Annotated in this window: 91 protein-coding genes and 2 pseudogenes (1 of these 93 cut by a window edge); 38 read left to right on the forward strand and 55 right to left on the reverse strand. The window is 54.9% G+C overall.

The window, feature by feature from the left end:
* From clpX to bolA, 4 genes are all read right to left on the reverse strand, one after another.
* Positions 1-1,215: the 5' portion of an ATP-dependent protease ATP-binding subunit ClpX gene (gene clpX / locus ACOTXR_RS07475; protein ID WP_014882774.1), read on the reverse strand. 60 nt of this gene lie to the left of the window's left edge; the window shows 1,215 of its 1,275 coding nt (coding positions 1-1,215); the start codon lies at positions 1,213-1,215; its stop codon lies off the left edge, out of view.
* A gap of 126 nt (positions 1,216-1,341) precedes the next feature.
* Positions 1,342-1,965: an ATP-dependent Clp endopeptidase proteolytic subunit ClpP gene (gene clpP, locus ACOTXR_RS07480; protein ID WP_014069126.1), complete on the reverse strand. Its 624-nt coding sequence runs from the start codon at positions 1,963-1,965 to the stop codon at positions 1,342-1,344.
* Positions 1,966-2,225: 260 nt separating this feature from the next.
* Positions 2,226-3,524, reverse strand: a complete 1,299-nt coding sequence (gene tig / locus ACOTXR_RS07485) for a trigger factor (RefSeq protein WP_014882773.1) — start codon at positions 3,522-3,524, stop codon at positions 2,226-2,228.
* A 330-nt stretch (positions 3,525-3,854) separates the two neighbouring features.
* Positions 3,855-4,172, reverse strand: coding sequence for a transcriptional regulator BolA (gene bolA, locus ACOTXR_RS07490; RefSeq protein WP_013095855.1), 318 nt, complete (start codon positions 4,170-4,172; stop codon positions 3,855-3,857).
* A 305-nt stretch (positions 4,173-4,477) separates the two neighbouring features.
* Between bolA and ACOTXR_RS07495 the strand changes: the two genes are divergently transcribed.
* The 8 genes from ACOTXR_RS07495 to ACOTXR_RS07530 all read left to right on the forward strand — a co-directional run bounded on the left by ACOTXR_RS07495 (position 4,478) and on the right by ACOTXR_RS07530 (position 13,349).
* Entirely contained in the window at positions 4,478-5,056 is a 579-nt protein-coding gene (locus ACOTXR_RS07495) for a lipoprotein (RefSeq protein WP_058690559.1), read from the forward strand.
* 45 nt (positions 5,057-5,101) lie between these two features.
* The gene (gene ampG / locus ACOTXR_RS07500) at positions 5,102-6,577 is read left to right on the forward strand and encodes a muropeptide MFS transporter AmpG (RefSeq protein ID WP_023332233.1); all 1,476 of its coding nucleotides are present in this window, start codon (positions 5,102-5,104) and stop codon (positions 6,575-6,577) included.
* 476 nt (positions 6,578-7,053) lie between these two features.
* Positions 7,054-8,001, forward strand: a complete 948-nt coding sequence (cyoA, locus tag ACOTXR_RS07505) for a cytochrome o ubiquinol oxidase subunit II (RefSeq protein WP_014882770.1) — start codon at positions 7,054-7,056, stop codon at positions 7,999-8,001.
* 16 nt (positions 8,002-8,017) lie between these two features.
* Positions 8,018-10,009 (forward strand): cytochrome o ubiquinol oxidase subunit I, encoded by a 1,992-nt coding sequence (gene cyoB / locus ACOTXR_RS07510; RefSeq protein ID WP_014168864.1) that lies wholly within the window; start codon positions 8,018-8,020, stop codon positions 10,007-10,009.
* Positions 9,999-10,613, forward strand: a complete 615-nt coding sequence (locus ACOTXR_RS07515) for a cytochrome o ubiquinol oxidase subunit III (protein ID WP_008503324.1) — start codon at positions 9,999-10,001, stop codon at positions 10,611-10,613. The genes cyoB and ACOTXR_RS07515 overlap by 11 nt, the downstream gene beginning before the upstream one ends.
* Positions 10,613-10,939: a cytochrome o ubiquinol oxidase subunit IV gene (locus tag ACOTXR_RS07520; protein ID WP_006176899.1), complete on the forward strand. Its 327-nt coding sequence runs from the start codon at positions 10,613-10,615 to the stop codon at positions 10,937-10,939. The genes ACOTXR_RS07515 and ACOTXR_RS07520 overlap by 1 nt, the downstream gene beginning before the upstream one ends.
* A gap of 11 nt (positions 10,940-10,950) precedes the next feature.
* Complete coding sequence (cyoE, locus tag ACOTXR_RS07525) at positions 10,951-11,838, forward strand: heme o synthase (protein WP_014882769.1); 888 nt, start codon at positions 10,951-10,953, stop codon at positions 11,836-11,838.
* Positions 11,839-11,987: 149 nt separating this feature from the next.
* Positions 11,988-13,349 carry an MFS transporter gene (locus ACOTXR_RS07530; RefSeq protein ID WP_058690558.1) on the forward strand — a complete coding sequence of 454 codons (1,362 nt, stop codon included), beginning with the start codon at positions 11,988-11,990 and terminating at the stop codon, positions 13,347-13,349.
* A gap of 31 nt (positions 13,350-13,380) precedes the next feature.
* Here the strand turns inward: ACOTXR_RS07530 and ACOTXR_RS07535 are convergent, their stop codons facing one another.
* Positions 13,381-13,872, reverse strand: a complete 492-nt coding sequence (locus tag ACOTXR_RS07535) for a YajQ family cyclic di-GMP-binding protein (protein WP_008503327.1) — start codon at positions 13,870-13,872, stop codon at positions 13,381-13,383.
* A gap of 121 nt (positions 13,873-13,993) precedes the next feature.
* Between ACOTXR_RS07535 and panE the strand changes: the two genes are divergently transcribed.
* Together panE and yajL are read left to right on the forward strand one after the other, a co-directional pair.
* The gene (gene panE, locus ACOTXR_RS07540) at positions 13,994-14,905 is read left to right on the forward strand and encodes a 2-dehydropantoate 2-reductase (protein WP_047027720.1); all 912 of its coding nucleotides are present in this window, start codon (positions 13,994-13,996) and stop codon (positions 14,903-14,905) included.
* Positions 14,868-15,461 (forward strand): protein deglycase YajL, encoded by a 594-nt coding sequence (gene yajL / locus ACOTXR_RS07545; RefSeq protein ID WP_014882765.1) that lies wholly within the window; start codon positions 14,868-14,870, stop codon positions 15,459-15,461. The genes panE and yajL overlap by 38 nt, the downstream gene beginning before the upstream one ends.
* A gap of 132 nt (positions 15,462-15,593) precedes the next feature.
* Here yajL and thiI read toward each other — a convergent pair whose 3' ends face one another.
* Positions 15,594-17,042: a tRNA uracil 4-sulfurtransferase ThiI gene (thiI, locus tag ACOTXR_RS07550; protein ID WP_014882764.1), complete on the reverse strand. Its 1,449-nt coding sequence runs from the start codon at positions 17,040-17,042 to the stop codon at positions 15,594-15,596.
* A gap of 191 nt (positions 17,043-17,233) precedes the next feature.
* On the opposite strand from thiI, the gene xseB reads away from it, so the two are divergent.
* The 4 genes from xseB to ACOTXR_RS07570 all read left to right on the forward strand — a co-directional run bounded on the left by xseB (position 17,234) and on the right by ACOTXR_RS07570 (position 21,300).
* Complete coding sequence (gene xseB / locus ACOTXR_RS07555; protein ID WP_008503331.1) at positions 17,234-17,476, forward strand: exodeoxyribonuclease VII small subunit; 243 nt, start codon at positions 17,234-17,236, stop codon at positions 17,474-17,476.
* Complete coding sequence (gene ispA, locus ACOTXR_RS07560) at positions 17,477-18,376, forward strand: (2E,6E)-farnesyl diphosphate synthase (RefSeq protein ID WP_058690557.1); 900 nt, start codon at positions 17,477-17,479, stop codon at positions 18,374-18,376.
* A gap of 24 nt (positions 18,377-18,400) precedes the next feature.
* Positions 18,401-20,263, forward strand: coding sequence for a 1-deoxy-D-xylulose-5-phosphate synthase (gene dxs, locus ACOTXR_RS07565; protein ID WP_023338120.1), 1,863 nt, complete (start codon positions 18,401-18,403; stop codon positions 20,261-20,263).
* A 62-nt stretch (positions 20,264-20,325) separates the two neighbouring features.
* Positions 20,326-21,300 (forward strand): aldo/keto reductase, encoded by a 975-nt coding sequence (locus tag ACOTXR_RS07570; protein WP_058690556.1) that lies wholly within the window; start codon positions 20,326-20,328, stop codon positions 21,298-21,300.
* A gap of 62 nt (positions 21,301-21,362) precedes the next feature.
* Here ACOTXR_RS07570 and thiL read toward each other — a convergent pair whose 3' ends face one another.
* The 5 genes from thiL to nrdR form a co-directional block, all read right to left on the reverse strand.
* Positions 21,363-22,334: a thiamine-phosphate kinase gene (gene thiL, locus ACOTXR_RS07575; protein ID WP_058690555.1), complete on the reverse strand. Its 972-nt coding sequence runs from the start codon at positions 22,332-22,334 to the stop codon at positions 21,363-21,365.
* Positions 22,335-22,411: 77 nt separating this feature from the next.
* Complete coding sequence (gene nusB / locus ACOTXR_RS07580; protein ID WP_014882759.1) at positions 22,412-22,831, reverse strand: transcription antitermination factor NusB; 420 nt, start codon at positions 22,829-22,831, stop codon at positions 22,412-22,414.
* Between the two features lie 21 nt (positions 22,832-22,852).
* The gene (gene ribE / locus ACOTXR_RS07585) at positions 22,853-23,323 is read right to left on the reverse strand and encodes a 6,7-dimethyl-8-ribityllumazine synthase (protein ID WP_014882758.1); all 471 of its coding nucleotides are present in this window, start codon (positions 23,321-23,323) and stop codon (positions 22,853-22,855) included.
* An 87-nt stretch (positions 23,324-23,410) separates the two neighbouring features.
* Positions 23,411-24,514 carry a bifunctional diaminohydroxyphosphoribosylaminopyrimidine deaminase/5-amino-6-(5-phosphoribosylamino)uracil reductase RibD gene (gene ribD, locus ACOTXR_RS07590; RefSeq protein WP_032637351.1) on the reverse strand — a complete coding sequence of 368 codons (1,104 nt, stop codon included), beginning with the start codon at positions 24,512-24,514 and terminating at the stop codon, positions 23,411-23,413.
* Positions 24,515-24,518: 4 nt separating this feature from the next.
* Positions 24,519-24,968: a transcriptional regulator NrdR gene (gene nrdR, locus ACOTXR_RS07595; RefSeq protein ID WP_008503337.1), complete on the reverse strand. Its 450-nt coding sequence runs from the start codon at positions 24,966-24,968 to the stop codon at positions 24,519-24,521.
* 152 nt (positions 24,969-25,120) lie between these two features.
* On the opposite strand from nrdR, the gene ACOTXR_RS07600 reads away from it, so the two are divergent.
* Together ACOTXR_RS07600 and ACOTXR_RS07605 are read left to right on the forward strand one after the other, a co-directional pair.
* Positions 25,121-25,660, forward strand: a complete 540-nt coding sequence (locus ACOTXR_RS07600; protein WP_045269310.1) for a DUF3251 domain-containing protein — start codon at positions 25,121-25,123, stop codon at positions 25,658-25,660.
* Between the two features lie 270 nt (positions 25,661-25,930).
* Positions 25,931-26,815 (forward strand): nucleoside-specific channel-forming protein Tsx, encoded by an 885-nt coding sequence (locus tag ACOTXR_RS07605; protein ID WP_014882755.1) that lies wholly within the window; start codon positions 25,931-25,933, stop codon positions 26,813-26,815.
* A gap of 144 nt (positions 26,816-26,959) precedes the next feature.
* Here the strand turns inward: ACOTXR_RS07605 and ACOTXR_RS07610 are convergent, their stop codons facing one another.
* From ACOTXR_RS07610 to queA, 7 genes are all read right to left on the reverse strand, one after another.
* Positions 26,960-27,640: a helix-turn-helix transcriptional regulator gene (locus tag ACOTXR_RS07610; protein WP_200923835.1), complete on the reverse strand. Its 681-nt coding sequence runs from the start codon at positions 27,638-27,640 to the stop codon at positions 26,960-26,962.
* A gap of 14 nt (positions 27,641-27,654) precedes the next feature.
* Complete coding sequence (locus ACOTXR_RS07615) at positions 27,655-28,020, reverse strand: VOC family protein (RefSeq protein WP_047027716.1); 366 nt, start codon at positions 28,018-28,020, stop codon at positions 27,655-27,657.
* A gap of 142 nt (positions 28,021-28,162) precedes the next feature.
* The gene (secF, locus tag ACOTXR_RS07620; RefSeq protein ID WP_014882752.1) at positions 28,163-29,134 is read right to left on the reverse strand and encodes a protein translocase subunit SecF; all 972 of its coding nucleotides are present in this window, start codon (positions 29,132-29,134) and stop codon (positions 28,163-28,165) included.
* Positions 29,135-29,144: 10 nt separating this feature from the next.
* Positions 29,145-30,992: a protein translocase subunit SecD gene (gene secD, locus ACOTXR_RS07625; protein WP_072001283.1), complete on the reverse strand. Its 1,848-nt coding sequence runs from the start codon at positions 30,990-30,992 to the stop codon at positions 29,145-29,147.
* A 27-nt stretch (positions 30,993-31,019) separates the two neighbouring features.
* Entirely contained in the window at positions 31,020-31,352 is a 333-nt protein-coding gene (gene yajC, locus ACOTXR_RS07630) for a preprotein translocase subunit YajC (protein WP_000007630.1), read from the reverse strand.
* Positions 31,353-31,374: 22 nt separating this feature from the next.
* The gene (tgt, locus tag ACOTXR_RS07635) at positions 31,375-32,502 is read right to left on the reverse strand and encodes a tRNA guanosine(34) transglycosylase Tgt (protein ID WP_003859110.1); all 1,128 of its coding nucleotides are present in this window, start codon (positions 32,500-32,502) and stop codon (positions 31,375-31,377) included.
* A gap of 53 nt (positions 32,503-32,555) precedes the next feature.
* The gene (gene queA / locus ACOTXR_RS07640) at positions 32,556-33,626 is read right to left on the reverse strand and encodes a tRNA preQ1(34) S-adenosylmethionine ribosyltransferase-isomerase QueA (RefSeq protein ID WP_014882750.1); all 1,071 of its coding nucleotides are present in this window, start codon (positions 33,624-33,626) and stop codon (positions 32,556-32,558) included.
* Between the two features lie 92 nt (positions 33,627-33,718).
* Here queA and acpH point away from each other — a divergent pair, with 92 nt between their 5' ends.
* Together acpH and ACOTXR_RS07650 are read left to right on the forward strand one after the other, a co-directional pair.
* Positions 33,719-34,300, forward strand: coding sequence for an ACP phosphodiesterase (gene acpH / locus ACOTXR_RS07645; protein ID WP_014882749.1), 582 nt, complete (start codon positions 33,719-33,721; stop codon positions 34,298-34,300).
* A gap of 126 nt (positions 34,301-34,426) precedes the next feature.
* Positions 34,427-35,029, forward strand: coding sequence for a peroxiredoxin (locus tag ACOTXR_RS07650; protein ID WP_008503347.1), 603 nt, complete (start codon positions 34,427-34,429; stop codon positions 35,027-35,029).
* Positions 35,030-35,072: 43 nt separating this feature from the next.
* Here the strand turns inward: ACOTXR_RS07650 and ACOTXR_RS07655 are convergent, their stop codons facing one another.
* The 7 genes from ACOTXR_RS07655 to phoB form a co-directional block, all read right to left on the reverse strand.
* Positions 35,073-36,458 carry a DUF3999 family protein gene (locus ACOTXR_RS07655; RefSeq protein ID WP_058690554.1) on the reverse strand — a complete coding sequence of 462 codons (1,386 nt, stop codon included), beginning with the start codon at positions 36,456-36,458 and terminating at the stop codon, positions 35,073-35,075.
* On the reverse strand, positions 36,455-39,076 hold the full coding sequence (locus ACOTXR_RS07660) for a DUF2339 domain-containing protein (RefSeq protein WP_421767009.1): 2,622 nt from the start codon (positions 39,074-39,076) through the stop codon (positions 36,455-36,457). The genes ACOTXR_RS07655 and ACOTXR_RS07660 overlap by 4 nt, the downstream gene beginning before the upstream one ends.
* A gap of 89 nt (positions 39,077-39,165) precedes the next feature.
* The gene (malZ, locus tag ACOTXR_RS07665) at positions 39,166-40,983 is read right to left on the reverse strand and encodes a maltodextrin glucosidase (RefSeq protein ID WP_058690552.1); all 1,818 of its coding nucleotides are present in this window, start codon (positions 40,981-40,983) and stop codon (positions 39,166-39,168) included.
* A gap of 163 nt (positions 40,984-41,146) precedes the next feature.
* The gene (gene proY / locus ACOTXR_RS07670; RefSeq protein ID WP_421767010.1) at positions 41,147-42,520 is read right to left on the reverse strand and encodes a proline-specific permease ProY; all 1,374 of its coding nucleotides are present in this window, start codon (positions 42,518-42,520) and stop codon (positions 41,147-41,149) included.
* 80 nt (positions 42,521-42,600) lie between these two features.
* Positions 42,601-43,920, reverse strand: a complete 1,320-nt coding sequence (gene brnQ / locus ACOTXR_RS07675; RefSeq protein ID WP_014882744.1) for a branched-chain amino acid transporter carrier protein BrnQ — start codon at positions 43,918-43,920, stop codon at positions 42,601-42,603.
* Between the two features lie 410 nt (positions 43,921-44,330).
* Complete coding sequence (gene phoR / locus ACOTXR_RS07680; protein WP_014882743.1) at positions 44,331-45,626, reverse strand: phosphate regulon sensor histidine kinase PhoR; 1,296 nt, start codon at positions 45,624-45,626, stop codon at positions 44,331-44,333.
* A 21-nt stretch (positions 45,627-45,647) separates the two neighbouring features.
* Entirely contained in the window at positions 45,648-46,337 is a 690-nt protein-coding gene (gene phoB, locus ACOTXR_RS07685; protein ID WP_008503265.1) for a phosphate response regulator transcription factor PhoB, read from the reverse strand.
* Between the two features lie 186 nt (positions 46,338-46,523).
* Between phoB and sbcD the strand changes: the two genes are divergently transcribed.
* Positions 46,524-47,729, forward strand: coding sequence for an exonuclease subunit SbcD (gene sbcD / locus ACOTXR_RS07690; protein WP_014882742.1), 1,206 nt, complete (start codon positions 46,524-46,526; stop codon positions 47,727-47,729).
* Complete coding sequence (gene sbcC, locus ACOTXR_RS07695; protein ID WP_421767011.1) at positions 47,726-50,857, forward strand: exonuclease subunit SbcC; 3,132 nt, start codon at positions 47,726-47,728, stop codon at positions 50,855-50,857. Before sbcD ends, sbcC begins: the two co-directional genes overlap by 4 nt.
* A gap of 98 nt (positions 50,858-50,955) precedes the next feature.
* Here sbcC and mak read toward each other — a convergent pair whose 3' ends face one another.
* Positions 50,956-51,861: a fructokinase gene (gene mak / locus ACOTXR_RS07700; protein ID WP_014882740.1), complete on the reverse strand. Its 906-nt coding sequence runs from the start codon at positions 51,859-51,861 to the stop codon at positions 50,956-50,958.
* A 123-nt stretch (positions 51,862-51,984) separates the two neighbouring features.
* Here mak and rdgC point away from each other — a divergent pair, with 123 nt between their 5' ends.
* Positions 51,985-52,899 carry a recombination-associated protein RdgC gene (gene rdgC, locus ACOTXR_RS07705; RefSeq protein ID WP_014882739.1) on the forward strand — a complete coding sequence of 305 codons (915 nt, stop codon included), beginning with the start codon at positions 51,985-51,987 and terminating at the stop codon, positions 52,897-52,899.
* Between the two features lie 46 nt (positions 52,900-52,945).
* On the opposite strand, the gene ppnP is transcribed toward rdgC, so the two are convergent.
* The 5 genes from ppnP to ACOTXR_RS07730 form a co-directional block, all read right to left on the reverse strand.
* A complete protein-coding gene (ppnP, locus tag ACOTXR_RS07710) occupies positions 52,946-53,233 on the reverse strand; it encodes a pyrimidine/purine nucleoside phosphorylase (protein ID WP_014882738.1) in 288 nt (95 codons plus the stop codon).
* A 71-nt stretch (positions 53,234-53,304) separates the two neighbouring features.
* Positions 53,305-53,982: an AroM family protein gene (locus ACOTXR_RS07715; protein ID WP_058690548.1), complete on the reverse strand. Its 678-nt coding sequence runs from the start codon at positions 53,980-53,982 to the stop codon at positions 53,305-53,307.
* A 238-nt stretch (positions 53,983-54,220) separates the two neighbouring features.
* Positions 54,221-54,412, reverse strand: a complete 192-nt coding sequence (yaiA, locus tag ACOTXR_RS07720; protein WP_058690547.1) for a protein YaiA — start codon at positions 54,410-54,412, stop codon at positions 54,221-54,223.
* 44 nt (positions 54,413-54,456) lie between these two features.
* Entirely contained in the window at positions 54,457-54,981 is a 525-nt protein-coding gene (gene aroL / locus ACOTXR_RS07725; RefSeq protein ID WP_014882735.1) for a shikimate kinase AroL, read from the reverse strand.
* 144 nt (positions 54,982-55,125) lie between these two features.
* Positions 55,126-55,584: a YaiI/YqxD family protein gene (locus ACOTXR_RS07730; RefSeq protein WP_058690546.1), complete on the reverse strand. Its 459-nt coding sequence runs from the start codon at positions 55,582-55,584 to the stop codon at positions 55,126-55,128.
* Between the two features lie 97 nt (positions 55,585-55,681).
* Here ACOTXR_RS07730 and proC point away from each other — a divergent pair, with 97 nt between their 5' ends.
* On the forward strand, positions 55,682-56,491 hold the full coding sequence (gene proC / locus ACOTXR_RS07735) for a pyrroline-5-carboxylate reductase (RefSeq protein ID WP_222834789.1): 810 nt from the start codon (positions 55,682-55,684) through the stop codon (positions 56,489-56,491).
* 14 nt (positions 56,492-56,505) lie between these two features.
* Here proC and adrA read toward each other — a convergent pair whose 3' ends face one another.
* The 5 genes from adrA to ACOTXR_RS07760 form a co-directional block, all read right to left on the reverse strand.
* Entirely contained in the window at positions 56,506-57,609 is a 1,104-nt protein-coding gene (adrA, locus tag ACOTXR_RS07740) for a diguanylate cyclase AdrA (RefSeq protein WP_058690545.1), read from the reverse strand.
* Between the two features lie 109 nt (positions 57,610-57,718).
* Positions 57,719-58,039, reverse strand: coding sequence for a phosphate starvation-inducible protein PsiF (psiF, locus tag ACOTXR_RS07745; RefSeq protein ID WP_014882731.1), 321 nt, complete (start codon positions 58,037-58,039; stop codon positions 57,719-57,721).
* A gap of 275 nt (positions 58,040-58,314) precedes the next feature.
* Positions 58,315-58,575, reverse strand: a complete 261-nt coding sequence (gene iraP, locus ACOTXR_RS07750; RefSeq protein ID WP_014882730.1) for an anti-adapter protein IraP — start codon at positions 58,573-58,575, stop codon at positions 58,315-58,317.
* Between the two features lie 210 nt (positions 58,576-58,785).
* Positions 58,786-60,000 carry a multidrug efflux MFS transporter gene (locus tag ACOTXR_RS07755; protein WP_023332216.1) on the reverse strand — a complete coding sequence of 405 codons (1,215 nt, stop codon included), beginning with the start codon at positions 59,998-60,000 and terminating at the stop codon, positions 58,786-58,788.
* 168 nt (positions 60,001-60,168) lie between these two features.
* A complete protein-coding gene (locus ACOTXR_RS07760) occupies positions 60,169-60,852 on the reverse strand; it encodes an extensin family protein (RefSeq protein ID WP_023332215.1) in 684 nt (227 codons plus the stop codon).
* A 103-nt stretch (positions 60,853-60,955) separates the two neighbouring features.
* Here ACOTXR_RS07760 and ddlA point away from each other — a divergent pair, with 103 nt between their 5' ends.
* Entirely contained in the window at positions 60,956-62,056 is a 1,101-nt protein-coding gene (ddlA, locus tag ACOTXR_RS07765; RefSeq protein WP_058690544.1) for a D-alanine--D-alanine ligase, read from the forward strand.
* Here the strand turns inward: ddlA and ACOTXR_RS07770 are convergent.
* Positions 62,053-62,283 carry a DUF2754 family protein gene (locus tag ACOTXR_RS07770; protein ID WP_014882726.1) on the reverse strand — a complete coding sequence of 77 codons (231 nt, stop codon included), beginning with the start codon at positions 62,281-62,283 and terminating at the stop codon, positions 62,053-62,055. The genes ddlA and ACOTXR_RS07770 overlap by 4 nt on opposite strands.
* Before the next feature lie 249 nt (positions 62,284-62,532).
* Between ACOTXR_RS07770 and ACOTXR_RS07775 the strand changes: the two genes are divergently transcribed.
* Complete coding sequence (locus ACOTXR_RS07775) at positions 62,533-62,832, forward strand: DUF2755 family protein (RefSeq protein ID WP_014882725.1); 300 nt, start codon at positions 62,533-62,535, stop codon at positions 62,830-62,832.
* On the opposite strand, the gene ACOTXR_RS07780 is transcribed toward ACOTXR_RS07775, so the two are convergent.
* The 3 genes from ACOTXR_RS07780 to ACOTXR_RS07790 all read right to left on the reverse strand — a co-directional run bounded on the left by ACOTXR_RS07780 (position 62,829) and on the right by ACOTXR_RS07790 (position 65,810).
* Positions 62,829-63,926, reverse strand: a complete 1,098-nt coding sequence (locus tag ACOTXR_RS07780; protein ID WP_421767012.1) for a DUF1615 domain-containing protein — start codon at positions 63,924-63,926, stop codon at positions 62,829-62,831. The two genes, ACOTXR_RS07775 and ACOTXR_RS07780, sit on opposite strands and share 4 nt — an antisense overlap.
* Positions 63,927-63,940: 14 nt before the next feature.
* The gene (gene sbmA, locus ACOTXR_RS07785; RefSeq protein WP_014882723.1) at positions 63,941-65,161 is read right to left on the reverse strand and encodes a peptide antibiotic transporter SbmA; all 1,221 of its coding nucleotides are present in this window, start codon (positions 65,159-65,161) and stop codon (positions 63,941-63,943) included.
* Positions 65,162-65,276: 115 nt separating this feature from the next.
* Positions 65,277-65,810: an isochorismatase family protein gene (locus tag ACOTXR_RS07790; RefSeq protein ID WP_014882722.1), complete on the reverse strand. Its 534-nt coding sequence runs from the start codon at positions 65,808-65,810 to the stop codon at positions 65,277-65,279.
* Between the two features lie 204 nt (positions 65,811-66,014).
* Here ACOTXR_RS07790 and ampH point away from each other — a divergent pair, with 204 nt between their 5' ends.
* Positions 66,015-67,175 carry a D-alanyl-D-alanine-carboxypeptidase/endopeptidase AmpH gene (gene ampH / locus ACOTXR_RS07795; RefSeq protein ID WP_045269296.1) on the forward strand — a complete coding sequence of 387 codons (1,161 nt, stop codon included), beginning with the start codon at positions 66,015-66,017 and terminating at the stop codon, positions 67,173-67,175.
* Positions 67,176-67,177: 2 nt separating this feature from the next.
* Here ampH and ACOTXR_RS07800 read toward each other — a convergent pair whose 3' ends face one another.
* Both ACOTXR_RS07800 and ACOTXR_RS07805 read right to left on the reverse strand, forming a co-directional pair.
* On the reverse strand, positions 67,178-67,801 hold the full coding sequence (locus ACOTXR_RS07800; RefSeq protein WP_023332210.1) for a helix-turn-helix domain-containing protein: 624 nt from the start codon (positions 67,799-67,801) through the stop codon (positions 67,178-67,180).
* Positions 67,802-67,893: 92 nt separating this feature from the next.
* Entirely contained in the window at positions 67,894-70,668 is a 2,775-nt protein-coding gene (locus ACOTXR_RS07805; protein ID WP_058690542.1) for an autotransporter outer membrane beta-barrel domain-containing protein, read from the reverse strand.
* 450 nt (positions 70,669-71,118) lie between these two features.
* Here ACOTXR_RS07805 and hemB point away from each other — a divergent pair, with 450 nt between their 5' ends.
* Complete coding sequence (hemB, locus tag ACOTXR_RS07810) at positions 71,119-72,093, forward strand: porphobilinogen synthase (protein WP_058690541.1); 975 nt, start codon at positions 71,119-71,121, stop codon at positions 72,091-72,093.
* 72 nt (positions 72,094-72,165) lie between these two features.
* Positions 72,166-73,869 carry a lysophospholipid acyltransferase family protein gene (locus ACOTXR_RS07815; RefSeq protein WP_058690540.1) on the forward strand — a complete coding sequence of 568 codons (1,704 nt, stop codon included), beginning with the start codon at positions 72,166-72,168 and terminating at the stop codon, positions 73,867-73,869.
* A gap of 88 nt (positions 73,870-73,957) precedes the next feature.
* On the opposite strand, the gene tauD is transcribed toward ACOTXR_RS07815, so the two are convergent.
* From tauD to mmuP, 6 genes are all read right to left on the reverse strand, one after another.
* Positions 73,958-74,806, reverse strand: a complete 849-nt coding sequence (gene tauD, locus ACOTXR_RS07820) for a taurine dioxygenase (protein ID WP_421767013.1) — start codon at positions 74,804-74,806, stop codon at positions 73,958-73,960.
* Positions 74,803-75,630: a taurine ABC transporter permease TauC gene (tauC, locus tag ACOTXR_RS07825; RefSeq protein ID WP_014882718.1), complete on the reverse strand. Its 828-nt coding sequence runs from the start codon at positions 75,628-75,630 to the stop codon at positions 74,803-74,805. The genes tauD and tauC overlap by 4 nt, the downstream gene beginning before the upstream one ends.
* Positions 75,627-76,394, reverse strand: coding sequence for a taurine ABC transporter ATP-binding subunit (gene tauB, locus ACOTXR_RS07830; RefSeq protein WP_078310513.1), 768 nt, complete (start codon positions 76,392-76,394; stop codon positions 75,627-75,629). Before tauB ends, tauC begins: the two co-directional genes overlap by 4 nt.
* A gap of 10 nt (positions 76,395-76,404) precedes the next feature.
* A complete protein-coding gene (gene tauA / locus ACOTXR_RS07835; protein WP_032637373.1) occupies positions 76,405-77,367 on the reverse strand; it encodes a taurine ABC transporter substrate-binding protein in 963 nt (320 codons plus the stop codon).
* Between the two features lie 626 nt (positions 77,368-77,993).
* Complete coding sequence (gene mmuM / locus ACOTXR_RS07840) at positions 77,994-78,926, reverse strand: homocysteine S-methyltransferase (protein WP_023332204.1); 933 nt, start codon at positions 78,924-78,926, stop codon at positions 77,994-77,996.
* The gene (mmuP, locus tag ACOTXR_RS07845; RefSeq protein ID WP_014882714.1) at positions 78,913-80,313 is read right to left on the reverse strand and encodes an S-methylmethionine permease; all 1,401 of its coding nucleotides are present in this window, start codon (positions 80,311-80,313) and stop codon (positions 78,913-78,915) included. Before mmuP ends, mmuM begins: the two co-directional genes overlap by 14 nt.
* A gap of 345 nt (positions 80,314-80,658) precedes the next feature.
* On the opposite strand from mmuP, the gene ACOTXR_RS07850 reads away from it, so the two are divergent.
* Both ACOTXR_RS07850 and ACOTXR_RS07855 read left to right on the forward strand, forming a co-directional pair.
* Positions 80,659-81,768, forward strand: a complete 1,110-nt coding sequence (locus tag ACOTXR_RS07850) for an AI-2E family transporter (protein ID WP_014882713.1) — start codon at positions 80,659-80,661, stop codon at positions 81,766-81,768.
* A gap of 118 nt (positions 81,769-81,886) precedes the next feature.
* The gene (locus tag ACOTXR_RS07855; protein WP_058690538.1) at positions 81,887-83,662 is read left to right on the forward strand and encodes a diguanylate cyclase; all 1,776 of its coding nucleotides are present in this window, start codon (positions 81,887-81,889) and stop codon (positions 83,660-83,662) included.
* Positions 83,663-83,706: 44 nt separating this feature from the next.
* On the opposite strand, the gene ACOTXR_RS07860 is transcribed toward ACOTXR_RS07855, so the two are convergent.
* Positions 83,707-84,606, reverse strand: a complete 900-nt coding sequence (locus ACOTXR_RS07860; RefSeq protein ID WP_058690537.1) for a LysR family transcriptional regulator — start codon at positions 84,604-84,606, stop codon at positions 83,707-83,709.
* A gap of 98 nt (positions 84,607-84,704) precedes the next feature.
* On the opposite strand from ACOTXR_RS07860, the gene ACOTXR_RS07865 reads away from it, so the two are divergent.
* From ACOTXR_RS07865 to ACOTXR_RS07905, 9 genes are all read left to right on the forward strand, one after another.
* Positions 84,705-85,499: an SDR family NAD(P)-dependent oxidoreductase gene (locus ACOTXR_RS07865; protein ID WP_023332201.1), complete on the forward strand. Its 795-nt coding sequence runs from the start codon at positions 84,705-84,707 to the stop codon at positions 85,497-85,499.
* Between the two features lie 45 nt (positions 85,500-85,544).
* A complete protein-coding gene (locus ACOTXR_RS07870) occupies positions 85,545-86,762 on the forward strand; it encodes an L-dopachrome tautomerase-related protein (RefSeq protein ID WP_014882709.1) in 1,218 nt (405 codons plus the stop codon).
* Positions 86,763-87,082: 320 nt separating this feature from the next.
* On the forward strand, positions 87,083-87,577 hold the full coding sequence (locus ACOTXR_RS07875; RefSeq protein WP_032628721.1) for a molybdopterin-dependent oxidoreductase: 495 nt from the start codon (positions 87,083-87,085) through the stop codon (positions 87,575-87,577).
* A 17-nt stretch (positions 87,578-87,594) separates the two neighbouring features.
* Positions 87,595-89,532: a putative bifunctional diguanylate cyclase/phosphodiesterase gene (locus ACOTXR_RS07880; protein WP_058691185.1), complete on the forward strand. Its 1,938-nt coding sequence runs from the start codon at positions 87,595-87,597 to the stop codon at positions 89,530-89,532.
* Between the two features lie 238 nt (positions 89,533-89,770).
* Positions 89,771-90,028 (forward strand): YjhX family toxin, encoded by a 258-nt coding sequence (locus ACOTXR_RS07885; RefSeq protein ID WP_014882706.1) that lies wholly within the window; start codon positions 89,771-89,773, stop codon positions 90,026-90,028.
* Between the two features lie 10 nt (positions 90,029-90,038).
* Positions 90,039-90,809 carry an SAM-dependent methyltransferase gene (locus ACOTXR_RS07890; protein WP_078310512.1) on the forward strand — a complete coding sequence of 257 codons (771 nt, stop codon included), beginning with the start codon at positions 90,039-90,041 and terminating at the stop codon, positions 90,807-90,809.
* Positions 90,810-91,105: 296 nt separating this feature from the next.
* A complete protein-coding gene (locus ACOTXR_RS07895) occupies positions 91,106-91,573 on the forward strand; it encodes a GNAT family N-acetyltransferase (protein ID WP_078310510.1) in 468 nt (155 codons plus the stop codon).
* A 90-nt stretch (positions 91,574-91,663) separates the two neighbouring features.
* Positions 91,664-91,870, forward strand: coding sequence for a YecR family lipoprotein (yecR, locus tag ACOTXR_RS07900; RefSeq protein ID WP_078310508.1), 207 nt, complete (start codon positions 91,664-91,666; stop codon positions 91,868-91,870).
* A 139-nt stretch (positions 91,871-92,009) separates the two neighbouring features.
* On the forward strand, positions 92,010-92,390 hold the full coding sequence (locus ACOTXR_RS07905) for a hypothetical protein (RefSeq protein WP_078310506.1): 381 nt from the start codon (positions 92,010-92,012) through the stop codon (positions 92,388-92,390).
* Between the two features lie 891 nt (positions 92,391-93,281).
* Here ACOTXR_RS07905 and ACOTXR_RS07910 read toward each other — a convergent pair.
* From ACOTXR_RS07910 to ACOTXR_RS07935, 6 genes and pseudogenes are all read right to left on the reverse strand, one after another.
* Positions 93,282-93,650: a TA system toxin CbtA family protein gene (locus tag ACOTXR_RS07910; RefSeq protein ID WP_078310503.1), complete on the reverse strand. Its 369-nt coding sequence runs from the start codon at positions 93,648-93,650 to the stop codon at positions 93,282-93,284.
* 20 nt (positions 93,651-93,670) lie between these two features.
* Complete coding sequence (locus tag ACOTXR_RS07915) at positions 93,671-94,027, reverse strand: type IV toxin-antitoxin system YeeU family antitoxin (RefSeq protein ID WP_078310501.1); 357 nt, start codon at positions 94,025-94,027, stop codon at positions 93,671-93,673.
* A 25-nt stretch (positions 94,028-94,052) separates the two neighbouring features.
* Positions 94,053-94,211 (reverse strand): annotated as a pseudogene (locus tag ACOTXR_RS07920) (DUF987 family protein); the annotation flags it as partial.
* Positions 94,212-94,232: 21 nt separating this feature from the next.
* On the reverse strand, positions 94,233-95,054 hold the full coding sequence (locus ACOTXR_RS07925) for a DUF932 domain-containing protein (protein ID WP_078310499.1): 822 nt from the start codon (positions 95,052-95,054) through the stop codon (positions 94,233-94,235).
* Positions 95,055-95,174: 120 nt separating this feature from the next.
* Positions 95,175-95,648 carry a hypothetical protein gene (locus ACOTXR_RS07930; protein WP_025205064.1) on the reverse strand — a complete coding sequence of 158 codons (474 nt, stop codon included), beginning with the start codon at positions 95,646-95,648 and terminating at the stop codon, positions 95,175-95,177.
* 71 nt (positions 95,649-95,719) lie between these two features.
* A pseudogene (locus ACOTXR_RS07935) lies at positions 95,720-95,974 on the reverse strand (hypothetical protein); the annotation flags it as partial.

The following is a 95,974-nucleotide window of genomic DNA, read 5'->3' on the forward strand; positions in this document are numbered from 1 at the left end:
GCCGCTGATTACGGACTCGTCGATAACCACTTTCTCAACATCTTCCATCGACGGCAGATCGTACATGGTATCGAGCAGCGCCGCTTCAACGATTGAACGCAGACCACGCGCACCGGTTTTACGGATCATCGCTTTCTTAGCAATCGCATCAAGCGCTTCGTCACGGAATTCAAGGTCAACCCCTTCCAGATTGAACAGCGCCTGGTACTGCTTGGTCAGCGCATTTTTCGGCTCTTTCAGGATCTGAATCAGCGCCTCTTCACTCAGCTCATTCAGCGTGGCCACAACGGGCAGACGGCCAATGAACTCAGGAATCAGACCGAATTTGATCAGATCTTCAGGTTCAACCTGCGAAAGCAGTTCACCTTCGTTCGGTTTTTCGGACGAGGCTTTTACCGTTGCGCCGAAACCAATGCCGGAGCCGGTTTCAACACGGTGGGAAATGACTTTATCCAGACCGGCAAACGCACCGCCACAGATGAACAGGATCTTGGAGGTATCAACCTGCAGGAACTCCTGCTGAGGATGCTTACGCCCCCCCTGCGGTGGAACGGCGGCAACCGTACCTTCGATCAACTTCAGCAGCGCCTGCTGCACGCCTTCACCCGACACGTCGCGGGTGATGGACGGGTTGTCTGATTTACGGGAGATCTTGTCGATCTCATCAATATAAACAATGCCGCGCTGTGCTTTCTGTACGTCGTAATCGCACTTCTGCAGCAGTTTCTGAATGATGTTCTCAACGTCTTCACCCACATAACCGGCTTCGGTCAGGGTGGTGGCATCGGCCATGGTAAACGGAACATCCAGCAGGCGCGCCAGGGTTTCCGCCAGCAACGTTTTACCGGAACCCGTCGGTCCGATCAGCAGGATGTTACTTTTACCCAGTTCTACGCCATTACTGGTGTCGCCGTTACGCAGACGTTTGTAGTGGTTATATACCGCTACCGCCAGCACTTTCTTCGCCTGCTCTTGTCCGATGACATAGTCGTCAAGGTGATGACGAATTTCATGCGGCGTTGGCAATGCGCTACGCTCACGGTGCGGCGCAACTTCTTTAATCTCTTCGCGAATGATGTCGTTACATAAATCAACACATTCGTCGCAGATATACACGGACGGCCCGGCAATCAGTTTACGCACTTCATGCTGGCTTTTGCCGCAAAAAGAGCAGTACAGCAGTTTGCCCGAACCATCTTTGCGTTTATCTGTCATGAGTCCAAACCTCTTTTTAAGTTCTTTGTGCCGCACATGACGACGCAAATGCCATTCTAAGACGCGTACTGCTTAAAGCAGCGTGCCGCCCTACCTTAGTATAGCGGCACACTCGCGTCGCGGGCATCAATTACGATGGGTCAATACGGAGTCGACTAAGCCGTACTCAACTGCCTCTGGAGCAGAGAGGAAGCGATCGCGCTCGGTATCGCGCTCGATCTGCTCGAGAGATTGACCTGTATGCTGCGCCATAAGTTCATTCATGCGCGCTTTTACTTTCAGAATTTCGCGGGCGTGGATTTCGATATCCGTCGCCTGCCCCTGGTAACCACCCAGCGGCTGGTGAATCATCACACGGGAGTTAGGCAGGCAGAAACGCTTACCTTTCGCCCCTGCGGTTAACAGGAAGGCACCCATGGATGCAGCCTGACCCATACAGATCGTGCTGACATCTGGCTTGATGAATTGCATGGTGTCATAAATGGACATACCCGCCGTAATCACACCGCCTGGCGAGTTGATGTACAGGTAAATGTCTTTTTCCGGGTTTTCCGCTTCCAGGAACAGCATCTGCGCTACGATCAGGTTAGCCATATGGTCTTCTACCTGGCCGGTCAGAAAGATAACGCGTTCCTTGAGCAGACGGGAATAGATATCGAAAGAACGCTCACCACGTGAGGTCTGTTCAATAACCATTGGCACCAGCGCCATATGGGGTGCAAAGTTATCTCGTTCGCCACTGTATGACATTTCCGTCTCCTGGTTCAAAATTGAAAACACCTGCTGTACTGATTGTAACCTTATGGACGGATTATCAGCCAGTCTCAATCATCGTGATTACATACTTATGGGGTTCGCCACGCCCTATTTCAAGCATAACAACCTTTTGTTGTAACGCTAACACTGAAAGGGCGTTTTAGCACCCTTCCAGGACTAAAGCTGCGATAAAAAAAAACCGTCGCCGGAGGGCAACGGGTTTTTTGGTCAAACTTTAAACCGTTAGGGCGTTATTACGCCTGCTGGTTCATCAGTTCGTTGAAAGAGGTCGCTTTTTCGGTCACTTTCGCTTTCGCCAGAACCGCTTCAACAGCCTGCTCTTCCAGTGCGACGTTGCGCATGTTGTCCATCAGCTCTTTGTTCTTACCGTAGAACTCGATCACTTCTGATGGATCTTCGTATGCAGAAGCCATCTCTTCGATCAGGCCTTTCACGCGCTCTTCGTCAGCTTTCAGCTCGTGGGTACGAATCACTTCGCCCAGCAGCAGGCCAACAACAACGCGACGTTTCGCTTGCTCTTCAAACAGCTCGCGTGGCAGTTCCATCGCTTGCTGCTGGTTGCCACCAAAACGCTGTGCAGCCTGACGGCGCAGCACGTCGATTTCGCTGTCGATCAGGGCTGCAGGAACGTCGATATCGTTCGCTTTCACCAGACCTTCAATCGCCTGAGATTTCACACGGTTACGCACAGCACCGTTCAGCTCGCGCTCCATGTTTTTACGCACTTCGGTACGCAGGCCAGCAACTGAACCATCTTCCACGCCGAAACGCTTGATGAATTCTTCAGTCAGTTCTGGCAGTTCGCGCTCTTCCACTTTCTTCAGGTTGATCACGAACTTCGCTGCTTTACCTTTCAGGTTTTCAGCGTGGTATTCTTCAGGGAAGGTCACGTCGATAGTGAACTCTTCGCCAGCCTTGTGGCCTTTGATACCGTCTTCGAAGCCTGGGATCATACGACCCTGGCCCATTGCCAGTACGAAGTCAGACGCTTTGCCGCCTTCAAACTCTTCGCCGTCTACAGAACCGGTGAAGTCGATGGTCACACGGTCTTCCGCGTCAACAGCGCCTTCTTTCTCTTTCCAGTTCGCCTGCTGCTTGCGCAGGGTGTCCAGCATGCCGTCAACATCTTCGTCAGTCACGGAGACAATCGGTTTTTCAACTTCGATAGATTCCAGACCTTTCAGCTCAACTTCCGGGTACACTTCGAACTCTACGGAGTAAGTGAAGTCTTCGCCCAGTTTGTATTCGCCTGGAACGTAGTTTGGCGCGCCGGCCGGATTGATTTTTTCTTTGATGATCGCATCAATAAAGTTGCGGCTCATCAGTTCACCCAGCACATCCTGACGCACAGAGGCGCCATAACGCTGAGCAACAACATTCATTGGAACTTTGCCCTTACGGAAGCCGTCAATACGTACTTTTTTTGCTACGTTGACCAGCTCGCTTTTCACAGCAGTTTCGATGCTGTCAGCAGCGATAGTAATCGTTACACGGCGGCCAAGGCCTTGAGTGGTTTCAACTGAAACTTGCATCTTGTTACCTCAAAAAAATCACAGTGCTCGGTCAACTCTGAATCTGTCTGTTATACCGGGATGCTCTCTTAGTGCAGATTCACATTCCCTGTCGCCAGAATCATCCCGAAGACATTCAATAAGACGCGGCATTATAGCGGCATCACTTAGGTGAGTCGAGAACGGTTGGGGCATGTTGCTGCGGCTTTTTTCACACTTTAAGGCTATTTTTAGCCTTAAAATCGCTCCATCCGCTCAAAACTCAGACAAAACAAAACGGCCCGGAGGCCGTTTTGAGGAAATCTGTAAGCAACATACTGGAAAAGCTCCAGCCGTTGCAAATCCGATTTATCAGGCGATGGTGCCTGCACCGCGACACGGCGGTGATGCGAAAACCGTATCCTGCAAGCCTTCCCATTCCTTAATGGTGTAGGTATGCAGTGCCAGCGCATGCACGGTGGTGGAGAGTTCTTCCGTCAAGGTGCTGTAGATCAAGCGGTGTCGGTTCAGGAAACGTTCTCCCGTGAAGCGATCGCTAACCAGAACCACTTTGAAGTGGCTTTCAGAACCTGCCGGCACGTTATGACGATAGCTCTCGTCGACGACTTCGAGGAACACAGGGTTGAACGCTGCCCTTAATTTATCTTCTATCTGCTCACGTATCATCATGAAATTACTCCTCCGACAACGCCAGGATGTCACCCATCCCTTTAAATGTTAGCCGCTTTTACCGTTTCCATTACACCTTGACAACAAATATTTAGCTTTCGTCTGATTTTCTCATTCAAACGAATGAAGTTCATTGCGAGACTCATACCTTTCGTCATTCGCGAGAGGAGAAAATGGGTGAGTTGGTCAGTTTTCGGACAAGGCGATGAATTTACATGCGTTGACCACTTCCCCTGGCCGTTAGCGATGTTATGATGACGGCAATTTTTCTCTTTATATGCTTACGATTCGTTGAGAACCCGAAAATGTTAAAAAAACTCTTCTTTCCGTTGGTAGCCCTTTTTATGCTGGCAGGCTGTGCAACCCCGCCTACCACCATTGATGTCTCACCAAAAATTACGCTGCCTCAGCAGGATCCAAGCCTGATGGGCGTCACCGTGAGCATTAACGGTGCCGATCAGCGTCAGGACCAGGCTCTGGCAAAAGTGACCCGCGATAACCAGCAGGTAACCCTGACCGCGTCCCGCGACCTGCGTTTCCTGCTGCAGGAAGTGCTCGAGAAGCAAATGACCGCTCGCGGCTATATGATTGGCCCAAGCGGTGCGGTTGATCTGCAGATCATCGTTAACAACCTGTACGCAGACGTGTCTCAGGGCAACGTGCGTTACAACATCGCGACCAAAGCGGATATCGCCATCAATGCTACCGCAAAAAACGGTAATAAGATGACCAAAAACTACCGTGCGAGCTACTCTGTCGAAGGCGCGTTCCAGGCATCGAATAAAAATATTGCTGATGCGGTTAACAGCGTGCTGACGGATACCATTTCCGACATGGCGCAGGACACCAGCATCCACGACTTCATCAAGCAGAACGCACGTTAATCCTGCCGACTGACCCGGTGCTTCACCGGGTCAGTTCATAAGAACATGTCCAGCCATTACTTACGCATTTTCCAGCAACCGAAATCAGCGATTCTGCTGATCCTCGGCTTTGCCTCGGGTTTACCTCTCGCGCTCACCTCCGGCACGCTTCAGGCGTGGATGACGGTCGAAAATATTGACCTTAAAACCATCGGTTTCTTCTCGCTTGTCGGTCAGGCCTATGTCTTTAAGTTCCTGTGGTCTCCGGTCATGGATCGCTACACGCCACCTTTCCTGGGACGTCGTCGCGGCTGGTTAGTGATGACGCAAGTCTTGCTGCTGCTGGCCATTGCGGCGATGGGTTTTCTTGAGCCGACCACACAGCTTCGCTGGATGGCCGCGCTTGCGGTCGTGATTGCCTTCTGTTCCGCCTCCCAGGATATTGTCTTTGACGCCTGGAAGACGGACGTTTTGCCTGCGGAAGAGCGCGGCGCCGGTGCCGCAATCAGCGTGCTGGGCTATCGCCTCGGGATGCTGGTCTCCGGGGGACTGGCACTGTGGCTGGCTGACCGTTACCTCGGCTGGCAGGGTATGTACTGGCTGATGGCCGCCCTGCTTATCCCGTGCATTATCGCGACGATCTTTGCTCCCGAACCGAGCGATGTCATTCCGGTTCCCCGCTCGCTGGAGCAGGCCGTGGCCGAACCGCTGCGCGACTTTTTTGGTCGCAACAATGCCTGGCTGATCCTGCTGCTCATCGTCCTTTATAAGCTAGGGGATGCGTTCGCCATGAGCCTGACCACCACCTTCCTGATACGCGGTGTCGGTTTTGATGCCGGTGAAGTGGGTGTGGTAAACAAAACGCTGGGACTGTTTGCGACGATTGTGGGCGCGCTGTATGGCGGCGTGCTGATGCAGCGCCTGACCCTGTTTCGCGCGCTACTGATTTTCGGCATCCTTCAGGGAGCCTCTAACGCGGGCTACTGGCTGCTGTCGATTACCGATAAACATATGATCAGCATGGCCGCGGCGGTGTTCTTCGAGAACCTCTGCGGCGGCATGGGCACCGCGGCATTTGTTGCCCTGTTGATGACGCTTTGCAATAAATCATTTTCCGCTACGCAGTTTGCGTTGCTCTCGGCGCTCTCTGCCGTGGGTCGCGTGTACGTTGGACCGATTGCGGGCTGGTTCGTGGAAGCCCACGGCTGGCCAACGTTTTATCTCTTCTCTGTCGTGGCTGCCGTGCCGGGAATTTTATTGCTGCTGGTCTGCCGTCAGACGCTGGAATATACGCAGCGGACCGAACACTTTATGCCGCGCACCGAATATCATACCGCCTACCGTTTTGCGTTACGTCTGTTAATGGTGGGCTGCGTTGCTCTGGCACTCTGGCTTGTGGTGCTGATTATTAACGCCAGCACGTCACTGGCACTCCCGTTCGAAGCGCTTCTTCTGGACGCGGGCGCCCTGCTGGCTATTGCCGGGATCCTGACCGGGGGTCTGCTCGATTTCATGGCGTTGCGTAAAACGCAGATGACCTGAAGAAAAATGCGAAAGGTTATTTCCCGTTGTAATCACCAACCGAAATTATAACGGCGAAATAGCCAGCGCCCCCCAAAAAATATTTGTTGTTTTGTGCGGGATAGGATTTGGAAATTATTGGCTCCAGTTCCAAAACGCTATTTTTCATTAAACGATTCAGCATCCGATAGTTTGATTTTTCGTTTTTTAGATGTCTTTTTATTGATAATTAATTGTTAATTTTTTGTTTATTTTTAACAATGGTTATACCAATTGCCCCTTTTAGGGTATGCTTGGGGGTCCTTTCGTTATAAAGCCCACGCCATGCGGCTTCTGTCATAAAAACCGACATAATTTGCAACACTTGTGACACGTGCGGCAGAACCCGGTAACACCTTCCTGACACAGGCCTAATGATGTTTACAGTAATGTAACCTTCCCGTAAAATGCCCGCACACTTTAAACGCCACCAGACTCCGTGGAATTGAGGTCGTTAAATGAGACTCGGGAAATACAATAAAAGTTTGGGATGGTTGTCATTATTCGCGGGCACTGTATTACTCAGTGGCTGCGATTCTGCACTACTAGACCCCAAAGGACAGATTGGACTGGAACAACGTTCACTGATACTGACGGCTTTTGGCCTGATGTTGATTGTGGTTATTCCTGCCATTTTGATGGCTGTTGGTTTCGCCTGGAAGTATCGTGCGAGCAATAAAGATGCGAAGTATAGCCCTAACTGGTCACACTCCAATAAAGTGGAAGCTGTGGTCTGGACGGTACCTATTCTGATCATCCTGTTCCTTGCCGTACTGACCTGGAAAACCACTCACGCACTTGAGCCAAGCAAACCACTGGTTCACGATGAGAAACCTATTACCATTGAAGTGGTCTCCATGGACTGGAAATGGTTCTTCATCTATCCAGAGCAGGGTATTGCTACCGTGAATGAAATCGCCTTCCCGGCGAACACTCCGGTTCAGTTCAAAGTGACCTCCAACTCCGTAATGAACTCCTTCTTCATCCCACGTCTGGGTAGCCAGATCTACGCGATGGCCGGTATGCAGACTAACCTGCATCTGATCGCGAATGAAGCAGGCACCTATGATGGTATCTCCGCCAGCTATAGCGGCCCGGGCTTCTCAGGTATGAAGTTCAAAGCTATTGCAACGCCAGACCGTGCCGCTTTCGACCAGTGGGTTGAAAAAGCGAAGCAGTCTCCAAACACCATGTCTGACATGGCGGCGTTCGAAAAAGTGGCTGCACCTAGCGAATACAACAAGGTGGAGTACTTCTCTAATGTGAAACCTGATTTGTTCAAAGATGTCATTGGCAAATTTATGGATCACGGCAAGAGCATGGACATGACCCAGCCTGAAGGCGAGCACAGCGCGCATGAAGGTATGGAAGGCATGGACATGAGCCACGCGGAAACCGCTCACTAAGGGGCCGAGGAAGAAAATGTTCGGAAAATTGACACTGGATGCAGTGCCCTACCATGAACCGATTATCGTGGTTACGGTGGCTGCAATTATCATTGGTGGCGCGGCCTTACTGGCCCTGATCACTTACTTCGGTAAGTGGAGCTACCTGTGGAACGAGTGGCTGACTTCGGTTGACCACAAAAAACTCGGTATCATGTACTGCATCGTCGGTATCGTCATGTTAATTCGTGGCTTTGCGGATGCGATCATGATGCGTAGCCAGCAGGCACTCGCTTCTGCGGGTGAAGCCGGCTTCCTGCCGCCGCACCACTACGATCAGATCTTTACCGCTCACGGCGTTATCATGATCTTCTTCGTAGCGATGCCGCTGGTTATCGGTCTGATGAACGTGGTCGTTCCGCTGCAAATCGGCGCGCGCGACGTGGCGTTCCCGTTCCTGAACAACCTGAGCTTCTGGTTCACGGTTGTCGGCGTTATCCTGGTTAACCTGTCACTGGGTGTGGGCGAATTCGCACAGACCGGCTGGCTGGCATACCCGCCGCTATCAGGAATTGAGTACAGTCCGGGCGTTGGCGTTGACTACTGGATCTGGGCGCTTCAGCTCTCCGGTGTCGGTACCACCCTGACCGGTATCAACTTCTTCGTGACCATTATCAAGATGCGTGCCCCTGGCATGACCATGTTCAAGATGCCGGTATTTACCTGGGCATCTCTGTGCGCCAACATCCTGATTATTGCCTCTTTCCCAATTCTGACCGTCACCATCGCGCTGCTGACCCTGGACCGCTACCTGGGCACCCATTTCTTCACGAATGATATGGGTGGCAACATGATGATGTACATCAACCTGATTTGGGCCTGGGGTCACCCGGAAGTGTACATCCTGGTTCTGCCTGTCTTCGGTGTGTTCTCCGAAATCGCGGCAACCTTCTCGCGTAAACGTCTGTTTGGTTACACCTCTCTGGTGTGGGCAACCGTGTGTATTACCGTTCTGTCGTTCATCGTTTGGCTGCACCACTTCTTCACCATGGGTGCGGGCGCGAACGTAAACGCCTTCTTCGGTATCACCACCATGATTATCGCCATCCCGACCGGGGTGAAGATCTTCAACTGGCTGTTCACCATGTACCAGGGCCGTATCGTGTTCCACTCAGCGATGCTGTGGACCATTGGCTTCATCGTGACCTTCTCCGTAGGTGGGATGACCGGTGTACTGCTGGCGGTACCAGGTGCTGACTTCGTTCTGCACAACAGTCTGTTCCTGATTGCGCACTTCCATAACGTTATCATCGGTGGCGTGGTCTTCGGCTGCTTCGCTGGCGTAACCTACTGGTGGCCAAAAGCGTTCGGCTTCACGCTGAACGAGAAATGGGGTAAACGCGCGTTCTGGTTCTGGATCATCGGCTTCTTCGTGGCATTTATGCCGCTGTACGTGCTGGGCTTCATGGGTATGACCCGTCGTCTGAGCCAGCAGATCGATCCGCAGTTCCACCCAATGCTGATGGTTGCTGCGGGCGGTGCGGTGCTGATTGCCTGCGGTATCGCGTCTCAGCTGATTCAGTTCTACGTGTCTATTCGCGACCGCGATCAGAACCGTGACCTGACCGGTGACCCATGGGGTGGCCGTACGCTGGAGTGGGCGACCTCTTCTCCACCGCCTTTCTATAACTTTGCCATCGTGCCGCAGGTTCATGAACGCGACGCATTCTGGGAAATGAAAGAAAAAGGTGAAGCGTACAAGCAACCTGCTCATTACGAAGAGATCCATATGCCGAAAAACAGCGGTGCGGGCATTGTTATTGCCGCCTTCGCTACGGTATTTGGTTTCGCAATGATCTGGCATATCTGGTGGATGGCGATTGTTGGCTTCGCTGGCATCGTAATCAGCTGGATTGTGAAGAGCTTTGACGAGGACGTGGACTACTACGTACCAGTCCGTGAAGTTGAAAAGCTGGAAAATCAGCATTTCGACGAGATTTCTAAAGCGGGGCTGAAAAATGGCAACTGATACTCTGGCGCACTCAACTGCCCACGCGCATGAACATGCGCACCACGATACAGGACCGACCAAAGTCTTCGGTTTCTGGATCTACCTGATGAGCGACTGCATTCTGTTCTGCTGTCTGTTCGCGACCTATGCCGTTCTGGTGAACGGCACAGCGGGCGGCCCGACCGGCAAGGACATCTTTGAACTGCCGTTCGTTCTGGTTGAAACCGCACTGCTGTTATTCAGCTCTATCACCTACGGCATGGCGGCTATCGCCATGTACAAAAACAACAAGAGCCAGGTTGTCTCCTGGCTGGCGTTGACCTGGCTGTTTGGTGCTGGATTTATCGGGATGGAAATCTATGAATTCCATCACCTGATTATGGAAGGCTTTGGTCCGGATCGCAGTGGCTTCCTGTCCGCGTTCTTCGCGCTGGTCGGTACCCACGGTCTGCACGTGACCTCGGGTCTGATCTGGATGGCAGTACTGATGTTCCAGATCTCCCGTCGCGGCCTGACCAGCACTAACCGTACCCGTATCCTGTGCCTGAGCCTGTTCTGGCACTTCCTGGACGTGGTGTGGATCTGTGTGTTCTCTGTTGTCTATCTGATGGGGGCGATGTAATGAGTCATTCTAACGATCATGGCGCTTCCCATGGCAGCGTAAAAACCTACATGACAGGTTTCATCCTGTCGATCATCCTGACGGTGATCCCGTTCTGGATGGTGATGAGCGGTTCTGCGTCTAAACCGGTTATCCTGGGAGCAATCCTGGTGACCGCGGTGATTCAGATTCTGGTGCATCTGGTTTGCTTCCTGCACATGAACACCAAGTCCGATGAAGGCTGGAACATGACGGCCTTTATCTTTACCGTGATTATCATCGCTATCCTGGTAGTCGGTTCCATCTGGATTATGTGGAACCTCAACTACAACATGATGGTTCACTAAGAGCGGCGAGTATGTTTAAGCAATACCTGCAAGTAACGAAACCAGGCATCATCTTTGGCAACCTGATCTCCGTGATCGGAGGGTTCCTGCTGGCCTCTAAAGGCAGCATTGATTACGCCCTCTTTATTTACACGCTGGTCGGTGTGTCACTGGTTGTTGCGTCCGGTTGTGTATTTAACAACTACATCGACATGGATATCGACAAGAAGATGGAAAGGACCAAAAATCGGGTGCTGGTGAAAGGCCTGATCGCCCCTTCCGTCTCGCTGGTGTACGCCACCTTGCTGGGTATTGCTGGCTTTATGCTGCTGTGGTTTGGTGCTAACCCACTGGCCTGCTGGCTGGGAGTGATGGGGTTCGTGGTCTATGTGGGCGTCTACAGCCTGTATATGAAACGTCACTCCGTCTACGGCACGCTGATTGGTTCTCTCTCCGGCGCTGCGCCGCCGGTGATTGGCTACTGCGCCGTCACGAACGAGTTCGACAGCGGTGCGCTGATCCTGCTGGCTATCTTTAGCCTGTGGCAGATGCCGCACTCCTATGCCATCGCGATTTTCCGCTTTAAGGATTATCAGGCAGCGAACATCCCGGTTCTGCCGGTCGTGAAGGGCATTTCTGTTGCCAAGAACCACATCACGCTTTACATCATCGCCTTTGCCGTGGCAACGCTGATGCTCTCTCTGGGTGGTTACGCCGGGTATAAATATCTGGCGGTAGCGGCTGCGGTGAGCGTCTGGTGGCTTGGCATGGCGCTGCGCGGATACAAAGTGGAAGATGACAAAGTCTGGGCACGTAAGCTGTTTGTGTTCTCCATTGTCGCCATCACTTCTCTGTCCGTGATGATGTCCGTGGATTTCATGGTGCCAGATTCGCACAACCTGCTGACTTACGTCTGGTAAGCGACAACAGGTTAATAAAAGGGTGCTTCGGCACCCTTTTTTATTCACAAAATCAATTAATAACGCATGTAACATTTGTTAAATAAGCCCTTATTTACCCCGCCCCTTCCCCGCACTACACTATGGCCTGCTTTTGAACTGAGGTGGTAATGAACGATTATAAAATGACGCCAGGCGAGCTACGCGCGACCTGGGGCTTAGGGACTGTCTTCTCGCTACGGATGCTCGGCATGTTTATGGTCCTGCCTGTTCTGACCACCTACGGCATGGCGCTGCAGGGGGCGAGCGAGGCATTGATTGGCCTGGCCATTGGCATTTACGGTCTGGCCCAGGCGGTCTTCCAGATCCCGTTTGGCCTGCTCTCTGACCGGGTTGGCCGCAAGCCGCTGATTGTCGGTGGCCTGCTTATTTTTGTTCTGGGCAGTGTGATTGCCGCCCTCTCCCACTCCATCTGGGGAATTATTCTTGGCCGCGCCCTTCAGGGCTCCGGCGCGATTGCTGCCGCCGTGATGGCGCTGTTGTCCGATCTCACCCGCGAACAGAACCGGACTAAAGCGATGGCGTTCATCGGCGTTAGCTTTGGCGTCACCTTCGCCATTGCGATGGTACTGGGCCCGATAATCACCCATGCGCTTGGCCTGCATGCGCTGTTCTGGATGATTGCCGTGCTGGCAACCCTCGGTATTGCCTTAACCCTGTGGGTCGTCCCGGACAGCAAAAACCACGTCCTCAACCGTGAATCGGGAATGGTAAAGGGCTGCTTCAGCAAAGTGCTGATTGAGCCACGCCTGCTGAAGCTTAACTTCGGCATTATGTGTCTGCACATCCTGCTGATGTCGACCTTTGTCGCCCTTCCCGGCCAGCTGGCCGCTGCGGGCTTCCCGGCAGCCGAGCACTGGAAAATCTATCTGGTCACGATGCTGATTTCCTTTGTTTCCGTCGTGCCATTCATCATCTACGCTGAAGTGAAGCGCAAGATGAAGCGCGTCTTTATTGGCTGCGTAGCACTGTTGCTGATAGCTGAGATTGTGCTCTGGGGTGCCGGCCCGCACTTCTGGGAGCTGATTGCCGGCGTGCAGCTGTTCTTCCTGGCGTTTAACCTGATGGAAGCCCTGCTGCCGTCGCTGATCAGCAAAGAGTCCCCTGCCGGTTACAAAGGCACGGCGATGGGCATCTACTCCACCAGCCAGTTCCTCGGCGTGGCCATTGGCGGCTCGCTTGGCGGCTGGGTGGACGGTCTGTTTGACTCTCAAACCGTGTTTCTCGCGGGCGCACTGCTGGCGACAGTCTGGCTGCTGGTCGCCAGTACCATGAAAGAGCCGCGCTACGTGAGCAGCCTGCGGGTAGAAATCCCGGATGATGTTCAGATTAGCGACGCGCTGAAACAGCGTCTGGAAGCAAAAGAGGGTGTGACGGAGGTCCTGATTGTCCCGGAAGAGCGCAGCGCTTACGTCAAGATAGACAGCAAAATGACCAACCGCTTCGAAGTGGAGCAGGCCCTGAAAGCATGAAAAAAGCCCGGTTGAACCGGGCTTTTTGGTATTAATCGCGGAAGTTTTTAAACTGGAACGGTTGTCCCAGATCGCCGCCTCGCACCAGCGCCATCACGGACTGCAGGTCATCGCGGGACTTGCCGGTGACGCGAATCTCTTCACCCTGGATCTGCGCCTGCACCTTCAGCTTGCTGTCTTTAATGAGCTTCACGATCTTCTTCTGCACCGCGCTCTCAATGCCCTGCTTCAGTTTAGCTTCAACGAACCAGGTTTTACCGCTGTGCACAAACTCTTCCGGCACATCCAGAGAGGTCCCTTCAATGCCGCGTTTTAACAGCTTGGCGCGCAAAATGTCGAGCAGCTGATTCACCTGGAAATCAGACTCGCTCAGCACCTTAATGGTCTTATTTGCGTCGTTCAGCTCAAACGACGCCTCAACGCCACGAAAATCGAAACGTGACTCAACTTCGCGGGTTGCGTTCTCAACGCCGTTGCGAACTTCCTGGATATCAACTTCGGAAACAATATCGAAAGATGGCATCTTTTCTTCTCCCTTCACTTTTGTTGCGTTGCATAATACCCGCTACGAGGCATAACTCAACAGAAGCTTAGCTGTATAATTAAGCTGTAACACCTGGCGCAGTTGCAGGTGAGGAGGAACAATGAAAATTACAGTGCTCGGATGCGGAGCGCTTGGTCAGCTATGGCTGACCGCGCTGTGCAAGCACGGACATGAGGTTCAGGGCTGGCTGCGCGTGCCCCAGCCCTATTGCAGTGTAAACCTGATTGGTGAAGACGGAAGCATCTTTAACGAATCCCTCACCGCGAACGATCCCGATTTCCTGGCGCAAAGTGACCTGTTACTGGTAACGCTTAAAGCGTGGCAGGTCTCAGACGCGGTGAAGACGCTGGCTGCGCAACTCCCCTCCACTTCCCCTATACTGCTGCTGCATAACGGCATGGGGACCATTGATGAGCTGAAAAGCGTCCCGCAGCCCCTGCTGATGGCGACAACCACGCACGCAGCCCGTCGCGACGGCAACATCATCGTGCACGTCGCCAGCGGCGTGACCCATATGGGGCCGGCCAGAACACAGGATGGCGACTACAGTTATCTTGCCGATGTGCTGCAGAAGGTGTTGCCGGACGTCGCCTGGCATAACACTATTCGCCCTCAACTCTGGCGCAAGCTGGCCGTGAACTGCGTGATCAATCCGCTGACGGCACTGTGGAACTGCCCGAACGGGGAGCTGAAAAACCATCCGCAGGAGGTTGCATCACTGTGTGCTGAAGTCGCGTCGGTCATTGAGCGGGAAGGCTTGCATACCTCGGCAGAGGATTTGCGCGGTTATGTCGAGCAGGTTATTGAGAGTACGGCAGAAAATATCTCCTCAATGTTGCAGGATGTCCGGGCATTACGCCACACAGAAATCGACTACATTACCGGCTATCTGCTAAAACGTGCCCGAGCACATGGCATCGCCGTGCCGGAAAACGCCCGTTTGTATGACCTGGTTAAACGTAAGGAGAGTGAATATGAGCGCGTCGGCACTGATCTGCCTCGCCCCTGGTAGCGAAGAGACAGAAGCGGTCACCACCATTGATTTGATGGTGCGCGGCGGTATTGAGGTGACGGTCGCCAGCGTTGCCAGCGATGGCAGTCTGGCGGTGACCTGCTCGCGCGGCGTGAAACTGCTTGCGGATGCGCCGCTTGTGCAGGTGGCCGACGGGGATTACGACATCATCGTCCTGCCCGGTGGCCTGAAGGGTGCGGAATATTTTCGCGACAGCCCGCTGCTGGTCGAGACCGTGCGTCAGTTCCATTTATCGGGTCGTATCGTCGCCGCCATCTGTGCCGCCGCCGGAACAGTGCTGGTTCCGCACGATATTTTCCCTATCGGCAATATGACCGGCTACCCCGGTCTGAAGCAGACCATCCCGGAAGACCAGTGGGTGGACAAACGCGTCGTGTGGGATCCACGCGTCAACCTGCTGACCAGCCAGGGCCCCGGCACCGCGATTGATTTTGGTTTGAAGATTATTGACCTGCTGGTCGGGCGCGAAAAAGCGTACGAGGTGGCGTCATCGCTGGTGATGCCGGCGGGAATTTATAACTACTATGAAGAGTAGTGCGTAAAAAAGCCGGGTGGCGCCAGGTTAAAGCAAAACGGCAACCAAAGGTTGCCGTTTTTTATGTTTTCTCCCTCTCCCCGTGGGAGAGGGCCGGGGTGAGGGCATCAGGCCGCATTCCCGCGCAAAAAACTACGGACGATACACCTTCACATTCGCAAAGCCCTGCTCGCGCAGATACAGTGCCTGCAGGCGGCTCATCACCCCACGCTCACACCACAGCAGATACGTTTTGCTCTGGTCGAGATCGCCAAATTTGGTGCTCAGCTTGTAGAACGGCAGCGACACCACTTCAACGCCTTCCACCTGCAGCGGCTTGTCGTCCTGCTCATCAATAGAGCGGATATCCAGAATCGCATCGTTAGCGCCGAAACCGCTTACGGTTTCCACTTCGACGACGTCCTGCTCGGTCTGCTGGGCGATTTCGCGGATATCAATATTGGACGCTTCCGCCACCACTTTATCCAGGATGCTGAAATCGAAGTGCTCTTCTTCGGCTTCGATCTTCGCCTTCACCGCTTTGACGGTCGGGCTTTTTGAGATCACACCGCAGTATTCCGGCATGGTACGGGCAAAATCTTCGGTGCCGATTTCACGTGCCAGATCGATGATGTGCTCTTTATCGTGGGAGATCAGCGGACGCAGGATCAGCGTATCAGAGACGTTGTCGATCAGACGCAGGTTGGTCAGCGTCTGGCTGGAGACCTGCCCCAGCGCTTCGCCGGTGACCAGCGCCTGCACGCCGTAGCGCTCAGCCACTTTGGATGCCGCACGTACCATCATGCGCTTCAGGATAACGCCCATCTGGCCGTCGTCCACTTTCTCAAGAATTTCGCCCACTACCGGCTCGAAGTTGATCGCCACAAAACGCACGCGGTGGGAGCTGCCGAAGCGGTTCCACAGGTAATGCGCGACCTGGCGAACGCCGATTTCATGCGCCGCACCGCCCAGGTTAAAGAAGCAGTAATGGACGCGACAGCCGCGGCGCATCAGCATATAGCTGGAAACGCCGGAGTCGAAGCCGCCGGAGATCAGAGACAAGACATCTTCCTGGGTGCCGATCGGGAAACCGCCGATACCTTCATAACGACCTTTCACCAGCAGCAGGCGATCGTTTTCGATCTCCAGGTTAACCGTCACGTCCGGGTGCGTCAGACGCACGCGCGCAGACTCGACGTGCTGGTTCAAACCGCCGCCAACGTAACGTTCCACTTCAATGGAGCTGAATTCGTGCTTGCCGCGACGTTTCACGCGTACGCAGAAGGTTTTGCCTTCGATCTGATCGCGGTACTGAACCAGCGCTTTCTCGAAGATATCGTGCATATCGCTGAACGGGACGTCTTCCACTTCCAGAATATGGTGGATCCCCGGAATACGGGTCAGCGCGTCGCGAATATCCTGACGTTTGTTTTCGTCTTTCGCACGGACTTCAACGTGGTCCCAGTGGCGCACCACGGCGAGCGTTTCGTCGTAGTGCTTTAATACGTTACGAATGTTCCCGGTGAGAATTTTAATAAAGCGCAAACGCACAGATTGGCTTTTGATGGTGATTTCAGGGAACAATTTAATGATAAACTTCATGGCGGCAATGTTTCTTAGGCAAGCGTATTAAGGCTTGTAATGGAAAAGAGTACAGCAGCCCACACCCGTGGCTGCATCCAGGCGCGCAAGTATACCACCATCGCGCCGCTCCTGTGCACATTGCGCGTTATTTGCTTATCCGCCCGAGTCCGTTACCATGTCGGGGCGAAGAATATAAGAGTCAATTCACTATGCCGAAGAAGAACGACGCACCGGCCAGTTTCGAAACTGCGCTGAGTGAACTGGAGCAAATCGTTACCCGTCTTGAGAGCGGCGATCTCCCGCTGGAAGAGGCGCTCAACGAATTCGAACGTGGCGTGCAGCTGGCGCGACAGGGGCAGGTCAAACTGCAGCAGGCCGAGCAGCGCGTGCAGATCCTGCTTTCCGACAGCGAAGACGCGAAAACTACGCCTTTCACACCGGACGCCGAGTAAATGGATTTTTCCAACGAGCTTCAGGCGCGTGTAGTTCGCGCCAACGACGCCCTGCGCCGTTTTATTGCACCACAGCCTTTTCAGAACACTCCTCTGGTTGAGGCCATGCACTATGGCGCACTCTTGGGTGGAAAGCGCCTGCGCCCGTTCCTGGTGTACGCCACAGGCAATATGTTTGGTATCAGCGATAACACGCTGGACGCCCCGGCTGCCGCCGTTGAGTGCATCCATGCCTATTCGCTGATCCACGATGATTTACCGGCGATGGACGACGACGACCTGCGTCGCGGTCAACCTACCTGCCATATCAAGTTTGGCGAAGCGAATGCCATTCTGGCGGGCGATGCCCTGCAAACGCTGGCGTTCTCTATTTTGAGCGATGCGCCGATGGCGGAAGTGGCTGACCGTGACCGCCTGGCAATGATTTCCGAACTGGCGATGGCCAGCGGCGTGGCCGGCATGTGCGGCGGACAAGCGCTGGATCTTGAAGCGGAAGGACGTCAGGTTAATCTGGAACAGCTGGAGCGTATTCATCGCCACAAAACCGGGGCATTGATTCGTTCTGCCGTTCGCCTGGGCGCGCTGAGCGCGGGTGAACAAGGGCGCAAAGCCTTGCCGACGCTGGACAGATACGCAGAAAGTATCGGTCTGGCATTCCAGGTTCAGGATGACATTCTGGATGTGGTGGGCGATACTGCAACATTGGGTAAACGTCAGGGTGCGGACCAGCAGCTTGGCAAAAGTACCTACCCCGCCCTGCTGGGTCTTGAGCAAGCCCAACGTAAAGCCCGGGATCTGATTGACGATGCCCGCCAGTCGCTAAATGTACTGGCCGCACAATCGCTGGATACCTCGGCACTGGAAGCGCTAGCGGACTATATAATCCAGCGTGATAAATAAACTATATATCTCGATGAGCCTTTGATGAGTTTTGATATTGCCAAATACCCGACACTGGCGTTAGTTGACTCCACCCAGGAGTTGCGTCTGTTGCCGAAAGAGAGCCTGCCGAAGCTGTGCGACGAGCTGCGTCGCTACCTGCTCGACAGCGTAAGCCGCTCAAGCGGCCATTTCGCCTCCGGGCTTGGCACGGTAGAACTGACCGTGGCGCTGCACTATGTCTATAACACGCCGTTCGATCAGCTTATCTGGGACGTGGGCCACCAGGCCTATCCGCACAAAATTCTGACCGGACGTCGCGATAAAATTGGCACCATTCGTCAGAAAGGTGGCCTGCATCCGTTCCCGTGGCGCGGTGAGAGCGAGTATGACGTGCTGAGCGTCGGCCACTCCTCCACCTCCATTTCTGCGGGCATCGGTATTGCCGTTGCCGCCGAAAAAGAGAATAAACAGCGCCGCACCGTCTGCGTGATTGGTGACGGTGCTATCACCGCCGGGATGGCCTTTGAGGCCATGAACCATGCGGGTGATATCAAACCGGACATGCTGGTTATCCTCAACGATAACGAAATGTCGATTTCCGAGAACGTCGGTGCGCTGAACAACCATCTGGCGCAGCTGCTTTCCGGCAAGCTTTACTCCTCGCTGCGTGAAGGCGGTAAAAAAGTCTTTTCCGGCGTACCGCCGATTAAAGAGCTGCTCAAGCGCACCGAAGAACACATCAAAGGCATGGTCGTGCCGGGTACGCTGTTTGAAGAGCTGGGCTTTAACTATATTGGCCCGGTTGACGGCCATGACGTGCTGGGCCTGGTCACCACCCTCAAGAACATGCGTGACCTGAAAGGCCCGCAGTTCCTGCACATCATGACCAAAAAAGGGCGTGGCTACGAACCGGCGGAAAAAGATCCGATCACCTTCCACGCGGTACCAAAATTCGACCCGTCCAGCGGCTGTCTGCCAAAAAGCAGCGGCGGTATGCCTAGCTATTCCAAAATCTTCGGCGACTGGCTGTGTGAAACCGCCGCGAAAGACAACAAGCTGATGGCGATCACCCCGGCCATGCGTGAAGGCTCCGGCATGGTGGAGTTCTCCAGAAAATACCCTGACCAGTATTTTGACGTGGCGATTGCCGAGCAGCATGCGGTGACGTTCGCAGCGGGCCTGGCCATTGGCGGCTACAAGCCGGTGGTCGCTATCTATTCTACCTTCCTGCAGCGCGCCTACGATCAGGTGATCCATGACGTGGCCATCCAGAAGCTGCCGGTACTGTTTGCGATAGACCGTGCGGGCATCGTCGGCGCTGACGGTCAGACGCACCAGGGCGCATTCGATCTGTCGTTCCTGCGCTGTATTCCGGATATGGTCATCATGACGCCAAGCGACGAAAACGAATGTCGTCAGATGCTGTTTACCGGCTATCACTATCAGGATGGCCCTAGTGCGGTGCGCTACCCACGCGGCAATGCGGTGGGCGTTGAGCTGCAACCCCTGGAAAAACTGGCGATCGGTAAAGGTCTGGTGAAACGTCGCGGTGAGAAAGTGGCGATCCTGAACTTCGGTACGCTGATGCCAGAAGCTGCGAAGGTCGCTGAAACGCTAAACGCTACCCTGGTGGATATGCGCTTCGTGAAGCCGCTCGACGAATCTCTGATTTTGAATTTGGCCGAGACGCATGACGTGCTGGTCACCCTGGAAGAAAACGCCATCATGGGCGGTGCGGGAAGCGGCGTGAACGAGGTGCTGATGGCAAACCGCAAAGTCGTGCCGGTATTGAACCTCGGCCTGCCGGATCATTTCATTCCTCAGGGTACCCAGGATGAAGCCCGTGCGGCTATTGGCCTGGACGCCGCCGGTATTGAAGCCAAAATCCGCGCCTGGCTGGACTAATCCCTCCCCTTTTTCGCTCCTGCTATGCTTAAACGTATTGTTTAAACAGCAGGAGCGGAACCATGCAATACATCACATTAGGAAAAACCGACCTTAAGGTTTCCCGGCTTTGCCTGGGCTGTATGACTTTTGGCGAGCCCGAACGAGGCAACCACGCCTGGACGTTGCCGGAAGAGAGTAGCCGTCCGATTATTAAACGCGCTATCGAGGGCGGCATTAACTTCTTCGACACCGCCAACAGCTACTCCGACGGCAGCAGCGAGGAGATTATCGGTCGTGCCCTGCGTGACTTTGCGCGTCGGGATGACATTGTGGTCGCCACCAAGGTGTACTACCCGTCAGGTGACCTGACTCAGGGCCTTTCTCGCGCGCAGATCCTGCGCTCTATTGATGACAGCCTTAGACGCCTGAACATGGATTACGTCGACCTGCTGCAAATTCACCGCTGGGATTACAACACGCCGATCGAGGAGACGCTTGAAGCGCTCAACGAGGTGGTGAAAGCCGGTAAAGCGCGCTATATCGGCGCGTCGTCTATGCATGCGTCGCAGTTTGCACAGGCGCTGGATCTCCAGGCACAGCACGGCTGGGCACGTTTTGTCACCATGCAGGATCACTACAACCTGATCTACCGTGAAGAAGAGCGCGAAATGCTGCCACTGTGCTATCAGGAGGGCGTGGCGGTGATCCCGTGGAGCCCGCTGGCGCGCGGACGTTTAACCCGTCCATGGGGAGAAACCACGGCTCGTCTGGTCTCAGATGAAGTCGGAAAAAATCTCTATGACGGTACAGAAGCCAGCGATGCGTTAATTGCCGAACGCTTAGCCGGGATTGCCGACGATACGGGTGCCACCCGCGCACAGGTGGCGCTGGCGTGGCTGCTGAGTAAGCGCGGGGTCGCGGCACCGATTATCGGGACGTCCAGGGAAGAACAGCTGGATGAACTGCTGAGTGCAGTGGATTTATCCCTGACGCCGGAGCAGATTGCCGAGCTCGAAACGCCGTATCAGCAGCATCCGGTGGTGGGGTTTAAATAAGCACCCTCTTTTGTAGGCCGGGTAAGGCGGAGCCACCACCCGGCAATACAGAGCGCACAAAATTAACTGAAGTGATCGTACCCTTTCCAGTCGAGCGTGACCGGGGCACCGTCCTGCACAAACTTCAGCCCTTCGCTCTCCGGCATGATCTGCCCGATGCAGGTAAATTTCGCGCCGAGATGCGCTAACGCCACATCCAGCGTGCCACGGTTCAGCTCAGGTACCGTGAAGCACAGTTCGTAATCCTCACCACCGGAAAGCGCCCAACGCAGGGCCTGCTCAGGCTCCACGTGGCGAAGCAGTTGCTCTGATAGCGGGAACAGATCCAGGTCGATGCGCGCGCCCACGCCGCTGGCCTTCAAAATATGGCCAAGATCGGAGATCAGCCCGTCGGAGAGATCGATAGCCGAGCTTGCCCGTTCCCGTAGCGCCTGCCCATGCAGAATACGCGGGGTGGGTCGCAGATGGCGTTTCACCAGATACGCCGCGTCGTCAGCATCCTTCACGGTCAAGCGATCCTGAAGAATAGCCAGCCCCGCAGCGCTGTCTCCCGGTGTACCGGTCACGTAGATCCAGTCACCTGGTTTTGCGCCCGAGCGTTTGAGCGCCCGACCGAGGGGCACATAGCCATGGATCGCCAGCGTCATCGACAGCGGCCCGGCAGTAGTATCACCGCCAATCAGCTGCATATCGTAGTAGTTCAGCTGTTCAAACAGCCCGTCGCTAAAGGCTTCAAGCCAGGTTTCATCGACCTCGGGCAGCGTCAGAGCCAGCGTTAGCCATGCCGGATCGGCACCCATCGCGGCCAGATCGCTGACGTTGACCGCCAGCGCTTTATACGCCAGATCGGCAGGATCGATATCGGGTAAAAAATGACGTCCGCACACTAAGGTGTCGGTGCTGATTGCCAGCGTCTGTTTTTCAGGAATATTGAGAAGTGCACAGTCATCGCCAATGCCGGTTTCAACATCAAGACGAGAGGTTCTGACACGGTCGAAATAACGGGCAATCAGGGAGAATTCGCCGCATGCCATACGTTATGCCTCAGCAAATAAAAGAAAAAACCGGAGCCGCACTGCCCGTCAGGCAATGCAGGACTCCGGTTTGCGGATCACTTTTTGTGGGGACGGATCGCAGGTGCAGCTTTATCAAGAACGCCGTTAACAAATTTGTGGCTGTCTTCAGCGCCGAAGGTTTTTGCCAGTTCGATCGCTTCGTTGATGGCCACTTTGTACGGCACATCATCACGTTTAGACAGCTCAAACAGCGCGATACGCAACACTGCTTTTTCCACCTGACCCAGCTCTTCGAGCAGACGGGACAGGTATGGCTTCATCAGACCATCGAGATACGCGCTATTAGTCGCCACTCCCGACAGCAGTTCACGGAAGTACAGAACATCGACGTCTTTCACGTCCTGTTCTGACAAGAACTGGTACTCAACATCGGCGATGTCGTTGTGGGACAACTGCCAGGAGTAAAGTGCCTGAACGGCACATTCACGGGCGCGGCGACGAGCAGCAGGTTTCACGGAATTCCCCTTACAAAAAAATCAGGCCTTGATGGCTTTCAATACATTGATCATTTCAAGCGCGGTCAGTGCAGCTTCTGCACCTTTGTTACCGGCTTTGGTGCCAGCACGTTCGATGGCTTGTTCAATACTTTCGGTGGTCAGCACGCCGAACGCGACAGGAATTTCAGCATCCTGCGCAACGTGTGCCAGACCATTGCTTGCACCGCCCGCAACGTATTCGAAGTGCGCAGTGCCGCCACGAATAACAGTACCCAGCGCGATAACCGCGTCGTATTTACCGGTTTTCGCCAGCGCGCCCGCTGCCAGTGGCAGCTCGTAAGCGCCTGGAACCCAAACAACGGTAATGTTCTCATCTTTCACCTGACCGATACGTTTCAGGGCGTCAATCGCACCTTCCAGCAGGCTGTCGTTGATGAAGTTGTTGAAACGCGCAATGGTGATGGCGACGCGAGCGTCCGGGGTAGCTACAGCAGCTTCAATAATGTTCATACTCTTCCTTTACGGGTTCATTTGGCCCCGCAGGGGGGCGGATTTTATCATAATACTTTGCGCACTGCTTCCCTATTTCAGGAGCAATTACGCTGTCGTTAAATGGAGGCAGACATCCGGGCCTACAGGACGAATCTCGCTGAATGTGAGTTGCGGTGCGTCGGCCAGTTTTTCAAGGCCAGGCAGCACAAACAGGCCGCGCGCGTCGTGGCCTAACAGTTTAGGCGCAACGTATACAATCAGTTCATCCACCAGCCCGGCCTGCAACAGCGCACCCGCGAGCGTGGGTCCCGCTTCTACCCAGATGCTGTTCACCTGCTGCTTGCCGAGCAGCATCATCAGCACCACTAAGTCGAGGCGACCGTTGTGCTCAGGTACCATAATGCTACGCACGCCCTCTGGCCATTCGCGCGTATCTTCTTTGGTACGGGCAATCCAGGTTTCACCCGGCTGCTGAACGATGCGATGTTCCGGCGTTATGCGGTTCTGGCTATCAATGACAATACGCAGCGGCTGACGCAGGTTCTCCTGCGGGTAAAGCGCCTGAGTATCGGCATTCAGTTCGTCCCAGCGCACGGTCATAGCCGGATCGTCAGCCAGAACGGTTTCACTGCTGGTGAGGATAGCATGGCTTTGCGCGCGAAGACGTTGCACATCGCGCCTTGCCTGGGGCGAGGTGATCCACTGGCTTTCACCGTTTGCCATCGCCGTACGACCGTCCAGCGAGGCGCCCAGCTTAAGCTGGATATACGGGAACCCGGTGCGCATGCGCTTCAGAAAGCCTTTGTTGATCGCTTCGGCGTCCTGCATCATCAGCCCATGACTGACGTCAATGCCTTCCTGCTGCAGGCGATACAGACCACGTCCGGCAACCTGCGGATTCGGATCCTGCATCGATGCCACCACGCGGGAAACCCCCGCAGCAATCAGCGCGTCGCAGCACGGTGGGGTACGCCCGTGGTGGCTGCAGGGCTCCAGCGTCACGTAGGCGGTGGCACCGCGTGCCTTCTCGCCTGCCATCCGCAACGCATGGACCTCGGCGTGCGGCTCGCCGGCACGATAGTGGAACCCCTCCCCCACGATCTCGCCATCTTTAACGATCACGCACCCGACGTTCGGATTGGGATGGGTAGTAAAACGCCCGCGCTGCGCCAGCTTCATGGCTCGCGCCATGTAAATCTCATCCTGCATGAGCTTAATCCTGTAAGCGGGCGATCTCTTCGCCAAACTCTTTGATATCTTCGAAACTGCGGTAGACAGAGGCGAAGCGGATATAGGCGACCTTATCGAGCTTTTTCAGCTGCTCCATCACCAGGTTGCCGATCATCTTGCTTGGCACCTCGCGCTCGCCCAGACCACGAAGATAAGATTTTATGTGGTTTAACGCCATTTCGACGTCATCCGCGCTGACGGGACGTTTTTCCAGGGCCTTCAGCATCCCGCTACGCAGCTTCTCTTCGTTAAACGGCTCGCGCACATCGTTACTTTTTACCACGCGCGGCATTACCAGCTCAGCAACCTCAAAGGTCGTAAAACGCTCGTTGCACACCAGACACTGCCGACGACGGCGTACGGATGACCCTTCGCCTACAAGACGCGAGTCGATGACTTTGGTATCCACAGCGGAGCAGAATGGGCAATGCATACGGTATCCCTGTTATCCGGTTAACTGAGTTTCATTTTACCCTGATCTGGCCTGACAACAAAGGAAGAGCTTTTTGAGACAAAGGATCTATATCTGGCGGCACGTTGCTGGCTACCATTAGGGAGATCCGTTATTTCAAGGAAATAAACGCTATGACAAGACGTTACCTGAGAATTTTACTGGTGGGGAGCCTCTTCACCCTCAGTGCCTGTGCACAGCAAACCGAAGTCCGTCAGATGAAACAGAGTGTGAATACACTTAATACGGCGATGGACAAACTGAACAAAGAAACGGTGAAGATCACCCAGCAAAACGCGCTGAACGCCAAATCCAGCAGCGGGGTATACCTGCTGCCTGGCGCGAACACACCTGCGCGGCTGAATAGCCAGATTGGCACGCTGAAAATGTCGCTGGTCAATGTGGCAGCGAATGCAGATGGTACGCGCGCAACATTGCGCATTCAGGGAGAATCCAACGATCCGCTGCCCGCTTTTAGCGGCACCGTTGAGTGGGGACAGATCCAGGGCACGACGGACAATTACCAGGAAGTGAACGTGAAGAACCAGCTCTTCACCGCCCCGGCCAGCGTTTTAGCGCCCAGTGATGTGGATATTCCGCTGCAGTTAAGCGGCCTTACGCCAGAACAGTTAGGCTTTATCCGCATTCACGACATCCAACCCGCCGCGCAGTAAACCCTTCCTTCTGAGCGGAGTGAAATGTCACTCCGCTAACATTTACATTTCGTATGGATTGGCAACATAAATGATTGCCGCTACAATCCCGGCCGTTTAAAGTACGCAAACGTGAACGCAATCGATTACGCGTGTGAGAGATATGTGAAACAACACATATTTTTGTGAGCAAGGATTCCTATAATAGGCTCCGCAGAAACACGAAATATTTAGAAACGCAATTCGCGCATTTTTCACTCCCGGAAGGGAATTTCAATCAGTGGCATGATTATGAAAAAAACATTACTCGCAGCTGGCGCCGTGCTGGCACTGTCCTCCTCTTTCACTGTTAACGCAGCGGAAAACGACAAACCACAATATCTCTCCGACTGGTGGCACCAGAGCGTTAACGTGGTTGGTAGCTATCACACCCGTTTCGGACCACAGATCCGCAACGACACCTACCTGGAATACGAAGCATTTGCCAAGAAAGACTGGTTTGATTTCTACGGCTACATGGATGCTCCGGTCTTCTTCGGCGGTAACACCGATGCAAAAGGTATCTGGAACCACGGTTCTCCGCTGTTTATGGAAATCGAACCACGCTTCTCTATCGACAAGCTGACCGGTACCGATCTGAGCTTTGGTCCGTTCAAAGAGTGGTACTTCGCAAACAACTACATCTACGATATGGGCCGCAACAAGTCCGGTCGTCAGAGCACCTGGTACATGGGTCTGGGTACGGACATCGATACTGGCCTGCCAATGAGCCTGTCCCTGAACGTATATGCTAAGTACCAGTGGCAGAACTACGGTGCGGCAAACGAAAACGAGTGGGACGGCTACCGTTTCAAAGTGAAATATTTTGTGCCAATCACTCAGCTGTGGGGCGGCAACCTGAGCTATATCGGCTTCACCAACTTTGACTGGGGCTCAGACCTGGGCGATAACGACTTCCGCGATCTGAACGGTAAGAAAGCACGTACCAATGATTCTATCGCGTCCAGCCACATCCTGGCGCTGAACTACGATCACTGGCACTATTCCGTGGTTGCGCGTTACTGGCACAACGGTGGTCAGTGGAACGACGATGCCAGCCTGAACTTCGGCAACGGCGATTTCAGCGTTCGTTCTACCGGTTGGGGTGGTTACCTGGTCGTGGGTTACAACTTCTAACCCGTGCGGGACTGTGCGGGCTGATGCCCTCACCCTGCCCCTCTCCTACAGGGAGAGGGAACAAATACTAAAAACGGCAACATACGTTGCCGTTTTGCTTTTACCTCGCCGCCAGGCAAAAAAGCCAGCTCAAGAGCTGGCTTTTTATTGCTTAACCTTGCGCAAAAAATCCGCCAGAGACCTGTCCGCACTTTCGCTAAACCGTCTCTCCGTCTGCACGATATTGAGACATCTGTCGAGTCGGAAACAGCGATAGTCATCGCGCCGTTCACACCACGCCGCCAGCAGCCAACGCTCACCCCAGAAGAACAAGCCCAGCGGCTGAACCTCACGCTTTGAAAGCTGCCCGGCTTCATCACGGTAATGCAACGCCAGCACGTGCTGGGCGGAAATTGCCTGATGAATCATGTCAAAATCGCTGCAGGAGTGGCTTTGCATGCAGAAATCCGGGGCATAAATCCGCGTCTGCTCCGCCTTTCGACGACTCTCCTCAGGCAGGATCGCCAGCACTTTCTCCTGGGCCGACTCCAGCTCGCGCGACAGCGATTCTCCTCCCCAGGTCTTGAGCAGGCGAATTGCGACGATCAGCGCCTCAGACTCCTTATTTGTCAGCATCAGAGGCGGCAGATCAAAACCCGACATCAGCCGGTATCCGCTTCCCGCTTCGCCTTCCACCGGCACGCCGGAGAGCGACAGATCGCGGATATCGCGGTAGACCGTGCGCTCGGAGACGCCAAGCCTGTCCGCCAGATGCGCTGCCGTCGTCAGACGCCTGCCCCGCAGGATCTGCACAATCTGAAACAAACGGTCAGCGCGTCGGGTCATATCTTATTACGCTCTCAGGCAGGTTGATGGAGGCCGACGCGGTTACCTTCGCTGTCGATAAACAAAGCAATGGTGCCAATACCATCCGGCAGTTCCAGTGGGCCAAACACGCACTCGCCGCCCGCGGAGGCAATGCGATCGAGCGTAGCCGCCAGGTTATCCGTATGCAGATAGATAATAGCGCCCTGCTGCGACGGCGAAACACCCTCAAATTTTGCCAGCGCGCCGCCGGTGGCCGGATCGTCATGCGGGAATACCGCGAGCTCTGCCATGTCCATTTTCTCACGTCTCAGCTGTACCTGCATGACTGGCTCATAAAATTTGATGGCGCGATCCATATCTACCACGGGAATTTCAAACCAGTTAATCACACTTTTCATACATCCTCCTGACTGTTGTTGGGGTTCGAAAAGAGTCTACGACAGGGCTCCTGACAGCATACTGTCAGGAGTGTTTGTCAGGAGCAGATAAAAAAAATCCCGGTCAACCGACCGGGATTTCGATAACACGCTATTCGACGCCTTACGGCAGAATGGACGGCTGATCCGCCCCTTCTTTCTCAACCTTCTGCTGGAGCAGGTGCTCGCGCTTCATGCCGAGTTTCAGTGCCAGTGCGGATGCGACGTAGATAGACGACGCCGTACCGATGGAGACACCAATCAGCATGGTCAGCGAGAAGCCTTCCAGTACCGGGCCACCGAACAGGAACAGCATCAGGATCACCATCAAAGTGGTACCGGAGGTGATCAGGGTACGGTGCAGCGTCTGGGTCAACGACACGTTAAAGATTTCGTACGGCGTACCGCGACGGATCTTACGGAAGTTTTCACGGATACGGTCAGATACCACGATACTGTCGTTCAGTGAGTAACCGATAACGGACATCAGGGATGCCACGATTGTCAGGTCAACCTCAATGTGGAACAGCGACAGAACCCCCATGGTGATCACCACGTCGTGCGCCAGGGCGATAACCACCCCGGCCGCCAGTCGCCACTCGAAGCGGAAACCGACGTACACCAGGATGGAGATCAGCGCCACCAGCAGCGCCATTGCACCGGTCTGCGCCAGGTCCGCACCCACGCTCGGGCCGACAAACTCAATACGCTTGACCGCCGCGTTCTGGCTGGTTGTTTCGTTAATCACGTTAACAACCTTACTGCCCAGCTCCTGGCTGCCGTTAGCATCGTGTACCGGCGGCATACGCACCATGATGTCACGGCTGCTGCCGAAGTTCTGCAGCAGCGGCTCTTCAAAGCCCGCTTTCTGCAGAGACAGACGCATCTGGTCCATATCGACCGGTTTTTCCAGGGAGATCTCGATAACCGTACCACCGGTGAAATCCAGACCCCAGTTAAAGCCTTTCACGCCCATAACGACGATGGACAGAATCAGCAGTAAACCTGAAATGCCGAAGGCCCAGTAGTCCCAGCGCATAAAGTCCCAGACTTTACGGCCATGGTTCAATTGTTCAACAGTATATTCCTGTGCCACAACGCACTCCTCAGATAGACAGCTTTTTGACGCGCTTGCCGCCGTACAGCAGGTTCACGATGGCACGGGTGCCGACAATAGCGGTAAACATTGACGTTGCGACACCGATACCGGTAGTAATCGCAAAGCCTTTGATCGCGCCAGTACCCACTGCATACAGGATAAGAACCTTAATCAGTGTTGTTACGTTCGCATCGAAAATAGAGCTGAACGCGCCTTTATAACCTTCGTCAATCGCCTGCTGAACAGAGCGACCGTTGCTCAACTCTTCTTTGATACGTTCGTTAATCAGTACGTTGGCGTCGACCGCCACCGCAAGGGTCAGAACGATACCCGCAATCCCCGGCATGGTCAGCGTCGCCCCTGGCAGCAGGGACATAATGCCGATGATCAGCACCAGGTTGGCGACCAGCGCACTGGTCGCAATCAGACCAAACTTCTTATAGAAGAAGATCATGAAGAGGATAGAGACCACCAGACCGGCCAGACACGCTTCCAGACCCTGTTGGATGTTCTGCATCCCCAGCGTTGGACCAATGGTACGTTCTTCAACAATCTGAATTGGCGCAATCAGCGCACCGGCACGCAGCAGCAGAGAGAGCTGACGCGCTTCGTTCGGGTTGCTAATACCGGTAATACGGAAGCTGTTACCCAGACGAGACTGGATATTGGCGATGTTAATCACCTCTTCCTCTTTCACCAGCACTGCACGACCGTTGGCATCTTTCTTACCGCTGTCTTTGTACTCCACAAACAGGGTGGCCATCGGTTTACCGATGTTGTCCTTGGTGAAGTTAGACATGATGTTACCACCCGCGCTATCCAGCGAGATATTAACCTGCGGCTGGTTGTATTCGTCCTGGCTGGAAGTGGAGTCGGTAATATGGTCACCGGTCAGAATGACGCGTTTGTACAGCACAACAGGCTGACCTTCGCGGGTCTGTTTCACTTCGGAGTCACCCGGAATACGGCCTGCGGCAGCAGCGGACTGATCGACGTTAGCGTTAACCAGACGGAATTCCAGCGTTGCGGTCGCACCCAGAATCTCTTTCGCACGCGCAGTGTCCTGAATACCCGGCAGTTCAACCACGATACGGTCAGCACCCTGACGCTGTACCAGCGGCTCAGCCACGCCCAGTTGGTTTACACGGTTACGCAGAATGTTGATGTTCTGCTGAACGGCATATTCACGCGCTTCTTTCAGACGCGCATCGGTCATCACCGCGCGCAGCTGGTTGCTGCCCTGAGAGGTGATCACCAGGTCACGGTGACGTTGGGTCAGGTAATCTACAGCCTGATCGCGCGCCGCACTGTCGCGGAACGTGATGCTCATGCCGTAGTTATCTTCTTTACGCACGGTAGTGTAAGGGATGCCTTTGTCGCGCAGATCGCTGCGCAGGCTGTCGATATTCTGTTCCTGCAGCTTGCCGAGCGCGGTATCCATATCCACTTCCATCAGGAAGTGAACACCACCACGCAGGTCAAGACCCAGTTTCATTGGCTCTGCGTTCAGCGCAGCCAGCCAACGCGGGGTTGCAGGAGCAAGGTTAAGCGCCACGACATATTTGTCACCCAGCACGCCCATCAGCGCTTCGCGAGCGCGGAGCTGCGTGTCGGTGGTGTCGAAGCGAGCAAGAATTGCACCCTCTTCCAGAGCCACAGACTTAGCGGTAATTTTTTCTTCTTGTAACGTTTTCTGGACCTGGATCAGCGTTTGCTCACTGGCGGCGACACCGCGCGCGCCAGTGATTTGAACGGCCGGATCCTCACCATACAGGTTGGGAAGCGCGTACAGCAGGCCGACGAGAATCACGACGACCAGCATGATGTACTTCCACAAAGGATAACGGTTTAACACGGCAGTTCCCTTTGGGAAAAGTTGGGATTACAGCGCCTTCATGGTGCCTTTCGGCAGAACGGCAGCTACGAAGTCACGTTTGATAACCACTTCAGTGGTGTCGTTCAGGGCGATTGCAATGTAGCCACTTTCAGCCACTTTGGTTACGCGACCGACCAGACCACCGTTGGTCAGCACTTCATCGCCTTTCGCGATGGAGTCCATCAGCTTTTTGTGCTCTTTGGTACGCTTCTGCTGTGGGCGGAGGATCATGAAGTAGAAGATCAGACCGAACACAACCAGCATCAGGATCAGAGACATCGGGCTGCCCTGCGCCGGAGCACCTGTTGCCGCTACCGCATCAGAAATAAAAAAGCTCATTCAAATTCCCTCATTATTAAAATTAATCAACGTTCAACGGTGGAACATCCCGCCCCTGACGTTGGTAGAAATCGGTCACGAAGCTCTCTAATTTACCCTCTTCGATAGCCTTACGTAAACCAGCCATTAAGCGCTGATAATAACGAAGATTATGAATGGTATTGAGACGCGCGCCCAAAATCTCGTTGCAACGATCGAGATGATGCAGATACGCGCGGGAATAATTGCGACAGGTATAGCAATCGCACTCGGAATCGAGCGGGCTGGTGTCACTCTTATGCTTCGCGTTACGGATTTTCACCACGCCGTCAGTCACGAACAGATGACCGTTACGTGCGTTACGGGTTGGCATGACGCAGTCGAACATATCGATGCCGCGACGTACGCCTTCCACCAGATCTTCTGGTTTACCCACACCCATCAGGTATCGTGGTTTATCCGCCGGGATTTGCGGACAGACATGCTCCAGAATGCGGTGCATATCTTCCTTCGGCTCACCCACAGCCAAACCGCCGACAGCGTAGCCATCAAAACCTATCTCTACCAGACCTTTAACGGAGATATCGCGTAAATCTTCGTAAACGCTGCCCTGGATAATGCCGAACAGCGCATTTTTGTTCTGAAGGGAGTCAAAACGGTCGCGGCTACGCTTCGCCCAACGCAGAGACATCTCCATAGAGCGTTTCGCGTAGTCCCAGTCAGCCGGGTATGGCGTACATTCGTCGAAGATCATCACGATGTCAGAACCGAGATCGTACTGAATCTCCATCGACTTTTCTGGATCGAGGAAAATCGGATCGCCGTTGATCGGGTTACGGAAGTGAACGCCCTGCTCGGTGATCTTGCGGATATCCCCCAGGCTGAAGACCTGGAAACCGCCGGAATCGGTCAGGATTGGGCCTTTCCACTGCATGAAGTCGTGCAGGTCACCGTGCAGCTTCATGATCTCCTGACCCGGGCGCAGCCACAGGTGGAAGGTGTTACCGAGGATAATCTGTGCGCCAGTGGCTTCAACTTCTTCCGGCGTCATCCCTTTTACGGTGCCGTACGTACCCACAGGCATAAATGCGGGGGTTTCCACCACGCCGCGATCAAACACCAGACGACCGCGACGCGCGCGGCCATCGGTGGTATCGAGTTCAAATTTCATTTTTTCTCCGACGTCAGAAAAACAGTCCAACGTTGTCATACGGTGCCGCGGACTTATTCCCCGACACGCTCATTCAAAGCCTGCGGATTGTACGTGATAAACATCGCGTCCCCGTAGCTAAAAAAGCGATATTTTTGTTCTACCGCAGACTTGTAAGCATTCATCGTATGCTGATAACCCGCAAACGCGGAAACCAGCATAATCAGCGTCGATTCAGGCAGATGGAAGTTGGTCACCAGCGCATCAATGACTTTGTACTGGTAGCCCGGGTAGATAAAGATCTGCGTATCGCCAAAGAACGGCTCGATGAGACCCGTTTTCGCGGCCTGTGCAGCGCTCTCCAGCGAACGGACTGAAGTCGTGCCTACCGCAACCACGCGGTTTCCGCGCGCTTTCGCCGCCAGCACCGCGTCCACCACCTCCTGAGGCACTTCGGCATACTCAGAGTGCATGATGTGGTCTTCAATGCTGTCTACGCGTACCGGCTGGAACGTACCCGCGCCGACGTGCAGCGTCACGAACGCCATCTCAACGCCCTTCGCGCGCAGTTTTTCCAGCAGCGGTTCATCAAAGTGCAGGCCCGCCGTCGGCGCCGCGACCGCGCCAGGTTTCTGGCTGTAGACGGTCTGGTACAGCTCGCGGTCGGCCTCTTCGTCCGGGCGTTCAATATACGGTGGCAGCGGCATATGGCCGATGGCGTTAAGGATATCGAGGACCGTGCGCTCGTCCTGGAATTCCACCTCAAACAGCGCGTCGTGACGCGCGGTCATGGTCGCTTTAATGCTCTCGTCATCGCCCAGCAGCAGTTCTGCGCCCGGCTTCGGCGCTTTAGAGGCGCGAATATGTGCCAGAATACGTTTATCATCGAGCATACGTTCGACCAGCACTTCAATCTTGCCGCCGCTGGCCTTACGGCCAAACAGACGCGCCGGGATCACACGGGTGTTGTTAAAGACCAGCAGATCGCCAGGGTTGAGCTTGTCGAGCAAATCGGTGAAAGTACCGTGCGTCAGCTCGCCCGTTGGCCCATCCAGCGACAGTAAGCGACAGCTGCTGCGCTCAGGCATGGGATAGTGAGCAATCAGGGATTCAGGTAGTTCAAAGGAGAAATCGGCGACGCGCATGACGTATACTCGTGACTTAAAAACAGGCGGCATAGTCTAGTGCTCACACCCTTTTGCTGCAACAATTAGCCGCCCCCGGACAAATAAAACGCATGAATTTTCTCGCTCACCTGCATCTCGCTCACCTCGCTGACAGCTCCCTTTCCGGCAATTTGCTGGCCGATTTCGTGCGCGGTAACCCTGCAGAAGACTATTCCCCTGAGGTTGTCGACGGCATCTTTATGCACCGCCGCATTGATGTCATCACCGATAACCTGCCCGAGGTCACGGAAGCCAAAGCGTGGTTCCGCCCTGAGACGCGCCGCGTTGCGCCGATCACGCTGGATGTGATGTGGGACCATTTCCTGTCTCGCCACTGGGAACAGCTCTCCCCGTCGCTACCGTTGCCAGAGTTTGTGCGCTACGCCCATGCACAGGTGTCGGTCATTTTGCCCGACTCACCGCCGCGCTTTGTCAATCTGAACAACTATTTGTGGTCAGAACGCTGGCTGGAGCGCTATGGTGAGATGGCTTTTATCCAGAACGTCCTGAATGGCATGGCCAGCCGCCGGCCGCGTCTGGATGCGCTGCGTGACTCCTGGTATGACCTGGATGCACACTATGACGCGCTGGAGACGCAATTCTGGCAGTTCTATCCGCGCATGATGGCGCAAGCGAAAAACAAACAGCTGTGACAGATTTACATTGATAGGTAAAAGCTGGCGGAACGATTGTCACCACCTCTTTGTCTTATCCATGAACACTCTCTATACTGGCTCGCGTTGCGTTCCAAATAACCTTAGTATCTACAGGAGAATCATATGGTTCTGGTAACTCGTCCGGCTCCGGATTTTACAGCTGCAGCAGTTCTGGGCAACGGTGAAATCGTTGAAAACTTCAACTTCAAACAGCACACCAACGGTAAAGCGACCGTTCTGTTCTTCTGGCCAATGGACTTCACCTTCGTTTGCCCGTCTGAGCTGATCGCCTTCGACAAACGTTATGAAGAATTCCAGAAGCGTGGCGTGGAAGTGGTTGGCGTCTCCTTCGACTCTGAATTTGTACACAACGCATGGCGTAACACCCCTGTCGACAAAGGCGGCATCGGTGCGGTGAAATACGCAATGGTTGCGGACATCAAACGCGAAATCCAGCAGGCTTACGGTATCGAACATCCGGACGCTGGCGTTGCACTGCGCGGTTCTTTCCTGATCGACGCAAACGGCATCGTTCGTCACCAGGTTGTTAACGATCTGCCGCTGGGTCGTAACATCGACGAAATGCTGCGCATGGTTGACGCGCTGCAGTTCCACGAAGAGCACGGCGAAGTGTGCCCGGCTCAGTGGGAAAAAGGTAAAGAAGGTATGGCTGCTTCCCCAGACGGCGTAGCAAAATACCTGTCTGAGAACGTATCCAGCCTGTAATCGGCACGGTTTACGAAGAAGGCCCGCACACGCGGGCCTTTTTTTATGCTTTACGCTGCGTCTCTCGCCAGATACGCCAGGCCATGAGCGCCAGCAGGATCACGCCCACAATCAGCACGCTCCACACCAGCAGCGCGTTCATCCGGCTCTCCTGCTCGCCCGCAGAAGTGGCGGTTAAACGCGCCTCACCGCCCAACGCGACATCATCCACAATATCGGCCTGCGGCAGATTCGCCATATCATAGGTTTTGCGCAGGTCGGCGGGGATCAGCATGTCTGGCTCCAGGTTTGCTGGTTTTGCCGCCCCGTTTCCCCAGGCGAGCACGTACGGTGCTTTCCCCTGCGCGTTAAACACCAGATCAACGCGGTCGCGATGCCCTATGACGTTCGGAAGGTATTCAGGCAGACGCGCATTCAGCGTCGTGATTTTTACCGCCTGGACCCGCTCTCCGTTAAGCGAAACCGGCGCAGACGTTTTGCCCTCCAGGCGGTAAAGAACCTCTTTTTTCAGGGGGTGCCATGTGTCTTTTTCCGTACTTCGCCACGCGATCTCCACGGGCAGAACGCCGTCGCCATTCAGCAAGAAGCTGACCGCGCTCAATGGCTGCGGGTGCGCCCAGTGCCACTGCGCTTCGCTTGTCGATGGCTGTTCCCCTTCCCCCTCCAGGTCGATCGCTTCCGGAGCCATCTGCGCAGGGGCGCTGATCGCGTTTACGCCGGTCAAGGTCATGCCCTGGCTTTGCGCATTCAGCACCACCATGAGATAGCGATTCGCATCAGGAGATAAAACCGTATCGGTATCGATCCGATCGAGCTTAAGGCGATCCTGGCCACTGACGACGTCCAGCAAGGGCATATCCTCGCGTAGGGTATACCAGCGCTTCAAATCCTCGCTGTAATAGACCGACGCCGTTCCCTGCCACGACGTCTGAGGGGGATTCCAGAGCAGCTGCAGCTGGGATATAGCCATCTCACCCGTCGCCTGCTCTGGCAAGGTCAGCAGATAATGTTGCCCGGCCACGGCAGCTTTCTGCCCTTCGAGCACAATCTCAACGCCATTTCCGGAACGGAGCAGGATCTTATTGCTCTCACCGGCATCTGGCGCCGCGGCAAGCGGTGAGGCGTCCAGAGGAAAAAGACGCAGCGCCGTGTATTGCGCCACCACCTGCGGGCGCGTCGCGGTGACCAGGCTGAAGGGAACCGGCTCACCCGACTGATTAAAGACGCGGACATCGTCCAGATTCGGGGAGGTACTCTGTTCATAGACGGCGAGCGGCAGCAACACCCGATACCACTGGGAAGGAACCGACGTTTCCAGTGAACGACCAAAGGCATAATCCCGCGGCGATTCCGTTTGCATCTCGTCGCAGAACGCCATGCCCGATAGCGCCAGCAGCGTGGTACAGACTACCGCTTTCATCCATTTCATTTTTCATCTCCAGTTTTAGGCGGTAGTGGCGAGAAATACCCCACGATCAGGACCAGTATCGCCACGCCGATAAATGCCACGGCACGGGACAGGCCGCCTCCGCCTGCGCTGTCCACCAGCATCAGTTTAACCATCACGACCCCCAGCAAGGCGGCCCCGCAGAGCCACTCCTGGCGGGAGGCCAGGCGGGTAGCATGGACCATGACCACCAGCGCGATCAGCATCCAGAACAGGGCAAACGTGGTCTGGATAAGCCGCGAATCCCACAGCGACGCCATATTCCAGGCCACATCCCCATACCAGGCCAGGGCGCGCATCAGCGCCCCGTTAAGCCACCAGAAGCCAAACGCCATGATAGCAACGGCAGGCCACGGGCGAGCCTGAGCAAGCAACGCGGGATAGTAGCGATCCACTGCCCGATAAAAGACCACCAGCCCCAGCAGCGCGAATGCCGCGCCTTCCTCAAGCGGGTTCACCAGCGGCAGCCAGGTTTGCCGGTAAACGACGCCGTCCTGGAAATTGGTCACGACCAGCAGCACCAGCAGCGCCACGACGACAGGGATCGGCGCCAGGCAGGTATAGAGCGCAGGCCACTCCCCGAACGGCCACGCGCGGCGACGCACCGCCGCGGAAAGCGCCATTATCACGCCGCCCCCAGCCGCCATCGCCAGTCCACTGCCCCACGCCGCCATGCCCCACGGTAGCGCGCGAGCAAACCAGTAAAGCTCAGCCGCCAGCGCCAGTAAAATCATCCAGCAAAGCGTCAGGTGCAGCCCCATCGCGATGCGCGGCAGCAGTCTTTCACCGTCACGTCGCAGCAGCATCAATGCGGCAGGAAGTGCAATGCACCAGGCCAGATTTGACCAGCCAGCGGCAACGATCTGCTGATGCAAAAGCTGGTAAACCACCATCACCAGCATCAGTGGCCACAGCAGCCATTTGCTGGCATCCAGCTCCCGCCACGCCAGACGAGCGGCAGCCTGGCGCCAGCCCCAGACCGAGACGGCCGAGAGCGCCAGCACGCCTGCCAGAACAGGTAATTCTTGTTTCAGCACCCGTTGCGAGGCCCCCAATAGCGCCACGATCCAGAACAACAGGCCGCCTGCCAACAACGCCCAACTGACCGGCAGAATACTTTTGCGCCATAGCCACGCCCCAGCCAGCCAGCAAAGGCTGAGGATGGCGAAGATAAGGAGAAGGCTCAGCGACGTCACGCCGTCCATTTGCACCCACAGCGCGCTGCCGAGTGCCAGCACCAGCAGCGCCGTCCCGCTATAGCTCATACTACGCTGGTTCTGCTGCATGCCCAGCCAGAGGATACCCAGCCCCTCCAGCGCCCAGGCCATCGCCGTCCAGCGCGCCGAGAGTGCCAGCGGAATGGCGAGCGTAGCGAACCCGCCGCCGATGGCCAGCGCCGCCATGACCAGTGGTCGTCCGATGGACGGATAGCGCCGCAGCGCGAGGAACGCAAGGGAAAGATAAAATGCCCCATATCCGAGCGCGCTCAGCGCCGGGCCATATTCCCAGTGCCGGGTCATGCCGTACTGCATCCCGAAGCCAATCAGCGGCGGAGCAAACAGCAGTACGCCGTCAATAATCTGTTTCCCTTTTTCTTGCGCCCGCAGCGACAGCGCCACGCACAGCACGCCGAATATCAGCGTATTGGCAATCAGGAACAGCTGGCACACCCAATAGTGTTCAGGCTGATAGTCGCTCAGCCCCCAGAGGCCACCCACGCCAAACGTAAAAAGCAGACCGAGCAGATTGAGCTCGCGCCAGTGCTGCCAGATGCTGATGGCGAGAATACCGATGGAAAGCAGGAGATAGAAAGAGAACAGCGCCACAAAGTTGCCGCCTCCGGTAGACAGAAGCAGCGGTGCGAGATACCCGCCGAGGCTCGCCAGCATGGCCAGGCTCAAGGCCTTCTGCAGCACGGCCAGCCCGACGCTCGCGGCGCAAATCGCTACCAGCAGCGCAAAAGCCAGCGTCATCGGCAACATTTGCCAGAGCCGGAAGGCACCAAAGACCGTCAGGTAAAGAATGCCCGTCGCCCCACCCTGTAAGATAAGCGCATAAACCGGCTGCTTATGCCGCAGTCGCCAGCCAATCGCCAGCAGAATGATGGCAAACAGCGCCGTCGCCACCAGGCGCAGCTCAAGCGGGAACAGGGAATGTTCGACGGTATAGCGCAGCAGGAAAGAGAGACCGAGGAAAAGCAGCAGGATCCCCAGCTTCGCCAGCGGATTTCCCTGCATAAACCAGCGCACCAGCGACGTCAGTATGCCGCCAAAGACGGATGGCTGTTTTGCCGCAGGGGCAGGAGCGGAAACGGGAGCGGGTTCTGCCCTGGGCACGCTGGCGTCCGGACGCCAGGGGTCGACAGGTGCGGGAGTGTGCTCAACCACTGGCGCGGTCACAACCACCGGCGCGGCGGTCTGCGCCGTCTCCGACGCTATCTCAGCGGCACCACGCTGCTCAAGCGCTTCAATGCGCTGGCGAAGCCTGGCGATCTCCTGCCGCGCCGCCGTGCTCCGATTAAAGCCAATAACCGCAAGCACGGGCGCAACCACCAGCGCAAAAACCAGTAACAAACAGCCAAGGATGTAGAGCTCGTCCATGTTTCCACCTTCACCGTAAACTATTCGTTAAGATTGACACAAATCGTTGCATTTGCGCCATCTTAAAGGTGGAAACATTTACCGTCGCGTTAGCTGCCGACCCAGATCGTCGCGGATATCGCCGGCAGCGCCAGCACGCCGTCCTGAATCGTCGCCTTGCCCTCTTTATTCTTCCACGTAGCCACCTTCAACAGCGGGGAATCATCCAGCACCACTTCACAAGCCTCGCCCCGGTTGATAGCCACCAGCACGCGCTGCTGGTTATAGACGCGGACAAAGACCACCACGTTATCGTGGGCGTACACCACCTGGCAGCCGCCGTAGCGCAGGGCGAGGCTCTGTTTACGCAGCTTCGCCAGCCGCTGATAGAGGCTGAACAGCACCTTGTCCTGTTTTTCCGGCGCCCACGGGAAGGTTTTGCGACAGAACGGATCGTTGTTGCCGTCCAGTCCCACTTCATCTCCGTAGTAGATACACGGTACGCCCGGCCAGGTGAAGAGCCAGGTGACCGCCAGCGGCAGACGCGCCACATCCTTGCCGAGCAGGGATTTAAAGCGTGCGGTATCGTGACTATCAAGCTGGTTAAACATCCTCAGCTGCTGCTGATGAGACAGCCCGGCGCGGTAGTTATCCATCCACGCTGCGCAGGTTTCGGCGTCAATGTGGTTCGGATCGTAGGAGATATCGGTATTCGCCAGGAATCCCCATAGCGGGAAGGTAAAACCGCGATAGTTCATCGCCGCATCTTCGGCATCGTTTTGCAGCCACTGCCGCGCGTCGCCAAAGTGTTCGCCAAACACGAACGCTTCAGGCCGGGCCGCTTTTGCCGAGCGCGTGATCCCGCCGACGTGCTGCAGGTTATTTCGCGCCCCACCCGCTTCACCCAGCATATGTACGACGTCCAGACGCCAGCCGTCCATATTCCACGGTGCGTTCAGCCAGTGGCGGACGATGCTGTCTTCGCCGCCGTAAATCTCATTAACCAGCGTTGATGACTGGAAATCCAGCTTCGGCAGACTGGGGTAGCCCAGCCAGTCCAGGGCATGCCCCTCCTCATTAAAGCTGTACCAGTCACGCTGCGGCGAGTCCGGATTATGACATGCTCCGCCCATCGACTGGTTATGACGGTCAAACCAGGCGTGCGAATCTCCGCTGTGGTTAAACACGCCGTCCAGAATCAGGCGCATGCCTTCCTTAAGGGTGTTCTCTCGCAGGCGCAGCAGTGCCTCGTCCCCGCCAAACTGCGCGTCAACGTGGCGATAATCCTGTGTATCGTATTTATGTACACTCGGGGCTTTAAACACCGGGTTGAGGTACAGCGCCGTCACGCCCAGTTTTTTCAGGTACGGCAGCTTTTCGCTGATGCCGTCGAGATCGCCGCCGTAAAACGTCGAGCCGCCCGCCTGCGCCGTCACCGGCTCATCCCATTTTTTCAGGATAATGTCGTGGCCAGCCGCGTGGTGGTGATAGATCTTATCCTGGTCGGCAGTTCGTTTTTCGCTACGCGCAAAGCGGTCCGGGAAAATCTGGTAAAAGACCTGATCGTTAACCCACTGCGGTCCGCTATCCGGATAATCAACGGCAAACTGTTCCAGCCGTGCGGGCGGGAACCGGCTAAACCCCTGCGGGGTAAACCACAGCTGACGATGGTTCCACAGCAGCTTGAAGCTATAACGGCGGCGCGGCTGCCCGCTACGCAAATCGATATTCGCCCGCCAGGCGGTGATCCCCGGCTGCGGCTGGCTGCGCAGCTTGTGCATTTTCAGCCCGGTCTCTTCATTATCAATTTCGGCGCGGAGCGTCACGCGTTCAGGCTGATTTTCCCCCGCCAGCCAGAGCGTAATCACAAGGTTGTCTTTGTTTTGCTTAACAAATGGGGCAACCGGAAGGTGCCAGGCATTTAACATCACGAATCCCCTCTGATGAAATTGACGTCACCTTGCCACAGGGTGGTTAAGGATAGCTCACCATGACGTGATTTATTGGGGGAGGAGGACGGGGGAGGAGGGATCAGTGCGGCCTGAAGCCCTCACCCTAACCCTCTCCCACAGGGAGAGGGAATAAAAAAAATTACTGCGCTTCTGCCAGTTGGCGATCGCGGCGGCATTTTAACACCCAGCCAACCAGCAGCAGGACGATCCACGCACAGCCCACGTAGAGGGAAATACGGGTATCCGGATGGTAGCCAATCAGGCCAATGATAAACACCAGGAAGATCAGCCCGACGACGGTTGTTGCAACGCCACCCGGGACTTTAACCTTCAGCGCTTTCGCCTCTTCCGGCGACAGGCGACGGCGGAACGCAATCTGCGACAGCAGGATCATGATCCACACCCACACGGTCGCGAAGGTCGCCAGCGACGCAATCACCAGGAAGACGTTCTCCGGCATGATGTAGTTCAGGTAAACCGAGAACAGCAGCGCAACGGTCATGACCACCACCGTCACCCACGGCGTGCCGCGGCGGGAGGTTTTAGCGAACACCTTCGGCGCACTGCCCTGCTCCGCCATGCCGTGTAGCATACGGCCCACGCCAAAGACGTCACTGTTGATCGCGGAAAGCGACGCGGTCAGCACCACGAAGTTCAGAATGCTGGCAGCAAACGCAATGCCCATATGCTGGAAGGTCAGCACAAACGGGCTACCGTTGGTACCGACCTGGTTCCATGGGTAGATGGACATAATCACGAACAGCGTGCCCACATAGAACACCAGAATACGCATCGGCACGGAGTTGATGGCACGTGGAATGGATTTCTCAGGGTCTTTCGCTTCCCCGGCGGTGATACCAATAATTTCAATACCGCCGTAGGCGAACATCACCATCTGCAGCGACATCACCATCCCGAGCCAGCCGTTGCTGAAGAAGCCCCCGTTGCTCCAGAGGTTATGGATCCCGGTCGGCTGACCGCCGTTGCCAATCCCCCAGAGGATGATGCCAAAACCGGCCACAATCATGATGATTATGGTGGCGACCTTGAAGAAGGAGAACCAGAACTCAAGTTCGCCGAACACCTTCACGCTCATCAGGTTGACGGCGCAGATGAGCAGCACCACGCTCAGCACCCAGATCCAGTGCGGCACCGTCGGGAACCAGACGCCCATATAGATACCAAACGCCGTCACATCGGCAATGGCCACAATCAAAATTTCAAAGCAGTAGGTCCAGCCAGTGATAAACCCGGCCAGCGGTCCGAGGTTTTCCTGCGCATAGCGCGAGAACGAACTGGCAGAAGGATTGTGAACCGACATCTCTCCGAGGGCGCGCATGATGATATACGCCGCCACGCCGCCAATGATGTAGGCCAGCAGAACGCTTGGACCGGCCATTTTGATGGCATCTGCCGAGCCATAAAAAAGACCGGTACCAATCGCAGAGCCCAGCGCCATAAAGCGGATGTGGCGTGTGCTGAGACCACGTTTAAGTTTGTTAGTGCTTTCCATTAAAATCTTGCCATTCAACACGAAAAAACAAAAAACCACGGGGCCTTAAGCCCCGTGGTTAAACAGTTTGTTGCCGTTGATTAATGGGCGTTAGATGCAACCTGGCGCCCTGCAGCACGGTCCCAGATAATCGCCAGAACCAGTGCAACAACGGTAGGCATCAGCCAGGCCAGGCCCTGCTCGGACAGCGGCAGACGCTGTGTCCAGGCGGGCAGAATCGCGGCGAACGCTGATGCTTTAATCCCGTCAAGGATACCAAAAATCAGGCTGATAAACATGGCTGGCGCAATAATTCGTGAGGAGTTATTCCACCACGGACGGGTGAAGCTCAGCACCACCAGCACGATGCACGGCGGATAGATGGCCGTCAGCACCGGAATAGAGACCTGAATCAGGTGGCTCAGACCGAGGTTGGACACCGCCATGGAGAAGATACCGAGGATAAACACCAGGGTGCGGTAAGAGAGCGGCAGATACTGCGCAAAGAACTCAGCACAGGCGCAGGTCAGGCCCACTGCGGTCACCAGACACGCCAGGAAAATCAGCGCCGCCAGCAGCATACTGCCCGCACCACCGAAGGTGTGCTGGACGTAAGCGTGCAGAATAGCTGCACCGTTCGCGTTCTGATCAACCAGCATGGCGCTATCAGAGCCCAGGCGGAACAGCGCCAGATACAGCAGCGTCAGACCCACACCAGCCATCAGGCCAGCCCAGATGGTATAGCGGGTCAGCAGACGCGCTTCGGTCACACCGCGGGAACGCGCGGCGTTAACGATAACAATACCAAACACCATTGCGCCCAGCGTATCCATCGTCAGGTAGCCGTTCACAAAACCGTTAGAGAACGCGGCGTTTTTATAGGCGTCCATTGCGTCGCTGATCGGGCCTGCTGGCCAGATGATAGCGGCCACGGCGAGAACGATCAGGGCAATGATTTTCAGCGGCGCCAGGAAGTTACCCACGGTATCCAGCAGTTTGCCCGGATAGAGGGAGACCAGAATGACAATCGCGAAGTAGACCAGGCTGTAGATAAACAGCGGCATCGGGCCGTCGCCGGTCAGCGGAGCAATCCCCACTTCAAAGGAAACGGTCGCCGTGCGCGGGGTGGCAAACAGCGGGCCCACGGCCAGATAGCAGACGGTGGCCAGCAGAACACCTGCGACTTTGCCAATCGGCGTGCTGAGGCTGTCCACGCCGCCACCGACTTTCGCCAGCGCGACGACGGTCAGTACCGGTAGACCCACGGCAGTAATCAGGAAACCAAACGCAGCGGTCCAGACGTGTTCACCCGCCTGTAAGCCAACCATTGGAGGGAAAATAATGTTGCCTGCGCCAACGAACAGCGCAAATGTCATAAAGCCCAGCGCGATGATGTCACGCGATTTTAAGTGATGGGTCATAAAACCTTACTGCCTGTGGATGTGGTGTTGAAAACATTGAGATTTTCGTTTTCCCTGACGGGACGATACAGCCGAAAAATTGCTCAATTTCAGCGGGAAATGCTCCCGTCCTGGCGTGGAGAAGAATAGTTTTTCGATTTACCACGCAAATACAGTCGGTCTGACAGTATCTGGGGGGGCAATTTAAACGCTTATAACGTTTAAAGGCAAGGTGGGATCTCAAAACCAGAACAATATGCCAGCATGAAAATACACGCCAGCACAATACGCTATTTACAGGAAAAACTCATGGCTAATCATGCGAACAAAAAACACCCAGCCGTATATTATTCATCCGCGTTTCGCTTGACTGCAAAGCAAACGGGCCAGCAGACGCTGACCCGTGGAAAGGGAAAATGACACACCTGCCCTCAGGCGGTCTTTTTGGCAATTAATCGTTCCGGAATAACGAAACTGAAGCGGGTTCCTTTCCCCAGCGTACTCTGAATATCAAGTCGGCTTTCGTGGTGATTTACCGCGTGCTTCACAATCGCCAGCCCCAGGCCGCTCCCCCCTGTTTGCCGCGACCGCGCTTTATCCACGCGGTAGAAGCGTTCGGTCAGACGCGGGATATGCTCCGGTGCGATCCCCGGCCCGTTATCTTCCACGCTAAACTCGGCGCCCGTAGGGGTACGGTTCCAGCGCACCATAATATCCGTTCCTTCCGGCGTATGGTTCACTGCGTTGTACACCAGGTTGGATATGGCGCTACGAAGCTCATCCTCACTGCCCAGCACCTTTAGCGTGCTGTCGACCTCGAAGGTCAGGTGATGCTTTTTGTGGCTTAACGTCTGCGCTTCACGCTCCACAACCCGCAGCATCATCGGCACATCTATCGTGTCATTCAGCGCAAGCGTAGGCGCCGCTTCAATCTTCGAGAGCGTGAGCAGTTGCTTCACCAGCCCTTCCATGCGATGCGTTTGCTCGCGCATGGTATGCAGCGCTTTTTCACGCGGCGCACCTTCCAGCGTTTGCTCCTGCATCATCTCCAGATAGCCCTGAAGCACGGTCAACGGAGTACGCAGTTCGTGGCTGACGTTCGCAAAGAAATTACGGCGCGCGCCCTCAAGCTGGTGCATTTGGGTGACATCGCGCGCCACCATCAGCCACTGCTTATCGCTGTAAGGCATCACGCGGATTTCCAGATGGCGACCATTATTGAGCTTCAGATTGTGCGGGCGGGTAAAATCACGCTTTTTCAGATACAGCGTGAATTCGGGATAGCGTAAAAGGTTAAGGATGTTCTGACCGTTATCGTCCGGCCAGCGAAGGCCCAGCAGCTGTTGCGCCAGGCCGTTACACCAGAAGATGGTGCCTTCTTCAGTGGTCAGGATGACCGCATCCGGCAACGACTCCGCCCCGCTGCGAAAACGCTTAATCAGGCTACCCAGCTCGCGACGGCGCTTTTTATTACGCATCTGCATCTGGTGCAGGCCGTACAGCAGGGGCTCCCAGCTGCCGCTGCCCGGCGGTGGGGTCATACTGCGGTCAACCCACAGCCACCAGGAGAGGCGCAGCAGGTTCCAGAAATGCCAGATCAGCAGCCCGGTGACCGACGCCAGCAGAAACCACGGCAGATGTCCGAGAAAGGCCCCAAGAAGGAAGGCCGGAATACAGCATAAGATCAGTTCAAAGACGAGCCTTTTCCATGACAGACGTTCCAGCACGCGTCACACTCCTGTCATTGTTCAGAAACGGGTCGAAAAACGATAACCCGTGCCGCGGACCGTCTGTACCATGCGATCGTGGCCGCTCAGTTCCAGCGCTTTTCGCAGGCGGCGAATATGTACGTCAACCGTCCGGTCTTCGACATACACGTTAGTTCCCCAGACGTTATTCAGCAACTGCTCGCGGCTGTATACGCGTTCCGGGTGAGTCATAAAGAAGTGCAGGAGTTTAAATTCGGTAGGGCCCATATCGAGGGGGTTTTCGCCGGTCATCACGCGGTGCGAGGTAGGGTCAAGGCTGAGTCCCTGCATCTCTATCACCTCTTCCACCGCCATCGGTGAAATACGGCGCATCACGGCTTTAATGCGGGCGACCAGCTCTTTTGGGGAGAACGGTTTAGTGATGTAATCGTCCGCGCCGGTTTCTAGTCCGCGCACGCGATCCTCTTCCTCTCCGCGCGCCGTGAGCATGACAACCGGGATGTCGCGGGTCAGTGCCTCACGCTTCAGGTGTTTGATAAACTGCAGTCCGGAGCCGCCAGGCAACATCCAGTCCAGCAGAATCAGATCGGGCCAGGGTTCATTCAGCTGGTTCACTGCGCTGTCATAATCTTCCGCTTCAACCGGCTGGAAGCCATTTTGCTCGAGCACGAAGCACACCATTTCACGAATTGGAGCTTCATCTTCTACGACCAGAATACGTCTCGCCATACTTTGCCCTGTCTTATCTTATTAAGTTACACGTTTGTAATTCGGCGCCATTATGCGTCAGATTTATGACAGATTTATGAAAAACATTACCACGGTAGCGGGCAAACCGTTGTTTTATTACAGCGGTTATTTTCCCTTCTCTGAACGTTTATAATCCTGCTTTCTCATTTTTGCCACGGAACCGCTATGCGCATACTTCACACCTCGGACTGGCATCTCGGTCAAAATTTTTACAGCAAAAGCCGTGCGGCTGAACATGAAGCGTTCCTGAACTGGCTGCTGGAGACGGCGCAGGCCCACGAGGTCGATGCGATTATTGTCGCGGGTGACATCTTTGATACGGGGTCGCCCCCCAGCTATGCGCGCGAGCTGTATAACCGCTTCGTGGTGAACTTGCAGCAGACCGGCTGTCATCTGGTGATAGTCGCCGGTAACCATGACTCCGTGGCAACGCTCAATGAATCCCGCGACATTCTGGCGTTTCTCAATACTACCGTCGTCGCCAGCGCCGGGCATGCCCCGCAGATCCTGAAAAAACGCGACGGTACGCCGGGGGCGGTGCTGTGCCCGATCCCCTTTTTACGCCCGCGCGATATCGTACAAAGTCAGGCGGGACTGTCGGGCACGGAAAAGCAGCAACATTTATTACAGGCCATCACCGACTATTATCACCAGCAGCACGCGGATGCCTGCAACCTGCGTGGCGAACAGCCGATACCGGTGATTGCGACCGGGCATCTCACCACCGTTGGGGCCAGTAAAAGTGACGCCGTGCGTGACATCTATATCGGCACGCTGGACGCCTTTCCGGCGCAGAACTTCCCGCCTGCGGACTACATTGCGCTCGGGCATATTCACCGCGCCCAGGTTATCGGCGGCTGCGAGCATATCCGCTACTGCGGATCCCCTATTTCGCTCAGTTTCGATGAAACCGGCAAAGCCAAATCCGTGCATCTGGTGAGCTTCAGCGAGGGCAAACTCAGTGCCGTCGAGACGCTGGAGGTGCCGGTCACCCAGCCGCTGGCGGTGCTGAAAGGCGATCTGGAGGCCATCACCGCTCAGCTTGAACAGTGGCGCGGCACCGCGCTTAATCCCCCCGTCTGGCTGGATATCGAAATCACTACGGATGACTACCTGCATGATATGCAGCGAAAAATCCAGGCGCTGACGGAAGACTTGCCGGTAGAGGTCTTACTGGTGCGCCGCAGCCGCGAGCAGCGCGAGAAAATTCTGTTAAGCGCCCAGCGGGAAACGCTCAGCGAGTTGCGGGTAGAAGAGGTGTTTGAGCGCAGGCTCTTGCAGGAGGATATTGACGACGCGAAGCGCGAAAGACTCAGCGAACTGTTCACCCATACCCTGCATGCCCTCAATGACGAGGAAGAAAACGCATGAAAATTTTGAGCCTGCGTCTGAAAAATCTCAACTCCCTCAAGGGCGAGTGGAAAATTGACTTTACCGCTGAACCCTTTGCCAGTAACGGGCTGTTTGCCATTACCGGCGCCACAGGCGCAGGTAAAACCACCCTGCTCGACGCCCTCTGTCTGGCGCTTTATCACGAAACGCCGCGCCTGAGTAAGGTTTCCCAGGCACAAAACGACCTGATGACGCGAGATACCGCCGAGTGTCTGGCGGAAGTGGAGTTTGAGGTAAAAGGTATCGCCTACCGCGCCTTCTGGAGCCAGAACCGGGCACGCAACCAGCCGGACGGCAACCTGCAGGCGCCGCGCGTGGAGCTGGCCCGCTGCGAAGATGGCAAAATCCTCGCCGATAAAGTCACGGACAAGCTGGAGCAAACCGCCGCGCTCACCGGTCTGGACTATGGCCGCTTTACCCGTTCAATGTTGCTCTCACAGGGGCAATTTGCCGCCTTCCTGAATGCCAAACCGAGCGATCGCGCAGAGCTGCTGGAAGAGCTGACCGGCACCGAAATCTACGGCCAGATTTCCGCCATGGTGTTTGAAAAACACAAAGCCGCCCGCAGCCTGCTGGAAAAGTGCGAGGCGCAGGCAGCGGGCGTCGTGCTGCTGAGTGAAGAACAGCAGCAGCAATTACAGCAAAGTTTGCAGGCACTTACTGACGAAGAGAAAACGTTGCTGGCACAGCAGCAAAACCAGCAGAAACATTTTCAGTGGCTTACCCGTCATGATGAGCTTGTGCGCGAGCAACAACGCATCACCGCATTGCAGCAGCAGGCACAACAGGCTCTGACGGACGCTGCGCCTGAGCTGGCAAAACTCCAGCTTGCGCAGCCCGCCGCCCAGCTTCGTCCGCTCTGGGCGCACCAGCAGGAGCAAACCGCGCGTCTGACGCAAACCCAGCAGCGAATTATTGAAGTAAATACTCGCTTACAAGCCAAAACCGCGCTGCGCGCGCGGATCCGTAATACTGCCCTGCGTACCCACGCCGAGCTTCATACTGAACTGACGGCGCTGGCGCAGTGGCTGGTGGAGCACGAGCGTTATCGCCTGCTGGGTCAGGAGATTGCCGGATGGCGCGCGCTCTTCTCACAGCTTAACCGCGATAAAAACCAGTTGGCCACGCACGCTGCGCGGATGACTGAGTTACGTAACAAGCTGACTGACATGCCGGAAAATACGCTCACGCTGACGGCGGATGAGGTCAACGTGGCAATGGAGCAGCAGTCCCGATCACGCACGCAGCGCCAGCGGCTGACGTCGCTACACGCTCGCTATCAGCCGCTGCAAAAGCGCCTGCGCCAGAGCAATGAAAGCGTACAGAAAGCTCAGGCGGAGCAGAGCAAACTTAATGAAACGTTGACGCTGCGCCGCCAGCAGTACAAAGAGAAACACCAGCACTATCTGGATCTGAAGGCCCTGTGCGAGCGTGAAGCGACAATTAAAGATCTGGAAAGCTATCGTTCACAGCTTGAGGCAGGCAAACCTTGTCCCCTGTGCGGTTCCTGCGAGCATCCCGCCATTGAGCAATATCAATCGCTTGAGCTGACGGATAACCAGCGCCGCCGTGATGCGCTGGAAAAAGAGGTGGCCGCGCTAAAAGAAGAAGGCCTGCTGGTGCTGGGGCAGGTTAATGCCCTGGCTCAGCAGATTCAGCGCGAGACGGGCGACGTGCAGACCCTGTCTGAGGAAGAGCAAGCACTCACTAAAGAGTGGCTTGAGATCTGCGCGTCCCTGAATATCACATTGAATATTCAGGAAGATATCGCGCCATGGATAAACGAGCAGGAACACTATGAGCGCCAGCTTTATCAGCTCAGCCAGCGTCTTACCCTGCAAAACCAGCTGAACGAACAGGAAGCGCAGGCGCGCCAGTATCAGCAGCAGCTGACGGCGATACGCCAGACGCTGGAACACACCCTGCTCACGCTGTCGCTTAGCGTTCCCGAAGAGGGGAACGAAGCCGCCTGGCTGCACGCCCGCGAAGGAGAATTCGCGCAGTGGCAGGAAAAACAAACGCAGCACGGCGTGCTTGTGGAACGCAGCAACGCTCTGAAGCCGTTGCTCGACACACTTCCGGCAACCCACACCGAAGAGACCGAACCGGCCATTCCTGATGGCTGGCGCGCCATTCACGATGAATGCGTATCGCTGCAAAGCCAGCTTACCGCCCAGCAGCAACAGGAGGCGCTGGAGCAAGAGCGCCTGCAACAGTCGCAGACCCAATTCTCCGCGGCGCTCTCTGCCAGCTGTTTTGCCGACAGGGAGGCGTTCATTGCCGCCCTGCTGGATGATGACACCCTCCGTGGCCTCGAACAGCTGAAGCAGTCGTTGGAAAACCAGATACAGCAGGCCACGGCGCTATCCGGCCAGGCGAACCAGCAGCTACAGGCGCATGTTGCGCTGCGCCCGGAAGGTCTCGAGGCCGATGCATCCACTTTGCAAATCCAGCTGCAGCAGCTGGCGCAACAGCTTCGCGAGAACACCACGCATCAGGGCGAGATCCGCCAGCAGCTCAAGCAGGACAGCGACAACCGTCAGCATCAGCTGACGTTGATGCAGCAAATTGAAGAGGCCGCGCGTCAGGCCGACGACTGGGGCTATCTGAACGCGCTGATCGGCTCCAGTACCGGCGATAAGTTCCGTAAGTTCGCTCAGGGGCTGACGCTGGATAATCTCGTCTGGCTTGCTAACCAGCAGCTAAATCGCCTGCACGGGCGTTATCTGCTCCAGCGCAAAGCCAGCGATGCGCTGGAGCTGGAAGTAGTCGACACCTGGCAGGCGGATGCCGTACGCGATACACGCACGCTCTCTGGCGGCGAGAGCTTCCTGGTCAGCCTGGCGCTGGCGCTGGCGCTTTCCGATCTGGTGAGCCACAAAACGCGAATCGATTCGCTGTTCCTGGATGAAGGATTCGGCACCCTCGACAGTGAAACGCTGGATACCGCACTGGATGCGCTCGACGCGCTGAACGCTACCGGGAAAACCATCGGCGTCATTAGCCACGTCGAGGCGATGAAAGAGCGCATACCGGTGCAGATTAAGGTGAAGAAGATTAATGGGCTGGGGTATAGCAGGCTGGACAGGGAGTTTGCTGTGGGGTGAATAAAGGGTCGCTGCGGTCTGGTGCCCTCACCCTGGCCCTCTCCCACAGGGAGAGGGTACAAACATCAAAAACAGCAACTTGCGTTGCTGTTTTGCTTTTATTCCGGCCACAGCCACGCCGCGCCGCGCACGCCGCTGGAGTCGCCGTGGACAGCTTTACGGATCGGGGTTTCACACTCGCCGCCGAAAACCCACTGCTTCACAAGATTTGGCACCGTGGCGTACAAGCGGTCAACGTTGCTCATCCCGCCCCCCAGCACAATCACGTCCGGATCGAGAATATTCACGACGTGCGCCAGCGATTTTGCCAGACGCATTTCGTAACGGCTCAGGGCCAGTTCAGCCACCGGATCCTGTTCTTCAACCAGACGCATGATTTCATTACCCTTGAGCGGTCGACCGCTCAGGCGGTGGTAATCGGTCGCAAAACCGGTGCCGGAGATAAACGTCTCAATACAGCCCTGCTTGCCGCAGTAACACGGCACGTCGGCGCGGTATTTGAGTTCATCTTCATCCATCCACGGCAGCGGATTGTGCCCCCACTCGCCCGCCGTGCCGTTGCCACCGATGTGCGAACGCCCCCCAAACGCCACGCCCGCACCGCAGCCGGTCCCGATAATCACCGCAAAAACGGTCTGCGCCCCTGCGGCGGCGCCATCAACGGCTTCGGAGACCGCCAGGCAGTTGGCGTCATTGGCCAGACGCACTTCCCGGTTCAGACGCGCGCTTAAATCTTTATCAAACGGCTGACCGTTCAGCCAGGTGGAGTTAGCATTTTTAACCACGCCGGTATAAGGGGAGATTGACCCCGGGATACCCATCCCGACGGTACCGCTTTGCCCTGTCGCCTGCTCGGCCATATCGACCAGCCGGGCAATCGTCTCGATGGTCTGGTGGTAATCATCGCGCGGCGTAGGCAGACGGTGGCGGAACAGCTGTTCCCCCTGCTCGCTCAGTGCAATGACTTCTGTTTTGGTGCCGCCCAAATCAATCCCAATACGCACAAGACTCTCCTCATTCTTTTGATTATCAACAGAGTAGAAGCACGCTTCCCGATTAGCAATGCAAGCGATGCGACAATTCGTTATCATGCCCGCTGATTTAACGACAAGGCCGTGGAAATTATCATGCTGTGGTTCAAAAATTTGATGGTTTACCGTCTCAGCCGCGACGTTTCGCTGCGTGCAGAAGAGATGGAAAAACAGTTAGCCGCTTATAGCTTTTCCCCTTGCGGTAGCCAGGATATGGCAAAAACCGGTTGGGTTCCGCCAATGGGTTCACAAAGCGATGCCCTGACCCACGCCAGCAGCACGGGACAAATCATCGTTTGCGCTCGCAAAGAAGAGAAAATTCTGCCCACGCCGGTGGTGAAGCAAGCGCTTGAAGCAAAAATCTTCAAGCTGGAAGCCGAGCAGGGCCGCAAGCTGAAAAAAACCGAAAAAGATTCGCTGAAAGATGAAGTCCTGCACTCTCTGCTGCCGCGCGCTTTTAGCCGCTTTAGCCAGACGATGATGTGGATCGATACCGTTAACGGGCTGATCATGGTCGACTGCGCCAGCGCCAAAAAAGCAGAAGATACCCTGGCCCTGCTGCGTAAAAGTATCGGTTCTTTACCGGTCGTTCCGCTGGCACTGGAAACGCCGATTGAGCTGACCCTGACAGAATGGGTTCGCAGTGGTACTGCGGCGCAAGGTTTCCAGATTCTGGATGAAGCCGAGCTGAAAGCCCTGCTGGAAGATGGCGGCGTGATCCGCGCCAAAAAGCAAGATCTGGTGAGTGACGAAATCGCGGTACACATCGAAGCCGGGAAAGTCGTTACCAAACTGGCGCTCGACTGGCAGCAGCGCATTCAGTTCGTGATGTGTGATGACGGCTCCGTGAAGCGTCTGAAGTTCTGCGATGAGCTGCGCGATCAAAACGAAGATATTGACCGGGAAGATTACGCCCAGCGTTTTGATGCGGACTTTATCCTGATGACCGGTGAGCTGGCGGCCTTAATTCAGAATCTGGTGGAAGGTCTCGGCGGCGAAGCGCAGAGATAACAGGCAAAACACAGGCCGGGTAAGCGTTAGCGCCACCCGGCTTTTTTTATTTCAAATAGCGGCACAGATAAGAGGTCGGTTCAGCAACCTGCAAATGAAATTCGCTGTGGCCAGGAACGTTGAAGGCTTCCCCGGCAGCGTAAACTTTCCATTCCGTTTCACCCGGCAGTAAGACGTTCAGCGCGCCGCTGACCACCGTCATCTCTTCCGCTTCGGCCGTGCCAAAGGTGTATTCCCCTTCAGCCATGACGCCCACACTGGCGCGGCCCGTGCTGCTGCTGGTAAAACCAATGGATTTCACTTTACCGGAAAAGTATTCGTTACTTTGAAGCATGAACTGGCCCTTATATTCAGAGATAAAAATTCACTATAGGGGCCATGCTCATTGCCTGTCACGCAAAATCATTACATCAGGAGTTCGGAAGCCAGGCGCGCCATCAGAACATTTGATAACAGCACCGGCACGTCCAGCGCCTTTTGCAATAAATCACGGTGATGCTGATGGAAACCGAGGCAGTCCAGTATCAACACATCCGCCCCTTTCTCCAGTAGCGCCTTCCCGGCAGCGATCAGTTTGGCCTCGCTGTCCCAGAAGGGATTTGCCAGGGCATACAGAGGCGTTTTTTCAAGCACTTGCCATTTTGCTTCCTGGTTGTTCATGAGCTCTTCCATCGGCACAATCACCCCCACCTGATGCCCGTCAACAATAGAGGCCACCAGAGGCGGAATGATGCGCATTGGCTCAAGCAAAATCGCATTGCGCGCCACCAGTCCCTTAATGGGGGCGGTACTCATCAGCAAAATAACGTCATAATCTTGATTATCGAGCACTTCTATCACTGCCTGCAGCGAACGCTCAATTTTCTGTCGTGAAACATGCGCCAGTTTACCGTCGCTTAATAACGTCGCCAGGGGCTCCTCCCCCGCCTCAACAGCGTAGTCCTCCATGACCTCTTCCCGGCTCATCTTACCCAGCAGGCTGAGATGCGTGATCTGCTGTTCAGAGACATGCTCGGTTAAAAGCGGTAACACTTCGCTTACAGGGACCACACCAATAGTGAGGATCGCCAACGTTGCCTTCATCGTTTTCGCCTTCCATTACTACAAAATCTTATTACACAGGTACAGGCTCACTACGCTGCACAGTTCGTTTTTTCAACAAAACAGCACCAAGCGTAGCAGGTGATCTGCATCGCGAAATGTAAAGATCACCTGCGGGTAACGGAGTCACCTGTAATAACTAAATATTAACTCCTGCTTAACATTGGCGATGAGTAAAAAGTGTGATTCAGGCACGGTATTGGAGCGTTTAGGAAAACATCTATGACTTTTCGGGATCTTCGTAGCGCCGTTTGGCGTCCAGCGCTTCCTGTTCAGTCTCATGTTCACTGATCAGCGAGTCCGGTTTGGGGTGATCGGCACGCAGCTGATACCAGGTCACGGTTTGTTCGCCTGTGCCTTTTTCAACGGTAACGATACGTGCTTCGCGCGGATAGGGAGGTCTGGTTGGCATAGCTCATCCTTTTTTTATGTCTGAGCTATCAGTATAGACGGCGGTTAGCTGGCACAAGCCAAACGCAGGGCGGTAATAATCTGAATCACCACCTCTTCCGGTGCCGCAGAAGCATCCACGACGTGGTGCGCCGCTTCACGGTACAGGGCATCACGCTCGGCCAGGACTTCGCTCACCTCTTCGCTGAGCGGTCTGGAGGTCAGCGCCGGACGTTGCCCCTCCTCCGGAAAGGCCTCAAGGCGTCCCACGAGAGCCGAAACCGGCGCGCAGAGATAGATCACAATGCCCTTTTCACGCATAAAATGCCGGTTACACTCGGCGAGAACAATCCCCCCTCCAGTCGCAATCACGGCTGACGGCGTGGTGACCGCTTTCAGCGCGGCCGTTTCGCGTGCGCGAAAGCTCTCCCATCCCTCTTGCTCAACAATGTCCGCGATGGTTCTGCCGGCCTCGGTTTGCAGCCAGTGGTCGGTATCAACAAACTGACGATGACATGCGCGTGCCAGTTCCAGGCCAACGGTGGTTTTCCCACAGCCGCGGGGGCCAACTAAAAAGATGGGTTGGGTCATAGCCAGGTGTTCCCCTTGATGCCGGATGGCTGAAGAGTGTAAAGAAATCATTGCAGAAGATGTGTAGAATACTTTACTGCAAAGCGGTACGGGATGACAACCCTGCGGAAGCCACACTGTACCACAAAGTGACAATAATTATCATTACGCTGTGCGACGCTTCACTTCCAGCAGCCATTTATCCAGTTCGGCAGCAAACTGCTGGCGATCGCGCTGGGACAGGCTGTCCGGCCCTCCGGTCTGCACGCCGCTGGCCCGCATGGTATCCATAAAATCACGCATAGTGAGTTTTTCCCGGATAGTTGAAGGCAAATAACGTTCACCGCTCGGGTTGAGCGCCGCTGCGCCTTTCTCCAGCACTTCCGCCGCCAGTGGAATATCAGCGGTAATGACCAGATCCTCCGGGCTGCACAGACGAACAATTTCATTATCCGCCACGTCGAACCCGGCCGGGACGCGCAAGGAACGGATAAAGCGCGAAGGCGGAACGCGGATATTCTGGTTCGCCACCAGCGTCAGTGGCATCTGAACGCGCTCGGCGGCGCGGAATAAAATCTCTTTAATCACATTCGGACACGCGTCCGCATCAACCCAAATCGCCATATTGTCTCCCCATAATGTCTCTGCCGGCTATTGTCGCCTGCATTTCGTTGTTAAGCTATCAATCAGAGAAAACAACGCATAATGACGGAGAATCGTGATGGATAAGAAAATCGGGTTTATCGGCTGCGGTAACATGGGCAAAGCCATCCTGGGCGGCCTGATCGCCAGCGGGCAGGTTCTGCCCGGTCAGATTTGGGTCTATACCCCGTCAACGGACAACGTCGCCGCATTGCGCGATCAATACGGGATCAACGCCGCCGAAAGCGCGCAGGAAGTCGCCCAGGTCGCCGATATCGTCTTTGGCGCCGTTAAGCCGAACATCATGATCAAAGTGTTGAGCGACATCACCTCCAGTCTGAATAAAGAGACGCTGGTCGTGTCGATTGCCGCGGGCGTGACGCTCGATCAACTGGCCCGCGCGCTCGGTCATGACCGTAAAATAGTCCGCGCGATGCCCAATACTCCCTCACTGGTTAATGCCGGTATGACCTCCGTCACCCCTAACGCGCTGGTGACCTCAGAAGAGGTGGCTGATGTGCTGAACATTTTCCGCTGCTTCGGTGAGGCGGAAGTGATTGCGGAATCCATGATCCATCCTGTTGTCGGCGTCAGCGGCTCTGCACCTGCATACGTGTTCATGTTTTTAGAAGCCATGGCCGACGCCGCCGTGCTTGGCGGCATGCCGCGTGCGCAGGCGTATAAATTCGCCGCGCAGGCGGTGATGGGTTCCGCCAAAATGGTGCTGGAGACCGGTAAACATCCGGGCGAACTGAAGGACATGGTCTGCTCGCCTGGCGGCACGACCATCGAAGCGGTACGAGTGCTGGAAGAACGTGGATTCCGCTCTGCCGTCATCGAGGCGATGGCAAAATGCATGGAAAAATCAGAGAAGCTGAGTAAATCCTGATTTCTGACCGGGCGTCAGGCGGCCACTTCGGTGCGGCCGCGCCCGGCATTTTTCGCCTTATACAGCGCCACATCTGCCGCCTTCAGCCATTCCCGGTAATGTCGAAACTGCGGCCCCCAGGGGGCAACACCTACGCTGATGCGCAGAGGCTCTTTCGGTGCGCACGGTAAGGACAACGTTTCCAGACGCTCGTGCACCCGAGACATGACGGCGATGGCGCTTTCAGCCGCTGTCTGCGACATAATCACGGCAAACTCATCTCCGCCAAAACGGCCTATCGCATCGCCTGACCTGACTGACATCTGAAGCTGACGGGTAAGAGCAACAATCGCCTTATCGCCCACGTCATGCCCCCAGGTATCATTGATGTTTTTAAAATGGTCGATATCAATCAGCAAAATGGTGGCGTTGCAGTGGCTCCGACGGCAGTGCTCAAACTCATTACGCAGCAGCATTTCCCAGTGTCGTCGGTTAAAGACCCCGGTCATGCCGTCGCGGGTACTCATCATTTCCAGCCGCCGCTTATGTTCCGCAAGCCTGATGGCCGTCCGGTGGCTGAGCCAGCCAAACAGCATGGGATAAAGCATGAGCACCGGAAGCGTTAAGCCCCACTCCACGGGATCGGGGTTGAAGACAGTTACTTTCCCGACGAGGGGCATCGTCACCAGTGCGGTCAGGAGGGTTAACGTTATCCCCACAAGAAACAGGCGGCAGCCACCGGATCCCATCATGTTCATTCCCACCATCATTACCAGCGCTGCCGTGGGTAATGCATACAGCCCCATCACGCCAATCCAGAGCCCGGCGATAATGGCATCCATCTTAAGGTTGAAAATCTCCTGCTGGTGAGGTGACGCGGCGCGGCAGGATAACTGCCAGGCAAAATGGGGCCAGACGAACGCCCACCCTACCAGGATCAACCACCAGCCGCCGGGTAAAAAATGGATGACCAGCATTCCCGCCACGGGGAAAAACATGGCTGCCAGACCAACAGCGCGCGCCAGCCGAACCCGCCGGGCAAACTGGATGCCGGCGCGGTAAGGGTCATCCTGAGAAAGGGTTAAACTCCACTCTTCCCGAATGCGCTTTTTGTTGTAATACGTTTCATCATTCATCATTCATCATTTTTGGGAATATTCTGAAACATTTTCCCAAATTATAGAGAGGGGGACTGCGGGGAAAGTATGAAATTTCGGGTGAGCAGCCGACGCCACTCACCCGTTAGAACTACACTTGTTTCTTCAGACAGGCACTCATGAACTTGCTGCGATCGTCTCCCTTCAGGGACTGTTCGGTCGCTTTCGCATTACACTCGCGCATTTTTTGCTGCTGCGGCGTCAGACTTTTTTCGCCAGGCTTCGCGGCACCGTTTTTAAGGCAGTCGCTCATATAGGTCTTACGGGCATCGCCTTTCAGACTCTGGGACGTCGCCTGTTGATTACAGGTCGTCATCCGTTGCTGCTGAGGCGTTAGCGTTTTCTCTTCCGCATTCGCCGATGAGATCAGGAACAGGCCGGAGAGCAGAGTAACCAGTAATGTTGTTTTCATTGCACCATCCTTTTGTGAATATTCCCTGTAAGTCTGGTTCGTAACAGGAAAAAAACCACCCGGCAGCGGTGATTTTGCCGGGAATTTCTCATTTCAGACCCAACGTACCGGTATTGGCGGTATCGACATAAAGGATAGGGGAAGTAACGCGATAACACGCGTGCTCTGTTTCACTTTTATTTTCTCCCGGTACAAACAGATAAAAAATAAATACAGAGCAGCGCCAGGCATCCTGCATGACAATTTTGTGAAACGTCAGAACCGTTCGTGACGGCTTAACTGCGCGGATGCCTCAACAGCTTCTTTACGTATTGCTGCAGCAATTCGGCATCCTCTGGTGGAACCTGAGTGTCGGGTCGTGCCTTATCCAGCGCCCCTTCGATGCTATTGATTAACGCCTGCTGATCGGATGTATCCATCCGCCGCAATAGCGCGGTGACGACAATTTCCAGCGCTTCGACCTGGGCAACCAGTTCTTTAGACTCTTCTTCCTTTTGTGCAAGCTTAACCAGCAACTCAGCAATGAGATTCTTCATCGTGCTATTTCCTTATGGGGTTTCCTCTGAAATTAACACCAGGAATGAAATATGCAAAGCGGAGAAAAGTATTATCTTATGTAAAAGTGACATTACCGCCAAATTAGGGTGCCACCCTTAATAGCGAAACGTTTTTCTATAAAAAAACGCCGCATTTAGTTATATAAAAATACGGCTACCATAAGAATATATAATACACCCGCGAAAGGACTATTTCGCTGATTTCGCCTCCGCCATTCGTGTTCGACGGCGCAGGGCAATCGCCAGCTGGATAATATTGATTAAAACGACAATTGCCGTAGCAGCAAATACCCAACGAAAACCTGCCATCGCAGAAACGGATGCGCCAATAAGCGGACCGGCAACGTTGCCTAAATACATAAACGACTGGTTATAACCAAAAATACGTCCGGTGACCTGGTCGCTGGAATATTTGACCAGCAAGGTCTGTACGGCAGGCAACATAGCCCCATCGGCGAAACCGAGTAAAAATCGCAGCACGCCCAGCTGAAGCGGAGAGGTAACAAACGACATCGCGAAAAAGAGCACCACCGCAAAAATCAGCGTCGCCATCAGGATACGCGCCGTGCCGATCCTGTCCCCCAGCTTCCCCAGACGTGGCGCAGAGATCAGCGCGGAAACGCCCGGCACGGCGGCAATCATCCCGCTGAGAAAAGCAATATTATTGCTGTCTGGCTCCATTGATTTAATAAACAGCGCCAGAATGGGCCCCACCGAGCCGTTACAGAGCTGGATCACCATGGTGGTGACAAACAGGCTGATCATTAGCCCTGGGTAAGGCAGCGAGGCGAAGACGGCCTTACCGCTCAGGCGTTCAGACTTGCTGACAACGGGGCGCCCTCCCTCTTTGATCAGAAAGAGCGTGACCAGAAAGCTAACCACCAGCAGGATCGCAGTGATGATAAATACCGCGCGCAGCCCAACGTGGTCTGCCAGAAAGCCGCCCAGCAGCGGGCCACCGATGACGCCGCTTATCTGCGCCGTTGAGAGGGTGCTCAGCGCCCAGCCGCTTCGTTCGCGTGGCACCTGAGAGGCCACCAGCGCCATGGCATTCGGAATGTACCCGGACGTCAGCCCCATCACCGCCCGCAGGAAAAACAGCTGCCAGACGTTCGTGGCGAAGGCCTGGAGCAGAATCGCAATCGCCATCCCGAGCGAGGCGCGCAGCAGCATCAGCTTACGGCCTTTCCGATCCGCCAGGCTGCCCCACATCGGAGACACAATGGCGGAGACCAGAAACGTGACGCTGAACGTCAGACCGGACCACATGGAGAGCGCTTCGTGGGAGGTAACCCCCAACTGCGACACGTACAGCGGTAGGAACGGCAGGATCTGGCTAATGGCCAGCCCGGTAAAAAAGCAGCCGAACCAGACCGAGATGAGATTAACTTTCCAGGATTCCATAAAGAAATAGTCTTCATTTTTAGGCGAATTCGCCGTCAGATTAGCAAGTTACGCACGCCGGCGTCGCACCAGAGATGCGGCTTTGCTGACTTTGGTGTTTTATCTTCCCAGTCATCATATTTGTGAAATAAGTCACAAATCATCCATTTTCTGGCGGAAGATTATGCTTCAGCGACAGAGTCCGAAACCGCGCATCCCCAGATGAAAATGGTTGGCATGCGCCGCGTTATACTCCGGCCCCAAACCGTTACCGTAGTAGCCGCAGCTGGCCGCCAGCAGGGCCTTCAGCCATGGCTGCGTTTTTGCCGATTTCCAGCCGTTCAGCACCGTGACGCGCTCCCCGTTCGCCAGCCGAAAAGCGGCGATATCCAGCGCGTCTGCGGTGGCATGCTCACTGCGCCGCGCATCGGGCCGGTGGTAGATATTGCGACAGGCAAAGCTGCCAAGGTGCTCAATGCGCGTCAGCTCATGTCCCGTGAAGCGCTGCGTCAGTGGCCGGACCTGCTGGCTGACAAACAGTGCAGAGCTGAGCGCCAGCGGACAGCTGGCAAGAAAACTGCCGTTCAGACTCACCGGGCCGAAGTCACGCACGCGCACGACGTTGCGCAGCGGACATGTCCCGCCGCCGTCAGCGACCGGTTGGGTGCGGATAAGGTTTCGTTGATTGGCCTGCGTTAACAGGCTCGCGCAGGCTTCGGGGGTTAAACGTCGCAGTTTATACTGGGTAATACGGCCAGGGGGATCGTCCAGGGCCAGCGGTTTAAATGGATTGTAGTAAGACGGCAACCAGCGATAACCCGCCGTTGCAACTGCCCCCAGGATGAAAACGGTCAGCAGAGTTTTTCCTTTCACGTTCCCCCCTCACTCTTCCCCAAAACATTATGGCAGAAGGCCGCGAAACCCGCAGGGCATCGTGGTATGTTATTGGCTTTTCGTCAGACTGGAAGAGAGTGAGATGGCAAAGCAGCGCGTAGGTATTGTCTTTGGGGGAAAATCAGCGGAACACGAGGTGTCATTGCAATCGGCCAAAAATATCGTTGATGCGATCGATAAAAGCCGGTTTGACGTGGTCCTGCTGGGCATTGATAAACAGGGCCAGTGGCATGTTAACGACGCCAGCCAGTATTTGCTGAATGCCCACGATCCGGCGCACATCGCCCTCAATCCTTCGGACATCAGCGTCGCGACCGTTCCTGGCGTCATGAAGGGACAGCTCATCGACGCCGGCAATGCGCAGGCTCTCACTCAGATCGACGTGGTCTTCCCTATCGTACACGGCACGCTCGGGGAAGATGGTTCCCTGCAGGGGATGTTGCGCATGGCCAACCTGCCGTTCGTCGGATCAGACGTACTGGGATCCGCCGCGTGCATGGACAAAGACGTCACCAAACGCCTGCTGCGCGATGCCGGACTGAATATCGCGCCATTCGTCACGCTCACCCGCGCCAACCGAGACAAGTACAGCTTCGCGCAGGTTAGCGGTCAACTGGGGCTGCCGCTGTTTGTGAAGCCTGCCAACCAGGGATCATCCGTGGGCGTTAGCAAAGTCGCCAGCGAAGCAGAGTTCACGCAAGCCGTCCGTCTGGCGTTTGAATTTGACCATAAAGTGGTTATTGAGCAAGGGATCAAAGGTCGCGAAATTGAGTGCGCCGTGCTGGGCAACGATTTTCCACAGGCGAGCACCTGCGGTGAAGTGGTCTTAAATAGCGACTTCTACTCCTACGACACCAAATACATTGATGATAAAGGCGCACAGGTCGTTGTTCCTGCGGATATCGATCCGGCGATCAACGACAAGATCCGGGCGATCGCCATCAGCGCCTACCAGACTCTCGGCTGCAGCGGCATGGCGCGCGTGGATGTCTTCCTGACGCCGGAGAACGACGTGGTCATCAATGAAATCAACACGCTGCCGGGCTTCACCAACATCAGCATGTATCCAAAACTGTGGCAGGCCAGCGGGCTTGGCTACTCTGAGCTGATCACCCGCCTGATCGAACTGGCGCTGGAGCGTCACGCCGCCGACAGCGCGCTGAAAAATTCCGTTAACGGTTAATCGGCACCCTTCGCCGTCTCTTCCGTCGTCGTCTCTTCCGGGCGACGGCGGATAATCAACCCCGCCAGCCAGAAACTGATCACCCAGGTCACCAGCCCGACGGCATAGGTTTGCCACCCTTTTGCTTCAAATCCTAACAGCCCCACGACGCCGTTAAGAATAAAAATCAGCCCAATAGCAAAGGCATAGTAGTGCCAGTCACGGCGAAGTTTGGACGTGAGCTTCATAACAACTCCGGCAGGAAAAAAAAACATCCTCTCACAGTTTAAGCACGAGGTCTGTGGCAGATGCGGAAATTCTGAAACGCGACGCAATTTCACTTAAGTTTAAAAATTGTGACGCGCTGCAGAAATCAATAATCCAGGAGAATTCCTGAGCGTAAATTACCACGATTCTGATATTGACAAATGCAATCACCTGTCAAACTCACCCCGTAAGACGCGTATTAAAACAGAGTTATACCTCGGGAGGTCAACATGGCTGACTTTACATTGTCGAAACCGATTTTTGGCGGCAAACCAAAAACCTCTACGGCGGGTAATATCGCGTATGCCTTGTTTGTCCTTTTCTGCTTCTGGGCAGGCTCCCAGCTGCTCAATATGCTGGTCCATGCGCCAGGTGTTTATGAACACCTGATGCAGGTGCAGGATAACGGGCGTCCGCGAGTGGAGATTGGATTTGGCGTGAGCACGCTGTTCGGTCTCGTTCCTTTCCTCGCGGGGTGTATGATTTTAGGCGTAGTCGCGTTAGTCCTGCGCTTTCGTCGTCGCCATTAAAGCCCCATACAGCGAGCCCGGCGATCGTCCACGCGCTTCGCAAACCAGGCGGTGGTCAGGTTACGTGTGATCTTCGGGCTTTCCAGCTGAATACCCGGCAGGATAGCCCTCGGTAACGTTTTCCCACTCTTCTGCTCCGCAAGGGCAAACACCTTCTTGTAGAGATCCGTTTTCTCGAATGCCAGCCTATCGCCTTTTTCAAGCTGACGGCGGATATCGCTGTTGCTCATATCAAGTGCTGTCGATAATGTCCGTACCGCGCGCTCGGTGCCTCCCGCCTCGCTGCTGCCGTAGGCGATGAGATCGCCGTCCAGCGCCAGCTTGACGCCGCTTGCGCGGCTAAGCGCACTTTGAAACGCCGCGTTACGGCTGGCATACCAGCCGGCATTAAAGTCTGCGAAGCGGTACAGCGGCGCGTTGTAATTCGCCGGATAGTTCAGCAGATGATACGTGCCGAACCACAGTCCGCCGCGCAGTGAGAAGACCTCCTGGCGCACCGTACCGTCAATTTTCCATGGATAGCCGTCGGTATGCTTCTCGGCAAACGCGATGCTCACCTGCATTGGTCCGCCGGTGTGAACCGGGTTGAGCGAGCCAAACAGTTTCTGCCCCATTGGCACCATGTTGATGAAATCATCAAAAATGGCGCTGAGCTGTTTTTCGGTTTTCACCGTGTCCAGCCGGTCGCTGTAGCTTTTACCGTTCGGCGAGGTGATTTTCAGTGCGGTATGCACGAGGAACACCGGGCTATGCATCGATTCCGCGCGGCGGTCGATCTCTTTCCAGGCAATTTTATTCAGACCCGGCACCACCGGGTCTGACTGGTACATGGACTCCTGCTGCGCCACCGCCAGCACCGAGCAGATATTTTCCTCGGTCGGTGCAATCTTCTGGCTTTCAAAGGTTTTAGCCAGCGCATCTGCCCACGCATTGCGATCCTTCACGCTGGCGGGCATTTTTTGCAGCACAACGCTTGCCACATCAACGGGCTTTTCACCCTTTTTGAGCGGGGCTGCCCCTTTTTCGGCACAGCCCGCCAGCACCAGAGCGGCCAGTAAGGACAGCGATAACGCGCGCGGTACGGCAAAAGACATAGCAACTCCCTGTATTAGCTAAAGGTATTGGTCACTTCCTGCAGGTCACGATCGTCCAGCTCACGCTCAAAGCTGCGCAGACGTTTGTAGATGGACATCAACTCCACCAGCGTGGTCCAGGAGCTGATCAGATACTGGAACGACCCGCGCACCTGACCGAAAACATTGGTGATCTGCGTCATCAGACCGAGCGTAATCGTACCCGCAACGATCGACGGAAACAGCAGGAACAAGCCGAAAACGTTATCCACCTGCAGATACAAAATGCGCGCAATGTTGAAATACATATAGTGGAAGTAAAGGCGGAAGTAGTTACGACGCACGGCACCAAACAGCTCACGGACGGTCGGCGGCGACGCGCGGCTGGCATCATCTTCCCCGTAAACCAGCTCTTTACGATACGCCGCTTCGACGCGCTGATTTTTAAACTCCAGACCCGGCAGCTTGATCCCCACCACCGCCAGCAGGCCCGTGCCCATCAGCGACCAGACAATCGCGGCAATCACCAGACCATACGGCAGATGGCCGACAATCGGCAGATCCGGCACATGCGCAGAGAGCGTCACCAGTACCGGCAGGAAAGCAATCAGCGTCATGATGGCGTTGATGAAACTGACGCCCATATCTTCAAGGGTGGAGGCAAAACGCATGGTGTCTTCCTGCACACGCTGCGCGGCACCTTCGATATGACGCAGATGCTGCCAGTGCGCCATGTAATGTTCGTTCATCGCGGTACGCCAGCGGAAAACATAGTGGCTGACGAAGAAATTGTTCATAACACCAATGATCACCGCAATAAGCGCGATACCGAGGAAGACGCCGACTTCATGGTAGAACTGGTTAATGGTGACCTTGTGCGGCGAACTCAGCGCGGTCTGAATCAGATCGTAGAACGGTGCATACCAGGCGTTTACCGCCACCCCCACTTCCACCAGGAACCACGTCACAAAGATGATCAGCGAGGTACCGAGAATCGACCAGTACTGCCAGCGGTGCGGAGAATAGACAAACCAGAACAGCGCAAACAGCCCTACGCACAGCATGTAGTAGGCGTAAAACAGCAGATAGCTCAGTGACCAGAAGCGCGCTGCGCTAATCGGCACGTCGCCTGTCGCCCCAACTATGCGTGCCAGCCATGCACCGCCGCCCGCCTGCCAGAAAACGACCGCGATCAGTGCCCAAATAAATGCCGACAGGAAAAATGGCCCCGGCTTTGGGAAAAAAGACTTAAACATGATGCTTCCTTCTTGTTGTTATGGTTGTTGCTGTGCTCAACACATGACCAAACGAATACCCTGCCCGGGCCGGAAGACCGGCTCGGGCAAAAAGGTCAGACCCGAGGGTTGATTATTAGTTCGCTTTCCAGTTTTCGAGAATTGTTTCGGTGCGTTTCACCGCGGGAGGGTTCATCGGTGCAATGAAGTTACGCCAGACGTCATTATGGTGGTTAATCAGAATCTGTGCTTCAGCCGCCGGGCGATTCGCGGTGGTATGGGCATCCTCAGCCACGGTAATGTGGTAGCCCCGACTGACGCCGTTTTTAATTGTCGCGTCCACGCAGTAATCCGTGGCGCAGCCGCAGATGACAAACTCACGAATTCCGTGTTCACGTAACAGCGCTTCAAGCGATGTGTTGTAAAAAGAATCACAGGCGGTCTTGGTAACGTAAAGCGCATCAGCCGGTTGATGGAGTTCAGGCAGCAGCGCAAACCCTTCACTTCCTTCTTCCAGCCCCCCGGCCTCGGTATGCTGAATAAAAATGACGGTGTCGGCCGCCTGAGTAAGCTGGTTGATCAGAGAGACACACTTTTCGCGCTGATGACGAGGGGTTTCAAATACCCCGTTTTGCATATCAACCACCATGACCACACGCTTTTCAGACATACCGTTCTCCGTAAGATTGAGTAATACTGGTGCCTATCATAAGCCCGATGCCAGAAAATGGGAGAGCGCTCGCAAGTAAATTATTCATATTTACCCATGGTTACGTTTTTCTGGCTATGGTTATGCTATTCCGGGCATTGCACGGTAGAGATTAGTAGTATAAATACCCATTACTTTCTTCATTCACTTCATGGATGCTTTTCGTTGAAACGTTGTCTGCTCTCTTTTGCCGCGCTGTGTGCGGTGAGCTTCTCCACCGTCCAGGCGGCCCAACCGCTGACGGCGCCCGTTTTGGCTTCAGACATTGCCGATCGCTACGCGAACCTGATCTATTACGGCAGCGGCGCAACCGGGATGGCAATGGTGGTTATTGATGGCAACCAGCGCGTATTCCGCAGCTTCGGTGAAACGCGCCCAGGCAATAACATTCACCCGCAGCTGGATTCCGTCGTTCGCATCGCGTCCTTAACCAAGCTTATGACCAGCGAAATGCTGGTGAAACTGCTCGACCAGGGCGTGGTGAAGCTCGACGATCCGCTCAGCAAATACGCCCCACCGGGAGCACGTGTGCCAACGTATCAGGGAACGCCCATTCGCCTTGTGAACCTCGCGACGCACACCAGCGCGCTACCGCGTGAGCAGCCTGGCGGAGCGGCGCACCGCGACGTGTTTGTCTGGCCCACCCGCGAGCAGCGCTGGAACTACCTGAGCACCGCCACGCTGAAGGCGGCCCCGGGTTCGCAGGCCTCTTACTCCAATCTGGCGTTCGACCTGCTGGCGGATGCCCTCTCAGCGGCTGCGGGCAAACCCTACACGCAGCTGTTTGAAGAGCAGATAACCCGTCCGCTGGGGATGAAAGACACCACCTTTACCCCTTCTCCGGACCAGTGCCGTCGCCTGATGGTGGCGGAGAAAGGTGCAAGCCCGTGTAACAACACGCTGGCGGCAGTGGGGAGCGGCGGGGTCTATTCCACCCCAGGCGACATGATGCGCTGGATGCAGCAGTTCCTCTCATCGGATTTCTACTCGCGCAGCAGCCAGGCCGACCGTATGCAGACCCTGATTTATCAGCGAACTCAGCTGCACCGTGTGGTCGGAATGGACGTACCGGGTAAAGCCGATGCGCTCGGCCTGGGCTGGGTCTATATGGCACCCAAAAATGGCCGTCCGGGTATTATTCAGAAAACCGGCGGCGGTGGCGGGTTCATTACCTATATGGCGATGATCCCGCAGTCCAACGTGGGCGCATTTGTGGTGGTCACCCGCTCCCCGCATACGCGTTTCGTTAATATGAGTGATGGCATTAATAACCTGGTGGCTGAACTGAGCGCCAATAAAGCCCAGGTGCTGACCGCGTCTAACTGATCTTAATATTCCGTGGGCAAGCGGTTGATACTGACCAGCTTGCCCCGGCTCATATTAATGTAGTTTCCCTGCCGCAGCGCAGCGAGAACCTCAGCAACAACCGAGCGCGAAATACGGGTGCTTTGTTGAATATGATTCATCACACCAATTTTCGAGCGCAACGTTTCATCCCACTCCGCCATATTCAGCAACATGGCGCGGATCTGGTGATAAGAATTATTTCCCACCAGCTGCATGTCGCGTTTCGCAAGAATGTAATTTATCCATGATAACCAGGTGAAGGCCTCTTTCCAGAGCGCATTCTGTTGTATGAGCTGACGGGTGGTTTCCGTGGATAAATAAAAACCCGTACAGGGTGTTTTGGCGATAACTTTGTATTCGTGACAGTGTTTAATCATCACGGTGGATAGCCCAAAAATAAATGGCGCTTTCGCAATCCCCAACAGCAATTCATCTGGATAACGATAGATTTCGATTATACCGGTCTGTAATACGACCGTGCGTGACTCATTGCACTCGTGAGAAGTAATGATTTGTTGTGGAGCACATTGAAACGTACTACTGGCTGCTATCAGACACTGTTCGAGCCGGCTTAATTCAGAAAGCGGTTTCGCATTAACGTTCATGCAGACCTCAAGACATCCGTATTGGTCGGTTCAATATTGTTTTTTGTTTTTATCGTAAAAAAGCGGGGGATATTCTCCCCCGCTTTCAGGTATTACCAGGTATATTTCACACCCAAATTGGCGCCCCAGTTCTGGTCAACGTCACCGCCGCCAAGATACGTGGCATCCGTGTACGCGCTGAAGTTCTTCGTGAAGCTGAACTGCGTACCCAGCCCTACACGCACCGCAGAGCCTTTAACGCCGTTGTCGATGCTGTCGTCGTTGATATCCGCAGTGTTATCAGCATCATCATAGACATAGGCCAGCTTGAAGTAAGGCGTCAGCGCCTGCTCGCCACCGTAGTTGAAGGTATAACCCGCATCCAGGCCGAGTTCATAGCGCAGGCTATCGTAAGATTGCCCATCAACGCGCATGTCATTACTCAGGCGATAATCATCCCCGGACTGGAACAGACCGGATACCGCCGCGTAAGGGGTTACGTAGCCAGACAGGTTTGGTTTCCAGTCATAGCCCAGCTTCATGCCAAAGCCAACCGCATCGGTGGTCGTGTCACCGTCAACGTATTGACCGTTGCTCATGGTAGCTGAAAGGTCGTTGTTAAAGCGGGTGTAGCTCAGGGAGCTGTCGAGGAACATATCGTTCGCAAACTTCGCAGAGGCATAGATCATTGCCGTCTGGCTGTCCTGATCGACCTGACCGGTACGATCGCTGATATCCCCCTTCGCGAAGCCTGCTGCACCGCCGACGATCCACTTCGCATTGTTACCGTCAATCTGGGTGTCCAGACCGACCATAATGCCGCTCACGTCCTGATCGTAGCTGATAACGCCATTGTCATCGTCGTAGTTGCCACCGAAGTAGCTCACCCAGGCTCCGCCATTGTCCGCCAGGCCATGACGGCTGTTGGTCAGACGCGAACCGACGGTATCCTGCTGCAGATTCCAGATATTGGTATTGGCAGAAGGAATGCTCAGCGCCATGTTGGCGTAGTCGCTCAGCGCTTTCTGCTCAAGGACAACGGTATCACCCTGCTGCTGTGCCTGATAGGTGTAAGCCCCTAAATCCGCTTTGTTTGCGGCAGTAAAGTGGGCTGCGGTATCCGGATTGTTATCATAAACACGGACGATCTCTTTGTTTTTGTAATCAGCGACGGAGCCTGCGCCGGTCGCATCATCAATGCGCACTTTATAGTTACCGGCAACGTCACCGTTCACCGCCAGATGGCCGTCTGAGTTCAGTGCGACGACACCATAGTCGTAGTCCGCGCTGTAACGATCGTTAGTGATATAACGCGCGTTATTCAGATCGCTGTTCAGCACATAATCACGGCTGGCTACGTTCAGTACGCCACCGTCGGTCAGCACCATATTGTGCGTGTCGACCTGACCCAGACCCAGCGCCAGCTCGGCACCGTTATCGACGGTGATCGTATTCGCATACAGCGCGGCCGTCTCTTCGGTCAGAGCTGCACGGCTATCGCTGTCCAGATAGAGGCTGTCGGTCGCTACGCCGCCGCTGTCGCCAATATTCAGCGATGAAGCATTGGTTAGGGTAATGGAGTCCGCCAGCAGGCCAGCGTTTTCAACGTTGACCTGAGAGCGGTTATTCACCGCCAGCGCGTCGATGTTAGAGATCTTACGGGTATCCCACTCGGAACCGTTGTCCAGCGTTACGTTGAACAGGCCGCTCTGGTAGACCGCTTCGCCCGCTACGTGGCCGTTGCTGTCAAAGGTGGAGTCAGGCCAGATGCTGTTAGGCGCCAGCGCATGCCAGTCAACGTTGCTGTAACCCTGGCCATACATCTGCGAAGTGCCAATGGCTTCAACGCTGGACTGCGCCGCACCGACCCACTTGCTGCCGTTGGTCAGCGTCACGTCCAGCCTGTCGGTGCCATCCCAGCCATTAGTGGTTGGGTTATAGACGCCATCATCGGTGGTATCGGTTGCCGGATCGCCATTTTCGTAGAAGTTGTTATCGAAGGTGCTGGCGAACAGGATGTCGCCGGTGACGGTAGAATGGTCGAACGTGGCGGTGGTCTGCATGGCGTTGTCAGATGCGCTGGCCGCAACGATCAGCGCCGCGTCATCCGCACCCGTGGCGTGGGTTTCACCGTAGTCGCTCGGCTTAGCCGTTTGACCGTAGAATCCGCTGGTACCCAGATCGCTGTAGGCGCCTGACGTCAGCACGGAGTCTTTAACCACCAGCGTATCGGTGAACACGTTTGCGCTGTTCGCCACGCCTTCAACGCCGTCATACGGAGTATTATCGAGCTCCTGATAGCCCTGCGTTAGCGTAATGCCCGCTACGTGGGAATTATTCTGGATAACAATATCAGACTCCACGTCCAGCGTAATCGCGTTACCGAGAGCGTAGGTATCCAGGTAATGGGTTTCCGATGTTTCGCCCTTCACGACGTCATAAGCGTAATGCTCGTAAGCGTCGTTGATCGTGCTGTTATCGACAGTCAGGCTAAAACGATCGAACTGAGTATGCGCGGTACCGTCGGCGTCTACGCCGTCGGCACAGTTTGCGGTCATACACTCAGAGGTAATCATACCGTTGATGGTGCTGTTAGAAATGCTGAGCGCATTAGAATGACCATTGATGCCGTCATCCAGATAATACGTCGAAATAACGCCATTCACCGTTGATTTATTGATCACCGGATAAATATCACCGTCATGGCTGGCATCAGTGTAATCCCAGTCAGCATAACCATAATACCACGGGGTTGAGGCGGCGTTATCATATCCAAATGTATTATACGTCGTACCGGAAATATCTTTCGCATTGGCCTGAGAAGCGATAGCCAGGGTACAGGCTAATGCAAGTTGAGATACAACCAGTTTCTTTTTCCATGTTTGCATTGGGTCATCCCTCCTCAGGGACGTAAGCAAGTTTGTCCGTCAAATCATTGTGCAATATTCAATTGCGGAGAGAATTATGCAGTTGCATTTAGAAAAGGTTCAATGAATGATTCCATTAAGTCCGCATACAGACAAAAAAACAGAAAAAAGGTCAACCACACAGCAGGCAATCATTATAAACATTATAAAAACAGAAAGTTGAAAATTAATTTCATAACTCACATTAATATTATTAAAATAAATAGATCATTATTTTTTATATATTCTATCTGATATAGAAATCATACTAATCATTCCCCTTTTCCTGAAAAAACAGACCGCGCGAGTGTAGAGTGAAAAAAGGTTCTTCAGCCGTCAATTTGAGAAAAGAAAAAAGCCTACTTTCGTAAAACAACGGCCTTCACTTTGAGGTACACTAGGCCTCTTTGTTCCACAAACATCAGGCATCCCATGACCGATTTAATTGCACGTCCCCGCCGTCTGCGCAAGTCACCTGCACTGCGCGCTATGTTTGAAGAGACAACCCTGACCTTAAACGATCTGGTGTTGCCGATTTTTGTTGAAGAAGAGATCGATGACTACAAAGCCATCGAAGCCATGCCGGGCGTAATGCGCATTCCGGAAAAATATCTGGCGCGCGAGATCGAGCGCATCGCCAACGCGGGGATCCGCTCGGTGATGACCTTTGGCATCTCCCATCATACCGACGCCACCGGCAGCGATGCGTGGAAAGAAGATGGTCTTGTCGCCCGTATGTCCCGCATCTGCAAAGAGACCGTGCCGGAAATGGTCGTCATGTCAGACACCTGCTTCTGCGAATACACCTCTCACGGCCACTGCGGCGTGCTGTGCGATCATGGCGTGGATAACGATGCCACCCTGCTGAATCTCGGCAAGCAGGCCGTGGTCGCGGCCGCTGCGGGTGCAGATTTCATCGCCCCCTCTGCCGCGATGGATGGACAGGTTCAGGTGATTCGTCAGGCGCTGGATGCGGCAGGCTTCACCGACACCGCCATCATGTCCTACTCCACCAAATTTGCCTCCTCCTTCTACGGCCCATTCCGTGAAGCGGCTGGCACGGCGCTGAAGGGCGACCGTAAAACCTATCAGATGAACCCGCTGAACCGCCGGGAAGCGATTCGCGAATCCCTGCTGGATGAAGCTCAGGGCGCAGACTGCCTGATGGTCAAACCGGCTGGCGCGTATCTTGATATTCTGCGCGACATCCGCGAACGCACTGAACTGCCGCTGGGCGCTTACCAGGTGAGCGGCGAGTACGCGATGATCAAATTCGCCGCGCAGGCGGGAGCGATTGACGAAGAGAAAGTGATCCTCGAAAGCCTGGGTGCGATCAAACGTGCGGGCGCGGACCTGATCTTCAGCTACTTCGCGCTGGATCTGGCTGAGAAAAAAATCCTCCGCTAATCTTCACCAAACTGCAATACAACCGACATCTGCTCCTTCTACTGTCTTCGCAAGACGGCAGGAGGAGTAACCATGTTTAGCCTCGATAGCGTTCTCGACGATCTTTGGCCTCAGGCGAGGCCTGCACCCTGGCAAAAAAGTCTGTTAAAAAGACTGTTTTACGAAGATGAATTCCAGCAGTTTGCCGCCGCGCACCGCCACCTCAAAGGACTGGACATGGTGGAGCAAGTTCTGGAGCACCTTGATATTCTCTGCACCGTTTCCGCCCGCGATCTCGAACAAATCCCCGAACATGGCCCGCTGGTCATAATTGCCAACCACCCGACGGGTACGCTGGACGGGCTGGCGCTGTTGTACGCCGTCTCCCGCGTACGCCGTGACGTAAAAGTCGTGACCAACCGGATGCTGACCCACCTTGAGCCCCTCAGTTCACTCTTTATTCCGGTGGACAATATGGGGGGCAGGACGGCGAAATCCTCCCTGGTGCAGATGGAGCAACATCTGCAAAATGCGGGCGTACTGATCTTCTTCCCGGCGGGAGAAGTTTCACGTCCGACGCGCAAAGGCATTCGCGATAAAAAATGGCACCCGGGCTTTATCAAGCTCGCCAGCAAGCTGCGCGCACCGCTGCTGCCGGTGCATATTCAGGCGCACAATAGTCTCCTCTTTTATGCCAGCACGCTGGTGTCGCCGACATTGTCGATGCTGCTGTTAATGCAGCAGATGTTCCGCCGCCGCCATAGCCAGCTGCCGATTAAAATCGGCCAGCAGATCGCCTGGCATCACTGGCACAGCGCCACCCTTTCGTCGCGTGAGATGGCCGAGCAGTGCCGTCAGCACGTGATGCGTCTTGGCAAGGGAATGCCTGGCGTCTTTAAGACCCAGTGCGCCATTGCTCGTCCAGAGGACCGGGCGACTCTGAAACGCGAGCTGGCGCAGGCCGAGTGTCTGGGCAAAACCGGCGACGGTAAGCTCATCTATCTGTGGCAGCGCAACGGCCAGGAAGAGGCTCCGCTGCTGCGCGAGCTGGGCCGCCTGCGCGAAATTGCGTTTCGTGCGGTGGAGGAAGGGAGCGGCAAGCGCCGGGACACCGACCGTTACGATGACGATTATCTGCACCTGATCCTGTGGGATGATGAGGATCTGGAGATCGTGGGGGCGTACCGCTTTATGCCCACCGCAAAGCAGGTTGCGCATCGGGGTCCGGAAGGGTTGTACAGCTACAGCCTGTTCCACTACGACGATAAAATGCAGGACGTGCTGGAGCACGGCATTGAACTGGGTCGCAGCTTTATTCAGCCGCGCTACTGGGGACGCCGCGGCCTGGATTATCTCTGGTCCGGGATTGGCGCTTATCTGGCACGTTATCCGCACTACCGTTATCTGTTTGGCCCGGTCTCGATCTCCGGAGGCTTACCGCCTGCGGCGCGGGATCTGCTGGTGGCATTTTACCGTCTGTGGTTCCCGGCAAGCCATCCGCTGGCCGCGTCGCGCCAGCCTTATCCTGCATCGTTACCGGACGTATTGGCACAGTTTGGCGGCGTGGATTACGTGGACGATCTGACGAAGCTGAAATCCCTGCTCGGCAATCTGGGCTGCGGCATTCCGCCACTCTACAAGCAGTATTCCGAGCTGTGCGAACCGGGCGGCGTGCAGTTTATTGATTTTGGCAGCGACCCGGCGTTCAACAACTGCGTCGACGGGCTGGTGCTGGTGGATTTGTGCTACCTGAAGACGAACCGCTATCAGCGGTATATAGGGGTACACTCTTTGTAGGCCGGGTAAGCGCAGCGCCACCCGGCAAAAACGGTGCACAATTGCCGGGTGGCGGCTACGCCTTACCCGGCCTACAGGTACTACAGGATCAAGGGCGATAAAACGGCTTATCCCCCAAAATCGTCGCCCGCTGCATAATCCGACGCTGCGGCAGGTAATCCGCATTGGCATAGTGCTGCGTCACGCGGTTATCCCAGATCGCGAGATCGTTCTCCTGCCAGCGCCAGCGCACCTGAAACTCCGGTTTGGTGATATGCGCAAACAGGAAGCGTAGCAGCGCCTCGCTCTCTTTTTCCGTCACGTCCACAATGCGCGTGGTAAACCCTTCGTTCACGAATAACGCCTGCTTGCCCGTGACCGGATGGGTACGCACCACCGGGTGCAGCAGCGGAGGATGTTTTGCAACCGCATCCAGCCAACGCTGATGCTCCTCTTCGCTTTTACGGTACTTGTATTCCTGGAACGATTTTTTGAAATCGAGCTCCGCCCGCAGACCACTCAGCAGCGTCCGGAACGGTGCGGACAGCGCCTCGAAAGCCGCAATGCCGCTCGCCCACAGCGTATCGCCTCCGGTCTCCGGCAGCAATTTTGCCGCGAGGATCGCCCCTGCGGGCGGCGTCTCGATAAAGGTCACATCGGTGTGCCAGTTGTCATTATCCGGCGGATTATCGTTATGGGTATCCAGGACGATAATCTCCTCCACCCCTTCCGCATGCGGATAGACCGGATGGATATGCAGATCGCCAAAGCGTAGCGCCAGCGCGCGCTGCTGCTGCGGGGTGATCGCCTGCTCGCGCAGGAACACCACCTGATGGCGCAGCACCGCGTGATACAGCTGCTCGAACTGGTTATCGCTCAGCGGACGGGTTACATCCAAGCCCGACACCTGCGCGCCAATATACGGCCCCAGCGGGGTAATGGTCAGACGTTCACTCATTGTATTTCTCCATGCCAGGGCGTCAGACGACGCTGTAGCGCGCGCAGCCCCAGCTCTAATCCGAAGGCGATCGCGGCAATGACCGCGATCCCAGCCAGCACCACGTCAGTCGCCAGGAACTCTCCCGCCGACTGCACCATAAACCCTAATCCCCGCGTGGCGGCGATCAGCTCTGCCGCCACCAGCGTGGACCACCCCACGCCGAGGCCGATGCGCAGCCCGGTTAAGATCTCCGGCAGCGCGCCCGGTAAAATCACGAACAGCAGCACCTGTGTCCGGCTGGCGCCCAGCGACTGCGCCGCGCGGATCCGCACCTGCTGGGCACTTTTGACGCCCGCCAGCGCCGACATCGCAACCGGGGCGAAAATCGCCAGATAGATCAGCAGGATTTTTGACGTTTCACCGATGCCAAACCAAATTACCATCAGCGGCAGATAGGCCAGCGGCGGCACCGGGCGGTAAAGCTCAATCAGCGGATCGAGGATGCCGCGCACCGTCGGGCTTAAGCCCATCGCGATGCCAACCGGAATGCCGATCATCACCGCCGCCAGCAGCGCCACCAGAATGCGCGTCAGGCTTGCGCCCAGATGCTGCCAGAGCGTGGCATCCATAAACCCCTGCGGCCCGGCGATGGCAATAAGTTTGGCCAGCACCTGTCCCGGCGGCGGCAGAAACAGCGGGCTGATCCACTGCAGTGCCGCTACCAGCCACCACACCGCCAGTAACACCAGCAGCGTCCCGACGCTCAACGTGAGCTGGCGGGAGAACGGCCAGCGCAGCGCCTGACGCGTGCGGCGCGTTTTTTCACTGAAGACGATGCTCATGAGAAAGCCTCCCGTTGGTCAAACACGCGGCTTAGGATGTACTCACGCTGGTCGATAAACTGCGGATCGGATTTGATGCTGCGCACGGGTTCTCCGGCGACATAACGGCGCGCGAACTCGAGCGACAAGCGTTCCACCACGCGCCCCGGCCCCGGCGATAACAGCACCAGCTCGGTCGCCATAAACACCGCTTCTTCGATGTCGTGGGTGATCAACAGGACCTGCTTGCCCGTCTCATGCCAGAGACGCAACAGCAGGGTTTGCATCTGCTCGCGGGTAAAAGCGTCCAGCGCGCCGAACGGCTCGTCCAGCAGCAACAGCTGCGGGTTTGCCGCCAGCGCACGGGCAATGCCGACACGCTGGCGCTGACCGCCGGAAAGCTGCCAGATAAAGCGTTTTTCCGCCCCTTCGAGACCCACTTTTTTCAGCATCTGCCGTGCCGTTTCCAGCCGCTGTTCGCGGTTCACCCCCGCAAGCTGTAGCCCAAATGCCACGTTTTCCTGCACGTTGCGCCAGGGGAGCAAACCTTCATTCTGGAAAACCACGCCGCGCTCGGCGCCGGGGCCTTCCACCTTTTTGCCTTCCAGTTGGATGGTGCCACGCTGATAAGGGACAAAACCGGCAATCAGATTCAGTAGCGTGGTTTTCCCACACCCGGAGGGGCCCAGCACCACCAGCAGTTCACCGCTGGCCAGCGTCAGGTTGATCTCCTCCAGCGCGGGTTTGCCGCCGTAATCGGCATACAGGTTCGTTATGCTCAGCATGGCGGACTCCTTATTTCACAAAGCGGTCGGTGACGTACTGGCTGTAATCCGCCGCTACCGCGGGCACTTTGCCCTGCGCTTTCAGGAAGGTGGCGGTATCGACAATCGCTTTGTTCACCGGCCCGGTCAGCTGCTGCACCTGCTGCGCAGGGGTCAGGTAGGTATTGCCTTTCACCAGCCCCGGCACGTCCGCTTCCGGCACACCGCTCAGTCGGGCGAGTTTTTCCAGATTGGCGGGCTGCTTCAGCCATTCATCGGGATTACTGATATAGGGCTGCTGGGCGTCGAGGGCGCTTTTGGCAAAGGCTTTCACCACCTCGGGATGTTTCTCAGCAAAGTCTTTGCGCACGACCCACACGTCGAGCGTCGGCGCGCCCCACTGGCCCACCTTTTCGGAGTCGGTCAGCACGGTGCCATCTTTTTCCAGCTCGTTCACGGCTGGGGCCCAGACATAGGCTCCGTCAATATCCCCACGCTGCCAGGCCGCGATTATCGCGGGTGGCTGGAGATTAAGAATCTGAACCTGCCCCGGCTTGATGCCCCAGTGTTTGAGCGCCGCCAGCAGGCTGTAGTGGGTGGTAGAGATAAACGGCACGGCGATGCGCTTGCCGATCAGGTCTTCCGGTTTGGTGATGTTTTTCTTCACCACCAGCGCTTCAGAGTTACCGAGCTGCGAGGCGAGCAGGAACACCTCAATCGGCACCTGCTGGCTGGCCGCGACCGCCAGCGGGCTGGATCCGATATTGCCGATCTGCACGTCGCCGGAGGCTAACGCACGCACGACGGACGCCCCGCTGTCGAACTTGCGCCAGTCGACGTTCGCGCCGCTCGCTTTGGCAAAGGTGTTATCCGCCTGCGCAACTTTCGCCGGTTCCGCAGAGGTTTGATACGCGACGGTGACGTCTACCGCCTGCGCCTGAAAGGCCCACAGCGCCAGCGCGCCGAGAAGTGTGATTCGCGATGAAATTGCCATAGTATCTGCTCCCCTTGTTGTTATGAGGGCAGTATTTCCGGCGCGGGAATTTTGATAAAGGAATTAAAACGCATCGCTCATAACGATTCGTTTTTAGATAAAAAGTGGGAAAGGATAGTCAGTATTGTGCGATTCGTTTTTCCCCTCTCCCTGTGGGCTGATGTTTCCCCGCAATTAAATGCGAGCAGTGAACAATTCCCTCGCCCCTTCGGGGAGAGGGTTAGGGTGAGGGGAACATACGGCTGTAGTGGTCATTCCGTTCACTTAATGTTCCTTGCCACTCTGTGACGGCATGACCGGTGAACGTGCCAGGGTGGCTCAATCGCCACCACCCTGGCGACCCGGGCTCCCGGCGGTAAATCGCCGCTTCGCGGTGCCCTCAGCTTATTCCTTCAGGCTATCGGGTCGGGCATGAGCCTGCATCCCTGCAGGCCACGCCCTCTCGGCGCATCCGTGCGCCTCGCCCCGGCCTTACGGAAACGCTTCGGCGATTTACAGCCGGACCAGAGCATCGCTGTAAGTTAGTCATTTCACATTATAAAATTGAATGGCTTCTGGTTTAAAAATTTACACGGAAACCCTCAGATGTAGGCCGGGTAAGGCGTAGCCGCCACCCGGCAGAGAAGTCAGCGCTTTGCGTTTAGCTCAGCAATATCCTTCGGTGTGGTGCGACAGCATCCACCGATTAATTTCGCTCCAGCCGCCAGCCACTGAGGCAAATAGCCCGCCAGCGTCTCGCACGCTTCGCCGTGGTGGTGCCAGGTTTTGGTCACCGCATCATAGTGCTCGCCCGAGTTCGGGTAGACCACCAGCGGCAGCGCCGTCAGGCTTTGCAGATGTTTCAACGCCGCGGTGGTGTTTTCCAGGGCGATGCAGTTGATGCCCAGCGCGACAATGTGCGGGGAGTTTGCCAGCACGTCGACCACCTCACGCAGCGGCGTGCCGTCGCTCAGGTGCTCGCTATCACGCAGGGTAAACGAGAACCACGCCCGGGCGCGAGGATACTCGGCCAGAAGCGCCGCCAGCGCCTTAATTTCCCCAAACGAAGGCAGCGTTTCGCAGGCCAGCAGGTCTGCCCCCGCATCCAGCAGCGCTTCCACACGCGGGCGGTGGAAGGCGGTAAACGCCTCGGCGCTGCGCACGTAGTCGCCGCGATATTCCGAACCATCTGCCAGATACGCGCCGTACGGCCCCACGGAGCCTGCCACCAGCAGCGTACCTGCGTGCGGGTTTTCAGCCAGATACGCTTCGCGGGCCTTACGCGCCAGTTCCACGCTTTTGCCAATCAACGCCCGGGACTGTGCCTCGTCCAGCCCGCGTGCCGCGAAGCCCGCGGGCGTGGCCTGGTAGCTGGCAGTGATCGCCACCTGCGCCCCTGCGCGGTAATAATCAAGATGCACTTCGCGGATAAGTTCCGGGTTTTCTACCAGCACTTTGGCAGACCAGAGGCTGTCTGCAAGGTTACACCCGCGCGCTTCCAGCTCCGTTGCCATCGCCCCATCCAGCACCACATACGGCTGTTTTTCGAGAAGGGCGGTAAGCGGATTATTCTGCGACATGTTCAGGCTCCTGCGATGTCATATTTCGGGTCAGGTAGTACGCACCATAACACAGGGCGACAAACGGAAGCCCGCAATAAAGGGCAATACGCTGGCTCGGGTCAAACCACAGGCCGACACAGGCAACCACGCAGAGAATAAAACCGAGTACCGGCACCAGCGGATACCACGGTGCGCGATACTGCAACGCAGAGAGCGGCTGGCCGGACTGCAGATGTCGGCGACGGAAAACGAAGTGCGACGCGCAGATGCTGATCCAGACCGCCACCACCGCAAAGCCGGAAATGGCCGAGAGCGCGACAAACACCGTGTCCGGGGCGATAACGCTTGAGAACAGCGCCAGCACGCCACCGAGCATGGAAACCGAAAGCGCCGTCAACGGCACGCCATTTTTGTTCACCCGGGCAAAGCAGCGCGGCAACGTTTTCTCGTTAGAGAGCGACCACAGCATGCGCCCGGAGGCATACAACCCGGAGTTGGCCGCCGAGAGGATTGCCGTCAGGATCACGAAGTTAAAGATATCTGCCGCGTAAGGAATACCGACCTTCTCAAACACCAGCACGAACGGGCTCTTTTCCACGCCCGCCTGCTGCATCGGGATCAGCGCCGCCAGTACAAACACGGTGCCGATAAAGAAGATAATCAGCCGCGCGATGGTGGTGCGGATTGCGACCGGAATGACCTTGTGCGGGTTTTGGGTTTCGCCCGCCGCGATACCAATAAGTTCGGTGCCGGAGAAGGCAAAGTTCACCGCCACCATGGTCATCAGGATCGGCAGGCCACCGTGCGGGAACCAGCCCTCAGCGGTAATGTTGCTTAACCCCGGCGCAGGAGAACCGTCCTGCATCGGGATAAAGCCAAAGACCGCCGCCCCGCCGAGGATAATAAAGGCGATGATGGTGATAACTTTCACCAGCGAGAACCAGAATTCGCCTTCAGCAAAGAAGCGCGTGGAGATGACGTTAAGGCCAAAAATCACCACGCAGAAGACCACGCACCACGTCCAGACGGGCACCTGCGGGAACCAGTACTGCATGCAGAACCCGGCGGCGGTAAAGCTCGACCCGAGCGCCACCGTCCAGGTGAGCCAGTAGAGCCACGCCACGGTGTAGCCCGTCGCCGGACCAAGATAACGGGCGGCATAAACGTGGAACGCGCCGGTTTCCGGCATCGCCACGGAAAGTTCACCAAGACACTGCATCACCAGCCAGACCACCAGCGCGCCAATCAGGTATGCCAGCAGCGTGCCCGCCGCCCCGGTCGTGGAAATGATATAGCCCGTATTAAAAAATAACCCAGTCCCAATCACGCCGCCCAGCGAGAGCATAATCAGGTGGCGTGTTTTCATGGTGCGCTTCAGCTGCCCATTTTCTTGTTGTGTTTGCATATTACCGTCTATACGTATGGACATCTAAACATCCAAAGAAGGTGTTATACCGCGATTGTTAATAAAAAGCTAGATGACCAGACGCAAACGAGCGCGCCGCGCACTGAGTCTGGGGTGGGATGTCAGGATGACATAGAGAAAAGGACGCCAGGCCATAAGCACCTCCGCAAGCTGATATGTATATCATGGTGCGGGAAGAGACGATCTTCGGTCAGTCAAAAGTGGGATCCGTGAAGAGTGGATTCATACCGCAACACTGTCCACAGAACAGGTAAGGCGCAAAGGTTGGTAATTCTCACAATCAGTTCTATAGTCGAACAGTTTCTTAGTAACCAGGAATGACTGATGCGCTTTAACGGACTGACCAAAGGTTTCTTTATTTTCATCCTCGCCCTTGTGACCTGGGCCTTCTTCGACGTGCTGTCGCCCTACTTCTCCGCAATACTGTGGGCCGCTATTCTGACCGTGATTTTTAACCCGGTAAAAAACAAGCTGCGCACCGCGCTGGGGGATCGCAACGGGCTGGCCTCGCTGCTGACCATCGGCATTATCTGCCTGATCGTCTTTATTCCGCTGATGGTGATCCTCTCCTCACTCGCCATTGAGCTGAACGTGGTGTACACGAAGCTTCAGGAGAACAACACGCAGTTCCCGGAAGTGGTGGCGAGCATCTTTAACCACCTGCCGGACTGGGCCAGCGGCTTCCTCGCGGATCACAACCTGAACAACGCGGCGCAGATCCAGAAAAAACTCTCCGATGTTGCGCTGCAGGGCGGGCAGTATCTGGCGGGTAGCGCGTTTCTGATCGGCAAAGGTACGTTTGGCTTTGCGATTAGCTTCGGCATCATGCTTTATCTGCTGTTCTTCCTGCTGAAAGACGGACCGTATCTGGTGCGCCAGATCCTCGACTCCCTGCCCCTGTCTGATTTCGCCAAACAACACCTGTTCGCCAAATTTGTCGGCGTATCGCGTGCCACGGTAAAAGGCACGGCGGCGGTGGCGGTGGTCCAGGGCATACTCGGCGGGATTGCGTTTGCCATTGTGGGCCTCGACGGCAGCGTCCTCTGGGGCGCGCTGATGGCTTTCCTCTCGCTGGTACCCGCCATCGGCTCGGCGATTGTCTGGGTCCCTGCCGCCATCTTCCTGTTCGCCACGCACCAGATCTGGCAGGGGCTGTTCATTGTCGGCTTCTTCGTGATAGTCGTCGGGCTGGTGGACAACATCCTGCGACCGCTGCTGGTGGGTAAAGACACCAAAATGCCGGACTATCTGATACTGATCTCCACCCTCGGCGGCATGGAGCTGTACGGCATTAATGGCTTTGTCATTGGGCCGCTGATTGCCGCGCTGTTTATCGCCTGCTGGAACCTCTTCTCCGGCCGCGACCACGAAGGAAATGCTGAAGAGCTGGATGCTGATTTCATTGAAGAGGGAAAAAACCCTCCAGATTTGTAAGGATGTGACGATATAGACCCCACCAGGCGGCACTGTGCCGCCTTTTTTTCGCCATAAATCAGTCGTTTTCTATAATCTGAAGAACGCCATCCTCTTCATGTTGTAAAAGGATCACCAGGTGCGAATCGCGACAATTACTAACTGGGCCTATGGTGCCACGGTCTGCCTGACCATTGCGTCCGGCATTATCATGCTGCTGGCTTCCGGCGCCGACACCGCGGAACGTCAGGCCATTGAACAGCGTCAACGTTTTGATGAGCTGACGGAAAATATTGAAACTGATGCCTGGGTACAGTCCGATTTAGCACGCCTGTACGTCGTCAAAAAAGATCCTCAAATCCTCAAAGAGTATAACCAGTCAGAGAATAGCCTGAAGCACATCGAGCTGAAGCTGGAAAAACTGCAGGACGCTGGCGCATCGGATGACGAGCTTGCCCTGCTGCATGAAGTCTTAAAGATTGTTGATGAGCTGCAGGACGAACAGCAAATGGCCCTGGCGAACACGGCGCGGGGTGAAGACGCTCAGGCCATCGCCCTGCTCTATGGTGCCTCTTATGAGCAAGAGCTTGAGCGCGCCCAGAACCAGATCGATCACTTTCGCCAGATACTCGACAAACGTGTGATCACGTCCGTACGGGAGGCGACAAAAAAATCGAAAGCGCTGCGAACGGCCTCTGAGTTGATGGTTGGCCTCACCGCCCTGCTGTTCCTGTTTGTGCTTGGCTTTATATTAAAACGCCGCGTGCTGCGTCCGGTCGTGCGCCTGAGCGACGTGGTGCACCGCCTGGCATCACAGGACTACGCGGTGGAAACGCCCAACTTCAACCAGATTGATGAGATCGGCGATATGGCGCAGGCCATCCGCATCTTCCGTGAAAACGGCCTTGCGCGCCAGCGTCTGGAAAAAGAGCGCGATGCCGACTGGGCCATCCGCGAGCTGCTGGCGCGCATGACCCAGAGGCTGCAGGGATGTGAGAACGTAAACGATGTGATTAACGTGGCGGAGCTGTTCGCGCCCAATATTGCACCGGGGATCCCTGGCCGACTCTACGTTCTCGACCGGGATCCGTGGCAGATGCGCTGCGTCGCGCAATGGCTTGCGCCGGTGGGTGACGAGACAACGTTCCATCCTGACGAGTGCTGGGCCGTGCGTCGTGGTCAGAGCCATCCGCCGGTCAACGGTGAGCCGGATATCGCCTGCTATCACCTGCAGGAAGAGACGGCGAACAGCGCGCTGTGCGTGCCGCTTATCGCCCAGGGGGAGGCCATTGGCTTGCTCTCTTTCCAGAACATCAACGCGGACAATGCCCCTTCCCGCCCGTATCTTGAACTGATGGCTGAGGCGCTCGGACTGGCGCTGGCGAACCAACGTCTGCGCGACGCGTTACTGGAAAAAGCCCTGTTTGACCCGCTCACCGGCCTGCGTAATCGCCATCATCTGGAAGACACCCTGCACACCCAGATGGCACAAGCCATGCGTAACGATGAACCGGTTAGCTGCCTGATGATCGACATCGATCACTTCAAGAGCATTAATGACCGTTTCGGCCATGAGGCCGGAGACCTGGTCATTAAAAGCGTGGCGCTGATTGTTCAGCGGGCCGGGCATGACAGCGGTCTGGCCTTTCGCTTCGGGGGGGAGGAGTTTCTGGTACTGCTTCCCGGCGCCGGAGAAGCAGAAGCGCATGCCTGTGCGCAGAAGATTTATGACGGTGTGCGTGAGCTGTCGCTTCGTTACGGCCTCTCAGAGATTGGACCGGTGGATGTCTCGATTGGTATTGCCAGCTATCCAGAGCATGCCCAGAGCGACAACCTGCTGCGCGCCGCGGATGTCGCCTTATACCGGGCGAAAGAGCTGGGCCGGGCGCGGATTGTGAGTTTTGGGATGCTGTAAGCGGGTTAAGGTTAGACTCTTATTCATGACGCATGATGTTCATGTCATTGTTCTGACGCCAGAAGATCAATCATGGCCCGTGTGGCTGCTGACTGGCGTCGATGGGGCGCATAGATGAGCGAGAAAGGTCGCGATCGTCCACGAAGTTGCGGAAGTATCTCAACTAACTGGCCGCGCTGTATCTTCTCGCGGACAATGAATTCGTAGCTCTGACAGACCCCTATTCCATGTTCAGCCAGCGAAACCACGCCAAGGACATCATCTGAAATCTCGATGGTTGAATCTGGCTGCCAGTCAACATCCCGCTCATCCACGCGAAATACCCAGGGCGCAATACGGCCGGTACGCGGCATAATAAAAGGCAGGCACATATGCTGCCGCAGTTCATCGAGCGTCTGCGGCATTCCCATGCGATGAAGGTAAGCGGGTGAAGCAACCAACAGCAGTGCCGCATCCTGCAATTTACGCGCGACGAATCCACTGTCAGGCATTTGACCCAGGCGAATAGCCAGGTCGAATCCCTCAGCGATCAGGTCGACATTGCGATTGGTAATGTTCAGCTCCACCTGAACGCGCGGAAACTGTTGGGAAAAGCGGGCCAGCAAGGGCGGCAGACAATAATGCCCATAGGTGGTCGGGACGCTGATCCGTACCCGGCCAGTCAGATCCCCCTCCTGCCCCCGGCCATCGCGTTCGGCGTCATCAAGCAGGGAAAAAGCAGAACGCGCCTGCTCAAGATAAATCCGTCCGGCTTCCGTTAGTCCCACACGACGTGTGGTGCGTTGCAATAGCTGTCGTCCAAGACGCACTTCAAGGCGGGAGACCGCACGACTCAACACTGAGGGCGTGGTTGAAAGGACGACCGCTGCAGCGGTAAATGAGCCATGTTCAACAACAGTAATGAAGACCTCAACATCGCCGAGATAATCGAATTTTCTGCTCATCTTGCTCTTTCAGGAACAAATGTTTTTCATTTTCGCTAATTTATCTCCGTTTGAGCGATGAGTAAAGTAGCCGCACTTGTTACCAAAAGGCAAAAACGATGGATCTTCAACTCAACGGTAAGACAGCACTTGTTACAGGGGCCACCGCAGGCATTGGGCTGGCTATCGCCAGTACTCTTGCGCGCGAAGGTGTTGCCGTCACGATTACCGGACGCGATCGGGAAAAACTGCACAATGCGGTAGCGAAAATTGCTCAGGCAGCTCCCCAGGCCCGGGTATCAGCCATTGTCGCCGATCTGGCTAACGCTGAAGGTGCAGAAGCGCTGATTAAGGCCTGTACGGATACCGATATTCTTATCAATAACCTGGGTTTTTATGAAGCCACCCCTTTCGCTGATATCACCGACGAGGAATGGCTACGCATGTTCAACATTAACGTGATGTCAGGCGTTCGTCTTTCACGGCATTACTTCCCACGCATGCTAGCACGCAACTGGGGCCGGGTGATTTTTATGTCCAGCGAAGTTGGCGCTTTCACTCCGCCAGACATGGTGCATTACGGCGTCAGCAAATCAGCTCAACTCGCCGTATCGCGAGGAATGGCAGAGCTGACGAAGGGTACCGGCGTAACGGTCAACAGCGTACTGCCATCGGCAACCCGCTCTGACGGAATCATTGATTACCTGCGCCAGACAGCGCCTGAACCTGGCATGACAGACCAGCAGATTGAAGCGCATTTCTTCCAGACCTACCGCCCCAGTTCCCTGATCGCGCGAATGATCGAGGCTGACGAGATAGCCGCTATGGTCGCGCTACTGGCAAGCCCACTCGGCGCGGCATCAAACGGGGCTGCGGTACGCGTCGAAGGCGGAACGTTCCGCTCCATTCTTTGATACCGCATTAAGAAACCGCGTCTTACTCACATCACCGGAGCATGTATGTCCTACCGTATCGGTACTTTCCCCGCCATTGCAATGGCGGCATTGTTCTCTTTCGCAAGCTGCGCCAGCGCGGCGGATCAGATGCCTCTTGAGCACTGGCGCAGCTACTCAGGCGTAAGCTGGGATAAACCTGAAAACGTGCAAATGCCAGCCGTGTTTTCCGGGTCGGTGAATGCCCCCTTAGCAGGCATTCACTTTGATGCAAAGGGCCGGGCCTTTGTCAGCACGCCCCGACTGATTTCAGCCAGCGCCCCCGCCACGTTGAATATTCTCGACACCGATCCTCAGTCCGGACCCGCGCGCCTGACAGCATTTCCGTCCCGCGAGCGTAATGCGGTTGATTCCGCTCCCGATCAGAACCTGCGCAACGTGCTCGGCTTTTATGTTGATCGTAAAAACGGCTGGTTATGGGCGCTGGATATGGGGTTCATCGCGGGAGAAACGGAATCCCCTTCAGGCTCGCAGAAATTGGTCGTACTGGATCTCGACTCGGGCCGAACGGTTAAACGTATCCCCCTGGACGGCGTGGCCGACCGTAAGGCAAGTTTCCTTAATGATGTCGTTGTCGATGAGAATCATCGTATCGCATACATTTCCGACAGCGGGTCGCGCAGTGCGCCTGAAAACCGTGTCGGCCTGATCGTCGTGGATTTCGCCACCGGCACAGCCCGACGCGTGCTGAATAGTCACCCTGCCCTGCAGATTGAACCGGGGGTAAACGTCATTTCCCATGGCGCGGAGGTATGGCCAGGTAAACCGCTATTGATTGGTATCAACGGCATTGCGCTGTCTCCCGATGCAGAAACATTGTACTGGACGGTGACGACGGGAACACATGCATACGCGGTGCCCACTGCCGTGCTGAAGCAACATGATTCAACTGATGCGCAGATTGCCGCTCAAATTCAGAATCTGGGCACGGTGGGAGGTAATACTGACGGTTTGGTGACCGATGCAAAAGGCTACCTCTATATTACAGATGTCACCCATAACGGCATTGTCAGATATGATCCGAAGACCCGTAAAATGTTACTTATTGCTGCAAATGAAGCCATAAAGTGGCCAGACACACCGGCTATTCGCCCGGACGGTGACCTGATCTTCACATCAAGTAGCCTTAATGACCACTTCGCTGGAATGGTCAAACCAGGCCATGAACGGTACGATCTGTGGCGCTTGCGACAGGACACGAACCCGCCGATGAACACTCGCTAATATGGCTGCGCCACCCCATGGGTGGCGCTTTTTTAGCTGTGATGGGCAGGTAAAATTTGTGTCGTGAGAAAATAACGCTCATTTAAAACGATTATTTTTTAAACGCAAAAGAGCTTATTCAAGTAACGTTAGTTTGTCTCAAAATTTCAGTAGCACCATCCACAAATCAAACCCCCTACTCCAAAACCACCCAACCCATTGTTTTTAATGGTTTTTACTAAACTAAACGTGCAGTAACAACCGCTACTCAACAAAATATGTAAACTACTGTGATAACTAAATTATAATTCATATACTTCGTTAAAAAAGTGGGGGTCAAAATGAGATTAACCTTAATGCTGTTGTGCTGTCTGGTGCCAACTTTAGCCTGGGCAGGTGAACTGCCAAAACCTGTTGGAAAACCTATTTTGACGATTTACGGTAATATAGAAAATACCAACGAAGAGGGAAAAGCAGTGTTTGATCTCGCCAGTCTTGAAAAACTAGGGATGGTGAGTTTCGAGACGACATCGCCCTGGTATAACGGACGTACAAAGTTTGAGGGTGTCCCTATGAGAAAACTCATGGATTATGTGGGGGCAAAGGGTACTAACGTTAACGTCATTGCGCTCAATGATTACTCTACCGTCATCCCTCTTAGCGACTTCAAAAAATACAACGCCATACTTGCCTTAAAGGTCAATGGCGAATATATGCGCATCCGCGACAAAGGCCCGTCGTTCATTGTTTACCCTTATGACAGTCTTCCTGAGTTGAATAATCAAATTTATTATTCGCGTTCAGCATGGCAGGTTAGCAAAATGAAGATTGAGTAGCAGTTCAGGAGAACATAATGAACAGGATACTGGTTGGTATCATTTTTTCTCTTTTTATCACGACAGGATATATTGCATTCCTTGTTTACGATCGACAGCAGGAGTTGCAAAAACTGACTCAATACACCGAGTCCTGGTCCGTGGCTCAACTGGTATCAGAGTATTACCGATTTGAATCATGGCTTGGTCTATACGCAACCGATACCGATGACGTTACGATAGACCAGGTCCGCATGCGTCTTGAAATTATGCTAAGCCAGAGCGATTTAATGAACGGCGGGGATTTAGGTCGCTATATTGACAGCGATAAAATGCACCAGGAACTCGCTTCGCGTTTAGAGAAAATACTGGCGTATCTGGATGGCAATCTCGAAAAAATGAGCCATCCGGAGTTACAGGCATACCTGAAAAATATGCATATGCTTGATGCGCCGCTCAGCCAACTTTCGGCCACGGCATTAACAAAAGATATTAATACAGTTAATGAATCAAACAGAAAAATCCAAATCCTGTATTATATCTACTCCGCACTTTCATTACTTCTGGTGATATTAAGCTTTATTCTGGGCTTTTTAATGATCTACCAGAATAAAAACATTCTCAAAGCCCACATGCAGGTTAAAAGCCTGGCTGACGAACTACAGATATCAAAAGAAACGCTGCAGATTCAGAACGCGAAGCTGGAGTATGATGTTTATCATGATTCCCTGACCGGTATGAAAAACCGCCTTTTCTTCTGGGACGATCTCAACAAAATTAATCTTCAGGCGGATAAAAACCATATCCCCGTCACGGTGATGTTATTTGATTTAGACCGGTTTAAAGAGGTCAACGATACCTATGGTCATGATGCCGGAGATTTACTGCTGAACCAGGTCTCCCGCCGCCTTACCTCAATGAGCAGTGCGACGGATACGTTTTACCGTTTGGGTGGCGACGAGTTTGCCCTTCTCTCAAGCGGCCTGACGGAAAGCGCTGCGGTTTCACGCGCCAAAGAGATCAGCGATCATATCAGCCAGCCCTATACGATTAATAACCAGCTGATAAAAATTGCCACCTGCGTGGGTATTGTTTTATCGGATAACGAACGACGCTCTGATTATCTTTACAAGTTTGCCGATCTCGCCCTCTACGAAGCCAAAAAAGAGGGCTCGCAGCAGATAAAAGTCTTCCGTCAGTGGATGCTGCAAAAACTGCAGGAAAGCAGAACACTTGAACATGATATGGCGCTGGCGCTCGATCATCATGAATTTGTTGTGTATTACCAGCCTATTGTCGATGCATTCAGCAATGATATTTACGGCTATGAAGCGCTTATTCGCTGGATACACCCGCAGAAGGGAATACTGTCGCCGGATTACTTTATCTCTGTCGCTGAAAAAACAGGGATGATCAATGAGATCGGTAAAAATGTGCTTGAGCTTGCCTGCCGGGAGGCCGTTTCCTGGGCGGTTCCGGCACGGATCTCGGTGAACGTCTCGCCTGTTCAGTTAGGCACGAAATCCTTTACGGCGATGGTGCAGTCTATTCTGAAAGAGACTGGGCTACCGGCCAATCGCCTTGAGTTAGAAGTCACCGAGTCTTCACTCTTCAGTGACAGCAACACGCCAGTCACTATTCTCAAAAAGCTCAGATCGCTGGGGGTAAGAATTTCGATCGATGATTTCGGTACCGGGTATTCATCGCTCTCACGGCTCAGTGAACTCAACTTTGATAAAATCAAAATAGATAAATCCTTTGTGAATCCCATATCCACGCAAGATGAAGCGCTGAATATCGTTAAGCTGATCGCCGGTATGGCGAAGAGTCTTAATATGAGGGTCATTGCAGAAGGTGTCGAAACCGAAGCTCAGCTTGAACGTCTTCAGGCGCTTGGCTGCGACCTCGTGCAGGGCTATCTGTTCGGAAAACCGCAGGCTGAAGTCGACAAAAAAATAAAAAGCGGTGCAGCGTGATCCCACCGGGATCACACTTTTCAGCCGTGGGTATTCACATCCCCTCACCAGCTGTTACCATTCACCCCGTAAATACCTTTCAACTCAACCCGAGGCTTTGATGCTGGAGAATGTAATCATCCGATAATCAGCTCCCCGACCTTTCAGGCCGGACTGATTATCAATGCGCCGAAATCGAATGCGGGCACCGCTGTGTGTTTGCACGTTTTGCACATGATGATTAAACAGGTTTTCCAGTATGAATTTATCGCGTCAGGAACAACGTACCTTACACGTTCTCGCCAAAGGTGGCCGTATTGTGCACGTCCGCGATACGTCCGGCCGCGTCACCGCCGTGGAATGCTACAGCCGCGAAGGGCTGCTGCTGTCTGATTGCACGCTCGCCGTCTTTAAAAAACTCAAAACTAAAAAGCTGATCAAATCCGTTAAGGGTCAGCCCTACCGCATCAATACCACCGGGCTGAACAACGTTCGTGCTCAGCCTGACAATCGTTAAGCAGAGGAATATGGATATCCCACGTATTTTTACCGTCAGCGAAAGCGAACACCGCATTCATAACCCCTTTACGCCAGAAAAGTACGCCACGCTGGGCCGCGTGTTACGCATGAAGCCAGACACGCGCATTCTCGATCTCGGCAGCGGCTCGGGAGAGATGCTTTGCACCTGGGCACGTGACCACGGGATTACCGGCACCGGCATCGACATGAGCCCGCTCTTTACTACGCAGGCCAAACTGCGCGCAGAGGAACTGGGCGTTGCCGAACGCGTTCAATTTTTTCATAACGACGCGGCAGGTTACGTTGCGGATGAAAAATGTGACGTGGCGGCGTGTATTGGCGCCACATGGATTGCAGGTGGCGTCGCCGGAACGATGAACCTGCTGGCACAAAGCCTTAAGCGCGGGGGAATCATGCTCATCGGCGAACCTTACTGGCGGCGGCTTCCCGCAACGGATGAGGTCGCTCGGGCCTGTGGCGCCTCGTCCATCGCAGACTTTCTCACCCTGCCCGACCTCGTCGCCTCTTTCGATCGGCAAGGCTATGACCTGGTGGAAATGGTGCTGGCCGACCAGGAAGGCTGGGACCGATACGAAGCCGCGAAATGGATGACACTGCGTCGCTGGCTGGAGCAACACCCTGACGATGACTTTGCGCAGGAGGTGCGAGCGGAGCTGAAAAGCGCGCCTGAACGCCATGTGACCTACACGCGGGAATACCTCGGCTGGGGCGTGTTTGCGTTAATGGCACGACAGGAGGACGTTTGCGGTACCGCCTAAAGGGGAAACCGGATCGCACTGAGTATAAATCGTTGTCGAAACCCGTGGGGTAATAGTCTGATGGCGTGTTTATGCAGAAGCCTGAAGAAACAGTGGATGACCAATTTTCGTTGTCCAGGATATTGCCTCACTTTCGCCTGCCCTTACCGCCCCCTCCGGGGCGGTAAGGCTTTTTTGCCTTGTGAAACGCCCTGACTGGTCAACTCCTGGTTCCCAGTTCTGAACGAATGAGGCATTACAAGTTGGTAGTCGAATGATAAGGTAGATTTCCCTCTCTCTACCGGGATGAAGCCAACGTGAGTATTTCAGACAACTATGAATGGTATAAGAATGACTACCTGGTGAGTACAGACAGAGACAAGCTGGATGTGCAGGCCATCCATCAATATCTGACGAGATCAACCTGGGCAAAAGGAATTCACCTGGACATAGTCTCTTCCTCAATAGAAAACAGTCTTAACTTTGGCGTTTACCATAATGGAAACCAGATTGGTTTCGCGCGTCTGATAACGGATTATGCAACCTTCGCCTACCTTTGCGATGTTTATATACTTGAAGACTATCAGGGTGAAGGGCTTGGAAGATGGGTTATGGAATGCATTCACAGTCACCCCGTGTTTGAGCCGCTTCGCAGGATCATGTTAATTACTACCACCGCGCCCTGGCTTTATGAGAAATTTGGCTACGAGCCCGTTAACAGGGAAAACTATGCCTGGACGATTACGCGGCCTGATATTTATACGGGTGGGGAAAAACAGGGTTGAGATTAGTTGATCGCTACAGAATTAAAAAGACCATGTGTAGCTGGTCTTAAGTTTGGTGAGTATCTTCCATTGAATCGCCACGGATACTCTATGAATATAGTAAGGCTTTCTGAACCACCTAAAGTTAACGTTTGGCAAGGTGCTCAAGTGGCAGCACGGAGTTGCGCTGCATGGGGATCTTCTTGTGCCGAGCCTTTCGGCGGTTTAACTTCTTTTTGTTCTCAGCCATCCTCAAGGGGATGTATGGAAACAATAGTCACTATGAGGATTCAATGTACTGGTGAATTGAAGAAGTAAGCTCCGGGGGTTCATGTCCCCTTATTCTTTGGGATACGAAAAATTCAGCAGTAGCTAAATGTCATACTGACTTATCGTTGTACACTCTCCAAAACAAGGATAAAATCAAGATAATTCTTAAATAAATGGAATGGCGCATATGGTTAAGAAAATCACTTTACTGAGCTTGTCGGCTCTTTTTGCTACACAAGTTGTCTTCGCTGAGACTTCAAGCAATTGGATTGAAGTTACAACGAATAAAGATGGCGCTTTTTTAGTCAAAAAAGGCACATTCAGAAATGTAAAAGGTGATTCATCTGCTTTGTTCATGTATGAAAAAACAGATAAAAAAGTTGAATATTACAAAATTAGTATCAAAAACACAGATTGTGATAATGGATATGGTGAAATAAAATTTTTCTATATGGATGGAAGTTTGGCTTTTAAAGGTGATTACGTGGCTGATGGGACCAGTGTTGGGGCAGGTCTTGGTGATTTCATCTGTGGTGTAAGAATCGCTGCTGATGCACAAAAAAGTTGAGGAAGGGGGGCATATGCTAATAGCAACAGACCCTTCACCCCTTAGGTAAATTTCCTCGCTTCTCTGTAGCCAGCTTAATTTCAGCTTCTTTGACTTTCATGAGCCCTAACCATGGTTTTCCCTCCGGCGTTGTCAGAAATTTACGGGTGTGAATTTTGCGGTTGTTGCGCTTTGTAACTGATTTTTTGGTTAGCCTTTTACATGCTACCCCCCTACGCTGAATATGCCAGGGCTCAACGTAAAGCTGAGAGAAATTACAATGAAAGTCATAATGGTGTAGATCATTATTGTTAGGCACATAAGAAAAGACGGTGCGTAGCGCTTCCGAAGAGAGGATAACCCCTTAGCACTAACTCTTATCAGGTGAGCGTTATGCTCCGGCTATCTAAACCATGGCAGAGCCAGTTTCTTTTCCGATCCGGTTAGTCTGCCCAACATTACGCTGTTTTATCCTCCCCCACATCATCTCGTCGTGTAGCATTATTGAGCACCGCGCGAAGCGCGGACCGTATACCCAAGGGTTCAAGTGATGTGTTTAGAGAGTTCAGCAACACTTTCAGCTTCTGGGACTGGTAGCTGCCAGGTCAAAACATTGTACTCGACTTGAGCCAATACAACACAAAGGCGTTTATCAAGGATGATAATGAAAGATAGAACCCTGTATATTTTTTGACGCTAACTGATTGATTTTCTTAGATGGTGCGATAATAGGAACATAATACACCATACATTCTCTTTGATAAATATAGATATTTTCTTGTTTCATCTTTATAAATGCCCCCTTTTGTGCCCCCGCCTTGTTTTTCATGCGACTCGATGAGACTTTCATCGAGTCGTTAATCTCATCAAATTCTTCACGTATCGTGGAAACCTTCGCAGATCTCCATCCCCTCACAGCCGTGATCGGCTAAAAACAATATTACTTACCTCCCTGTAAGAACACCGGCTCATCAGCCCGCACGCTTTCCTGGCTTGAAGAATGTCTGTCGCAGTCAAATATGGCGCTTGTTCCTGTAAGGTAAATCCTGTGCGATCGATACGTACTAACTCATACTTTTCCACCAGAAAGTTAACGGCATTAGCCAGAGTGATACCGGCATCGATATGTTCCTGTATAACGGTTTCATCACAGAAAGGTGTATCGTTTAGCGTCAGACCATAATGCTGTTCCAGCAGCCGTGTAAGTAGCATTTGCCAGACAGCCACGGGCGACAGACAGGGCTTCGCCGCCCGCGAAATTGTAGCAGGTAGATTTTTCATGTTTGCTCTCGTGAAATTTGTTAGCGTTGAGTGGGATAAATGGCGATGTATATGTAGCCACAACTACCAAGAGTATCGGCTTCACACGTGAGCCCATTGTGATATAGCGTGACGCAATGCTCATGCTGAGGAAAGAGTTCTCCGCTGGTGAGCATCAACTCCAGTTGCTTGAGTATCAGCGGAAAGACTTGATCCAGGCGTAGCGCATCATCGTCGCTGAAAGTACCGTTGAATCCTGCCCGGTCAGCGAGAAAATGCACCCGGCAGCCTTCCTGCACCAGACGAGCGCCGAAACAGGGTGTGCTCGTACACTTTAGTCCCCACACCAGGCAGGCGGGGTTCTCCGGCTTAGTACCGGATTCGGAGTGATTGTTCATTATTATTCCTGATTAAAGGGAAGGATTAATTGAGAGTGACACTTAGAAGAATGACATAGGGACCATTGCGGTCCTGACGGCGTTCAGCGAATACGGCCAGAACGCCGCCTATGTCCTGCACCTCGCGACCAGCATAATGGCAGACACTGCCAGTCCATTTATATTTGCCCGTACTGAAGCGAAATCCTTATGCCGGAACGATTGTTTAATGCCCGAAAAATTCGAGCATGTTTTCTGCCATAACCCACAGGGCGCGATTGAGTTTCACATCGCCATCAATACCGGTAACAGCACGGGTGCGGCTGCTTTTCCCCTGAGCGGTTCGCCCTGACAATCCACCTTTCATCAGGTTCTCTTGCACGCGCTGGTAGACTGTCCACAGGTCGTCGCTGTAGTCCTCCCGGCGACGTGGGGTCAGCAACTGCGATACCGTGACCGGCTGGTGGTCCTCACCAAATCGATACTTCAGTGCGGCATTTGCCAGCGCGTGACGGGCCGGGGCTGGCAGCGCCAGCGACTGCATTGCATCGCGTTTCTCATCCACCCGGTCAAAGACCCCGAGCACTTCGTAAGCCCCTTCAATTACCTTCTCGACGACATTGCCTTTATGCGGTACCCGCACTTCTCCGAATGACTGGCCGCAGACAAGACCGTTAGTACAAACGCCACGAAATAGCCCCGGCAGCATCTGGTAGCTTGATGAGCCGTCATGGCTGTTGAGAAGAATGATTTCCGGCACCTGATGCCCGGTTAGTTGACCGGCACGACGCAGGCGAAGCATGTGTTTGGTGTGCTCCCGCTTGCTCTGGTCGCGAACCTTTGTCTGGCAGGCAAAGAACGGCTCAAAGCCCTCACGCTGCAGGCTTTCAAGGATGGTGATGGTCGGGATGTAGGTGTAACGGTCTGAACGAGATTCATGCTTGTCACTCCCGAACACGCTGGGGACATGGCTCATCAGCTCTTCGTGGGTCAGAGGTCGGTCACGGCGTATCTGGTTTATACGGCCAAAGCGGCTGGCTAATCGCATGGCTAACTCCTTATTTGATAATGAAATAAAAACAAAAAAGGCCATGTTCCCGAAGGAGCATGGCCTGTTGCTATCTAGTGTTGGTATGTTGCGGGCTGTAGAGGACTGAAATGTGAAGGATTAATCGCTGTAATGGGTGGTTCTGCAGCCACTGAGGTCAGACAATTCTTTCTGCGTATTCTTCAGCCCAGGACTGAAGGAGCCAACTTTGTTATTGTTGACGTAAACATCGAAATTAGACGACTGACCCAACGCGTCAATAAATGACACCCAGGCGTTATCGCCATTCCTCCAGCCGAGGGATGAAGGTAACGGATACTGGCTGTTATCCATGACCACCGTTATTTCTGTCCCGTCATCGTGAGAATCCAGCATCGCCCCATTGGGCAGGGTTACTAATACGCCATGCTGCAGAATGTTTTGCTCATCCGGATTACCGGTGCAGTTAAGGTTAAAAATGACCTTCTCGGGGCTACTGATAATGTATTCCGTCATCCCCATCCCAAAACCACTCGTCCACATATTGGGAATAGCCTGTGCTGTTGATACAGAAGCCAGCATAGCTAATGTAACTATTACGTAAGGCAGTCGCATAATGTTGTCCTCAAATCATGTAATAAAGCTTTTGTTGTTTAAAACAATAAAGTAATGAAAAAACAGTTGGATTATTTTATTTGTTTGTAGCGAAACGCTTCTTTTCCGGCATAAATCCCGACAAGATCGTCATAACGAGGGTCCTTTTTATTCGGGCGGAACGTTACTTTCATATCCGGACTGCACATATCCTTCATGGTGAGATTGAATTCTTTACCTGGCGTAATCGTATAGCCTGTTGCTACACCGTCTTTACTAGGGAAGGTGCGAATAAGCAGGTCATTTCTTCCCAAGCTGACTCGCTGATTAAAATTTCGCGGATCTGG

The organism is Enterobacter cloacae complex sp. IR53030, assembly GCF_049238365.1.
GTDB lineage: Bacteria > Pseudomonadota > Gammaproteobacteria > Enterobacterales > Enterobacteriaceae > Enterobacter > Enterobacter kobei.

Coding starts and splice junctions, on each gene's coding strand:
- ACOTXR_RS07600 (WP_045269310.1), top strand. CDS start 25,121: ATGACAAGACGTTACCTGAGAATTTTACTGGTGGGGAGCCTCTTCACC.
- ACOTXR_RS07870 (WP_014882709.1), top strand. CDS start 85,545: ATGTCCTACCGTATCGGTACTTTCCCCGCCATTGCAATGGCGGCATTG.
- ACOTXR_RS07875 (WP_032628721.1), top strand. CDS start 87,083: ATGAGATTAACCTTAATGCTGTTGTGCTGTCTGGTGCCAACTTTAGCC.
- ACOTXR_RS07660 (WP_421767009.1), bottom strand. CDS start 39,076: ATGGACGAGCTCTACATCCTTGGCTGTTTGTTACTGGTTTTTGCGCTG.
- proY (WP_421767010.1), bottom strand. CDS start 42,520: ATGGAAAGCACTAACAAACTTAAACGTGGTCTCAGCACACGCCACATC.
- ACOTXR_RS07520 (WP_006176899.1), top strand. CDS start 10,613: ATGAGTCATTCTAACGATCATGGCGCTTCCCATGGCAGCGTAAAAACC.
- ACOTXR_RS07530 (WP_058690558.1), top strand. CDS start 11,988: ATGAACGATTATAAAATGACGCCAGGCGAGCTACGCGCGACCTGGGGC.
- queA (WP_014882750.1), bottom strand. CDS start 33,626: ATGCGCGTCGCCGATTTCTCCTTTGAACTACCTGAATCCCTGATTGCT.
- psiF (WP_014882731.1), bottom strand. CDS start 58,039: ATGAAAACAACATTACTGGTTACTCTGCTCTCCGGCCTGTTCCTGATC.
- ACOTXR_RS07775 (WP_014882725.1), top strand. CDS start 62,533: ATGGCTGACTTTACATTGTCGAAACCGATTTTTGGCGGCAAACCAAAA.
- yaiA (WP_058690547.1), bottom strand. CDS start 54,412: ATGCCAACCAGACCTCCCTATCCGCGCGAAGCACGTATCGTTACCGTT.
- ACOTXR_RS07800 (WP_023332210.1), bottom strand. CDS start 67,801: ATGAACGTTAATGCGAAACCGCTTTCTGAATTAAGCCGGCTCGAACAG.
- cyoA (WP_014882770.1), top strand. CDS start 7,054: ATGAGACTCGGGAAATACAATAAAAGTTTGGGATGGTTGTCATTATTC.
- hemB (WP_058690541.1), top strand. CDS start 71,119: ATGACCGATTTAATTGCACGTCCCCGCCGTCTGCGCAAGTCACCTGCA.
- ACOTXR_RS07905 (WP_078310506.1), top strand. CDS start 92,010: ATGGTTAAGAAAATCACTTTACTGAGCTTGTCGGCTCTTTTTGCTACA.
- thiI (WP_014882764.1), bottom strand. CDS start 17,042: ATGAAGTTTATCATTAAATTGTTCCCTGAAATCACCATCAAAAGCCAA.
- ACOTXR_RS07890 (WP_078310512.1), top strand. CDS start 90,039: ATGGATATCCCACGTATTTTTACCGTCAGCGAAAGCGAACACCGCATT.
- ppnP (WP_014882738.1), bottom strand. CDS start 53,233: ATGCTTCAAAGTAACGAATACTTTTCCGGTAAAGTGAAATCCATTGGT.
- brnQ (WP_014882744.1), bottom strand. CDS start 43,920: ATGACCCATCACTTAAAATCGCGTGACATCATCGCGCTGGGCTTTATG.
- sbmA (WP_014882723.1), bottom strand. CDS start 65,161: ATGTTTAAGTCTTTTTTCCCAAAGCCGGGGCCATTTTTCCTGTCGGCA.
- nrdR (WP_008503337.1), bottom strand. CDS start 24,968: ATGCATTGCCCATTCTGCTCCGCTGTGGATACCAAAGTCATCGACTCG.
- ACOTXR_RS07650 (WP_008503347.1), top strand. CDS start 34,427: ATGGTTCTGGTAACTCGTCCGGCTCCGGATTTTACAGCTGCAGCAGTT.
- ACOTXR_RS07605 (WP_014882755.1), top strand. CDS start 25,931: ATGAAAAAAACATTACTCGCAGCTGGCGCCGTGCTGGCACTGTCCTCC.
- ACOTXR_RS07655 (WP_058690554.1), bottom strand. CDS start 36,458: ATGAAATGGATGAAAGCGGTAGTCTGTACCACGCTGCTGGCGCTATCG.
- tauA (WP_032637373.1), bottom strand. CDS start 77,367: ATGGCAATTTCATCGCGAATCACACTTCTCGGCGCGCTGGCGCTGTGG.
- ACOTXR_RS07930 (WP_025205064.1), bottom strand. CDS start 95,648: ATGCGACTGCCTTACGTAATAGTTACATTAGCTATGCTGGCTTCTGTA.
- mmuM (WP_023332204.1), bottom strand. CDS start 78,926: ATGTCGCAGAATAATCCGCTTACCGCCCTTCTCGAAAAACAGCCGTAT.
- adrA (WP_058690545.1), bottom strand. CDS start 57,609: ATGATGAATGATGAAACGTATTACAACAAAAAGCGCATTCGGGAAGAG.
- thiL (WP_058690555.1), bottom strand. CDS start 22,334: ATGGCATGCGGCGAATTCTCCCTGATTGCCCGTTATTTCGACCGTGTC.
- ACOTXR_RS07885 (WP_014882706.1), top strand. CDS start 89,771: ATGAATTTATCGCGTCAGGAACAACGTACCTTACACGTTCTCGCCAAA.
- ribE (WP_014882758.1), bottom strand. CDS start 23,323: ATGAACATTATTGAAGCTGCTGTAGCTACCCCGGACGCTCGCGTCGCC.
- ddlA (WP_058690544.1), top strand. CDS start 60,956: ATGGCAAAGCAGCGCGTAGGTATTGTCTTTGGGGGAAAATCAGCGGAA.
- ACOTXR_RS07790 (WP_014882722.1), bottom strand. CDS start 65,810: ATGTCTGAAAAGCGTGTGGTCATGGTGGTTGATATGCAAAACGGGGTA.
- ACOTXR_RS07730 (WP_058690546.1), bottom strand. CDS start 55,584: ATGGCGATTTGGGTTGATGCGGACGCGTGTCCGAATGTGATTAAAGAG.
- ACOTXR_RS07570 (WP_058690556.1), top strand. CDS start 20,326: ATGCAATACATCACATTAGGAAAAACCGACCTTAAGGTTTCCCGGCTT.
- ampG (WP_023332233.1), top strand. CDS start 5,102: ATGTCCAGCCATTACTTACGCATTTTCCAGCAACCGAAATCAGCGATT.
- rdgC (WP_014882739.1), top strand. CDS start 51,985: ATGCTGTGGTTCAAAAATTTGATGGTTTACCGTCTCAGCCGCGACGTT.
- ACOTXR_RS07610 (WP_200923835.1), bottom strand. CDS start 27,640: ATGACCCGACGCGCTGACCGTTTGTTTCAGATTGTGCAGATCCTGCGG.
- ACOTXR_RS07615 (WP_047027716.1), bottom strand. CDS start 28,020: ATGAAAAGTGTGATTAACTGGTTTGAAATTCCCGTGGTAGATATGGAT.
- ACOTXR_RS07805 (WP_058690542.1), bottom strand. CDS start 70,668: ATGCAAACATGGAAAAAGAAACTGGTTGTATCTCAACTTGCATTAGCC.
- ACOTXR_RS07755 (WP_023332216.1), bottom strand. CDS start 60,000: ATGGAATCCTGGAAAGTTAATCTCATCTCGGTCTGGTTCGGCTGCTTT.
- sbcC (WP_421767011.1), top strand. CDS start 47,726: ATGAAAATTTTGAGCCTGCGTCTGAAAAATCTCAACTCCCTCAAGGGC.
- ribD (WP_032637351.1), bottom strand. CDS start 24,514: ATGCAGGATGAGATTTACATGGCGCGAGCCATGAAGCTGGCGCAGCGC.
- tauB (WP_078310513.1), bottom strand. CDS start 76,394: ATGCTGAGCATAACGAACCTGTATGCCGATTACGGCGGCAAACCCGCG.
- xseB (WP_008503331.1), top strand. CDS start 17,234: ATGCCGAAGAAGAACGACGCACCGGCCAGTTTCGAAACTGCGCTGAGT.
- yajC (WP_000007630.1), bottom strand. CDS start 31,352: ATGAGCTTTTTTATTTCTGATGCGGTAGCGGCAACAGGTGCTCCGGCG.
- iraP (WP_014882730.1), bottom strand. CDS start 58,575: ATGAAGAATCTCATTGCTGAGTTGCTGGTTAAGCTTGCACAAAAGGAA.
- ACOTXR_RS07880 (WP_058691185.1), top strand. CDS start 87,595: ATGAACAGGATACTGGTTGGTATCATTTTTTCTCTTTTTATCACGACA.
- ACOTXR_RS07915 (WP_078310501.1), bottom strand. CDS start 94,027: ATGAACAATCACTCCGAATCCGGTACTAAGCCGGAGAACCCCGCCTGC.
- ACOTXR_RS07925 (WP_078310499.1), bottom strand. CDS start 95,054: ATGCGATTAGCCAGCCGCTTTGGCCGTATAAACCAGATACGCCGTGAC.
- malZ (WP_058690552.1), bottom strand. CDS start 40,983: ATGTTAAATGCCTGGCACCTTCCGGTTGCCCCATTTGTTAAGCAAAAC.
- ACOTXR_RS07535 (WP_008503327.1), bottom strand. CDS start 13,872: ATGCCATCTTTCGATATTGTTTCCGAAGTTGATATCCAGGAAGTTCGC.
- ACOTXR_RS07770 (WP_014882726.1), bottom strand. CDS start 62,283: ATGAAGCTCACGTCCAAACTTCGCCGTGACTGGCACTACTATGCCTTT.
- ACOTXR_RS07860 (WP_058690537.1), bottom strand. CDS start 84,606: ATGAGCAGAAAATTCGATTATCTCGGCGATGTTGAGGTCTTCATTACT.
- clpP (WP_014069126.1), bottom strand. CDS start 1,965: ATGTCATACAGTGGCGAACGAGATAACTTTGCACCCCATATGGCGCTG.
- ACOTXR_RS07715 (WP_058690548.1), bottom strand. CDS start 53,982: ATGAAGGCAACGTTGGCGATCCTCACTATTGGTGTGGTCCCTGTAAGC.
- aroL (WP_014882735.1), bottom strand. CDS start 54,981: ATGACCCAACCCATCTTTTTAGTTGGCCCCCGCGGCTGTGGGAAAACC.
- tgt (WP_003859110.1), bottom strand. CDS start 32,502: ATGAAATTTGAACTCGATACCACCGATGGCCGCGCGCGTCGCGGTCGT.
- cyoB (WP_014168864.1), top strand. CDS start 8,018: ATGTTCGGAAAATTGACACTGGATGCAGTGCCCTACCATGAACCGATT.
- bolA (WP_013095855.1), bottom strand. CDS start 4,172: ATGATGATACGTGAGCAGATAGAAGATAAATTAAGGGCAGCGTTCAAC.
- ispA (WP_058690557.1), top strand. CDS start 17,477: ATGGATTTTTCCAACGAGCTTCAGGCGCGTGTAGTTCGCGCCAACGAC.
- dxs (WP_023338120.1), top strand. CDS start 18,401: ATGAGTTTTGATATTGCCAAATACCCGACACTGGCGTTAGTTGACTCC.
- ACOTXR_RS07850 (WP_014882713.1), top strand. CDS start 80,659: ATGCGCTTTAACGGACTGACCAAAGGTTTCTTTATTTTCATCCTCGCC.
- acpH (WP_014882749.1), top strand. CDS start 33,719: ATGAATTTTCTCGCTCACCTGCATCTCGCTCACCTCGCTGACAGCTCC.
- tauC (WP_014882718.1), bottom strand. CDS start 75,630: ATGAGCATCGTCTTCAGTGAAAAAACGCGCCGCACGCGTCAGGCGCTG.
- ACOTXR_RS07780 (WP_421767012.1), bottom strand. CDS start 63,926: ATGTCTTTTGCCGTACCGCGCGCGTTATCGCTGTCCTTACTGGCCGCT.
- ACOTXR_RS07865 (WP_023332201.1), top strand. CDS start 84,705: ATGGATCTTCAACTCAACGGTAAGACAGCACTTGTTACAGGGGCCACC.
- phoB (WP_008503265.1), bottom strand. CDS start 46,337: ATGGCGAGACGTATTCTGGTCGTAGAAGATGAAGCTCCAATTCGTGAA.
- sbcD (WP_014882742.1), top strand. CDS start 46,524: ATGCGCATACTTCACACCTCGGACTGGCATCTCGGTCAAAATTTTTAC.
- tauD (WP_421767013.1), bottom strand. CDS start 74,806: ATGAGTGAACGTCTGACCATTACCCCGCTGGGGCCGTATATTGGCGCG.
- tig (WP_014882773.1), bottom strand. CDS start 3,524: ATGCAAGTTTCAGTTGAAACCACTCAAGGCCTTGGCCGCCGTGTAACG.
- ACOTXR_RS07815 (WP_058690540.1), top strand. CDS start 72,166: ATGTTTAGCCTCGATAGCGTTCTCGACGATCTTTGGCCTCAGGCGAGG.
- ACOTXR_RS07495 (WP_058690559.1), top strand. CDS start 4,478: ATGTTAAAAAAACTCTTCTTTCCGTTGGTAGCCCTTTTTATGCTGGCA.
- proC (WP_222834789.1), top strand. CDS start 55,682: ATGGATAAGAAAATCGGGTTTATCGGCTGCGGTAACATGGGCAAAGCC.
- yecR (WP_078310508.1), top strand. CDS start 91,664: ATGAATATAGTAAGGCTTTCTGAACCACCTAAAGTTAACGTTTGGCAA.
- cyoE (WP_014882769.1), top strand. CDS start 10,951: ATGTTTAAGCAATACCTGCAAGTAACGAAACCAGGCATCATCTTTGGC.
- panE (WP_047027720.1), top strand. CDS start 13,994: ATGAAAATTACAGTGCTCGGATGCGGAGCGCTTGGTCAGCTATGGCTG.
- ACOTXR_RS07515 (WP_008503324.1), top strand. CDS start 9,999: ATGGCAACTGATACTCTGGCGCACTCAACTGCCCACGCGCATGAACAT.
- ACOTXR_RS07910 (WP_078310503.1), bottom strand. CDS start 93,650: ATGAAAAATCTACCTGCTACAATTTCGCGGGCGGCGAAGCCCTGTCTG.
- mmuP (WP_014882714.1), bottom strand. CDS start 80,313: ATGCAAACACAACAAGAAAATGGGCAGCTGAAGCGCACCATGAAAACA.
- yajL (WP_014882765.1), top strand. CDS start 14,868: ATGAGCGCGTCGGCACTGATCTGCCTCGCCCCTGGTAGCGAAGAGACA.